This window comes from Burkholderia sp. BCC0044, from assembly GCF_902832955.1.
Lineage (GTDB): Bacteria > Pseudomonadota > Gammaproteobacteria > Burkholderiales > Burkholderiaceae > Burkholderia.
This window is the reverse complement of record NZ_CADFDO010000003.1, coordinates 505,980-621,322: the sequence shown is the minus strand read 5'-3', so window position 1 is coordinate 621,322 and position 115,343 is coordinate 505,980. Positions and strand designations below refer to the sequence as shown.

The 115,343-nt window shown below is 66.1% G+C and carries 97 protein-coding genes and 2 pseudogenes (2 of these 99 cut by a window edge); 60 read left to right on the top strand and 39 right to left on the bottom strand.

Going from position 1 to position 115,343, the window contains the following annotated elements:
- From HWX14_RS19795 to HWX14_RS19785, 3 genes are all read left to right on the top strand, one after another.
- On the top strand, positions 1–7,945 hold the 3' portion of the coding sequence (locus HWX14_RS19795; protein ID WP_244130300.1) for a YadA-like family protein. It extends 2,231 nt beyond the left edge of the window; 7,945 of the gene's 10,176 nt are visible here — the last part of the coding sequence; the start codon falls outside the window, past its left edge; its stop codon occupies positions 7,943–7,945.
- A 91-nt stretch (positions 7,946–8,036) separates the two neighbouring features.
- The gene (locus tag HWX14_RS19790) at positions 8,037–8,747 is read left to right on the top strand and encodes an OmpA family protein (RefSeq protein ID WP_175884103.1); all 711 of its coding nucleotides are present in this window, start codon (positions 8,037–8,039) and stop codon (positions 8,745–8,747) included.
- Positions 8,748–9,005: 258 nt separating this feature from the next.
- A complete protein-coding gene (locus HWX14_RS19785; protein ID WP_175884102.1) occupies positions 9,006–9,725 on the top strand; it encodes a response regulator transcription factor in 720 nt (239 codons plus the stop codon).
- A gap of 131 nt (positions 9,726–9,856) precedes the next feature.
- Here the strand turns inward: HWX14_RS19785 and HWX14_RS19780 are convergent, their stop codons facing one another.
- The 4 genes from HWX14_RS19780 to HWX14_RS19765 form a co-directional block, all read right to left on the bottom strand.
- Entirely contained in the window at positions 9,857–10,549 is a 693-nt protein-coding gene (locus HWX14_RS19780; protein WP_175884101.1) for a response regulator, read from the bottom strand.
- Between the two features lie 233 nt (positions 10,550–10,782).
- A complete protein-coding gene (locus HWX14_RS19775; protein WP_175884100.1) occupies positions 10,783–14,901 on the bottom strand; it encodes an ESPR-type extended signal peptide-containing protein in 4,119 nt (1,372 codons plus the stop codon).
- A 199-nt stretch (positions 14,902–15,100) separates the two neighbouring features.
- Positions 15,101–18,103 (bottom strand): ATP-binding protein, encoded by a 3,003-nt coding sequence (locus HWX14_RS19770; protein ID WP_175884099.1) that lies wholly within the window; start codon positions 18,101–18,103, stop codon positions 15,101–15,103.
- Positions 18,104–18,272: 169 nt separating this feature from the next.
- Positions 18,273–19,064, bottom strand: a complete 792-nt coding sequence (locus tag HWX14_RS19765; RefSeq protein WP_244130272.1) for a winged helix-turn-helix domain-containing protein — start codon at positions 19,062–19,064, stop codon at positions 18,273–18,275.
- Between the two features lie 391 nt (positions 19,065–19,455).
- On the opposite strand from HWX14_RS19765, the gene HWX14_RS19760 reads away from it, so the two are divergent.
- From HWX14_RS19760 to HWX14_RS19730, 7 genes are all read left to right on the top strand, one after another.
- Positions 19,456–20,904 (top strand): ATP-binding protein, encoded by a 1,449-nt coding sequence (locus tag HWX14_RS19760; protein ID WP_175884097.1) that lies wholly within the window; start codon positions 19,456–19,458, stop codon positions 20,902–20,904.
- The gene (locus HWX14_RS19755; RefSeq protein ID WP_175884096.1) at positions 20,901–21,545 is read left to right on the top strand and encodes a response regulator; all 645 of its coding nucleotides are present in this window, start codon (positions 20,901–20,903) and stop codon (positions 21,543–21,545) included. The genes HWX14_RS19760 and HWX14_RS19755 overlap by 4 nt, the downstream gene beginning before the upstream one ends.
- A gap of 107 nt (positions 21,546–21,652) precedes the next feature.
- The gene (locus HWX14_RS19750; protein ID WP_175884095.1) at positions 21,653–22,369 is read left to right on the top strand and encodes an outer membrane beta-barrel protein; all 717 of its coding nucleotides are present in this window, start codon (positions 21,653–21,655) and stop codon (positions 22,367–22,369) included.
- Between the two features lie 53 nt (positions 22,370–22,422).
- On the top strand, positions 22,423–22,896 hold the full coding sequence (locus HWX14_RS19745; protein ID WP_175884094.1) for a hydroxyisourate hydrolase: 474 nt from the start codon (positions 22,423–22,425) through the stop codon (positions 22,894–22,896).
- Positions 22,897–22,930: 34 nt separating this feature from the next.
- Complete coding sequence (gene uraH / locus HWX14_RS19740) at positions 22,931–23,266, top strand: hydroxyisourate hydrolase (RefSeq protein WP_175884093.1); 336 nt, start codon at positions 22,931–22,933, stop codon at positions 23,264–23,266.
- Positions 23,267–23,498: 232 nt separating this feature from the next.
- Positions 23,499–24,488 (top strand): serine protease, encoded by a 990-nt coding sequence (locus HWX14_RS19735; RefSeq protein ID WP_175884092.1) that lies wholly within the window; start codon positions 23,499–23,501, stop codon positions 24,486–24,488.
- A 364-nt stretch (positions 24,489–24,852) separates the two neighbouring features.
- Complete coding sequence (locus tag HWX14_RS19730) at positions 24,853–25,524, top strand: MarC family protein (RefSeq protein WP_175884091.1); 672 nt, start codon at positions 24,853–24,855, stop codon at positions 25,522–25,524.
- A 71-nt stretch (positions 25,525–25,595) separates the two neighbouring features.
- Here the strand turns inward: HWX14_RS19730 and HWX14_RS19725 are convergent, their stop codons facing one another.
- The 3 genes from HWX14_RS19725 to HWX14_RS19715 form a co-directional block, all read right to left on the bottom strand.
- Positions 25,596–26,084: a heme-binding protein gene (locus tag HWX14_RS19725; protein WP_175884090.1), complete on the bottom strand. Its 489-nt coding sequence runs from the start codon at positions 26,082–26,084 to the stop codon at positions 25,596–25,598.
- 204 nt (positions 26,085–26,288) lie between these two features.
- On the bottom strand, positions 26,289–27,155 hold the full coding sequence (locus HWX14_RS19720; RefSeq protein ID WP_175884089.1) for an ion transporter: 867 nt from the start codon (positions 27,153–27,155) through the stop codon (positions 26,289–26,291).
- Positions 27,156–27,247: 92 nt separating this feature from the next.
- Complete coding sequence (locus HWX14_RS19715) at positions 27,248–28,210, bottom strand: LysR substrate-binding domain-containing protein (RefSeq protein ID WP_175884088.1); 963 nt, start codon at positions 28,208–28,210, stop codon at positions 27,248–27,250.
- 156 nt (positions 28,211–28,366) lie between these two features.
- Between HWX14_RS19715 and HWX14_RS19710 the strand changes: the two genes are divergently transcribed.
- The 3 genes from HWX14_RS19710 to HWX14_RS19700 all read left to right on the top strand — a co-directional run bounded on the left by HWX14_RS19710 (position 28,367) and on the right by HWX14_RS19700 (position 31,648).
- Positions 28,367–29,536, top strand: a complete 1,170-nt coding sequence (locus tag HWX14_RS19710) for a M20 aminoacylase family protein (protein WP_175884087.1) — start codon at positions 28,367–28,369, stop codon at positions 29,534–29,536.
- Positions 29,537–29,613: 77 nt separating this feature from the next.
- Entirely contained in the window at positions 29,614–30,408 is a 795-nt protein-coding gene (locus tag HWX14_RS19705; protein WP_175884086.1) for an ABC transporter substrate-binding protein, read from the top strand.
- Between the two features lie 55 nt (positions 30,409–30,463).
- Complete coding sequence (locus HWX14_RS19700; RefSeq protein WP_175884085.1) at positions 30,464–31,648, top strand: porin; 1,185 nt, start codon at positions 30,464–30,466, stop codon at positions 31,646–31,648.
- A gap of 158 nt (positions 31,649–31,806) precedes the next feature.
- Here the strand turns inward: HWX14_RS19700 and HWX14_RS19695 are convergent, their stop codons facing one another.
- From HWX14_RS19695 to HWX14_RS19675, 5 genes are all read right to left on the bottom strand, one after another.
- On the bottom strand, positions 31,807–32,616 hold the full coding sequence (locus HWX14_RS19695; protein WP_175884084.1) for a TlpA disulfide reductase family protein: 810 nt from the start codon (positions 32,614–32,616) through the stop codon (positions 31,807–31,809).
- Between the two features lie 576 nt (positions 32,617–33,192).
- Positions 33,193–33,783: a DUF4410 domain-containing protein gene (locus HWX14_RS19690; protein WP_175884083.1), complete on the bottom strand. Its 591-nt coding sequence runs from the start codon at positions 33,781–33,783 to the stop codon at positions 33,193–33,195.
- A gap of 210 nt (positions 33,784–33,993) precedes the next feature.
- Positions 33,994–34,890: a LysR family transcriptional regulator gene (locus HWX14_RS19685; protein WP_175884082.1), complete on the bottom strand. Its 897-nt coding sequence runs from the start codon at positions 34,888–34,890 to the stop codon at positions 33,994–33,996.
- 83 nt (positions 34,891–34,973) lie between these two features.
- Complete coding sequence (locus HWX14_RS19680; RefSeq protein WP_175884081.1) at positions 34,974–35,678, bottom strand: isochorismatase family protein; 705 nt, start codon at positions 35,676–35,678, stop codon at positions 34,974–34,976.
- 363 nt (positions 35,679–36,041) lie between these two features.
- Positions 36,042–37,043 carry a hypothetical protein gene (locus tag HWX14_RS19675; RefSeq protein ID WP_175884080.1) on the bottom strand — a complete coding sequence of 334 codons (1,002 nt, stop codon included), beginning with the start codon at positions 37,041–37,043 and terminating at the stop codon, positions 36,042–36,044.
- A 191-nt stretch (positions 37,044–37,234) separates the two neighbouring features.
- Between HWX14_RS19675 and HWX14_RS19670 the strand changes: the two genes are divergently transcribed.
- Entirely contained in the window at positions 37,235–37,960 is a 726-nt protein-coding gene (locus HWX14_RS19670; RefSeq protein ID WP_175884079.1) for a class I SAM-dependent methyltransferase, read from the top strand.
- A 191-nt stretch (positions 37,961–38,151) separates the two neighbouring features.
- Here HWX14_RS19670 and HWX14_RS19665 read toward each other — a convergent pair whose 3' ends face one another.
- The gene (locus tag HWX14_RS19665; RefSeq protein ID WP_175884078.1) at positions 38,152–39,189 is read right to left on the bottom strand and encodes an aldo/keto reductase; all 1,038 of its coding nucleotides are present in this window, start codon (positions 39,187–39,189) and stop codon (positions 38,152–38,154) included.
- A 126-nt stretch (positions 39,190–39,315) separates the two neighbouring features.
- Between HWX14_RS19665 and HWX14_RS19660 the strand changes: the two genes are divergently transcribed.
- The 5 genes from HWX14_RS19660 to HWX14_RS19640 all read left to right on the top strand — a co-directional run bounded on the left by HWX14_RS19660 (position 39,316) and on the right by HWX14_RS19640 (position 43,650).
- Positions 39,316–40,197, top strand: a complete 882-nt coding sequence (locus tag HWX14_RS19660; RefSeq protein ID WP_175884077.1) for a LysR family transcriptional regulator — start codon at positions 39,316–39,318, stop codon at positions 40,195–40,197.
- A 186-nt stretch (positions 40,198–40,383) separates the two neighbouring features.
- On the top strand, positions 40,384–40,683 hold the full coding sequence (locus tag HWX14_RS19655; RefSeq protein ID WP_175884076.1) for a helix-turn-helix domain-containing protein: 300 nt from the start codon (positions 40,384–40,386) through the stop codon (positions 40,681–40,683).
- A gap of 25 nt (positions 40,684–40,708) precedes the next feature.
- On the top strand, positions 40,709–42,061 hold the full coding sequence (locus HWX14_RS19650) for a pyridoxal-dependent decarboxylase (protein ID WP_175884075.1): 1,353 nt from the start codon (positions 40,709–40,711) through the stop codon (positions 42,059–42,061).
- A gap of 179 nt (positions 42,062–42,240) precedes the next feature.
- Entirely contained in the window at positions 42,241–42,708 is a 468-nt protein-coding gene (locus HWX14_RS19645; RefSeq protein ID WP_175884074.1) for a cupin domain-containing protein, read from the top strand.
- A gap of 114 nt (positions 42,709–42,822) precedes the next feature.
- On the top strand, positions 42,823–43,650 hold the full coding sequence (locus HWX14_RS19640; protein WP_175884073.1) for an SDR family oxidoreductase: 828 nt from the start codon (positions 42,823–42,825) through the stop codon (positions 43,648–43,650).
- Positions 43,651–43,722: 72 nt separating this feature from the next.
- Here HWX14_RS19640 and surE read toward each other — a convergent pair whose 3' ends face one another.
- From surE to HWX14_RS19625, 3 genes are all read right to left on the bottom strand, one after another.
- Positions 43,723–44,502: a 5'/3'-nucleotidase SurE gene (surE, locus tag HWX14_RS19635; RefSeq protein ID WP_175884072.1), complete on the bottom strand. Its 780-nt coding sequence runs from the start codon at positions 44,500–44,502 to the stop codon at positions 43,723–43,725.
- Positions 44,503–44,693: 191 nt separating this feature from the next.
- A complete protein-coding gene (locus tag HWX14_RS19630; RefSeq protein WP_175884071.1) occupies positions 44,694–45,002 on the bottom strand; it encodes an AzlD family protein in 309 nt (102 codons plus the stop codon).
- Entirely contained in the window at positions 44,995–45,729 is a 735-nt protein-coding gene (locus HWX14_RS19625; RefSeq protein WP_175884070.1) for an AzlC family ABC transporter permease, read from the bottom strand. Before HWX14_RS19625 ends, HWX14_RS19630 begins: the two co-directional genes overlap by 8 nt.
- A gap of 125 nt (positions 45,730–45,854) precedes the next feature.
- Here HWX14_RS19625 and HWX14_RS19620 point away from each other — a divergent pair, with 125 nt between their 5' ends.
- Together HWX14_RS19620 and HWX14_RS19615 are read left to right on the top strand one after the other, a co-directional pair.
- The gene (locus HWX14_RS19620; RefSeq protein WP_006486309.1) at positions 45,855–46,313 is read left to right on the top strand and encodes an Lrp/AsnC family transcriptional regulator; all 459 of its coding nucleotides are present in this window, start codon (positions 45,855–45,857) and stop codon (positions 46,311–46,313) included.
- A 225-nt stretch (positions 46,314–46,538) separates the two neighbouring features.
- Positions 46,539–47,108, top strand: coding sequence for a hypothetical protein (locus HWX14_RS19615; protein ID WP_175884069.1), 570 nt, complete (start codon positions 46,539–46,541; stop codon positions 47,106–47,108).
- An 81-nt stretch (positions 47,109–47,189) separates the two neighbouring features.
- On the opposite strand, the gene HWX14_RS19610 is transcribed toward HWX14_RS19615, so the two are convergent.
- The 6 genes from HWX14_RS19610 to HWX14_RS19585 form a co-directional block, all read right to left on the bottom strand.
- Entirely contained in the window at positions 47,190–47,477 is a 288-nt protein-coding gene (locus tag HWX14_RS19610) for a helix-turn-helix transcriptional regulator (RefSeq protein ID WP_175884068.1), read from the bottom strand.
- Positions 47,464–47,805 (bottom strand): type II toxin-antitoxin system RelE/ParE family toxin, encoded by a 342-nt coding sequence (locus HWX14_RS19605; protein ID WP_175884629.1) that lies wholly within the window; start codon positions 47,803–47,805, stop codon positions 47,464–47,466. Before HWX14_RS19605 ends, HWX14_RS19610 begins: the two co-directional genes overlap by 14 nt.
- 214 nt (positions 47,806–48,019) lie before the next feature.
- Positions 48,020–48,652 (bottom strand): LysE family translocator, encoded by a 633-nt coding sequence (locus HWX14_RS19600; RefSeq protein ID WP_175884067.1) that lies wholly within the window; start codon positions 48,650–48,652, stop codon positions 48,020–48,022.
- 142 nt (positions 48,653–48,794) lie between these two features.
- Positions 48,795–49,676 carry a PASTA domain-containing protein gene (locus tag HWX14_RS19595; protein ID WP_175884066.1) on the bottom strand — a complete coding sequence of 294 codons (882 nt, stop codon included), beginning with the start codon at positions 49,674–49,676 and terminating at the stop codon, positions 48,795–48,797.
- 68 nt (positions 49,677–49,744) lie between these two features.
- Entirely contained in the window at positions 49,745–50,077 is a 333-nt protein-coding gene (locus tag HWX14_RS19590; RefSeq protein ID WP_175884065.1) for a DUF2322 family protein, read from the bottom strand.
- Between the two features lie 269 nt (positions 50,078–50,346).
- Positions 50,347–51,048 carry a flavin reductase family protein gene (locus HWX14_RS19585; protein WP_175884628.1) on the bottom strand — a complete coding sequence of 234 codons (702 nt, stop codon included), beginning with the start codon at positions 51,046–51,048 and terminating at the stop codon, positions 50,347–50,349.
- Between the two features lie 228 nt (positions 51,049–51,276).
- On the opposite strand from HWX14_RS19585, the gene HWX14_RS19580 reads away from it, so the two are divergent.
- Both HWX14_RS19580 and HWX14_RS19575 read left to right on the top strand, forming a co-directional pair.
- On the top strand, positions 51,277–51,603 hold the full coding sequence (locus tag HWX14_RS19580) for a thioredoxin family protein (RefSeq protein ID WP_006485487.1): 327 nt from the start codon (positions 51,277–51,279) through the stop codon (positions 51,601–51,603).
- Between the two features lie 10 nt (positions 51,604–51,613).
- Positions 51,614–52,033 (top strand): secondary thiamine-phosphate synthase enzyme YjbQ, encoded by a 420-nt coding sequence (locus tag HWX14_RS19575; protein ID WP_175884064.1) that lies wholly within the window; start codon positions 51,614–51,616, stop codon positions 52,031–52,033.
- 58 nt (positions 52,034–52,091) lie between these two features.
- On the opposite strand, the gene atsR is transcribed toward HWX14_RS19575, so the two are convergent.
- The 3 genes from atsR to HWX14_RS19560 all read right to left on the bottom strand — a co-directional run bounded on the left by atsR (position 52,092) and on the right by HWX14_RS19560 (position 55,362).
- On the bottom strand, positions 52,092–53,912 hold the full coding sequence (atsR, locus tag HWX14_RS19570; protein WP_175884063.1) for a hybrid sensor histidine kinase/response regulator AtsR: 1,821 nt from the start codon (positions 53,910–53,912) through the stop codon (positions 52,092–52,094).
- A 1-nt stretch (position 53,913) separates the two neighbouring features.
- Positions 53,914–54,417: a molybdopterin-dependent oxidoreductase gene (locus HWX14_RS19565; protein ID WP_175884062.1), complete on the bottom strand. Its 504-nt coding sequence runs from the start codon at positions 54,415–54,417 to the stop codon at positions 53,914–53,916.
- Positions 54,418–54,486: 69 nt separating this feature from the next.
- Positions 54,487–55,362: a helix-turn-helix domain-containing protein gene (locus HWX14_RS19560; RefSeq protein ID WP_175884061.1), complete on the bottom strand. Its 876-nt coding sequence runs from the start codon at positions 55,360–55,362 to the stop codon at positions 54,487–54,489.
- A 363-nt stretch (positions 55,363–55,725) separates the two neighbouring features.
- On the opposite strand from HWX14_RS19560, the gene HWX14_RS19555 reads away from it, so the two are divergent.
- From HWX14_RS19555 to HWX14_RS19545, 3 genes are all read left to right on the top strand, one after another.
- On the top strand, positions 55,726–56,313 hold the full coding sequence (locus tag HWX14_RS19555) for an SEL1-like repeat protein (RefSeq protein WP_175884060.1): 588 nt from the start codon (positions 55,726–55,728) through the stop codon (positions 56,311–56,313).
- A 121-nt stretch (positions 56,314–56,434) separates the two neighbouring features.
- The gene (locus HWX14_RS19550) at positions 56,435–57,229 is read left to right on the top strand and encodes a hypothetical protein (RefSeq protein ID WP_175884059.1); all 795 of its coding nucleotides are present in this window, start codon (positions 56,435–56,437) and stop codon (positions 57,227–57,229) included.
- A gap of 130 nt (positions 57,230–57,359) precedes the next feature.
- Positions 57,360–58,382 carry a hypothetical protein gene (locus HWX14_RS19545; RefSeq protein WP_175884058.1) on the top strand — a complete coding sequence of 341 codons (1,023 nt, stop codon included), beginning with the start codon at positions 57,360–57,362 and terminating at the stop codon, positions 58,380–58,382.
- Here HWX14_RS19545 and HWX14_RS19540 read toward each other — a convergent pair.
- Positions 58,369–58,566, bottom strand: coding sequence for a hypothetical protein (locus tag HWX14_RS19540; RefSeq protein ID WP_175884057.1), 198 nt, complete (start codon positions 58,564–58,566; stop codon positions 58,369–58,371). The two genes, HWX14_RS19545 and HWX14_RS19540, sit on opposite strands and share 14 nt — an antisense overlap.
- Positions 58,567–58,773: 207 nt before the next feature.
- On the opposite strand from HWX14_RS19540, the gene HWX14_RS19535 reads away from it, so the two are divergent.
- The 4 genes from HWX14_RS19535 (at position 58,774) to HWX14_RS19520 (ending at position 66,165) form a co-directional block, all read left to right on the top strand.
- A complete protein-coding gene (locus tag HWX14_RS19535) occupies positions 58,774–61,833 on the top strand; it encodes an ATP-binding protein (RefSeq protein ID WP_175884056.1) in 3,060 nt (1,019 codons plus the stop codon).
- 120 nt (positions 61,834–61,953) lie between these two features.
- Positions 61,954–62,142 (top strand): hypothetical protein, encoded by a 189-nt coding sequence (locus HWX14_RS19530; protein WP_175884055.1) that lies wholly within the window; start codon positions 61,954–61,956, stop codon positions 62,140–62,142.
- A gap of 321 nt (positions 62,143–62,463) precedes the next feature.
- The gene (locus HWX14_RS19525) at positions 62,464–63,123 is read left to right on the top strand and encodes a response regulator (RefSeq protein WP_175884054.1); all 660 of its coding nucleotides are present in this window, start codon (positions 62,464–62,466) and stop codon (positions 63,121–63,123) included.
- Positions 63,124–63,168: 45 nt separating this feature from the next.
- Positions 63,169–66,165 carry a hybrid sensor histidine kinase/response regulator gene (locus tag HWX14_RS19520; RefSeq protein WP_175884053.1) on the top strand — a complete coding sequence of 999 codons (2,997 nt, stop codon included), beginning with the start codon at positions 63,169–63,171 and terminating at the stop codon, positions 66,163–66,165.
- Positions 66,166–66,527: 362 nt separating this feature from the next.
- Here the strand turns inward: HWX14_RS19520 and HWX14_RS19515 are convergent, their stop codons facing one another.
- Positions 66,528–66,827, bottom strand: a complete 300-nt coding sequence (locus HWX14_RS19515) for a hypothetical protein (RefSeq protein ID WP_175884052.1) — start codon at positions 66,825–66,827, stop codon at positions 66,528–66,530.
- 106 nt (positions 66,828–66,933) lie between these two features.
- On the opposite strand from HWX14_RS19515, the gene HWX14_RS19510 reads away from it, so the two are divergent.
- The 6 genes from HWX14_RS19510 to HWX14_RS19485 all read left to right on the top strand — a co-directional run bounded on the left by HWX14_RS19510 (position 66,934) and on the right by HWX14_RS19485 (position 72,722).
- On the top strand, positions 66,934–67,467 hold the full coding sequence (locus HWX14_RS19510) for a CS1 type fimbrial major subunit (RefSeq protein WP_175884051.1): 534 nt from the start codon (positions 66,934–66,936) through the stop codon (positions 67,465–67,467).
- Positions 67,468–67,709: 242 nt separating this feature from the next.
- Entirely contained in the window at positions 67,710–69,851 is a 2,142-nt protein-coding gene (locus tag HWX14_RS19505) for a TcfC E-set like domain-containing protein (protein ID WP_175884627.1), read from the top strand.
- A 21-nt stretch (positions 69,852–69,872) separates the two neighbouring features.
- Positions 69,873–70,559 carry a pilus assembly protein gene (locus HWX14_RS19500; RefSeq protein ID WP_175884050.1) on the top strand — a complete coding sequence of 229 codons (687 nt, stop codon included), beginning with the start codon at positions 69,873–69,875 and terminating at the stop codon, positions 70,557–70,559.
- Positions 70,550–71,041, top strand: coding sequence for a hypothetical protein (locus tag HWX14_RS19495; protein ID WP_175884049.1), 492 nt, complete (start codon positions 70,550–70,552; stop codon positions 71,039–71,041). Before HWX14_RS19500 ends, HWX14_RS19495 begins: the two co-directional genes overlap by 10 nt.
- 92 nt (positions 71,042–71,133) lie before the next feature.
- Complete coding sequence (locus HWX14_RS19490) at positions 71,134–72,165, top strand: hypothetical protein (RefSeq protein ID WP_175884048.1); 1,032 nt, start codon at positions 71,134–71,136, stop codon at positions 72,163–72,165.
- Between the two features lie 8 nt (positions 72,166–72,173).
- Positions 72,174–72,722 carry a hypothetical protein gene (locus tag HWX14_RS19485; protein WP_175884047.1) on the top strand — a complete coding sequence of 183 codons (549 nt, stop codon included), beginning with the start codon at positions 72,174–72,176 and terminating at the stop codon, positions 72,720–72,722.
- Between the two features lie 2 nt (positions 72,723–72,724).
- Here HWX14_RS19485 and HWX14_RS19480 read toward each other — a convergent pair whose 3' ends face one another.
- Positions 72,725–72,925 carry a hypothetical protein gene (locus HWX14_RS19480; protein ID WP_175883609.1) on the bottom strand — a complete coding sequence of 67 codons (201 nt, stop codon included), beginning with the start codon at positions 72,923–72,925 and terminating at the stop codon, positions 72,725–72,727.
- A gap of 50 nt (positions 72,926–72,975) precedes the next feature.
- Between HWX14_RS19480 and HWX14_RS19475 the strand changes: the two genes are divergently transcribed.
- Complete coding sequence (locus HWX14_RS19475; protein ID WP_244130271.1) at positions 72,976–73,557, top strand: hypothetical protein; 582 nt, start codon at positions 72,976–72,978, stop codon at positions 73,555–73,557.
- 461 nt (positions 73,558–74,018) lie between these two features.
- Here HWX14_RS19475 and HWX14_RS19470 read toward each other — a convergent pair whose 3' ends face one another.
- The 3 genes from HWX14_RS19470 to HWX14_RS19460 form a co-directional block, all read right to left on the bottom strand.
- On the bottom strand, positions 74,019–74,330 hold the full coding sequence (locus tag HWX14_RS19470) for a hypothetical protein (protein ID WP_175884045.1): 312 nt from the start codon (positions 74,328–74,330) through the stop codon (positions 74,019–74,021).
- A gap of 366 nt (positions 74,331–74,696) precedes the next feature.
- Complete coding sequence (locus HWX14_RS19465; RefSeq protein WP_175884044.1) at positions 74,697–77,387, bottom strand: filamentous hemagglutinin N-terminal domain-containing protein; 2,691 nt, start codon at positions 77,385–77,387, stop codon at positions 74,697–74,699.
- 528 nt (positions 77,388–77,915) lie between these two features.
- A complete protein-coding gene (locus tag HWX14_RS19460) occupies positions 77,916–78,140 on the bottom strand; it encodes a hypothetical protein (RefSeq protein WP_175884043.1) in 225 nt (74 codons plus the stop codon).
- An 840-nt stretch (positions 78,141–78,980) separates the two neighbouring features.
- On the opposite strand from HWX14_RS19460, the gene HWX14_RS19455 reads away from it, so the two are divergent.
- The 4 genes from HWX14_RS19455 to HWX14_RS19440 all read left to right on the top strand — a co-directional run bounded on the left by HWX14_RS19455 (position 78,981) and on the right by HWX14_RS19440 (position 84,077).
- Positions 78,981–79,577 (top strand): fimbrial protein, encoded by a 597-nt coding sequence (locus HWX14_RS19455; protein WP_244130270.1) that lies wholly within the window; start codon positions 78,981–78,983, stop codon positions 79,575–79,577.
- A complete protein-coding gene (locus tag HWX14_RS19450) occupies positions 79,507–80,367 on the top strand; it encodes a molecular chaperone (RefSeq protein ID WP_244130269.1) in 861 nt (286 codons plus the stop codon). Before HWX14_RS19455 ends, HWX14_RS19450 begins: the two co-directional genes overlap by 71 nt.
- A 202-nt stretch (positions 80,368–80,569) precedes the next feature.
- A complete protein-coding gene (locus HWX14_RS19445; RefSeq protein WP_244130268.1) occupies positions 80,570–82,948 on the top strand; it encodes a fimbria/pilus outer membrane usher protein in 2,379 nt (792 codons plus the stop codon).
- A gap of 121 nt (positions 82,949–83,069) precedes the next feature.
- Complete coding sequence (locus HWX14_RS19440; RefSeq protein WP_175884042.1) at positions 83,070–84,077, top strand: fimbrial protein; 1,008 nt, start codon at positions 83,070–83,072, stop codon at positions 84,075–84,077.
- Positions 84,078–84,507: 430 nt separating this feature from the next.
- Here the strand turns inward: HWX14_RS19440 and HWX14_RS19435 are convergent, their stop codons facing one another.
- Positions 84,508–87,522: a GLUG motif-containing protein gene (locus HWX14_RS19435; RefSeq protein ID WP_175884041.1), complete on the bottom strand. Its 3,015-nt coding sequence runs from the start codon at positions 87,520–87,522 to the stop codon at positions 84,508–84,510.
- Between the two features lie 174 nt (positions 87,523–87,696).
- Positions 87,697–89,433 (bottom strand): ShlB/FhaC/HecB family hemolysin secretion/activation protein, encoded by a 1,737-nt coding sequence (locus tag HWX14_RS19430; RefSeq protein WP_175884040.1) that lies wholly within the window; start codon positions 89,431–89,433, stop codon positions 87,697–87,699.
- 702 nt (positions 89,434–90,135) lie between these two features.
- Here HWX14_RS19430 and HWX14_RS19425 point away from each other — a divergent pair.
- The 11 genes from HWX14_RS19425 (at position 90,136) to HWX14_RS19375 (ending at position 103,080) form a co-directional block, all read left to right on the top strand.
- Positions 90,136–91,542, top strand: coding sequence for an undecaprenyl-phosphate glucose phosphotransferase (locus HWX14_RS19425; RefSeq protein WP_175884039.1), 1,407 nt, complete (start codon positions 90,136–90,138; stop codon positions 91,540–91,542).
- A 137-nt stretch (positions 91,543–91,679) separates the two neighbouring features.
- A complete protein-coding gene (locus tag HWX14_RS19420; protein WP_244130267.1) occupies positions 91,680–92,810 on the top strand; it encodes a polysaccharide biosynthesis/export family protein in 1,131 nt (376 codons plus the stop codon).
- On the top strand, positions 92,807–93,298 hold the full coding sequence (locus HWX14_RS19415) for a low molecular weight protein-tyrosine-phosphatase (protein WP_175884037.1): 492 nt from the start codon (positions 92,807–92,809) through the stop codon (positions 93,296–93,298). Before HWX14_RS19420 ends, HWX14_RS19415 begins: the two co-directional genes overlap by 4 nt.
- Before the next feature lie 7 nt (positions 93,299–93,305).
- Positions 93,306–95,558 carry a polysaccharide biosynthesis tyrosine autokinase gene (locus tag HWX14_RS19410; RefSeq protein ID WP_175884036.1) on the top strand — a complete coding sequence of 751 codons (2,253 nt, stop codon included), beginning with the start codon at positions 93,306–93,308 and terminating at the stop codon, positions 95,556–95,558.
- A 19-nt stretch (positions 95,559–95,577) separates the two neighbouring features.
- The gene (gene wecB / locus HWX14_RS19405; protein ID WP_175884035.1) at positions 95,578–96,756 is read left to right on the top strand and encodes a UDP-N-acetylglucosamine 2-epimerase (non-hydrolyzing); all 1,179 of its coding nucleotides are present in this window, start codon (positions 95,578–95,580) and stop codon (positions 96,754–96,756) included.
- A gap of 28 nt (positions 96,757–96,784) precedes the next feature.
- The gene (wecC, locus tag HWX14_RS19400; protein WP_175884034.1) at positions 96,785–98,029 is read left to right on the top strand and encodes a UDP-N-acetyl-D-mannosamine dehydrogenase; all 1,245 of its coding nucleotides are present in this window, start codon (positions 96,785–96,787) and stop codon (positions 98,027–98,029) included.
- Positions 98,030–98,048: 19 nt separating this feature from the next.
- A complete protein-coding gene (locus HWX14_RS19395; protein ID WP_175884033.1) occupies positions 98,049–99,317 on the top strand; it encodes a hypothetical protein in 1,269 nt (422 codons plus the stop codon).
- Complete coding sequence (locus HWX14_RS19390; RefSeq protein WP_175884032.1) at positions 99,314–100,561, top strand: hypothetical protein; 1,248 nt, start codon at positions 99,314–99,316, stop codon at positions 100,559–100,561. The genes HWX14_RS19395 and HWX14_RS19390 overlap by 4 nt, the downstream gene beginning before the upstream one ends.
- Positions 100,558–101,574, top strand: coding sequence for a glycosyltransferase family 4 protein (locus HWX14_RS19385; RefSeq protein WP_175884031.1), 1,017 nt, complete (start codon positions 100,558–100,560; stop codon positions 101,572–101,574). Before HWX14_RS19390 ends, HWX14_RS19385 begins: the two co-directional genes overlap by 4 nt.
- Entirely contained in the window at positions 101,505–102,335 is an 831-nt protein-coding gene (locus tag HWX14_RS19380; protein ID WP_279611820.1) for a WecB/TagA/CpsF family glycosyltransferase, read from the top strand. The genes HWX14_RS19385 and HWX14_RS19380 overlap by 70 nt, the downstream gene beginning before the upstream one ends.
- Entirely contained in the window at positions 102,325–103,080 is a 756-nt protein-coding gene (locus HWX14_RS19375) for a heparin lyase I family protein (RefSeq protein WP_175884030.1), read from the top strand. The genes HWX14_RS19380 and HWX14_RS19375 overlap by 11 nt, the downstream gene beginning before the upstream one ends.
- A 93-nt stretch (positions 103,081–103,173) precedes the next feature.
- Here HWX14_RS19375 and HWX14_RS19370 read toward each other — a convergent pair.
- Positions 103,174–103,266 (bottom strand): annotated as a pseudogene (locus HWX14_RS19370) (1-aminocyclopropane-1-carboxylate deaminase); the annotation flags it as partial.
- Position 103,267: 1 nt separating this feature from the next.
- Here HWX14_RS19370 and HWX14_RS19365 point away from each other — a divergent pair.
- The 3 genes and pseudogenes from HWX14_RS19365 to HWX14_RS19355 all read left to right on the top strand — a co-directional run.
- A pseudogene (locus HWX14_RS19365) lies at positions 103,268–103,357 on the top strand (Lrp/AsnC family transcriptional regulator); the annotation flags it as partial.
- A 229-nt stretch (positions 103,358–103,586) separates the two neighbouring features.
- The gene (poxB, locus tag HWX14_RS19360) at positions 103,587–105,308 is read left to right on the top strand and encodes a ubiquinone-dependent pyruvate dehydrogenase (protein WP_175884029.1); all 1,722 of its coding nucleotides are present in this window, start codon (positions 103,587–103,589) and stop codon (positions 105,306–105,308) included.
- A gap of 502 nt (positions 105,309–105,810) precedes the next feature.
- The gene (locus HWX14_RS19355) at positions 105,811–106,398 is read left to right on the top strand and encodes a methyltransferase domain-containing protein (RefSeq protein WP_175884028.1); all 588 of its coding nucleotides are present in this window, start codon (positions 105,811–105,813) and stop codon (positions 106,396–106,398) included.
- Between the two features lie 170 nt (positions 106,399–106,568).
- Here the strand turns inward: HWX14_RS19355 and HWX14_RS19350 are convergent, their stop codons facing one another.
- Both HWX14_RS19350 and blaOXA read right to left on the bottom strand, forming a co-directional pair.
- Entirely contained in the window at positions 106,569–107,708 is a 1,140-nt protein-coding gene (locus tag HWX14_RS19350) for an acyltransferase (RefSeq protein WP_175884027.1), read from the bottom strand.
- Positions 107,705–108,514 carry an OXA-1043 family class D beta-lactamase gene (gene blaOXA / locus HWX14_RS19345; protein WP_175884026.1) on the bottom strand — a complete coding sequence of 270 codons (810 nt, stop codon included), beginning with the start codon at positions 108,512–108,514 and terminating at the stop codon, positions 107,705–107,707. The genes HWX14_RS19350 and blaOXA overlap by 4 nt, the downstream gene beginning before the upstream one ends.
- An 860-nt stretch (positions 108,515–109,374) precedes the next feature.
- On the opposite strand from blaOXA, the gene HWX14_RS19340 reads away from it, so the two are divergent.
- Positions 109,375–109,941 (top strand): hypothetical protein, encoded by a 567-nt coding sequence (locus tag HWX14_RS19340; RefSeq protein WP_175884025.1) that lies wholly within the window; start codon positions 109,375–109,377, stop codon positions 109,939–109,941.
- A gap of 27 nt (positions 109,942–109,968) precedes the next feature.
- On the opposite strand, the gene HWX14_RS19335 is transcribed toward HWX14_RS19340, so the two are convergent.
- Positions 109,969–110,844 (bottom strand): LysR family transcriptional regulator, encoded by an 876-nt coding sequence (locus HWX14_RS19335; RefSeq protein WP_027782171.1) that lies wholly within the window; start codon positions 110,842–110,844, stop codon positions 109,969–109,971.
- A gap of 159 nt (positions 110,845–111,003) precedes the next feature.
- Between HWX14_RS19335 and HWX14_RS19330 the strand changes: the two genes are divergently transcribed.
- The 3 genes from HWX14_RS19330 to HWX14_RS19320 all read left to right on the top strand — a co-directional run bounded on the left by HWX14_RS19330 (position 111,004) and on the right by HWX14_RS19320 (position 113,192).
- The gene (locus tag HWX14_RS19330) at positions 111,004–112,323 is read left to right on the top strand and encodes a DUF3422 domain-containing protein (protein WP_175884024.1); all 1,320 of its coding nucleotides are present in this window, start codon (positions 111,004–111,006) and stop codon (positions 112,321–112,323) included.
- 34 nt (positions 112,324–112,357) lie between these two features.
- Positions 112,358–112,561: a hypothetical protein gene (locus HWX14_RS19325; protein ID WP_175884023.1), complete on the top strand. Its 204-nt coding sequence runs from the start codon at positions 112,358–112,360 to the stop codon at positions 112,559–112,561.
- Between the two features lie 196 nt (positions 112,562–112,757).
- Positions 112,758–113,192, top strand: coding sequence for a GNAT family N-acetyltransferase (locus HWX14_RS19320; RefSeq protein ID WP_175884022.1), 435 nt, complete (start codon positions 112,758–112,760; stop codon positions 113,190–113,192).
- A gap of 71 nt (positions 113,193–113,263) precedes the next feature.
- Here the strand turns inward: HWX14_RS19320 and HWX14_RS19315 are convergent, their stop codons facing one another.
- Positions 113,264–114,160, bottom strand: coding sequence for a LysR family transcriptional regulator (locus HWX14_RS19315; protein ID WP_175884021.1), 897 nt, complete (start codon positions 114,158–114,160; stop codon positions 113,264–113,266).
- 136 nt (positions 114,161–114,296) lie between these two features.
- On the opposite strand from HWX14_RS19315, the gene tam reads away from it, so the two are divergent.
- The gene (gene tam / locus HWX14_RS19310) at positions 114,297–115,082 is read left to right on the top strand and encodes a trans-aconitate 2-methyltransferase (RefSeq protein ID WP_175884020.1); all 786 of its coding nucleotides are present in this window, start codon (positions 114,297–114,299) and stop codon (positions 115,080–115,082) included.
- Positions 115,083–115,123: 41 nt separating this feature from the next.
- On the opposite strand, the gene HWX14_RS19305 is transcribed toward tam, so the two are convergent.
- Positions 115,124–115,343, bottom strand: partial view of a GNAT family N-acetyltransferase gene (locus HWX14_RS19305; protein ID WP_175884019.1) — the end only. The gene runs 371 nt beyond the window's last position; 220 of the gene's 591 nt are visible here — the last part of the coding sequence; its start codon lies off the right edge, out of view; its stop codon occupies positions 115,124–115,126.

Sequence of the window (115,343 nt, the reverse complement as noted above, 5' to 3'; positions counted from 1 at the left end):
GGCGCCTGTGGCGCTGAAGAACGTCGCGGACGCGAAGGACGATCACGATGCACTGAACCTCGGCCAGCTGAAGAACGCGGGCCTCGTCGGTGACGACGGCGCGGGCAATCTGACGTCGCTTGCGGTGACGTACGACGACGCGACGAAGGACACGGCCACGCTGGCCGGTGCCAGCGGCACGACGCTGTCGAACGTGAAGGCCGGCGTGGCCGACATGGACGCAGTGAACGTTTCGCAACTGAAGGGTTCGGGACTGATCGGCGACGACGGCAAGTCGATCGCCGCGGTCACGTACGACCGCAACGCGGACGGCACGCCGAACTACGGCACGGTGACGCTCGGCAACGGCGCAGGTCCGACGCAAGTCAAGAACGTCGCGGACGCGACGGATGATCACGACGCGCTGAACCTCGGTCAGTTGAAGGACACGGGCCTGGTCGGCGACGACGGCTCGGGCAACCTCACGTCGCTCGCAGTGACGTATGACGATGCGACGAAGACCGCAGTCACGCTGGGTGACGGCGCGACGCCGGTCGCCATTCATAACGTAGCGGACGGTGTGCTTGCTGCCGACAGCAAGGACGCGGTGAACGGCTCGCAACTGTTCGCAACGAACACGCGTGTTGGCGACCTCGAAGATTCGCTCGGGAAGGGTGGTGTGATCGACCCGGTGACGGGCGAATCGCTGGCGGTGGTGTACGACAGCAACACGAAGGACACGGTCACGCTGGCTGGCGCCAGCGGCACGACGCTGTCGAACGTGAAGGCCGGTGTGGCTGACATGGACGCGGTGAACGTCTCGCAACTGAAGGGTTCGGGTCTGATCGGTGACGACGGCAAGTCGATCGCCGCGGTGACGTACGACCGCAACGCAGACGGCACGCCGAACTATGGTTCGGTGACGCTCGGCAACGGCGCAGGCCCGACGCAAGTCAAGAACGTCGCGGACGCGACGGATGATCACGATGCACTGAATCTCGGTCAGTTGAAGGACACGGGCCTGGTCGGCGACGACGGCGCAGGCAACCTCACGTCGCTCGCCGTGACGTATGACGGTGCAGCGAAGGACAGCGTGACGCTGGGCGGCATGGGGGCGACCGCACCGGTCGCCATCCACAACGTCGCGGATGGCGTGCTTGCCGCGGACAGCAAGGACGCGGTGAACGGCTCGCAGTTGTTCGCAACGAACACGCGTGTTGGCGACCTCGAAGATTCGCTCGGCAAGGGCGGCGTGATTGACCCGGTGACGGGCGAATCGCTGGCGGTGGTGTACGACAGCAATGTAAAGGACACCGTGACGCTGGCCGGCACGACCGGCACGACGCTGTCGAATGTGAAGGCGGGTGTCGCCGACATGGACGCGGTGAACGTGTCGCAGCTGAAGGGTTCGGGTCTGATCGGCGACGACGGCAAGTCGATCGCCGCGGTGACGTACGACCGTAACCCGGACGGCACGCCGAACTACGGTTCGGTGACGCTCGGCAACGGCGCAGGTCCGACGCAAGTCAAGAACGTCGCTGATGCGACGGACGACCATGACGCACTGAACCTCGGCCAGCTGAAGGACGCAGGTCTGGTGGGCGACGACGGCGCAGGCAACCTGACGTCGATGGCGGTGACGTACGACGGCTCGGCACGCGACAAGGTCACGCTGGCCGGCGTGGACGGCACGACACTGTCGAATGTGAAGGCCGGCGTGGCCGACATGGACGCGGTGAACGTCTCGCAACTGAAGGGTTCGGGTCTGATCGGTGACGACGGAAAGTCGATCGCCGCGGTCACGTACGACCGTAACGCAGACGGCACGCCGAACTATGGCACGGTAACGCTGGGTAACGGCGCAGGCCCGACGCAAGTCAAGAACGTCGCGGACGCGACGGACGACCACGACGCACTGAACCTCGGTCAATTGAAGGACGCCGGTCTGGTCGGTGACGATGGCGCCGGCAACCTCACGTCGCTCGCAGTGACGTATGACGGCACGACGAAGGACAGCGTGACGCTGGGCGGCGTGGGCGCGACCGCACCGGTGGCGCTGCACAACGTGGCGGACGGGGTTCTTTCGGCGACGAGCAAGGACGCGGTGAACGGTTCGCAACTGTTCGCGACGAACACGCGTGTCGGCGATCTCGAAGATTCGCTCGGGAAGGGCGGCGTCATCGACCCGGTCACCGGCGAATCGCTGGCGGTGGTGTACGACAGCAATGTAAAGGACACCGTGACGCTGGCCGGCACGAACGGCACGACGCTGTCGAACGTGAAGGCCGGCGTGGCCGACATGGACGCGGTGAACGTCTCGCAACTGAAGGATTCGGGCCTGATCGATCCGTCGACGGGCAAGGCGATCGCGGCGGTGACGTACGACCGTAACGCAGACGGCACGCCGAACTACGGCACGGTGACGCTCGGCAACGGCGCCGGCCCGACGCAGATCAAGAATGTCGCGACGGGCGTCGACGACCTCGACGCGGTCAACGTCAAGCAATTGAACACGGGCCTGTCGGATCTCGAAGACCGGATGTCGGGCGGCAACCTGCGCTTCGTCAAGGTCAATGCCGACCCGCTCACGGGCACGCCTGCGGTCGCAAGCGGCGCGCTGGCCGTCGCGATCGGCTCCGACGCCCGCGCCACCAGCGCGAACTCGCTGGCGCTCGGCAGCGGCGCGCGCGTGACCGGTGCCGGCTCGGTCGCGATCGGCTACAACTCGGTCGCGAACCAGAACAACGTCGTGTCGGTCGGCGATGTGGGCCGGGAACGCAAGGTCGTCAACGTGGCGGACGGCGACGTCGCATTCCAGAGCACGGACGCCGTCAACGGCGGCCAGCTGTACGCGGCGCTGAACACCCTGTCGACCTCGGTGACGTCGAAGACGCAGCAGGCCATCGACACCTTCTCGTCGGAAATCGACAAGAAGACGAAGGCCGCGATCGACGAGGTGAGCGCGCGCTCGATGCAGCCGATGGACGTCAGCGATCCGCTCGTCGCGATCGAAGGCCTGCAGGGCAACAACGTCGCTTCGCTGAACGGCGCGGACCCGACCAAGGCCACGGCGGCCGCGATCGGCTCGTCGACCGCGGCGAGCGGCGCCAACGCGGTGGCGGTGGGCCTCCAGAGCGGCGCGGGTTCGAACAACTCGGTCGCGATCGGCAGCTTCGCGCAGACCGGCGCCGGCCAGGACTACTCGGTCGCCGTGGGTTCGAACGTCCAGACGAACGGCACGCAGGCCGTGGCGCTGGGTGCGAACGCGCAGGCGAACGGCGAATACGCGCTGGCAGTGGGTAACAACGGTGCGCAGGCGATCGGCGACGGCTCGATCGCGGTCGGTAACGCCGCGAACGTGCGGGCCGGCGCGACCAACGCGGTCGCGATCGGTACGGGTGCGAACGTCGCGCGCAGCGTCGAAGGCGCGATGGCGCTCGGCGCGAACGCGACCGCAGGCGCGGCCAACAGCATCGCGCTCGGCGCGAACGCGTTCTCGGATCGTGCGAACGCACTGTCGGTCGGCCGTGCAGGCGCGGAACGCCAGATCGTCAACGTCGCGGCAGGTACGCAAACGACCGATGCGGTGAACGTCGGCCAGTTGAAGGGCGTGACGGATTCGCTCGGCGGCGGCTCGACGGTGGGCGCGGACGGCAAGGTGACGAACCCGACGTACTCGCTGGCCGATCCGGCGGATGCGTCGAAGTCGGTCGCGTACGACAACGTGGGCGATGCGCTGTCGAACCTCGACGGCCGTACGGCGACGAACACGCAAAACATCACCGTGATCAACAAGCAGCTCGCCGATTCGGGTCTGGTCGATCCGGTGACGGGGCAGTCGATCGCGGCGGTGACGTACGACCGTAACCCGGACGGCACGCCGAACTACGGTTCGGTGACGCTCGGCAATGGCACGGGTCCGACGCAGCTGAAGAACGTCGCGGACGCGACGGATGACGGCGATGCACTGAACCTCGGCCAGCTGAAGGATGCGGGCCTGGTCGGCGACGACGGCTCGGGCAACCTGACGTCGATGGCGGTGACGTACGACGGCACGGCGAAGGACAGCGTGACGCTGGGTGGCGCAGGCGCGACCACGCCGGTCGCCCTGCACAACGTGGCCGATGGCGTGCTCGCCGCAGACAGCAAGGACGCGGTCAACGGTTCGCAACTGTTCGCGACGAACCAGAACCTCGGCGACCTGAAGGATTCGCTGGAGAAGGGCGGCGTGATCGACCCGACGACGGGCGAATCACTGGCGGTGGTGTACGACAGCGCGGCGAAGAACAGCGTGACGCTGGGCAACGCCGGCGTCCCGGTCGCGATCCACAACGTCGCAGCCGGTGCGGTGAACGCGACGAGCCACGACGCGGTCAACGGCTCGCAGCTGTTCACGGTGTCGCAGAGCGTCGCGGACAAGATCGGCGGCGGCGCGGGCGTCGGCGCGGATGGTTCGCTCACCGACCCGACGTACTCGGTCGGCGGCCAGGATTACCACAACGTGGGTGATGCCCTCGGTGCGCTCGACAAGAACAGCGGCGGCAATCCGTTGGCGGTGGCGTACGACAGCGCGGCGAAGGACACCGTGACGCTGGGCGGCGCGGGCGCGACCACGCCGGTCGCATTGAAGAACGTCGCGGACGCGAAGGACGACGGCGACGCGCTGAACCTCGGCCAGTTGAAGAACGCCGGTCTGGTGGGCGACGACGGCGCGGGCAACCTGACGTCGATGGCAGTGACGTACGACGGCGCGGCACGCGACAAGGTGACGCTGGCCGGCGTGGACGGCACGACGCTGTCGAACGTGAAGGCCGGTGTGGCCGACATGGACGCGGTGAACGTCTCGCAGCTGAAGGACGCGGGCCTGATCGATCCGTCGACGGGCAAGCCGATCGCGGCAGTGACATACGACAGCGCGGCAAAGGACAGCGTGACGCTGGGCGGCGCGGGTGCAACCACGCCTGTGGCGCTGAAGAACGTCGCGGATGCGAAGGACGACGGCGATGCGTTGAACCTCGGCCAGTTGAAAAACGCCGGTCTGGTCGGCGACGACGGCGCGGGCAACCTGACGTCGATGGCAGTGACGTACGACGGTGCAGCGAAGGACACGGTCACGTTGGGCGGTACGGGCGCGACGGCGCCGGTCGCACTGAAGAACGTTGCCGACGGTACGGACCGTCACGACGCGATCAACGTCGGCCAGTTGCAGGATGCGGGCCTGGTTGCACCGGTCGATCCGTCCAACCCGGGTGCGGGCTTGACGTCGCTGGCCGTCGCGTACGACGGCGTGGCGAAGGATGTCGTCACGCTGAAGGGTACGGATGGCACGACGCTGTCGAACGTGAAGGCCGGTGTGGCCGACATGGACGCGGTGAACGTCTCGCAACTGAAGGACGCGGGCCTGATCGATCCGTCGACGGGCAAGCCGATTGCGGCAGTGACATACGACAGCGCGGCAAAGGACAGCGTGACGCTGGGCGGCGCGGGCGCAACCACGCCTGTGGCGCTGAAGAACGTCGCGGACGCGACGGACGACGGCGATGCGCTGAACCTCGGCCAGTTGAAGAACGCCGGCCTGGTGGGCGAAGACGGCTCGGGCAAGCTGACGTCGATGGCGGTGACGTACGACAGCGCGGCGAAGGATGCCGTGACGCTGGGCGGTGCGGGCGCCACGACGCCGGTCGCACTGAAGAACGTCGCCGACGGCACGGACCGCAACGACGCGATCAACCTTGGCCAGTTGCAGGACGCAGGCCTGGTTGCACCGGTCGATCCGACGAATCCGGGCAAGGGGCTGACGTCGCTCGCCGTGGCATACGACAGCGCGACGCAGGACGTGGTCACGCTGAAGGGCACGGGCGGCACGACGCTGACGAACGTGAAGGCAGGCGCGGTCACGGCCACCAGCACGGACGCGATCAACGGTGCGCAGCTGCACGGCACCGCGCAGAGCGTGGCCGATTCGCTGGGCGGCGGCTCGAAGGTCGACGCGGACGGCAAGGTGACGAACCCGACGTACTCGCTGGCCGATCCGGCGGATGCATCGAAGTCGGTCGCGTACGACAACGTGGGCGACGCGCTGTCGAACCTCGACGGCCGCACGGTGACGAACACGCAAAACATTACCGTGATCAACAAGCAGCTCGGCGACTCGGGTCTGGTCGATCCGGTGACGGGTCAATCGATCGCCGCGGTGACGTACGACCGTAATGCGGACGGCACGCCGAACATGGGTTCGGTGACGCTGGGCGGCGCGGGTGCGACGGCGCCGGTCGCACTGAAGAACGTCGCCGACGGTACGGATCGTCACGACGCGATCAACCTCGGCCAGCTGCAGGACGCAGGCCTCGTTGCGCCGGTCGATCCGACCAACCCGGGCGCGGGGCTGGCTTCGCTCGCGGTGACGTACGGCAAGAATGCCGACGGCTCGGCGAACTTCGACCAGGTCACGCTGGCCGGCGCGAACGGCACGACGATCTCGAACGTGAAGGCAGGCGCGGTATCGGCCAACAGCACGGACGCGATCAACGGCGCGCAGCTGCACGGCGTGTCGCAGAGCGTCGCGAAGTCGCTCGGCGGCGGCGCGGGCGTCGACGCGGACGGCAACGTGACGAGCCCGTCGTACAAGGTCAGCGACAAGACGTTCGACAACGTCGGCGATGCGATCGAGAACATCTCGAACAGCCTCGTCCACGGTTCGATCGGCCTGGTTCAGCAGGACGATACGACGCGCGACATCACGGTCGCGAAGGACACGGACGGCACGACCGTGAACTTCGCGGGCACGGCGGGCAACCGCGTGCTGACCGGCGTGGCGGCGGGCGCGGTGAGCGCGACGAGCATCGACGCGGTCAACGGTTCGCAGCTGCACGGCACCGCGCAGAGCGTGGCGGACGTGATCGGCGGCGGGACCACGGTCGATGCCGACGGCAAGCTCGCGGATACGTCGATCGAGGTGAACGGCAGCAAGTACAAGACCGTGGCCGAAGCCGTGCAGGCGGCAGCGCAGTACGGCGCGACCGATTCGCTCGCGGTGCGTTACGACCTGAACCGCGACGGCACGCCGAACTACGGTTCGGTGACGCTGGGCGGCACGGGCGCGGCGCCGGTGCGACTGACGAACGTGGCGGACGGCGCGAGCCAGTACGACGCGGTGAACTTCGGCCAGTTGAGCGAGCTGAGCGACCGTATCGGCGGCCTCGACGATCGTGTCGGCGATCTCGAGCAGCGGCCGCCGGGCAGCGGTGGTCCGGGCAACGGTGGTTCGGGTAACGACTACTTCGCCGGCACCGACGTGGGCACGGGCAGCACGACGCCGGCCAACGCAGGCGCGGGCACGGGCAACACGGCCGCCGGTTCGGGCGCGACGATCGGCACGGGCGCGAACAATGCCACGGTGATCGGTTCGAACGCGGGCGCGTCGCAGAGCAGCGGCGTCGCGATCGGCTCCGGCGCGAAGAGCGCGGCCGAAGGCGCCACGGCGATCGGCAGCGGCTCGAACGCATCGGGCAACCAGTCGGTCGCGATCGGCTCGGGCGCGAACGCGTCGGGTTCGAACTCGGTGGCGCTGGGTGCCGGTTCGACCGCGTACGGCGACGACACCGTGTCGGTCGGCTCGATCGACCGGACCCGCACGATCTCGAACGTATCGGACGGTGTGAACGCGACCGACGTTGCGACGAAGGGTCAGCTCGACCGGGCCATGGGCGGCATGCAGGGCCAGGTCAACGACCTGTCGCGCAACGCGTACTCGGGTATCGCCGCGGCCACCGCGCTGACGATGATTCCGGGCGTCGATCCGGGCAAGACGATTTCGTTCGGTATCGGCGGTGCGACCTACAAGGGCTATCAGGCGGTGGCGTTCGGCGGCGAAGCCCGCATCACGCAGAACCTGAAGATGAAGGCCGGCGTGGGTATGTCGAGCGGCGGCAATACGGTCGGCGTGGGCGCTTCGTATCAGTGGTAACGCGCCGGGCGGGGCAGCAGCTTGCTCCGCCCGCCCCGACTTCCCTCATTCAACTTTTTTACGCGCCCGCCTTCGTGGCGGGCGTTTCATCATGACCATGAAAACCTTGTTGTTGCGCGCCGCGTCGATCGGCGCGATCGCGATGGCGCTCGGTGCGTGCACGACGCAATCGGGCGTCACTTACGACATCCGCGCGGTGTCGATTCCCGGCAAGCCGGACAACGTGTTCCGCGTGAGCTGCGACGGGCTGCTGGGCAGCGCGAACGCGTGTGCCCGCGCGGCGGAAGAATTCTGCCAGGGCAAGGGCTTCACGCCGCTCGAGATGATCGATAACGTGTACAGCCGTGCGCCGAAGAAGGACCCACGCGAAATCACGTTCATGTGCGGCAAGCCGCAGCCGGCCCCGGTGGCGGCGCCGGTCGCGCAACCGCAACCGCAGCCCGTGCCGGTCCCGCAGCGCCAGGTGCTGCTGCAGGGCGACGCGAACTTCGCGCTCGACAGCGCGGTGCTGACGCCGCAGGCGCGCAGCAATCTCGACCGGTTCATCGAGGTCAATCGCGGCGTCGAATTCCGTCGCGTGACGGTCACCGGCTTCACCGATTCGACGGGCAGCGCGACGCACAACCTCGCGCTGTCGGCTTCGCGCGCGCGCAACGCGATGAACTACCTGAGCGCCAACGGCCTGAAGGCGCAGTCGTTCGTGTCGCAGGGCCAGGGTGCCGCCGAGCCGGTCGCGTCCAACGCGACGGCCGAAGGCCGCGCGCAGAACCGCCGCGTCGAGGTCCGGATCGACGCGCAGTAAGGCTGGGGCGGTATGACCGCCTGATGCCGGCCTGCTTTCCCCGGAAGAAGTGCGAAGCCGCCGGCGCTCGATGCGCCGGCGGCTTTTTTCGTGCCGGCGCCCGGCCCGGGCCGCGGCCCGCCGCCCGATCCATGGTTGCCGCCCCGGTTTCATGCGAAGATAGCGCCCAATTACGATCCACGACGCCGCGATGCGCGCCGTCGCCGCCCGCCAGGCGGCGAGCCGGCCGCGACGATTGCCGCGCACATCTGGACGACTATGGGAAGCTATCTGATACGCGTGGTACTGGCCGACGACCACCCGGCGATGCTGGTCGGCGTCGAGCACGGCCTGTCGTCGGTGCCGACGATCCAGTTGACCGGCAAGGCCGTCAATTCGACCGAGCTGATCCGGCTCGTCGAGGCCGGCGTGTGCGACGTCGTGGTGTCCGACTATGCGATGCCCGGCAGCGCGCACGGCGACGGCATCACGCTGTTCTCCTATCTCCAGCGCAATCACCCGGCCGTGAAGCTGGTCGTGCTGACCATGCTCGACAACCCGGCCGTGATCGGCGCGCTGACGCGGCTCGGCATCGAATGCATCGTCAGCAAGTCCGACACGATCGATCACCTGATCCCCGCGATTCACGCGGCCGCGACGGGCGGCACGTATTTCTCGCCGTCGGTCGAGAAGGTCGTGCGCACGCTCACGTCGCATTCGAGCGCCCGGGCGGCCGACCAGAAGCGCGACCTCAGCGACCGCGAGCTCGAAGTCGTGCGGCTCTATGCGTCGGGCCTCACGGTCAACGAGATCGCCGACCAACTCAGCCGCAGCAAGAAGACGATCAGCACGCAAAAGGCGCGCGCGATGGAAAAGCTCGGGATCGAGAAGGACATCGACCTGCTGCGTTACGCGATCGAGCACGGGATCGTCGCCGCGTCGGCCAGCGAAGGGCGGGGCGGCGAGTCGAAAGCGGAAGGCAGCGTCGATCCGGCCTGACGGCACGCGCGACGATGCCGGCCGCGCGGGATGGCGGCCATCAAGACGAGTGCGCCGGATCGTACCGATGCACCGAAACCCCGGCGCCTTGCGGCTGCCGGGGTTTTTCGTTTCAGGTCACGGCGGCGGTTTCAGCCGCCTGCTTCATCGCCGCGCGCGGGCGGCGCGTAGCCGTAGTCGGTGACGAGCCCGCACGCGATCGCATAGCGCACCAGGTCGACGTCGCGCTCGATGCCGAGCTTCTGCATCGCCGAGCTTTTCTGCGTGCTGATCGTCTTCTTGCTGCGGTTCAGCTTGTCGGCGATCTCGTTGACCGACAGCCCCGACGAAAAAAGCCGGATCACCTCGACCTCGCGCACCGACAGCGCGGGCGCCCGGCCGCCGACGCTGCCCGTATTGCGCAGGACCCGGTCCATCGACGGCGACAGGTAGCGGCCGTTCGTATAGGCCGCGTGAATCGCCATCGTCAGGTGATTCGGCATGTCCGACTTGCTGACGATGCATGCGATGCCGATATCGATCAGCGCGCGCAGCGCCACGGCGTTTTCCATCATCGTCATCACGACGATCTTCAAGCCGGGAAAGCGCTTGAGGATGGTCGTGAACATCGCGAGGCCGTCGCCGTAGTCGGTGCCTGGCATTGCATAGTCGGACACCAGCACATCGCACGGATGCCGGCTCAGCGCGTCCATCAGCTCCGTCGAGTTATGCGCGGTCGCGACGACCGCGATGGTGTTCGTCGCCGACAGCTCGTAGCGGGCGCCGATGACGACCGCCGGATGATCGTCGGCGATCGCGATGCGAATGGGAAAGGTTCTGTTCATGGGTTTCTTGCGCGTTGCGCGGTGCCTGGCGGCACGCGCTCGGCGTCGTTGACGCGGATTGGGGCCGGCGCGGGGCGCGATCGGTCGCGGCGAAACGGCTGGCCGGACGCGATCCCGTCGCGCCGACGGCCGGTGGTGACTCGGATGAATCGCCACTGGCCGTCGGCCGAAAAGCGGAAGGGCTCGCGCCCTTCCGCTTCGGGTCGACGCTCCGCTTGCGCGGAGCGCGCCGGTCAGAACTCGTAGCCGACCTGGGCACGCACCCCCACGTCGCCGACCGACGTGATCGACGTCGCGCCGTTCACCAGCCAGTTGCCGTTGCGCGACCGATAGGTGGCGCCGGCGGCAATCGCCGAGCCGCTCTTGAAGTTCGCGGCGCCGACCGCGACGACCGTCTTGCCCGGCTGCGACGGCGTCATGTTCGGCATCGCCATCGCGGCCGCGATACCGGCGTACGCGTTCTTCGCGACGTCGTTGATCGCGCGGTTCGTGTCGTTGAAGCGTGCGTCGACCGATTCCATCGCACGGTCGAGCTGCCCCTTCGTTGCCGCGTCGGACGCGTTGATGCCGTCCGCGATGTTGACGAGCCGGCGGTTGCCTTCTGCGGTGCCGTCGCCGAACGAAACGGTGCGCTCTTCCGTCGCGACCGAACCCTGGCCGATCGCGACCGAACCGCTGCCCGTGGCCGATGCGCCCTGGCCGAGCGACGTGCTGTTCTCGCCCGATGCGACCGCGCCCTGGCCGACAGCCGTGCCGTTCGCGCCCGATGCCGCCGAGCCCTGACCCAGCGCCGTGCCGTTTTCACCCGACGCGACTGCGCCTTGACCGAGTGCTGAGCCGTTCTCGCCCGATGCCACGGAGCCCTGGCCGATCGCCGAGCCGTTGTTGCCCGATGCGACCGCGCCCTGACCGACGGCCGATGCGTTTTCGCCCGATGCGAGCGCGCTGTCGCCGATCGCCGAGCTGTTCTCGCCCGACGCCACCGCGCCCTCGCCGACGACGGTCGACCCGTCGCCCGTGCCCGGGCCGCCCGTGCCGGGGTTCGCCTCGAGATCGCCGAGGCGATCGGACAGGTCGCCGAAGCGGCTCGACAGGTCGCCGAGCTGGCCGCTCAGGTCGCCGTACTGCTTCGCGAACTGCTCCTGCAGATCGAACAACTGGCTGCCGTTGACGGCGTCCATGCTCGTCGCGCTGATTTCGCCGGCGGCCACGCGCTGCAGCTTCGTGCCGAACGTGCCGGCGAACGTCACGGTGTCGAAATTCAGGCCCGAGTCGTAGGTGACCGCGCCGACTTCCTTGCCCGTGTAGTCGATCAGGCCGGTCGCGCGGAGCTGCGACACGGTCACGACGTCGTCATCGTCCACGCCGTTGGCGACGCCGGACAGCACGCGTGCGCCATCGGCGCCGGCGAAGTTCACCGACGTGCCGCCAGCCAGCGCGCCGACGGTGATCGTGCCGGCCGAGTTTTGCTGGACCAGGCCGAGCGAGCCGTTTTCGAGTTGCTCGGAGAGTTTCTTCAGGCCGCCTTCGTTGGTCGTCATGCGGCCGTCGAGGTTGGTGACGACGTCGCCGACCGAGTTGACGATCTTCGTGCCGCCGCTGCCGTCGCCGACGGTGAAGGACGGGGCGGAGATCGAGCCGTCGGCGTTCACCGTTGCGCCGCCGCCGATTGCCGATGCGACGCTGTCCGATACGCCGTGCAGTTGTGCGCCGTTCACGGCCTCGTTGCTGGCTGCCGACACGTCGCCTGCCGCGACGCCCGTGAGCTTGCGCGTGCCATCCGAGCCGGTGAAGTCCACGGCGCGGCCGCCGGTTTTCGCGCCGACGGTGATGTTGTCATCCTTGGCGGCTTGCTGGACGAGGCCGACCGTACCGCTGCCGATGTCGTCCGAGAGCTTCTTGATATCGCCTTCGTTGGCCGTCGTCCGGCCGTCGAGATTGGTGACGACGTCACCGACCGAGTTGACGATCTTGGTGCCGCCGCTGCCGTCACCGACGGTGAAGACCGGCGCGGAGATCGAACCGTCCGGGTTGACGATCGAGCTGCCGCCGATGGCGGACGCGACGCTCTCCGACACGCCATGCAGTTGCGTACCGTTCACGGCGTCCGTGCTGGATGCCGATACGTCACCTGCCGCAACGCCCGTGAGCTTGCGTGCGCCGGTCTTGCTGCTGAAGTTCACGGCATTGCCGTCGGTGTTTGCACCGACCGTGATGTCGTCGCCCGGCTTGGCCTGCTGGACGAGGCCGAGCGTGCCGCTGCCGATGTCGTCGGCGAGCTTTTTGATGTCGCCTTCGTTGGCCGTCGTACGGCCGTCGAGATTGGTGACGGCATCGCCGACCGAGTTGACGATCTTCGTGCCGCCGCTGCCGTCGCCGACGGTGAAGGACGGGGCGGAGATCGAGCCGTCCGGGTTCACCGTTGCACCGCCGCCGATGGCCGAGGCGACGCTGTCCGACACGCCATGCAGTTGCGTACCGTTCACGGCGTCCGTGCTGGATGCCGATACGTCACCTGCCGCAACGCCCGTGAGCTTGCGTGCGCCGGTCTTGCTGCTGAAGTTCACGGCATTGCCGTCGGTGTTTGCACCGACCGTGATGTCGTCACCCGGGTTCGCCTGCTGGACGAGGCCGAGCGTGCCGCTGCCGATGTCGTCGGCAAGTTTCGAGATTGCGCCTTCGTTGGTTGTCACGCGACCGTCGAGATTGGTCACGACATCGCCGACCGAGTTGACGATCTTCGTGCCGCCGCTGCCGTCGCCGACCGTGAAGCTCGGTGCGGAGATCGAACCGTCCGGATTGACGATCGAGCTACCGCCGATGGCCGATGCGACGCTCTCCGACACGCCATGCAGTTGCGCGCCGTTCACGGCTTCGGTGCTGGCCGCCGAGACGTCGCCTGCCATGACGCCGGTGAGCTTGCGTGTGCCGTCCATGCCGGTGAAGTCCACGACGCGGCCGCCGGTTTCCGCACCGACGGTGATGTTGTCGCTCTTGGTGGCCTGCTGAACGAGACCGATCGTGCCGCTCGACAACTCGCCCAGCTTGTCGCTGAGCTTCGCGATGTCGGACGTGTTCGTCGAGATACCGGTCTTTGCGGCCGTCATGTCGCCCTGGAGCGAAGCGATCTGCGAATTGGCAGTCGACAATGTGGCATTGGTGGTAGACAGCGACGAGTTGGTTGTCGAGAGGGTCGCGTTAGTCGTCGACAATGCCGTGTTCGTGGCCGCAATCGATGCGTTCGTCGTCGACAGGCCTGCGTTCATCTGCGCCACGTTCACCGCGTCGGTGTCTTGCGTGCCGGCAGCCACATTGGTGATCTGCCGACGCAGCGTCGGCGAGCCGACCGATACGCTGTTATCGCGATCCGTGATCGACAAGGAACCGAGTGCCACCGAATCGGCATGAGTGGCTTGTGTGCTCACACCCAACGCGACGCCATGCAAGCCGCTTGCGTTCGCACCCGAGCCGATCGCGACGGCGGCGCCGCCAGCGCTGCTCGCCTGGAAGCCGAGTGCCGTACTGTTGTTGCCGGCCGCCCGTGCGCTGTTACCGAATGCTGTCGCGTAACTACCTGCGGCGCTCGTATTCGTGCCGATGGCAAGCGAGCCCGTGCTCGCTTGCGCGGCTGCCGTGCTGTTGCTCGTATCGATCTTGATGTACGTATCGTCGACCTTGGTCGAAAGCGCTGTTTTCATCTGGCCGACGTTTACGGCGTCGTTGTCTTGCGTGCCGGCTGCCACGTTGACGATCTGACGCGTAAAGGATCGACCGTCGCGATTGTTGACCGCGCCCACCGAGACCGTATTTGCACGATCGGCAAGGGTGCTGTCACCCAAGGCTACGGAGTTGTTGGCGCGAGCTTCACTCACTGAGCCGATGGCAACCGAATTATTTCCGTTGGCGAAGGCGCCTCGTCCGCCGTTTGTATCGGCTCCGGTCGCACCGCCGATTGCTACGGACCAGCCGCCCGTTGCGCGCGTATTGGCGCCGAGGGCCGTGGCGGCTGTGCCAGTTGCGACAGCTGCCCCAGTGGAGCTGCCGCCAAACTTCAGCAAATCGCTGAGTTCGGCGTCGGTTGCCATCGTACCGATCGCTCCCATGGTGCCGAGCGTGCTGGAGCCGGCGGCCTTGCACACACCTGCCGCATCGACCGTACCGCTCGATCCGTCCTCCGCCGTGCACACGTCGGCTGCCATTGCGCCGCCGATCGACGCGCTCCCCAGCGCAATCGCGATCACCGCCTGCCGCGCCGCGCGCGACGAACCCTTCGAATGCGACTTCGCCGTTTCGGCTGCGGCCGTCCACGTGCTGGTCACGGCGTTCCACACGCTGCGATAGGTCTTGTTCATATCCCTACTCCTTTCAGTTTGTCAGTTCACAAACCGATGGTAGGGATCGGCCTCGTCCTAATCAGTCGTCCTTGGCTGATTCGAGATAGCGTCTTTGTAGGCCCAGTCCTACAGGCGTGCGATGCTCTCGCCGGCGTGGTCCGAACGTCAGGTAGGGAGAGAGAAAAAGACCGACCGGCGAGCGCCGGTCGCGCCGTGTTCAGCCAGACGGTGTGTGCGTCGCGCGCCGTTGAAGCGCTTCACGCGCAAGACGTTCCACATGCGCCAACTGCGCGTCGAAAGCGCTCAAGTCGCCACCATGAATGGCCGCCTGCAACACGCCGACCGCATCGGCCACGTCATGTTCGTGAATCGTCGCAAACGCCCCGCGCAGCGAATGGAGTTCGTGCCGCAACGCGGCCACGTCATCGCGCGCTTTCGCATTGCGAATCCCCGCCAGCGATTGCGCGAGGCTCGTTTCCAGCAGCTTGTGCACGTCCGGCGGCAACGGCCCTTCCGCGAGATCGATGAGCGCGCGCCGGGCCGGCGCCTGTGCGGCGGCCGCATGCGCATACCGCCGCACGGTGCGATCGATCGTGTCGAGCAGCACGGGCTTCACGAGCACCGACACGATCCCCGCTTCCGCGCACCGCGCATGCTCGGTCGCGCTCGCATGCGCGGTGACGGCGACGATCGGCAGCTCCGGATACTGCGCACGCAGCACGCGTGCGAGCGTATAGCCGTCCATGCCGGGCATGTTCAGGTCGGTCATCACGAGGTCGTAGCGCGTATCGGCACAGCGCCGCAGCGCCGACGCGCCTTCCTCGGCCGCATCCGCCGCATAGCCGAGCGTGACGAGCTGCCCCTGCAGCAGCGTGCGGTTCACCGGATGATCGTCGACCACCAGCACGCGCGCGCTCACGCTGGGCAGCGCGCCGTCGTCGGCGAGCGCCGCGTCGTGCTCGGCCACCTGCGCGTCGCTGGCCGCCCGCATCGGCAACGTGACGACGAACGTGCTGCCCTTGCCAGGCGCGCTCTTCACTTCGACCGCACCGTGCATCATCTGCGTGAGCTGCTTCGTCAGCGCGAGTCCGAGGCCCGTGCCGCCGTAACGGCGCGTGATCGACGTATCGGCCTGCGTGAACGGGCGGAACAGCGCCGCGCGCTGCGCGTCGGTCATGCCGATGCCGGTATCGCTGACGCCGATCGCGATCGGCGAATCGGGGTTCGTGTCGTCGCGCAGATACACCTCGAGCGTCACTTCGCCGTGATTCGTGAACTTGATCGCGTTGCCGAGCAGGTTCGCGGCGATCTGCCGGATGCGCGTCGGGTCGCCGAGATAGCGCGACGCCAGCGCGTCGTCGACGAACACGTCGAACTGCAAGCCCTTCGCTGCGGCGAGCGGTTCGAACATCGCGCCGGTCTGCCGGATCGTCTCCGCGAGATCGAACGGAATCGCCTCGATCGTCATCTGGCCGGCCTCGATCTTCGACAGGTCGAGGATGTCGTTGATCAGCTCGAGCAGCACCGACGACGCGCCTTCGACCGTCTGCAGCCGCTCGCGCTGCGACTCGGCGAGCGGCTCGCGGCCGATCAGTTCGAGATTGCCGAGGATCGCGTTCAGCGGCGTGCGGATCTCGTGGCTCATCGTCGCGAGGAACGCGGATTTCGCGTCGTTCGCGGCGTCGGCGGCGCGCGCCGCTTCGTCGAGCCGGCGCTCGATGTTCTTCTGCGACGTGATGTCGGAGAAGTTGCACAGCACGACGTCCATGTCGTGAAAGCGCGTGCGCACGAGGTTGACGAGCAGGTCGACCGCTTCGCCGCCGACGGTGGGCAGCGTCACGTGCAGATCGGGTTGCCACGCGGCGGCGGCCGGCGAACGGTCGAAGCGTTCGAGCAGCCGCGCCGGCAATGAAGGTTCGCCCGCGCGGCGCGCATCGTAGTCGCGCATCGTGTCGTTTTGCAGCAGTACCGCGCCGTCGGCGAGCGACAGCAGCGCGATGCCGGACGGCGCCGCCTCGACGATCGTCCGGTTCAGGTTCTCGCTGTCGATCACGCGCCGCGTGCGCGCGTCGTCGGGTTTCAGCACGCGGCGGTCGAAACGCACCAGCAGCCACCACACGAGCGCGATCACCGCGAACATGATCGCGACGTACCAGCCCGCGCGCAGGCCGATCGTCGCGAGCAGCGAGCGCAGCGTGAACGCCTGCACGAGCGTCCAGTCGGTTTCGGCGATCGGCTGGCTCAGCGAGAACAGCCCATCGCCGAACGCGGTGCGCGGCCCGCCGCGGCGGACGGCTTCGCGCGTATGCGCGCCGAGCCGCTCGACGGCCGCGCGGGTGGTGTCGTCGTCGGCCGCGGTGCCGGCGCGCAGCAGCGTGCGTCCGTGCGCGTCGACGATGATCGCCGAATCGGCCGTGTCGCCCGTCGCGAGGCGGGCGCACAGCACGTCGACCGGCACCGTCGACAGGAACACCGCGCGCGGCACCTGCATGTCGTAGACGGCGCCGGCGATCCGGAACACGTCGCGCCGCTGCACCGGATCGTAGACGGGCGGATGCCATTCGTATTGCCCGGGCGGCGGCGTCGCGATGCCGGCGGCGACTTTGTCGACCAGCGTGGCTGCATCGGTGGCGGGCGACGCGGTGAGCGGATCGGGCGGCACCGGTTCGGGAATGACGACCGCAAAGCTGCGGTCGGGGCGATACACGTAGCCCGCGATCGAGCGATCGGCGTCGTGCTTCGCGACGTACGCGCCGACGCGATAGCTCATGTCGCTCGCCATCGCCAGGTCGTGCGCGTAGTTGCCGGCCGGGTGCGCGGGCGACAGGTCGGCCAGCACGAGCGTCGGCGGGAAAGTCGGGCTGCCCTGGATGATCAATCGGCCATGGCCGGCCGCGAGCGCGGCCACGCGTGCCGGATCGGTCGCACGGGAATTCCACACGGCTTCGTCGTGCGTGACGAGCGTATCCATGCCCGTCGTGCGCATCTTGAATTCGATCTGGACGAGGAACTGGCGGACCGCGAAGGTCGTATAGCGCGCCTGGATCGCCTCGCGCGCCATCGTGTACAGCATCAGGCCGCTCGCGAGCAGGATCGCGACCGTCACGGCCGCGCCGCCGGCATAGAGCAGCGCGCGCTGGCGGCGGCCGACGCGGGTGGGCGCGGCAGGCGCGGGCGCGGCGGCGGAGCGGGCGGGATCGGGTGCGGCGCGGTGGTCCATCGGGAGCGGGCGGTCGGCCAGAGTGCCCCCATGATAATGGAGTCCGATCAGCGCGCAATGGGGCCTGTCAGGGTTGCGGGGGGCGGCGAGTCGACCGGGCGACGCACGTGCGGCGCAGGCGCGCGACTGGCGACCGCGCGAGCCCGCAGGATTCCCGATGCGCCGCCGGCTATTGCCGCGCCGCGTCTTCCTCCGCGGGCTCCGCACCCGGCTCGCACGTGACGAGCCGATAGCCGAATCCGTACATCGTCATCATCTTCACGCCGTGCCGGCCGTCGAGTTCGAGCCGGTCGCGCAGATACGCGACGTGCGTGTCGAGCCGCCGGCTCGTCGATGCGACGAGCGACCCCCACACAAGCTGGCTCATGTGCGCACGGTCGAGTGCGCGGCCCATGTTCAGGAAGAACGCGGTCGCGATCTGGAAGTGCTTCTCGGTCAGCACGTGCTCGCGGCCCGCGACGTTCACGCTGCGCGCGGCCGTGTCGAATTCGAACGCGCCGATGCGCCAGTGGCGATGATGGGTCGCACGATGATGCGACCAGCGCAGCCAGGTCGCGATGCTGGCGATCAACGTGTCCGGCGCCACGGTGTACGGATGGTGCTCGTTCGCGCCGGCGACGAAACACGCGGAGCGCGCGAGCTCGGCGTCGCGCTGGCTGATCGACACGATCGCCACGGTGCCGGCGAACCGCGCGCGCAGCGCACGGATCGCGTCCGTCGTGCGGCGGCACGCCGTTTCGCACTGGACGATGAAGAGATCGAACGCGCGCGTGTCGCAGGCCGCGAGCAGGTCGGGCAGATACTCGAAGCGCGACGGCCGGTAGCCGGCGCGGCGCAGGATGTCGTCGATGCGCAGGCGGTCGTAGCCGTAACCGGCGCGACGCAGCCGATCGTCGAACGTGCCGCGGCTCGGATGGTCGATCGTCAGGATCGCGACGGCGGTGGAAGGGGCGTCGGTCACGATGCGATCGCACCGGGCGTGCGCGAATGAGGAGAGGAGAGCGCGATCATGGCCGGACAGGTTCCGGGCAGGTAGCGGCGTGACGCCGTCCAAAAAAAGTCCCGCCGGGGGCGGCGGGAAAAGGGTATCGACTATGGAGCCTGGACTCCAGGAGGCCACGGAGAACAAGCAAGCCGATTGTGGTGCGTCCGGTGCGTGAAGAACATCAGCCCAGTCTGAAATTCGCGCCGTGCGATCCGTGCCGCAGCGGTTTGGGACTGGGCTGACATCCGGCATAACCGGATTCGGACCACGGGCCGGGTCGATTTGCCGACAATGACGGCAACCCGGCGCCGGGTGCGGCAATCGTTGCGTGTTGCACACCGGCGCGCTTTCCGGCTTGCCATCGAACATGAAACCGTCTTTCCGAATCGCCGCGCTGGCCGCGTGGCTCGCGCTGAGCCTCGCCGGCACCGCGTTCGTCATCTCGCGCGCCGTGTCCGACGCGTACGGCCGCTTCTTCCAGGATTCGAGCATCACGATCCGCCTGCTCGCGCAGAAGGCCGCGCAGCACGAGGCGATTCTCGCGACGCTCGGCGCGTCGTCGCTGGCCGCGCCGCCCGCGCACATGCTCGACAACCTGCGCGAGCGGATGCCGCAGCTCGACGGGCTCGCTTACTGGCGGCCCGGCGTGGGCTGGCAGACCGACGGCGGGCCGGCGCCCGACGCGCTGCCGCAGCAGCGGCCCGGCAAGCCGTTCACGCTCGCGTTCGACGGCCCGGCCGCGTACTGGCTCATCGCGGGGACGGGCTGGGCCGTGCGCGTCGATCCGCGCAGGATGTTGCAGCCGGGCGATTGGTCCACGGCGATTTCGTCGGCGGCGCTGGAATTGCGCGACCGCCGCGTCGAGTTGCTGCAGCGCATGAGCGGCGACGCGACACCGTTGTGGACGATGCATCTCGAGAAACACCTGCCCGCGCAGCCGCAGGCGTTCGTGCTGCGCACCACGCGCACGCTGACGGCCGCCGATTTGCCGTGGCTGCCGATCGCGCTGTGGAACGCGGTGGCGGCGCTGCTCGCGGCGGGCGCGCTCGGCGCGTGGCGGCTGCGCGAGGCGCGGCGGCGCGAGGATGCGCGTGCGCGCCTCGACCGCTTCGGCCGGCTCGACACCTTCGGCGAAATGGCGGCCGGCCTCGCGCACGAGCTGAACCAGCCGCTGACCGCGATCGTCAGCCACACGCGGGCGGCCGAGCGCCTGCTCGATCAGCCGGCCGAGCGCGACAGCGTGCGCCGCGCGCTGCAGACGAGCGTCGCGCAGGCGAAGCGCGCGGCGGCGATCCTGGAACGCATGCGCGACGCGGTGACCACCGCGCATGGCGGCGAACGTCGCCCGCTCGATCCCGATGCGATCATGAATACGCTGCTGTTTCTGTACCGCGACGACTGCGCGCGCGAGCACATCGCGCTCGGCTGGCACAACGCGGCGGCGCGCGAGCGGCCGTTCGCCGAGCCGATCGCGGTCGAGCAGATCCTGCACAACCTGATCCAGAACGCGCGCGACGCGCTGGCGGGCGCTGGTGTCGGTGTTGGCACATCGCGTGGCGAAATCCGCATCAGCGGCGCGCGCGTCGGCCGGCTTTATCGCTTCAGCGTGACCGACAACGGCCCCGGCGTGCCGGAAGACGCGCTGCCGCGCCTGTTCGAGCCGTTCTTCACGACGCGGGCGCGCGGGCTCGGTCTGGGACTGCCGCTGTGCGACACGCTCGCGCAGCGCCAGGACGGCACGCTGACGGTGCGCAATCTGCCGTCGGGAGGCGTAGAGGCTGCATTGCTGCTGCCGCTGGCCGGGGAGGCCGCATGAACGATTCGCTTCAATCTGCTTCAATGCGCGCCGCGTCCGTCGTCGCGATCGTCGATGACGACGAAGCCGTGCGCGACGGCCTCGCGTTGCTGCTGCGCACAGTCGGCGTGCCGACGCGCTGCTATGCGGACGCATCGGCCTTCCTTGCCGATGCCGACGACGCGGCGCTCGGCTGCGTGCTGCTCGACATCCGGATGCCGGGCATGAGCGGCCTCGATGCGCTCGACGAGCTACGCGCGCGGCGCGACCTGCCGGTGATCGTGATGACCGGCCACGGCAACGTCGACGCATGCCGGCGCGCGTTCAAGCGCGGCGCGCTCGATTTCCTGCGCAAGCCGGTGGACGACGACGAGTTGATCGACACGGTGCAGCAGGCGCTGCGCCGGCAGGCCGCGCAACGCGGCCAGGACGACGCCGACCAGACCCGCGCGGCCCGCCTCGCGACGCTCAGCACGCGCGAGCGCGAGGTGCTGGACGGGATCGTGCGCGGCGGGAGCAACAAGGAGATCGCCCGCGCGCTCGGGCTGTCGCCGCGCACGGTCGAGACGTATCGCGCGAACGTGTTCGACAAGCTGCGGGCCGCGTCGCTGGTCGAGCTCGTGCGCGATTACGCGGCGCTCGCGGGCGGCTCGCCTCCGTAGCGCTACGGAGGCGCAACCCGTAGCCGAACGGGTTCAACGATCGCGGCGCGATTCCTACGATGACGGCTTCTCCGACCCGTCATTCATCGTCAAGGATTCGATTCATCATGATCAAGCGCTTTGCCCTGCCGTCCACGCTCGCCCTGCTGTTCTCGGGCGCCGCCTTTGCCGATACCGTCGCCGCACCGGAAACGAAGAAGACCGCCGACGCGGGCGACGCCGGCTACTACGCGACGGGCCGCGTCATCGGCGCGTTCGACAACGCGGTGAACATGGAGCTGACGAGCCCACGCGTCGCGAGCCGCGTCGGCGGCCCGGAGACGGGCTCGAACGTCACCGGCTCGCTCGGCCTCGGCTACCAGTTCGGCAACGGCTGGCGCGCGGAAGGCGAATACGTGTTCAAGCGCACCAACAACTTCACCAGCTACTGGGCGCCGTTCGACGCGAACGCGAACGAATTCCATGTGTCGGCGCAGCGCCTGATGCTGAACGGCTACAAGGACTTCGACCTCGGCCGTGGCTTCTCCGTGTACGGCACGCTCGGCATCGGTGTCGCGATCGTGTCGGCCGACGGCTGGCAGACCAACGATACGCGCCGCTTTGCGTCGAAGACGCAAACCAACCTCGCGTACTCGGCCGGCGCGGGCGTCAGCTACGCGATCAACAAGCGCTTCTCGATCGACCTCGGGTATCGCTATGTCGACATGGGCAACGTCGAAACCGGCTTCAACACGTTCGCGAACCGCATCAACTCGCGCGACGAACAGTTGAAGTCGAAGCTGTCGTCGAACGAAGTGTTCATCGGCCTGCGCGGCCGGTTCTGATGAATGGACGAACGGGCAGGCCGTCGGCGGGCCCGCGTGAGGAGGCTGAGCGCATGAAGGACGTAATCGATTCAGGGCGGCGCAAGCTCGTGCTGGCGACGGCCGCGCTGGCCGCGGTGCCCGCGTGGGCGGCCGACGCGCAGCCGGCGCCGGGCCATGCGCGCGGTGTGCGGCGCGCCGCGTCGCCCGACCTGACAGTGCGGATCGTCGACATGCTGCACGGCGTCGCGGCGGAAGGGATGCGCGTCGAGCTGTCGCGGGTCGACGGCGCGCACGGCGTGCCGCTGCATACCGCCACCGTCGATGCGCGCGGCGGCACCGGCGCACCGCTGCTGGCCGGCGACGCGTATCGCGCGGGGACGTACACGTTGATGTTGCACGTCGGCGAGTACTTCCGCGCCCGCGGCGTGCAGTCGCCGTTCCTCACGGTCGTGCCGATCCGGTTCCGGATCGCGCGCGCCGACGAGCGGCTGCATCTTCCAGTGCAGTTCGGGCCGTGGAGCTACACGGTGTATCGCGGCACATGACGCACGCGGCTGCGCAACCGCGAAAGGACACGACATGACAGGCATCAGCACGCACGTGCTCGATATCGCGAGCGGCCAGCCGTTGGTCGGCGTGCGCATCGAGCTGTACGACATGGGCGAGACGCCGCCGCTGCTCGTCGCGCGCGCGGCCAGCAACGCGGACGGCCGCAACGACGCGCCGATGCTCGACGGCGACCTCGCGCGCCGCGGCGACTTCGAGCTGCGGTTTCATCTCGGCGAATACTTCAGGGAGGCGGATGCGTTGCTGGACGTCGTGCCGGTGCGCTTCACGGTGACCGACCCGGCGCAGCACTATCACGTGCCGCTGCTGTGTTCGCCGTGGTACGTGTCGACGTATCGCGGCAGTTGAACGGTCGATGGACGGTGCGAGGGCGCACGGGTTCGACGCAGGGCTCGCGCGAGGAGACGCCGTCCGTTCGACCTCCCGGGCACGGGTAGGACCAGGCTGACCGCCGTATCGGACCGAAGGTGACGCAGTCCGATTTACCGGGACCGGTGCGACGGCGATACTCGGAGCCATTCGTTCAACTACGGGAGCACGGATTGCCGCGGCGGATGTCGCGCAATGCGTCGTCGACATCATGAGCATGCAGGACATCACCGGGCATTACGCGATTCCGCTCGCGCATCCGTTCTCGGATGTGCCGCCGCCGTACGGCCGGCGACGCCGACCGTTCGTGGCGAGCCGACGCGCGCGGCAACACGTGTTCGATATCTACGGCGTGCCTCGCGTGCCGGCACCCGCGGCTGGCGGCGGCAACGTCGCCAAGGCCGCGCGGACGGTCAAGGTCGTGCGCGCGACCGACTTCGGCTCCGACAACCGCGCGTGGGTGCGCCCGCATCCGCTGCGCCGCCGCTGGCGGCTCACGCTGATGGCGTGCGCGCTGTTCGGCGCGACGTGCATCCTCGCGACGCATCTGGTCGACGAGCGCCAGCACGCGGCCGAGCATGACGCGGTTTATTCGGCGGCGATCGCCGCCGCGCCGACGGAAGTCGCGCGGGCGACCGGCCACGCCGCGGAAGTCGCGATCGTGCGGGCGGATCGGGCGGCGCCGACGGATGCGCAGATGAAGGCTGCCGCGACGGTGGTAGCGGAAACCGCGTCCGCGGAAGCGCGCGCGTTGCACGTCGCGGGTAGCGGGTCGGCGGGTGAGCCGGTGGCGGTGGCGATGGCGGTCGCGTCGAATGCCGTCGTCGCGGAAGCCGCGGCACCGCGTGCCGATCGTGGATCGTCGGCGCGCAAGCCGGAGGCGATGGCCGCGGCGCGGCCGGCGGCGAAGTCTGTTGCGGCGCCGCGCGGCAAGGCGGCGCGTCAGGCGGGCGCGAACGCGCCTGCCGCGCAACATGCTGCGACTGCGGCACGCGGTGCGACGCCGCATTCGCAGCAGGCGGCCCGTTCGGCCGATACGCCGCCGGCCACGCCGGTATCGAGTTCGGCCCAGGCCGTCGGCATGACCGCCGCCGAGTTCACGCAATGGCTCGCCGCGACGCGCGATACGTCGCGACCGGCCGCGGGCGGCACCGATCTGTCGGTCGAGCTGCCGAGTCATACGCGGTTGATCGAGCAATGATGCGTCGATGCCGGGCAGGCGGCACTCGGCCGAATCGATGTGCGGAAAGTTCTCCTCTCTTGAGCGGCCGCTCGTTCCGACCGGCCGCATTTTTTTTGCACGCATCGCATGGCCGCCGGCGCGTGATCGTGACGTCGCACAACGTTGTCCTGCAACATCGATGGATCTCACTGCACGCCACGCGCGACGTGCATGCAGAATCAGACCCGACTGATTCCCTTCCCGGCCCACATTCCCGACAATTCAGTTTCTGCGGCCCGGCATACCCCCGTGTGCCGGATCATGGAGATATCTCCTCTTCGCGGCCGGTCGTCTCGACTGGCCGCTTTTTTATTCCCGTTCGTTACCGGAGAGCACGATCGCGATGCAGCTCGACCGCCTGATCCCTGAAATCCTGTTCGGCTTCACGGGCCTGATCGGCATCATCAACCCGTTCGGCATGGCGTTCGTGTTTCTCGAACGCACGCAATCGCTGACCGAAGCCGAGCGCGCGATCCTGTCGAAACAGCTTGCGATGAACGTGTTCTTTACGCTGCTCGTGATCTTCTTCGTCGGCGCGCCGGTGCTGAACTTCTTCGGGATCTCGATGGAGGCGCTGCGGATCGGCGGCGGCTTCGCGGTGGCGGTGGCCGGCTGGTCGATGCTGAACGCGCCGGACGTCCCGGCCGGCGGCGACGTCGCCATGCACGGCGACGACCTGCAGAAGCTGATGTCGCGCGCGTTCTTTCCGCTGACGGTGCCGCTGACGATCGGCCCCGGCTCGATCGCGGCCGGCATCGCGCTGCATGCCAATCGTGCGCATACGGCGAGCGATTACCTGGTGTCGGGCGTCGTGTCGGTGGCGGTCGCGGCGCTCGTCGCGTTCGCGATCTGGCAGATCTACAGCCGCGCGACGACACTCGCGCGCTATCTCGGCAGCGAAGGGACGAAGGTCGCGATGCGCGTGTCCGCGTTCCTGCTGCTGTGCGTGGGCGTGCAGATCATGCTGACGGGATTGGCCGCGTTCGTGCAGATGGTGGGCGGGCAGGCGGGGTGAGAAGCGGGCGCTTTCACGGTTTGTGTCGGCGCCCGATAAAAAAGCCGCTCCATCAGGGAGCGGCCGGTTCGTTACATCAACTTCGCTTGTACCCGTGTAATCCCCTGCAGCGCACATGCTTCGTCGAGATGCCCGCCCGGCGCACCACCGACACCCACGGCGCCGATCACTTCGTCGCCGGCCTTGATCGGCACGCCGCCGCCGAGCACCAGGAAGCCGTCGATGGCCATCATCTGCGCGGCGGCCGGGTTCTTCTGCAGGTTCGTGGCCAGCGTGCCGGTCGGCGTTTTCGTCGACAGCGCGGTATAGGCCTTGCGCTTCGACGCATCCACGGTATGCAGCCCCGCGTTGTCGCCGCGCAGCACCGCGCGTTCGATACCGCTGCGGTCAACCACCGTGACCGTCACGTCGTAGCCGCTGGCCGAGCATGCCTGGATCGTTTGCTGCGCGATGTCGGCGGCGAGATTCAACGGCAGGTTTTTTTCGTGAAGCACCTGGGCGGAAGCGGCGGTCGTCAGCGTGGCGGCGACGAGCGTCGCGAGGGTAGCGCGAATGATCATGTGAACTCCTCGATGAAATGACGGATGCGAGCGGGGCATTGGGCGGGCGGTTTCATGCGAACTTTCATGAAAACCGCCGGCGATTGCGACCGATGCGCAGGCCGTTACGGCCCGGAGCGATCGGTCGCGGCCGTCCGCTCGATGAGTTCAGTGTCGGCCAGCGGGAAGGGAAGCTGAATAGGACAGGGCTTATTCTTGCCGCGGCTATCGCGCGTCGCGGCCTTTGGCGAGCGCGCTGCCGTGCGCATGAGTATCCGCCCCACCTTCCACGGGAAGCGCGCCACCGCAATGCGGGCAGCACGGCCCGTCGCCGTCGGCAGGCCGCGCGTTCGCCCTGTTGCGCTCCAGCGCCGATGCAACCAGCTCCGCGCCCATGATCCCGGTCGGAAACGCGATGATCCCGTAGCCGAGCAGGATCGCGCACGACGTGATCAGCCGGCCGAGCGGCGTGACGGGCGTCAGGTCGCCGTAGCCGGTCGTGCTCATCGTCACCGCCGCCCAGTAGACGCCCACCGGAATGCTCGTGATTCCGTGCTCCGGCCCTTCGACCAGAAAGATCACGGTACCGAGAATCACGACGAGCACGAACATCCCGCCGATGAACACGAAGATCTTGCGCCGCGCGCGCGTGAGCGCCCGGATCAGCATCTGCCCTTCCTCGAGATAGATCGACAGCCCGAGGATGCGGAACACGCGCAGCAAGCGCAGCAGCCGCACGTCGATCAGCGCGTGCAGGCCGGGGAAGAAGAACGCGAGATAGGTCGGCAGCACCGACACGAGATCGACGATACCGAAGAAGCTGCGCGCATACGCGGCCGGCTTCCTCGCGGTGCAGAGGCGCAGCAGGTACTCGGCGGAAAACAGCAGCGTGAACGCCCATTCGGCTGCATAGAGCGCGTGGCCGTATTGCTGGTGCAGCTCCTGCACGCTGTCGGCCATCACGACCAGCACGCTCGCGACGATGAGCGCGAGCACCGCGATGTCGAGCTTGCGCAGGAACGAGGGGCGGCGCGCGACATGCGTGACGGCCTCGCGCGCCGTATCGAAGGAGGACTGGATCAGCGAAATCATGGGCCCGAGTGTACGGACCGCCTATCGCCGGGCCTATCGGACGAGTCTGATTCGAGCCTGAGCCGGAACGCAGCCAGCCGCCGCGCGTGCGGTCAGATCAGCAGCGTGAGCGTGTGAAACAGCGCGAGATCCTCCTTGCGCGCCGAGCGCGCATGCTGGCGGATCACGTGCAACAGGCAGTCGATGAAGCAACGCGCGGCGTCGCCGAGCGTGCTGCTGCGCCGCGTGACGATGCCGAGCTCGCTCGGCTCGAAGGTCTCCTTCAACGGCAGCACGCGCATCCGCTCGCCGAACGGCGGCACCGCGGCGAGGATCGTCGGGCACCACGTGCACATGCCGGCCTGTTCGAGCATCGTCTGCAACATCGCGACCGATTGCGCGCGCACGATGCGCCGTTCGTCGATCCGCGCGCCGTGCCGCGTGAACAGATAGTCGATCAGCGCGGCCTGGCCGTCGGCCGACGAATTCAGCACCCAGTCGCAGTCGAGCAGGTCGTGCACCGACGTCGCGCGTTCGCGCGGATGCCCGGCGCGCACCATCACCGACGTGTCGTAGCGCAGCAGCGGCTCGAACGCGAATTCATGCGCGCCGTTGCCGGGCTGCACGTGGCCGAGCGCGAAATCCATGCTGCCGTCGCGCAGCAGCGGTTGCGCGACGGCCATCAGCGCTTCATAGAGTTCCAGGCGGACGTCGGGCATCCGCTCGCGAAACAGCAGCACGGTTTCGGCGAGGAACGTCATCGTCAGCCACGGCGTGACGCCGACGCTCAGCCGCCCCTCGACCCGCCCGCGCATCCGTTCGAGATCGCTCTGCGCATGCTCGAGCTGCTTGAGCACGAGCTTCGCGTGCGTGAGCAGCGTCTTCCCGTAGTCGGTGAAGCCGATGCCTTCCGGGGCGCGCACCAGCAGCGGCAGGCGCTCGCTGGCCTCCAGCTCGCGCAGCGCGCGCGTGACGGCCGCCTGCGACAGCCCGAGCGTGCGCGCCGCGCCGCGGATGCTCCCGGCTTCCGCGCTCGCGACGAGCGCCTGCAACTGATGCAGCTTGATCGTGCTCATGGTGCGGGGTGGTGTGAGAGGGTACGAAACCCGACAACGAAAGGTTGTCATCATAACGAAACTGCGGCTGTTCGCCGGTTTTTTCGTTGCCTACGATCTCGCCACGATCCGCCATTCCGGCGATCGGCAACCGGCATGTATCGAGGAGTATCCGGAGTGGATCGAGCACGTATTTCGCCTGAAATGGCGGCCATCGAGGCGGAGATGATCGCGCTGCGCCGCCGGCTGCACGCGCATCCGGAGCTGGGTTTCGAGGAACACGCGACCAGCGCGCTCGTCGCCGATTGCCTGACAACATGGGGTTATCAGGTCACGCGCGGCGTCGGCGGCACCGGCGTGGTCGGCACGCTCGCGCGCGGCGCCGGAAAGCGGCTCGGGCTGCGCGCCGACATGGATGCGTTGCCGATCCACGAGACGACCGGGCTGCCGCATGCGAGCCGGCACGACGGCGTGATGCATGCGTGCGGCCACGACGGCCACACGGCGATGCTGCTCGCGGCGGCGCGTTGCCTGGCCGAGCGGGGGCGCTTCACCGGCACGCTGAACCTGATTTTCCAGCCGGCCGAGGAAGGGCTCGGCGGCGCGAAGCGGATGCTCGACGATGGGCTGTTCACGCGTTTCCCGTGCGATGCCGTGTTCGCGATGCACAACGTGCCGGGCCTGCCGGCCGGCGTGCTCGGCTTCTGCGACGGCCCCGCGATGGCGTCGGCCGACGAGGTGCGCGTGCGCGTGATCGGGCGCGGCGGCCATGGTGCGGCGCCGCACACGACGATCGATCCGGTGGTGGTCTGCGCGTCGATCGTGATGGCGTTGCAGACGATCGTGTCGCGCAACGTGAATCCGCAGGAGCTGGCGATCGTGTCGACCGGCTCGATCCACGCGGGCACTGCGTCGAACGTGATTCCGCCCCATGCGGATCTCGAACTCAGCGTGCGCGCGCTGTCGGCGGACGTGCGTGCGCTGCTCGAACGGCGCATCCGCACGATCGTGCACGGCCACGCCGACAGCTATGGCGCGACGGCCGAGATCGACTATCGCTACGGCTATCCGGTGCTCGTCAACCATGCGGCGGAAACGGCGTTCGCGCGGGACGTCGCGTGCGAATGGGGCGGCGACGACGCGCTGATCCCGCATCTGCGGCCGATCGCGGCGAGCGAGGATTTCGCGTTCATGCTCGACGCGTGCCCGGGCAGCTACCTGTCGATCGGCAACGGCGACGGTGCGGCCGGCTGCGGACTGCACAACCCCGGCTACGATTTCAACGACGCATGCGTCGCGATCGGGGCGAGTTACTGGATCGCGCTCGCGGAGCGCTACCTCGCGTGAGCCGGACAGACGGATAAACGGGCACACGAGCACACGGATTCGATTCACCTTCAACGACGGAAACAAGGAGACGGGCAATGAAACCATGGATGGCCGCGCTCGCGGTGGCGCTGACGGCAACGACGATCGCAGGGGCCGCGTACGCAGGTGACTGGACGGGCAAGGAGATCCGCCTCGCGGTCGATCCGACCTATCCGCCGCTCGAATACAAGCAGCCCGACGGCACGCTGACGGGCTTCGGGATCGATATCACCAACGCGTTGTGCGCGGAGCTGCATGCGCGCTGCGTGTGGGTCGAGTCGAGTTTCGACGGAATGATTCCGGGGCTGCTCGCGCGCAAGTTCGACGTGATCGCGTCGTCGATGACGATCACGCCGAAGCGCATGCAGCAGATCGCGTTCACGAACCGGATCTCGAATGCGCCGGCGCGGCTGGTCGCGCGCAAGGGTTCGCCGCTGCTGCCGACGGCCGCGTCGCTGAAGGGCAAGCGGGTCGGCGTCGAGCAGGGCTCCGCGCAGGCCGACTATGCGATCGCGAACTGGCAGCCGGCCGGCGTGCAGATCGAGTCGTACCAGAACCAGGACCAGGTGTACGCCGATCTCGTGACGGGGCGGCTCGACGCGGCGTTCCAGGCGTCGATCGCGGCCAGCGACGGCTTCCTGAAGAAGCCGCAGGGCAAGGACTTCATGTTCGTCGGCGCGGCGATCGACGACGCGAAGTACTTCGGGCAGGGCGACGGCCTCGGTCTGCGCAAGCAGGACACCGACCTGCGCGACGCGTTCAATCGTGCGCTGGCGACGATCCTCGCGAACGGCACTTATCAGCGGATCAACCGCAAGTACTTCGACTTCGACATCTACGGCGCGAAGTAAGCGGCGCCGCATCGTAGCGAGCGGGTGGGGATCATCCAATCAATAAGGAAAACGAATGAACTGGAGATTGTTTTTCGTCGCGATGCCGGCACTGTGTGCGGCACCGGCCATTGCGCAAAGCAGCGTCACGCTGTACGGGCTGATCGATGCGGGCATCGACTATACGAACAACGTCGGCGGCCACGGCGCGTGGCAGATGGCGAGCGGCTTCGCGCAGGGCAGCCGCTGGGGGCTGAAGGGCACCGAGGATCTCGGCGGCGGCTACAGTGCGCTGTTCCAGATCGAGAGCGGTTTCAACGTGAATAGCGGCACGCTCGCGCAGGGCGGCCGGATGTTCGGGCGGCAGGCTTACGTCGGGCTCGGCAGCACGCGCTTCGGCACGCTGACGCTCGGCCGGCAATACGACGCGGTCGTGGATTACCTCGCGCCGACGACCGCGAACGGCAGCTGGGGCGTCTATCCGTTCTCGCATCCGCTCGACAACGACAACACCGGCAACACGTTCCGCATGAACAACACGGTCAAGTACGCGAGCCCGGATTTTGGCGGCTTCTCGTTCGGCGGCACGTACAGCTTCAGCAACGACACCGGATTCGCGAACAACCGGCAATGGAGCGTCGGCGCGCAGTACGAGCAGGGCGGCCTGCTCGTTGGCGCCGCGTTCCTGAATGCGGACAACCCGGGCGCGACGGCCGGCGGCGCGATCGCGGGCGCGGGGTCCGTCGGCGCGGATGCGAACTTCGCGTCGGCGAGATTGCGGATTTTCGGCGCGGGCATCAACTACACCGCAGGGGCCGCGACGGTCGGGTTCGCGTATACGAACAGCAACGTCACGCGGCCGACCGCAAACGTCGGCTACCTGTTCGGCGACGAGACGATCGAACCGGTGACGGGGCCGCTCGCGGGCGGCACGGTCACGGCGATCAAGTACCAGAACTTCGAAGTGAACGGCAAGTATCAGTTCACGCCGGCGTTCTTCGTCGGTGCGCAGTACGTGTACACGACCGTGCGCTACGACGCGACCACGGGCAGCGCGAAACCGAAGATCCATTCGATCGGGCTGATGGCCGACTACACCCTGTCCAAGCGCACCGACGTCTACCTGATGGGCGCGTACCAGCGGATCGCCGGCGACGCGACCGGCTCGTCGCTCGATCAGGCCTATATCCCGGGGGCGGCCGACCTGTCGTCGACGTCGAAGCAACTGATGGTGCATGCGGGGATTCGGCACAAGTTCTGACGGCGTGACGCGGGGAAGTCGGCGACCGGCATCGCGCAGGGCGCGGCCGGTCGCCGGCTATCGGTGGACGGACGTGTAGGATTCGGGCGCCTGCGGGGCCGACGTGTCACGCGGCCGATATCGATGATGCGGCGCGGCTTCCCGTCATCCGACGGGCGTTACTGCCCGAAGCGTTGCGTGACGGCGTCCTTCAGCCGCGCGGCGGTCAGCTCGCCCATGTGCGATTCGACGAGTTCGCCTTTCGCGTTGAAGAACAACGTGGTCGGCAACCCGCGCGAACCATATGCGTGCATCGCGTGCAGCGAAGGATCGAGCAGCACGTGATCGAAGCGCAGGCCTTGCTGTTCGAGGAACGCGCGCACGGTTTGCGCGTTTTCTCCCTGGTTGAGCATCAGTACCGTGATGCCCGGATGGTCGCGCTGCGCCTGTTCGAGGATCGGCATCTCGCGGCGGCACGGCGCGCACCACGTCGCCCACAGGTTCACGACGACCGGCTTGCCGACGAAGCTTGCCGGCAACACGGGCGTCGAATCGAGCGCCTGGAGCGGCATCGCGGCAAGCGGCGGCGCGCTTTGCTGCAACGTCGCCAGCGTGCCTTGCGCGATGCCCCACGCGCCGAGGCCCGCGACGATGCCGGCCAGCACCGGCCGACGCAGCGCGGGCAGGCGGCGCAGGCGCCAGCCGGCGAACACCAGCGCGGCCGCGATGCCGATGCGTGCGTCGAAGCCGCCGTCGCCGAGCGCGACGATCGCGCGCGGCGATGCCGTATAGTCCGGCCACCATTGCGCGACGTAACCGACCCGCGCGGCAATCAGCCCGAGCAGCAGCACGTCGAGGATCAGGCTCGACGCGGTCTTGTGATGCCCGTCCGGCGGGCGGCGCTGGATGACGCGCGCGACGAGCCACGCCAGCAGCGCGGCGACGGCTACTGCAACGACGCGGATCGAGAAGGGACCGATGCTCAGCATGAAATAGGAAGAATGGACGTGATCGAGCGGGGCAGAAGACGGGATGATGCGCCGCGGCGATGAAGCCGTCGACGGTCGTGCGGCGTTTCGACCGGTTGCCGCGTATGGGGGTTCCCTTCGGGAACGTAACGGCGTATTGCGGATTGCGACAGGTGCGCGGGTCGCTCGGGCATGCATGACGTTCACGCCGACGTGCAGCGAATCAGACCGGTCTGATGGTCAACGGCATACCGTTCATCAACAATACGCTGGCCGGTCTGGTGTGGTGTCCGCCGGTATCCCGCCAGGGATCTCTCCTTGACGGCCGCTCCACTCGCGAGCGGCCGCTTTTTCATCGTCGTGCATGCGCGCGTGAATGCCTTGGGGCGGTCGGTGGGTGCGGCCGCACGTCGATATATATCGGTTCGTTCAACGGAACGGGAACGCTGCCTGATGCGAGCGCCGGGCATTCACTCGCGCATTGCATGACGCATGACGCCCGGTTCGCGACCGGCGAGGCCGGTCGCTGGCGGCGGCACAGGGTCCGCCGCCATGGCCCGACGGGCCGCGCATCCGCGATCCGTCGGGCGTCGGGTCTTACAGCTTCTTCGACGCTGCCTGTGCCGCGTCGCCTTGCGTTGCCGCGGTCGCCGGATCGAGCGTCGCGAGCGTCTTCTCGGTGAATTTCTCGTACAGCCAGTCCATGCGCATGCTATCGATGCCGGCGATACCGCCGAGCGCATACGACGCCGACACCTTGAAGCGGTCGACCGGATGATTGTCGGCATCGGTGAGCGTGACGGTGCCGTCGACGTAGTCGCTGCCGGCCATGAAGCCGAACATGACGGCCGAGAAACTCGAGCGCACGCGAATGCCGGTGACTTCGACATTCAGGTGCATCGCATCGGTTGCATCCGCTTTGGCCAGCAGCTTGCGTGCGTCCAGCGCGCTTTCGATTTTCTCCTGCAGCTTCTTCGCGTCGAACTTCAGGTTGTCTTTCAACGCTTCCTGCGCGGCGTTGTCGAGCGTGACTTTCACGATTACGGGCTGTTTGCCGAATGGGGTCGTCGAGGCGGTCACGGCGGCCCCGGCCGGATCGCTGGCGTCGCGCGTCACGCTGCTGGCGCAGCCCGACAGGAAGCCGATCGTCACGAATGCCAGCGCGGCATGGCGGATAAGAGATTTCATGATTTGGTCTTTTAATTGAGGTTATTTGAATGGGCACTGTGGCCGAGCGGGAATTTAACACGGAGCGTCCGATTCAGATCGTCGAATATCTCGAAAATCGATTCGGTGTCTATCCCGCGCGATTTTGTTTTTGTCGGCGAAATGGGCGCACCGGGATTTTCCTTATCGGAATCACAGTGGCGTGAAGCAAGAGGAGGGCGTGTGCGGCCGTTACGCGTCCGCGCCGTAAAGCGCGGCGACGAAGTCGACGAACGCGCGCACCTTCGGCGGCACATGGCGCGATTTCGGATACAGCGCGTAGTAGCGGCGTTTCGCGAGCGTATGGCCGGGCAGGATCGGGACGAGCCGCCCGTGTGCGATGTCGTTGCACACCGTGTGGTGCGTGAATGCGCCGATGCCGAGCCCGCCGATCGCCGCCGCATGCAGCGCGGTGATCGCGTCGATGCGCAGCGGGCTGTCGAGCCGAATCGTGACGGGGGCGCCGTTCGGCGGGGTGACGCGCCAGCTTGTCCGGTCTTCGCCGCCGCTGTAGGCGAGCAGCTCGTGTTTCGCCAGTTCGGCGGGCGTGCGCGGCAGGCCGCGACGCGCGACATAGTCGGGCGACGCAACGAGAATTTCGTCGGAGATCGCCAGCGTTCTCGCGACGAGATCGGAGTCCGGCAGTGCGCTGCTGATGCGCAGCGCGACGTCGAATCCTTCTCCGATCAGATTGACGAAGCGGTCGCTGCACGACACGTCGAGGCGAATGTCGGGGTATGCGCGGCGGAACGCCGGCAGCCACGCGGGCATTTCCAGCGTGCCGACCGACAGCGGCATGCTGACGCGCAATACGCCCGACGGCTGGCCGGGCGTATCGGTCACGTCTTCCGCCGCCGCCGCGACGCGCTCGAGGATTTCCACGCAGGCGTCGTAATAACGCTCGCCGGCGGGCGTCAGCGAGAAATGGCGCGTGTTGCGGTTGACGAGTTGCACGCCGAGACTCGCTTCGAGCAGCTTCAACTGGCGCGAGACGGTCGAATGGGTCGTGTCGAGGCGCTCGGCCGCAGCCGAGAATCCCTTCGCGTCGACGAGGCTCCGATAGACGCGCATCGCAAGCAGTTGATCCATGTCGGGTTCCGGTTCGCGGAAGAAACGGCGGGCAGTGGCTAGCGCGGCCGCACCCGCTTCGGCGGGCGCGGTGCCGCGGGTGCTCAGCGCAGCGGCAGCGCGAGGATGTCGGCCGTCGTCTTCACGTTGCCGAACGTGTCCTCGATCTCGGCGAGCGCGGCGCGGTGCAGCGTGTCCTTGTCGATCGACTGACCGTTCGCGCGGACGATCGCGCGCGTCGCGGAGGCGTCCGATGCTACCACGACGGTGTAGCCGAGCGGCGCGGCATCACGGGCGGCGCCGGCCACGCATGCGTGCGTCATCAGGCCCGCGATCACCAGCGTCTTGATGCCGTCGGCCTTCAGGCGCTTGTCGATATCGGTGCTCGCGAACACGCTGACCGTTTCCTTCTGCACGACGGTGTCCTTCGCGCGCGGCTTCATCTCCGCAATGAACTCGACGGTTTTGCCGTCGAGCGCGAACACCGCCGAGCCGGCCGGCGCGATGTGCTGGACCTGGTAGACGCGCATGCCGTTGCGATCCGCGAAGTCGATCAGGCGCTTCGCGTTGGCCATTGCCTGCTGAACGTCGGCGATCGGCATCTTGCCGTTCAGGTATTCGTTCTGGAAGTCGATGACGACGAGCGCGGTCGTCTTCGGGTCGAGGTGATCGACCGGCTGCGCGCCGGCCATCGCGCGGATCGTCGGCGTGGCGGGCAGGCTGGACGCGGCTTCGGCGGTCGGCAGTATGGTGGCGGCCGATGCGATGACGGCGTAGCGGGCGAAGTTGCGGATCGAGAATGCAAACATCGGGGGCTCCAGTGGATAAGTTGAGTGGTTCGAACTATAGGGAGATCGACGAGAAATCGCGTCATCGTCAGGGAAACATCACCTGTGCAGGTGGCGAACGAATCGCGCGAGGCCGGCACCGGACGACCCGCGCGCACGTCAGCGCGCTGTCTGCTCGTCAGTGCGTCATGCAATGGTAAAAAGCAGGCCCGTACGGATCATTCGGCCCGGGTTGATTCAGGAAGGGATTCGTGTAGACGGGTCTTACCGTGAGCTGCGCGACGGGCGGCAGCGGAAGCATTGGACGCCGCCACGGCAAGGAGCGGCGCGTTTGTTACGTCATGCGCGGGCGCACCGGAAGCGGAGTGTGTCGTGCCGCCAGCGTCACGAGCCTTTGCCCGACGCCGCTTCACCGAGCCGATACGCGGTAAAGAATTCGTACCACGGCGACCCTTGCGCGGCCGGTACGCCGAGCGCCGCCGTGCGCTGTTTCAGCGCGCCGAATACCTCGTTGATGAGTGCATTCAGCGTTCTGTCGCGGAACGGAACCGATTGCGTCCGCCCCGCGGCGAACGCGCCGTACGCGATCGCCAGCAGGCGTTCGCGGTCGTCCGTGCGCGCGATCGTCGCGTCGATCGTTTCGACGAAGCGCGCCCTGTCCTCATCGCGCGCTGCGGACAGGCACAGGAACACGATCGCCGACAGTTCATGCCGGTCCTTCTCGCGCAGTAGCGCGGGCAGTCGTGCAACGATCCGGTCCACCGGTTCGTCACGCAGCGCATCGCCGAAGTCGAGCACGGCGGTCATCGGGTTCGTGTCCGTTTTCAGGCGGTCGAGCGCAGGCGGGGCCGACGATGCGCCGCCCTGCCCCGCAGCGGGTATGGACCGCAACGCATCGGCCACCTGCTGCGTCCATTCGGGAAAGATCATCCGCACGTTGCCGAACTGCTCGCCGCCTTCCGCGGCCGGATTCCACCGATAGACGATCGTGCCGCCGCGAATGAACGGCGAATACAGGTGCTCGGGCGTTTGCGGCAGCGGCCGCCGGTTGATCGGCAGCCACGCGAGCGTGAGCCAGTCGTAGCGGCCCGTGGCGGGCACGGCAGCGCTCGAACTCGCGACGACCTGCCACGTACCGCGATTCGCATAGCGGCGGCGCGCGTCGGGTACCGGCACGCTCCGGCCTTTCGCGGTGTCGAAATACGTGTTGCCCGTGACGTTCGCGCCGCTGTCGGCCGCCGGCGTGATGGTCGAGATGACCCACGACGCGCCGTCCGCCGACCGGTAGTCGGACAGCTTCAACGTCGCCACGTCGTGCACCATGCGCGTTTCCGCCGCGACGGGGCTGGGCGGGGCATCGGCGGGCGCGGCGAAGATACTCGGCATGGGCTTTCCTCGGAATCGGGTGCGCATCGTCGAGCGGGCGATGCGCGGCGGCGCGGGTGGCGTTCTCGTAACTGTAGAACGCCGTGACCGGAAACGGAAACTGGCCGAATGGGGTAATCGGTGCACGTTGTTCGCGCTTCGGCTTACCATGCGCATCCTGAGCCGACGATGCATACCGGGCGGGAGTACACATGACCGACACGAAAGCCATTACCGAACACTGGACGCGGGTCGCCGACCAATGGATCGACTGGGCCGGCAAGCCGGGCCACGATGCGTTCTGGAAATATCGCGCGGGGCTTGCGGCCTACATCGGTCGCGGCACCGGCGTCGCGCTGGAGATCGGCTGCGGCGAAGGCCGCGTGAGCCGCGAGCTGAAGGCGCTCGGTTACGACGTGACCGCGAGCGACGCGGTGCCTGCGATGCTCGACGCCGCGCGTCACGCGGATTCCGCGCATCGCTATCAACTGGCCGACGCGGCGGCGCTGCCGTTCGACGCGGCCAGCTTCGATCTCGTGATGGCGTACAACGTGCTGATGGATCTCGACGACATGCAGCGTGCGTTGAACGAGGCGCGCCGCGTGCTGAAGCCGGACGGGACGCTGTTCATCTCGATCGTGCATCCGTTCCGCGATCGCGGCGGCTTTGCCGGGCCGCAGCCCGATGCGCCGTTCGTGCTGACGGGCAGCTATTTCGGGCGCGAGCATTTCGACGGCGTGGAAACGCGCGACGGGCTGTCGATGCACTTCGCGGGCTGGTCGCTGCCGCTGCAGGCGTATATGGAGGCGCTGGAGGCGGCCGGGTTCGCGATCGTGTCGCTGCGCGAGCCGCCGCCCGATCATGCGGATACGGATCAGCTCAAGCAGTGGGCGCGCGTGCCGCTGTTTCTGTGGATCAAGGCGCGGCCGCTCGGGTGAGGGCGGCCGGGGGTCGTTTCAGCGGATCGAATTGGGCGAAAAAACGAGTGCGTGGGAATGGTGTCCCTCGGGCGACAGAAATTCACCGGCGGGCCGGTTTTTTGTATCCGCCGGGCTATCAGGTGGGCGGCCGTCACGCAGCGGCGGCACGCGTGCCGGCCTGATGCCCCTGATGCCCGTACCTCGCCGGCTTACCCGCGCATCGGCGGATTGAGTCGCGCGAACGCCGCCTGCCGGCGATACGGGAAGTACGGATACGGCGCTTCCACCGCGCTCGCCGCGTCCAGCTTCGCGACCTGCGCATCGGTCAGCGCCCAGCCGACCGCGCCGAGGTTCTGCCGCAGCTGTTCCTCGTTGCGCGCGCCGACGATCACCGACGACACGGTCGGCCGCTGCAGCAGCCAGTTCAGCGCGATCTGCGGCACCGTCTTGCCGGTCTCTTCCGCGATCGCGTCGAGCGCATCGACCACGTCGTACAGGCGTTCGTCGTCGACCGGCGGCCCGTAGCTGGCCGTTTCATGCAGGCGGCTGCCTTCGGGCAGCGGCGCATTGCGCCGGATCTTGCCGGTGAGCCGGCCCCAGCCGAGCGGGCTCCACACCAGCGCGCCGAGGCCCTGGTCGGCGCCGAGCGGCATCAGGTCCCACTCGTAGTCGCGGCCGACGAGCGAGTAGTACACCTGGTTCGCCACGTAGCGCGACCAGCCGTGCCGGTCGGCCGCCGCGAGCGACTTCATGATCTGCCAGCCGGCGAAGTTCGACACGCCGATATAGCGGAGCTTGCCCGCGCGCACGAGATCGTCGAGCGTCGACATCACTTCCTCCACCGGCGTGCCGGCGTCGAACGCATGCAGTTGCAGCAGGTCGATGTAGTCGGTGTCGAGGCGGCGCAGCGCGTCGTAGACCGCGCGCACCAGCCGTGCGCGCGACGTGCCCGCGTCGTTCGGGCCGTCGCCGGTCGGCAGGCCCGTCTTGGTCGAGATCAGCACCTGGTCGCGACGCCCCTTGAGCGCGGCGCCGAGCACGCGTTCGGACGCGCCGTCGGAATACACGTCGGCCGTGTCGAACAGGTTGACGCCGGCTTCGAGGCAGATGTCGACCAGGCGGCGCGCTTCGTCGACGCCGGTATTGCCCCATGCACTGAACAGCGGGCCGGTGCCGCCGAAGGTGCCCGCGCCGAAGCTCAGGACGGGGACCTTGAGGCCGGAGCGGCCGAGCGTACGGTATTCCATGTGCGTTCCTTTCGTCGTGTGAGCGCGGCGGGGCCGCGCGTCGATCGTCAGGCGACCAATGTACCGTTTGCGACTTTTCCCGATAATCCCGAAGATGACGAAAATATCCTTCGGAAGGAGCGAATAATGCTGCTCGACAATCTCGCGCTGTTCCTGCGCATCGTGGAGAAGGGCGGGCTGGCCGCGGCGGGCCGCGAGGTCGGCCTGTCGCCGGCCACGGTGTCCGAGCGGCTGACGGCGCTCGAGCGTCACTACGGCGCGGCGCTGCTCACGCGCACGACCCGCGCGATCAGCCTGACCGACGAAGGGCGCACGCTGGCGGATGGCGCGCGACGCCTGCTGGCCGAGGCCGACGAACTCGAAAGCCGTGTGCGGCTGGGCGTGCAGACGCTGTCGGGGCCGGTGCGGCTGAGCGCGCCGGCCGATCTCGGGCGCGAGCGCGTCGTACCCATCGTCGACGCGTTTCTGGCCGAGCATCCGGGCGTGACGGTCGACCTGCATCTCGGCGACGGGTATGTCGACCTCGTCGGGCAGGGGCTCGATTTCGCGATCCGCCGCGGCACGCTGGCCGACAGTTCTCTGCGCAGCCGTTCGCTCGGCCGTGCGCGGCGCGTGGTGTGCGCATCGCCCGCGTATCTCGCCGCACACGGCACGCCAATGCACCCGGACGAACTCGCCGCGCACGACTGCATCGTGATGCGCTTCGGCCAGGAGCTGTATGCCGAATGGCCGTTCAGCATCGACGGCGCATTGAAGCGCGTGGTGGTGCGCGGCCGGCGCGTCGCCAACGACGGCGCACTGGTGCGCGCGTGGTGCATCGCGGGGCACGGCGTCGCGCTGAAATCGCTGGTCGACGTCGAACGGGAGCTGGCGTCGGGCGCGCTCGTCGAGGTGCTCGGCGCGTTCTCGCCGGGCGACGTGGATCTGCAGATCGTCTATCCGGGCAGCGCCGCGCAGCCGCGGCGCGTGCGCGCGTTGATCGACAGGCTGGCGGAGGCGCTGGCGTAAAGACACGTTGCTTGCGCCGCCTGCGAGAGGCGGCAACCGCGATCTCGCTGCGATCGCGTGATCGCGTCGAATGCGCGACGGCGCACACTGGCGCGCGGCAGTGCACGCTGAAATCGCCGTTCGAACCCATTGCCCACATTTCGTCATTTAGCTAATATTCAAAACGTCAAACGAAGCCGGACCCCCATGGACGACGTTACCCGCATCAGCGCCTTGGCGAACGAAAGCCGTCTCGCCGTGCTGCGCTGGCTCAAGCAGCCGCGCAAGCATTTCCCGCCGCAGCCGCATGGCGACTTCGATGCGCTCGGCGTGTGCTGCACGTACATCACCGAAAAACTCGGCATCGCGCCGGCCACGACCACGCGCCACATGCGCATCCTCGCGGATGCCGGGCTCGTGCAGGCGACCCGCGTCGGCAAGTTCACGTACTACAAGCGGATCGACGGCGCGCTGCAGCAGCTCGGCCGCGATCTCTCGCAACTCTGATCCTGACCTGACCGAGGCACCCGACATGGACGAACTCGCATTGCTGGCCGACGCCGACCGGCGCGCGCACGCGTATCTGGCCGCAGCGAACGACCGGCGCGCGTTTCCCGACGCGGCAGCACTCGCCGGTCTCGCCGCGTTCGACGAAGCGCTGCCCGATGCGGGCCGCCCGGCCGACGACGTGCTGCGCCTGCTCGACGAGCACGGCACGCCCGCGACCGTCGCGTCGAACGGCCCGAACTACTTCGGCTTCGTGATCGGCGCGACGCTGCCGGCCGCGGCGGCGGCCGAGCGGCTGATGCTCGCGTGGGACCAGTGCGCGTCGTCGTACGCGAACTCGCCGGTGGCCGCGACGCTCGAGCGCCAGGCCGCGCGCTGGGTCGTCGAGGCGCTCGGGCTGCCCGAAGGCAGCGCGGTCGGCTTCGGTACGAGCGCGACGGCCTGCACGCTCGTCGCGCTGGTGGCCGCGCGGCGCGCGCTGCTCGCGCGCAAGGGCTGGGATATCGACGAAGATGGCCTGATCGGCGCGCCGGAAGTAAAAGTCGTGATCTCCGCGCTCGCGCACATCACGGTGAAGAAGGCGCTGCGCGTGCTCGGCTTCGGGTTGAAGCGCATCGTCGTCGCGCCGGTCGATACGCATGGCCGGATCGACCCGGCGCAGTTGCCGCCGCTCGACGACATGACGATCTTCTGCGTGCAGGCCGGCGAAGTGAACACCGGCGAATTCGATCCGTTCGCGGCATTGATTCCGCCCGCGAAGGCGGCCGGGGCGTGGGTTCACGTGGACGGCGCGTTCGGCCTGTGGGCGCGGGCGTCGTCGAAGCGCGCGCTGACGGACGGCATCGACGGCGCGGACAGCTGGACGACCGACGGTCACAAATGGCTCAACACGCCGTACGACGGCGCGATGGTGATCTGCCGCGATGCGGCCGCGCTCGCCACCGCGATGAACAGCGACGCCGTGTACCTGAGCGGCGCGCAGGATGCGCAGAAGAACCTGAACCTCGAATTCTCGCGGCGCGCGCGCGGCATTCCCGTGTGGGCCGCGCTGCGCTCGCTCGGCCGTGCCGGTGTGGCAACGATGGTCGAGCGGCACTGCGCGCAGGCGGCGCGGGTCGCGGACGGCCTGCGCGCGGCCGGCTACGACGTGCTGAACCGCGTCGTGCTGAACCAGGTGCTCGTGCGCGCCGGCACCGACGAGGAAACGGCGGCGATCCTCGAAGCCGCGCAAGCGTCGGGCGACGTGTGGTTCGGCGCGACCGTGTGGCAGGGGCGGCCGGCGTTCCGGATCAGCGTGTCGTCGTGGCGCACCGAGGATGCGCACATCGATCGTCTCGTCGCATTGCTGACGAAGCTGCGTGGTGTGCACGTGGGTTGAGTGTCACGATGTGTCTGAAGTCGAAACGGTTGCGTACGCAACGTTCAGGCATTCGATGAAGTGCAGCGTGCCCGGCGGGGCCCGCGACACGTCCGCAAGCGTGAAAATGTTGGACAATAACCGTCGCGGGCCGCGCCGGCACCGCGTCCAACAGAAGCATTCACGCTTGCGAGATCCCCATGTCGACTCCCTTTCCCCGGGAACTGCTGAAGGCCGCCGATATCGCGAAGATGGAACCGACGCGCGCGGTGCATTCGCTCAATCCCAATGCCGTGCGTCTCAAGCGGCAGCTCAGCGACCTGACCGGCCTGACGCAATTCGGTGTTCACCTGCTCACGCTGATGCCCGGTCACGAATCGGCCGAATATCACCGTCACCTGTACGAAGAGGAATTCGTGTACGTGCTGTCCGGCACCGGCTCGGTGACGATCGGCGAGCGCGCCAGTGAAATCGGGCCCGGCGATTTCATCGGTTTTCCGCGCGGCGGCGAAGCGCATACGGTGCAGAACACCGGCGATGCGCCGCTGGAGCTGCTCGTCGGCGGGCAGCGGCTCGAGCACGACGTGTGCGAATACCCGCGAATCGGCAAGCGGCTGTATATCGCGGGCGAGCTCGAGGAGTATGTCGAGCTGCCGAAACAGCCGTGACGGCCGATTGCGCGTCATCCTCGGCGGAGGCCGCTCGGCCAATAAGCATGAATTCGCTTCTCGCGACCCTGGCGCGCTTATGATGCGGGAACGCCACTGACAGGGTTCCACGCCATGGACGCGCCGCTGCCGCCGATGTCTGCCCCGATTGCCGAAACCGAAACCGCTCCTGAAACCGAAGCCGCCGGCGAGCCGCGCGCGTCGCGCCTGCACCGGCCGGTCGCGCTCGTCACCGGCTCGACGTCGGGGATCGGGGCGGCCGTCGCGCGCCGCCTCGCGGCCGACGGCTACGCGGTGATCCTGCATTCGCGCAACTCGGCCGACACCGGGCGTGCGATGGCGCGCGAACTCGGCGGCGCGTACGTGCAGGCCGATCTCGCCGACGATACCGAACGCGTGCGGCTGATCCGCGACGCGCTCGCGGTGCACGGGCGGCTCGACGTGCTCGTCAACAATGCGGGCGTCAGCCGCGTGATTCCGCATGACGACCTCGCGGCGGCCACCCCCGACGTGTGGCGCGAGCTGCATGAAATCAACGTGATCGCGCCGTTCCGGCTGGTGGCCGAAGCGGAGGCCGCGCTGCGCGAGTCGGCGTCGCACGGGCGGGCCGGGTGTGTCGTGAACGTCAGCTCGCATGCGGGCGTGCGGCCGAAGGGCGCGTCGATTCCGTATGCGGCCGCGAAGGCCGCGCTCAATCACACGACGCGGCTGCTCGCCCGTACGCTCGCGCCGGCGATTCGCGTCAATGCGGTTGCGCCGGGGCTCGTCGATACGCCGCTGACCGCCGACTGGACGGACGCGCAGCAGCTCTGGCGCGAGCGCGCGCCGATGCGTCGCGCGGCGACGCCGGACGATATCGCGCAGACGGTCGCGATGCTCGTCGCGTCCGATTACGTGACGGGCGAGATCGTGATGCTCGACGGCGGGTTGAATCTGACGTGATGCGATGAGGCAGTAAGGCGGCGCGCGGGTATCGCGTGCGCCACCGCCGAGGCCATTCGACGAAGCGCTCGATCAGCCGAGGTTCGACCGCAGCCGCGCGAGCGCTTGATCGTGCGTGCGCTCGAACTTCAGCGGCGTGACCGAGATATACCCTTCACCGAGCGCGACCGTTTCCGAATCCGCGTCGTCGTCGCGCGGTGCGCGCGCGAGCTTCAGCCAGTGATAGTCGATCTCGCGCGGATCGCGTCCCGACACGATCTCGACGCCCTGCAGCGTGCCGGCGCCCTGGTTCGTCACCTTCAGGCCGCGCACGTCGTCGGCCGGCCGCGGCGGGAAATTCACGTTGAGGCACGCGTCGTTGTCCCAGCCGGCCGCGACGAGCCGGCGGATCACGTCCGGCGCATGCGCGAGCGCGGTGCCCCACGGCACCGCGTTGCGATCGATGAAGGCCTGGCTCAGCGCGATGGCCGGCACGCCGACCAGCATGCTCGTCATCGCCGCGCCGACCGTGCCGGAAAACACCGTTTCGGTGCCGAGGTTCGCGCCGCGATTCACGCCGGACAGCACGACGTCGGGCCGCGCGCCCTTCATCAGGTGGCTGACCGCGATCGCGACGCAGTCGCCCGGCGTGCCGCGCACCGCGAAGCGGCGCTCGCCCTTGCGATGCACGCGCAGCGGTTCGTGCAGGCTCAGCGAATGCGACGTGCCGCTCTGGTCCTCGGCTGGCGCTACGATCCACACTTCGCGCGCGAGTTGCGTGGCGACCTGTTCGAGTATGTCGAGGCCGGGAGCGTCGAATCCGTCGTCGTTGGTGAGCAGGACACGGTCGAACAGCGGGCGGGTTGCTTGCATCGGGACGATCCTCGTGAAGGGCAATGAGAGGGGAAGTGCGGCGTGGCGCAAGCCACAAGGCTAGCACTCCGGCGCGAGGATCGTCGTGTCGCGCTGATGGCGCCGGTCGGCGCGAACGTGAAAACGGGCGCATCGGGCGCCCGTTCGTCGTGTCGTGAAATGTGCCTGCCGGCGCGGCAGTCCGGACCTGCTCAGCCGAGCAGGTAGCGCAGCAGGCCGGCCGACGCGACGCCGACGATGACCGTCGGCAGGATCGACAGGCGCGTCGCCGCGAGCAGCGTGATCGCGAGCGCGAACAGGTCGGCGGGGCGCGTCGACACGAAGGCCGGCGCGATCACCGAGATCAGCACGCAGCCCGGCACGTTCTCCATCACCGACGCCATCCGCGGGCTCAGCGTGCGATTGCGCAGCAGCACGTAGCCGAGAATGCGCGACAGGTAGGTGGTCGACGCCATCAGCACGATCGTCGCGACCGTGCCGAAATCCGGAAGCTCAGGCATCGCGCGGCTCCCACAGCAGCGCGGCGATCAGCCCCGCGCAGGCGCCGGCCGCGACATACCACGCGCCGGGCAGCGCGAGATGGGTGGCCGCCGCGACGACGAGGCTCACGAACCACGGGCGGCTCGCGCGCACCCCTTTCCACATCCCGCGCAGCAGCACCAGAAACACGGCCGTGAACGCCATGTCGAAGCCGTACTGTTCGACGTCGCCGATCGTCGGGCCGACCGCCGCGCCGAGGGTGGTCATCGAGATCCACGTCAGGTAGAGCCCGATGCAGATGCCCGCGTAATAGGGCACGCTGATGTGCGTGGCCGAGCGCTCGCGCGCGTCGGCGAGCGACATCGCCCAGCTCTCGTCGCACATGAAGAACAGCGCGACGAACGCACGGCGGCGCGGCAGGCGGCGGATATACGGCTCGAACGCGGCGCCCATCAGGATGTGGCGCGAATTCACGAGGAACGACATCGCGACGATCAGCGCGATGTGCGGCGGCGACGTCCACAGGTGGATCGCCGCGAATTCGGAGCCGCCGCCGAAGTTCAGGCCCGTCATCATCGGCACCTCGAACAGGCTCAGCCCTTTCTGCGCGGCCTGCGCGCCCAGCACCAGCGCGAACGGCATGAAACCCAGCATGACGGGCAGCGCCGCGCGCAAACCGCGGCCCATCTCGGCGACATAGGCGGGCCTGTCGCGAAGCCCGGACGACGTTGAAACGCTACTGCTCATTACTCCTCCTTCGGGGGAGGAATTGTCTGCTTTTTTGACTCGAATCGGGTTGCGTTGTCGCCAGATTTTTCTCAGAATTTGGCATTGAACGTGTGATATGAGAATTTTTTGGAATTGGATGCCAAATGAAACTTGACGCTATCGACCGCCGGATCCTGAGCGCGCTGCAGCGCGACGGCCGCATGCAGAACGTGGAGCTCGCGCACGAGGTCGGGCTGTCGCCGTCCCCGTGCCTGCGGCGCGTGCGGCTGCTCGAGGAAGCCGGCGTGATCGAGAAATACGTGGCCGTGCTGAATCCGGCGAAGGTCGGCAAGGGGCTGACGATCTTCACGCGCGTGTGGCTGAAGGGGCAGGACGCGGAATCGGTGAACCGTTTCGCCGAGGCCGTCCAGCAGATGCCGGAAGTGGTCGAATGCCACCTGATGGCCGGCGACTGCGATTTCCTGCTGCGCGTCGTCGCGGCCGACATCGACGATTACCGGCGCTTCCAGATGGAATACCTGACGCGCATTCCCGGCGTGCTGAGCGTGAAGACCGACATTCCGATGCAGAAGGTGAAGCTCACGTCGGCGCTGCCGACCTGAAGCGGGGCGGCCGCGCGGCGGCGCGTCGACGAACGGTCATGGCGCGGTGACAATCGCCCGATACACTGGTGAGGTGAGCTACGCCGAACGTCTTGCCGCGCGGTCGCGCACAGTTCGATGTGCAAGCAACTAACGGTCAATGCCGATGCGATCGGCCAAGCGGCGCTGCGTGGCGCGCCGGGGTCACGCGTCGACGCGAATGCGTTTTTTCCTGTCGAGCCCTACATGCAGCCATTCAATACGCCGTGGAATTCGCTGGAAATCGTCAAGCTCGTGCTCGGCGTGCTGACGCCGTTGTCGGTCGCCTGTCTCGGCTGGCTCGTCGCGCGCCGGCTGAAGCGGCTCGAACTCGTGCAGTGGACCAACCAGCGGCTGATCGAGAAGCGGCTCGCGCTGTACGACGCGGTCGCGCCGCAGCTCAATGCGCTGCTGTGCTTCTACACGTGGATCGGCTACTGGAAGGACATCTCGCCGGACGACGTGATCCGCGCGAAGCGCGACCTCGACCGCACGTTCCACATCTACCGCTACCTGTTCGACGACGACGTGTACGACGCGTATCACACGTTCATCCACGCGCTGTTCGAGATGCATACGGGGCCGGGCCGCGACGCACGGATCCGCTCGCTGATCCACGCGCCCGACGGCGACCGCAGCGTGCACGGTTCGTATGAATGGAAGCCGGCGTGGTCCGAGCGTTTCGCGACCGCGAATATCGTGCCGAAGGACGACGTGCTGCGGCATTACACGCGGTTGATGGAGCGGCTGCGCGTGGCGCTGGGGGCGACGCGCTGAAGGCTTCGGCGCTCGGGCGCCTCGCGCGCGTGCCGGTATCGAAATCCGGCATGGAAGCCGACCGTTTCGAGCGCGCGTGATTCAGGCGAACGAGATCAGGAGCGTCTTGCCGCAAGCCGCCGCATACTTGCGCAGCGTATCGATGGACGGGGAATGCTGCCCGGTGGCGAGCGCGCGCTCGAGTCGCGTAATGGCGGGTGCTTTCGTGCCCATACGTTCCGCCACATCGGCTTGCGACAAGCCGGCCTCTCGCCGCGCCGCCAGCATCGCGTCGAGCAGCGCGAATTCCTCGCGATTCAATCGTTCGTATTCCCTGCGCACCGCGGGGTCGGCCAATGCCCGCTCGCGTAGTTCCTTATAGGTTGCCATCTCGAACCTCCTTCAATCGACGACGCGCGATTTCCAGTTCCTTCGGCGGCGTCCTTGGCGTCTTCTTCACGAAACAGTGGAGCATGACGATACGCCGCTCGACGATCGCGCAGTAAAACACTCGGGCAATACCTTCTGCGCCTTTCAAGCGCATTTCGTACAGGCCGTTTCCCATCGATCGGGAATGGGGTTCCCCGAGATTCGGGCCGTACCGTTCCATGCGGTCAGCGAGTGCAAAGTACCGGGCAAGCAGGGTCGTCGGCAACGACGCTACGCCCACCGCTACACGCTCATTGAAGAACTGGATCTCATAACCGTGAGTCGGTATAGTAACAAATATGTTATGTCGATACAAGAACGGCGACCGACCGCAGGCGCGGACACAGGCGGTGAGTCAGACGTGAGGGGAGTTCGCGACCGTATTTCTTCGGTCGGAGAGATTGGTGACGATATGCGGACCCGAGCGCTCTCGGGACATCCGGGCCCGGCAAGCAGCGCGATTCGGTGTCGGGATGGACCGGGTACTACGGAATGCGACGGGGTTAGTCCCGCCCCGCCACCGCGAGCCGCGCCGCCAGCCCCACGAACACCGACCCGAGCAGATACTGCGGCACCTTCGACGGCCGACGGCGCGCGCCGATCCGCTGGCTCAGCCGGCTCGCGGAGAGAATCACCGCGCCGTTCACGACGATCCCGATCAGGTTCAGCACCGTCGCGAGCACGAGAATCTGCACGGCGATCGAACCGTGTTCGGGCCGCACGAACTGCGGGAACAGCGCGAGCACGAACAGCGCCATCTTCGGGTTCAGCAGGTTCGTCGTCAGCCCCTGGCGGAAGATCGCCGCGGTCGAGCGGCGACGTTGCGACGCGACGGGCGACAGCGCGGTCGCCTCCGAACGGAACGTCTTCCAGGCGAGATACAGCAGATACGCGGCGCCCGCGAAACGCACCGCGTCGTACGCGAGCGGCACCGCGACGAAGAGCTGCGACAGACCGAGCGCGGCCGCGAGCGCGTGGCAGTAGGTGCCGGCCTGAATGCCCGCGAGCGTCGCGAAGCCGGCGCGCCGCCCCTGGCTCACGCTGCGCGACGCGATCAGCAACATGTCCGGGCCGGGCGTGACGGTCAGCGCGAGACACGCGCCGGAGAACAGCGCGAGCGTGGAGAGGTCGACCATGGCAGTCCCTTTTGCTGGTGCGGCGTAAAAGGGAACCCAGTTTAGGAGGGCGTGCGAGGCCGGTCAATCGAGCGAACGGACGATGGCCGGACGGCACGGATCGCCTGACGCCTGCATCGCGCATGCGCGGCCGGCACACTACTCACTGTTTGCGACAGGCGACCTGATAGTCGATCACGGTATTCGCGGCAGGCCGGTCCGGCTCGCCGCCCACCGTCGTCACGCCGAGCACGCCGGCCGCATTCCGGTAGCGCAGCGCGCAATACCCCATCCCGGTGCCCGAACACGCTTCGGCTTCGATGATGCCGTGCTTCGCGAGCGTCGCCGCGCCGTCCAGCGCATCCGGTTTCTCGCGCGGACGCAGCGGCTGCCAGCCATGCGCGATCAGTATCTTGCGTGCCGCATCGAGCGGTTTGCCGTACACGTTCGGCACGACCGCGCGGCCGTCGCAGTGAGTGCTTTCGGCGGCGACGCGGGTCAGCCTCAGGCCGCCATTTTCTTCGTGCAACTCGCCGACCGGCGGCGCCGGGCCGTCGCCGCCCCAGATCAGCAGCGCGCCGCTTTCCAGCCGATCGGCCGAGCCGAGTTGCCAGCCGGCCTGATGTGCGGTGTAGCCGAGCGCAACGAGCGTCGTGCCGTCGAATACGCCGATATTGCCGTTGCGCGCGAAGCAGATCGCGCTCGTGCCGGCGCTGAATCCGCTCGCGAACGTGACAACCGTGTAGCGCCCGAGCGGTGCGTCGGACGTCACGATCCAGTTGCGCTGCGCGACTTCCCGGCCGGCCGCTGAAGTGGTTTTCGCCCGATATTGCGCGCAAAACGGGTCGAGCGAACCGTTCTCCGGCGAACGCGGCAGCACGCCGAGCGGTACCAGCGACGCGCCGGCGATCTCGGAGGCCGTCCGCGGCGTATCGGGCGAGGCCCAGGCCGAGGCCGTGCCGCCGGGCGCGGCGCACGCAATGGCTGCGACCGCAGCGACAGAGACGAAGCGGCGGCCTGGCAGCAGGGCGATCGGGCGGAACACGCGGTGGGTCTCCGGAGAAAAGAACACGGACACGACGATCGCGGGATGTCGCGCGTGTCGCGGCCGACTCAGCCGTTCGCGACGACGTCGATCCGCAGCGCATCGCCGCCCGCGACGATCGCGAGCAGACGATCGACGTTCGGGTGCGCACCCGGACGATTGCGTGCGTCGGCCGTATGCTCGGCGAACACCGCGAGGCCGTGTTCGGCCGCGTTCGCGTCGAGCGTGCCGAACGCCTGCTTCAGATAGTGGTACACCGCGAGCGAGCCCTGCTTGCCCGGCTGGTTCTCGATGGTCGCGACCACGTCGCCGTTCGCGCCGACGAGATCGATGCGCGCGATGCCGTCGATGGCCGGCAGTTGCGCGAGGTTGTCCTTGAATACTTGGGTCGGTTGAATCACTGAAAACACTCCGTCGGTTCGGTCATGGGCCAAGGTGCGTGGCCGGCCGTATCTTATCCGATCGGCTTCGGCGCGCCGGCCCGCGTGCCGGTGCGGGCCGTGCGCCGCCACGCGAGCGCCGCGCGCTGCCCGTCAACATCGCGACTCTCAGCCCGGCCGCACCGCCGCACGCGTCGTCCAGCGCGCCCGGCATCGCCACGCCGAATACCGCGCCGATCATCTGCATCACGTGTGTCAGCGATGCCGCCGTGCTGGCGCTTGCGGCGTCGTCACCGTCCGGTACCGATCATCACGCCCGCCTCGCGCGAGCGCTCGATATCGGGGCTGCGATACGCGTGCTCGGGAATGTCGGCGAGCCGCGATGCATGCACCTGTCGCGGCGCCAGCCCGTAGAACTTCTGGAAGCTCATGATCAGCGGCGACCATTTGTCCGGATCGATGCGGTCGGGCTGACCGTCCATCAGCAGGTCGGGATGCGCGTGCACGCGCTGGATGCGTACCTCGAACACACGGATACGGCCGCGCAGGTCCGGCATGTCGTCGCCGATCCCATGCGTGGTCGCGACGACCGCTTCCATATGCACCGGACATTCGAGCGCGCGCGGCGGCGCGACCGTTTGCGACGCGGCCTCGGTGAACCCGGCCGTGCCGAACTTGTCGGGTTCGAATATGTAGCCTTTCGCGCGCTTGCCGTCGGGCACCGGATACGTGCCCGTCGTGCGCGCGATCCGGTCCACCGCGTCCGCCTGCGCGGACGACGGCAGGTTCAGCACGCATTCGCCGGTGCGCAGCAGGTTGCGGGTGGTCTGCGAGCTGGCGGCGATGCCGATCACGCCGCGCCAGCCGAGCCAGAACGCGGACGAGATCGGTGCGAGATTGGCCGTGCCGTTTTCGTTCAGCGTGCTGACCAGCACGACGGGCGTGCCGAAGTAGAGGATGTTCGGTTCGGTGACGCAATGTGGCGCATTCATGTCGAGTCCTTCGTTGACGGGATCGGTTCTCATGCTGATCCCGTCGCGGCGGCGCGACGCTCCGAATCTTGTCGTGTCATTCCGAACGGTACGCAAAGAGGCGCCGGCGCCGCGCCGGACCGAGCCGGCAACGCATGGGCTTTTCCGCTACAGTAAGAAATCGAAGACTGCACCCGCCCGCCTCGCACCGGCGCGCAGTCCCATTCCGCCAACGCACACGAGGGCCTGATGGACACCGAGCAACGCTACACCGCCAACGCGCCGACCCGCGCGGAAGTCGACGCACTGGGCGGCGCAACCGTCATCGAATTCGGCGCGAACTGGTGCGGGATCTGCGCAGGCGCGCAGCCCGCGATCACGGCGTCGTTCTCCGCGCATCCAGCCGTGCGGCACCTGAAGATCGAGGACGGCCCCGGCCGTCCGCTCGGTCGCTCGTTCGGCGTGAAGCTGTGGCCGACGCTGGTATTCCTGCGCGATGGGGTCGAAGTCGCGCGCGTCGTGCGCCCCGCCGACGCGAAGCAGATCGAAGCCGACGGCTTCGCCGCGCTGGCCTGAGGTCATGGCGATGCAACAGGCCATCACGCACGTCGGCGTCGATACGCGCGGCAGCGGCCTCGTCGAAGTCACGCCGCAGGTGCGCGCGTTCGTCGATCAGCAGGCGATCCGCACCGGCCTGCTCACCGTGTTCTGCCGCCATACGTCGGCGTCGCTGCTGATCCAGGAGAACGCGGATCCGTCGGTGCAGCGCGACATCGAACGCTATTTCGCGACGCTCGCGCCCGAGGACGACACGCGCTACGAGCACGACACCGAAGGCGCCGACGACATGCCCGCGCATCTGCGCACGGCGCTCACGCAGGTGCAGTTGTCGATTCCGGTCGAGCACGGGCGCATGGTGCTCGGCACGTGGCAGGGGATCTATCTGTTCGAGCATCGCCGCGCGGCGCACCGGCGCGACATCGTGCTGCATCTGATCGGCGAGTAGGCACGCAGGCGCGTAGCCGGGCAAGCGAAGAACGCGCGACGCCGCGCCGGCGCGCGGTTCAGGCGAGCAGCTTCTCGACGAGCGCGCCGAGTTCGCGCAGGTGAACCGGCTTCGGCAGGAACGCGTCGAACACCCGCTTGTTCTCGCGCAACGCGGCCGATTCATACGCACTGACGCCGAGGATCGCCGGATGCCGGCCGTCGTCGCCGGGTTGCGCCACCGCGCGAATGCGCCGCGCCACATCGAATCCGCTCAGGTCCGGCAGTTCGAGATCGAGCACGACGAGGTCGTAGCGGCCCGTACCGAAGCGCGCGACGCCTTCCTGGCCGGTGCCGCACAGATCGGCGTCGATGCCGAGCGCCGACAGCATCGCGCCGAGCGTCTCGCGCGCGTTGTCGTTGTCGTCGACCACCAGCGCGCGCCGGTCGCGGTGCGCCGGCACGGGCGACAGCGCGAGCACGTCGCCGGCCGCGGTGCCGGCCGTATCGACGGCGGGCACTTCGACGGGCAGCGTCACGACGAACTCGCTGCCTTCGCCCACCACGCTGCGCACATCCACATGCCCGCGCAGCGTCGTCACGATTTCGCGCACGACCGCGAGCCCCATCCCGATTCCGTCCACGTGCAGCCCGACCGCATCGTTCGCGCGATAGAACGGCTCGAAGATCTTCGACAGATGCTGCTTCGCGATGCCGGCGCCGGTGTCGCGCACGGCGATCTTCACTTGCTGGCCGGCCGGCGCGTCGGCGAGCGTGATCGCCACGTTGATCGAGCCGCCGAGCGTGTACTTGACCGAGTTCTCGATCAGGTTCGACAGCACCTGCCGCAGCAGCTTGCGATCGGAGCGGATCGCGAGGCCGGGCGGCTCGACGCGCTGCGTGACCGTGATCCGTTTCGTCACGATCCGCTCGCGCAGCGGTTCGAGCACTTCGGCCAGCAGCGGCGCGATGCCGACGGTATCCAGTTCGGCGACGCGTTTCGTCGAGCGCAGCTTGATGTAGTCGGTGAGGTCCTTGACGAGCGCTTCCAGCGACAGCGCGGAGTTCTGCAGCCGCCGGATCGTCTTCAGGTTCGCATCGGACTGCGGGCGGGCCAGCAGGATCTCGATCGATCCGCAGATCGCCTGCAATGGCGTACGGAGTTCGTGGCTGACCATCCCGAGGAACGCGTTCTTCGCCTCGATCATCTCGAACGCGCGGTCGGACGCCTTGCGTTCCGCGTCGAGCGCCGCGTTTTGCCGTTCGAGCAGGCCGTCGCGCGTGCGCATCGTATAGAACAGCAGCAGGAACAGCGCGCACAGGATCACGCCGAGCACGATGCCGAGGGTCAGGATCGCGCGCTGCTTTTCCTTCAATTGATGAAACGTGAAATCGCGCTGCGCCATTTCGATCGCGCGGAAGTAGTTCGCGAGGCCGTTGACCTTCGGCCAGTACGCATTGACTTCGTCGATCACCTGCCGTGCCTGCTTCGGCGAATCGCGCAGCAACGGCACCTCGCGTTTCAGGCGCGTCATGAATTCGCCGAGCGCGTCGATCTCGTTGCGCGCGCGCGGGATGCGCAGCCAGTATTGGGACACTTCCGACGGCCGCTGCAGGAACCCGAACGACACCGACAGGCTGTCGAGCTGCATCTGCACGTGAGCGAAATCGTCGTCCTCGCGCGTCGCGTAGAGAATCAGCTGCCGGTCGAAGCGCGTGTAGACGTTGCGGTATTGCGCGGCGGTCCAGAACACGCCTTCGCGCGGCCCCTCGAGCACGCCCTCGTTGACCGAGGTGGCGAGGAGATCCCACAGCAGGAACGCCCACGCGGCGAAGCCCATGATCCACAGCGAGCCGAGGACCAGGATGATTTTTCTATTTTTCCATCGCCGCCGCGTCATGTCACTTCACGGTCAGACCGATGATCTGCCACGCGAACTTGGCTTCGCCGAGCGGCGTCTTCAGCTCGTCGGGATACTGGTCGCGCGGATACATGATCCACAGCGGGCCGTAGTTGTCGTTGCCGAGCACCTTGCCGTTCATCGTCCGCGCGAGGATCACGCCGTACTTGTCGGCATCGGACACGGGAATCGTGAACGTGTATTCGTCGATGCAGCGGAATTCGATCTGCGTGCCGTGCGCGCCGACCGTCTTCAGCACGTCGGACAGGCGCGGGCCGGTGAAGCTCGCCTTCGGCGTCCAGCTCGTCGACGTGACGATCGTATGTTGCGGCAGCGCCATCAGCGCCTGTTCGGAAAAGACGTAGGTCATCTTCCCCTGCTGGTTGCTCTTGCTGATCTTGCCGTCGACGGTGAACGTGAACGACGACGCGGCCCAGGTCGCGGCGGCCATCCCGAGCAGGCAGGCCGTCAGCAGGCTTTTGGTCCAGATGGTTGAAACGCGCATGTCTTTCCCTCGGTCTGGTGGTTCGTGTGGCGGGTTGTGGTTCCGGTCTTCGTTCCCGGCTCCCGGTTCTCAGTTCGTCGCCGTCGCCGCCGCCGGCAGCGTGAGTTTCAGTTCGCGGGCGACTTCCGCGAACAGGATCGGCAGGCGCACCGGCTTTTCTTCGCAGCGCGCGTTGTAGTGCGACACGATGTGCGCGATCTCGTCCTCGCTCGCTTCGCCGGTCGAGATCTTGCCGGTCAGCAGGAAGATCGGCGCGCCGCTGTTCTCGCTCGAGCGGATGCCGCGCACGAGTTCGGCGGCCGTCTGGTCGCCGAGCATCCAGTCGAGGATGTAGCCGTCGAAATCCTCGACTTCCAGCGCCTTGCGGAAGCTCGCGCCGTCGAAGTACGCAATCGCGTTCACGCCTTTCTCGATGAAATATTCACAGACCGTTTCGGCGACGTCGTGCGAATCGTCGACCACGGCGATCCGCGCCGCATACACGTTCGGCTGCGCGGAGCGCAGCTCGATCACGTCGACCGGATACGTGCGGCCCTCGCGCGCATGTTGACGTTCGGTGATGATCCATTCGCCCTGCCACTGCATCGCGACGAAATCCGTTTCGATCTGGCTGGTGGCCTTCGTCGAGATCGCCGCGCGGCAGCGAAAGCGCTTCGATTCGATCGCGAGCGTCGCGTCGATCATCTCGGCCGCGGCCGGCTGGGTGCCCTTGTCGTCGAGCAGGATCGCGGGCGGCACGCCGAAGTGCGTCGCGATGTCCTGCAACTGCGACAGGTTCCACGGGATCAGGCCTTTCATCTTGCGCGTGACGACCGAGAAGCTCAGGCCGAGCACGTTCGCGATCGTCGTGTTGTGACTTCGCGGCGGAATGCCGTTCCGGTTCAGGAGGTCGCGCACCTTGTTGGCGGTGATGAGATCGACGTTGGCCTGCTCGGTGGTGGACATCTCGATGGGGTCTCCAGGGGTTTTGGCGAGGAAGAGCATATCAAAGCTGACGCGTCACGCAAACTTCAAACGCGCGAAGGCCCTTGACATGCCATTTTTCTCCATTATTATTGCTCACCACGTCACTATTGTTTGTTGCGTCATGTTTTGAGGTCGATTCCGGCACAGTCGGATCAGCGAAGAGCGGCAGCAATGACGTAGTGACGGAACGATTCGAAGAGAGAACCTGAGAGAGCCTTGGGCGCGTGTCGGCGTTGGCGGATGGAATTGTATCCGCTGCGCCGCGCGCAACCGGGTACGAGCTCGCGGGGGTGGGATGGCTCGAAGCATTGCGGCGCCAATAAAAACTTGAGGAAAGTACCCATGTATCGCCGTTTACTCGCACCGGGGCTGCTGTTGCTGTTGGCCGCGTGCGCGCAGGATCCGTCGGTTACCGCCGGCACGGTACGGATCTGCGACGACACAGGTTGTTCCGATCGCCCTAAAGATCAGGTCTCCTATCAAAAAAGGGACGATGCGGAAGACCGGGACGATCCGCGCATCGCCGCGCTCAAGCAAACCGCGAAGGCCCAGCCGAAGGCCGCCTACGACCTCGGCCTGCGTTATTTCCGCGGCGACGGCGTGCGCCAGGACAGCTACCAGGCGCTCAAGTGGATGCGCGAAGCCGCCGAGCGCGGTGACCTGAACGCGCAGAAGGCGCTCGGCAGCTTCTACTTGTTCGGCCTCGAGGAAATGGGCTCGGATGCGCGCGAAGCGGAGAAGTGGCTGTCGATCGCGGCGGGCCGCGGCGACAAGGAATCGAAAAAGCTGCTCGATCTCGCGCGCAAGGCGAAGAAGGAAGACGAAGAAGACTGGAAATGGCGCACGCAGTGGCGTGACACCTATTACGGCTACTGGTACTCGGGCTATCCGTACTACGGCGTCTGGCAGCAGACGTACTGGTACTACTGACCGGGCATCGAGCAACGGGGGCGGCCGCGGGGAGACCACCATCGCGCGCCACGCCGGGGGGCTTATCGAAGTTCGCACGGACACATAAGCCGAACAACGACTCTAATCGATCGACAACGACATGAAGACCAACCTTTCCCAACGTCTCACTCGAGGTGCGCTGGTGGCAGCGCTTGGCGCGTCCGTCGCGGGCTGCGGCGGCGTGGTGACGCCCGGCGGCCAGAACGCGGGCGTGACGGGCGCGGCGGCCGGCGGCGCGAGCGCCGGCGCCGATTCGCAACTGCAGCGCTGCACGTCGCCGCTCGGCACGATCGCCGTCGACGACGGCCGNACCAAGGTGACGAGCATCGATCCGCTGCTGCGGCTGGCGGTGCAGCAGTCGAACTGCTTCGTGATCACGTCGATCGGCAACCAGAAGAGCGACGCGCGCCTGTCGCGCATCACGCAACTGCAGCGCAACTCGGGCGAATACCGCGCGGGCTCGAAGCAGCAGAAGGGCCAGCGTGTCGCGGCCGACTACTACATGGAGCCGCAGATCGTGATCAACGATTCGCCGATCGGCGGGATCGGCAGCATGATCGGCGGGCTGATCGGCAACAGCGCGGTGGCGGCGGTGGCGGGGCACCTGCAGACGAAGGCGTCGGTGGTGACGCTGACGCTGTTCGACGTGCGCTCGGCGGTGCAGATCGCGGCGTCGGAAGGCAGCTCGACGGCGACCAACTACGGCGCGGCGCTGGGCGGCTTCGGCGGCGGCGTGGGCGGCGCGCTGGCTGGCTTCTCGTCGACGCCGGAAGGCAAGGCGACGGTCGTCGCGTTCATCGATGCGTACAACAAGATGGTCGTCGCGCTGCGCAGCTACAAGGCGCAGGACGTGAAGGGCGGGCTGGGCCGCGGTGGCCAGCTCCAGGTCAACTGACGTCGCCGGGCCGGCGGGAGCCCGCCGGCCGAATCCTGATCTCTGATTCCTGATTCGTGATGGCCGGTGCGTGCGGTGCGATTCGCGCGTACTGGCTTCGTTCGTCCTGTTCATTCAGAAGGTGATCCCGATGAAAGCCGTTGCACTGATCGCATTGACCTGCCTCGCGCTGACCGCCTGCGGCGGCGGCGACGATAATTCCTCGCCCGCGGCGTCCGGCGGATCGGGCACGAGCAACAACGGCGGCAGCGGCGGGACGGGCGGCACGGCTTCGGGCGGAACGGGTTCCGGCGGCAACGGCGGTTCGGGCGGCAACGGCGGCAGCACGCTGACCTGGCGCTACGAGGCGCAGCCCGTCGCCGCCGATCGCGCGAGCTTCCTGACGCTGGTCAACAACGAAGGCGCGAAGGGCTACCGCTATCTGGGCGACTACTTCTACAGCGCGGGCAACGGCGGCACGCAGTCGATCTTCGTGAACGACGGCACCGCGCAGACCTACACGTATCAGCTGCAGACCGCGCCGGCCGACATGACGTCCTTCGTCAACGCGGCCAACGCGCAAGGGGCGAGCGGCTACCGCTACGAAGGGCCGCTCACGTACGGCGATCTCTATCGCAAGGATGGCGGTTCGTCCGCCACCTACACGTACACGACGACGGGCCTCCCGGCCGACGCGAATGCGTTCCTCACGCAGGCGAACGGCCAGGGGCAGTCGGGCTACTGGTTCCTCGGCCCGATGGCGGTGGGTGCCGCGCAGGCGAACGTATACATGAAGAACAACGCGTCGAACGCGACCTATACGTACGACGCGCTGGCGCCGACGTCGACCGTCAGCGACTTCATCGCGCAGGCGAACAGCGAAGGAGCGAAGGGCTATCGCGCGAAGGGCGGGATGGCATTCGGCACGGCGATCTCGTGGATCTACGTGAAGGACCAGACGCAATCGCCGACCTTCTCGTACCAGTCGGCCGCGATCCAGTCGACCGGCGCGAGCTTCGTCCAGCAAGCCAATACGTTCGGTGGGCAGGGCAGTGCTTATCTGAGCGACATCGCGCTCGGCACCGCGTCGCCGGTGATGGCGTCGTTCTATTTCACGCCGAAGAACTGCACGGGCTTCCTGTGCACGACGTTGAATCCGCTCACGCAGAACTGAGCGGGCGTTTCCGGCGCGGCGGCGCGAGATGCGCATCCGTTGCCGGATGCACGGTATCGCGTGCCTTGGGCGCGCTGCGTCCACCGTGGATGCACGTTTTACCGCCGGCTTGCCGGCGGTATTTCATTGGCGCGGCCGCCCCGCGAATCGGCGACGCGACCTGTCCGAGCGGATCAGTCTTCATGACACGATTTCGCGATGAACTTTCGTTCAAGTTCAAAATCGTCGATGAATCAAATAGGACATGTACTAAAAAGATAATGCACGACTGATTTTCGCAGTGTCGTTTGGCATGATCGGGACATCGCCATCCCGAATGTATCCATCGTGACGCCCGGCCCGGCAGGGATTCTGCCGCGCGCCCGCCCTCCGGGCGCCGTCACGTCGAGCCATGCCATACAGCACACTTCAGTCCATTCGCCGCTACCAGAGCATCTCGATGTTCGGGGGCGGCATCGTCGTCACGATCCTGATCCTGATCGCCTGCGGGCTCGGGATCACGTCGATCGTTTACGGCTATCTGGACGGCGAGCGGCGCAATTTCCTGAACGGTGTCGAGGAGACCGTCGACGAGGTGCAGGTGGCCGAGACGTCGTTTCGCAACGGCGTCGCGAATACGCAACTGATCTGGCGCGAACTCGGCGCGGCGCCGGCGGACGTCACGAAGGCGTTCTTCGATAACGGCCAGCAGCTTGCGATCACCCCGTTTCCATCGCTCGTGGTCGGCGTGCCGGGCCAGACCGCGCAACGCGACGAGGTCGCGCGTTACCTTGCGCTGTCGTTCCTGCTGTCGCGCATCTGCGCGGCGAGTTCGATCAATCGCGGGCGTACGCTCGAGGGCTACCACTACAGCACGCGAACCGGCGTGTTCGGGCTGGTGCCGCACCTGTCGCGCGACAACCCCGCGCTCGCGTCGGCCGACGCACGCGCGCAGGTGTTCGATGCGTTGCACATCGATTTCGACGGCCCGCCGGCGCCGGAGGACGGCCGTCCGTCCGTTCACTGGCTGCCGCCCTACGTCAATCCGATCACGGGCCAGGCGCGTATCCGGCTGGCCGCCGAGGCGCGTGCCGGCGGCCAGCCGTTCGCGGTGCTGGTGACCGAATACGCGCCCGAATACCTGCTGTCATGGGTGTCCGAGCGCGCGTCGGCCGGCGTGTTCTTCATCACGTCCGCGGACAACCGGCTCATTGCGATCGATCCCGGTGTCGAGCGCACGAACGCGCTGACCGAACGCCTGTTGAGCCTCGACGTCGCGCATGGGGGCCAGGCGTCCGACGAGCCGCGCTTTCGCGATGGCGCGATCGTGTTCAGCAGCAGGCTCGCGGCAACCGGCTGGACGATCGCCTATGTGCTGTCGTGGGCCGACGTGGCAGCCGGCGTCGGCATGCAGGCCGGTGCGCTGGCCGCGGCGACGCTCGTCGCGATCGTCGTGATGTGGCTGCTGCTCGTGCGCTTTCACCGGCGCGTGCTCGTGCCGGTCTACGCGCGCTCGGCGCGCGTGTTCGACAGCGAGGCGCTGTGCCGCAGCGTGATCGCGATGGCGCCGGTCGGCATCGGTCTCGTATCGCTGTCCGATCGGCGCGTGATGCTCGCGAGCGACGCGCTGACGCAGATGTTGCTGCCGCACGGTGGCGATCTTCACGCGCTGTCCGCGCAGGTGCTCGACAAGTACGACGCGTTCGTCGCGGACGGCGGCGCCGGCCGGACGATGACGACCGAACTGGTGCTCGATGCACACGGCGATGCGCCGCTGCATCTGGAGGTCATTGCGCACAGCGCGCGTTACGAAGGCGAGGACGTGCTGATCGCGGCGTTCGCCGACACGAGCGCGCAGCGCCGCCTCGTGCACCAGCTCGAGGAAGCGGTGCGCGCGGCCGATTCGGCGAATGCGGCCAAGTCGTCGTTCCTTGCCGCGACGAGCCACGAGATCCGCACGCCGCTGAACGTGATCCTCGGCAATCTCGAACTGCTCGAACGCACGGCGCTCGACGCGTCGCAGCAGAGCCGCGTGCAGACGTTGCGCGCGTCGGCCGAGGGGCTGCTCGCGATCGTCAGCGACATCCTCGATTTCTCGAAGATCGAAGCCGGTGCGATGTCGGTCGAGTCGATCGAGTTCGACGTGATCGCGGTGATCGAGCGCGAACTCGCGGCATTCGCGCCGGTCGCGAAGGCGAAAGGGCTGCCGCTGTTCGCCGATATCGACGCGAGCGGCGCACAGCGCATGCGCGGCGACCCGACGCGGCTCGCCCAGGTGGTCGGCAACCTGTTGAGCAACGCGATCAAGTTCACGAGCGAAGGGCGCATCGTCGCGCGCGTGGCGGTGGGGCGAAGCCCGCGCGGTGCGCCCGAGCTCGCGATCGGCATCGACCGTGTGCAACAGGCGAGGCTGTTCAAGCCGTTTTCGCAGGTCGACGCGTCGATCACGCGGCGGTACGGCGGCACGGGGCTCGGGCTCGCGCTGTGCGATCGGCTGGTTGCCGCGATGGACGGGACGATCGCGGTCGACAGCGCGCCGGGTATCGGCAGCCGGTTTACCGTGCGCCTGCCGCTGCGTATGGAGATTGCGCGGAAAGCCGCGGTCGGCGCGCGCGCGCGCGCCGGCCAGACGTTGATCGTCGTGTCACCGGACGATGCGTGGCGCGTATTCGCGTTTCCGCATCTGCGTGCATGGGGTTTCGACGTCGCGATGCATCCGAGCGCGATCGGGATTACCGCCGGGTGCCTCGCGCGTGCTCACGCGATCGTGCTCTTCGGCGATTCCGACCAATGGCGGCGCGAGGAGCTCGACAGCCTCGGCGGCGGTACGCCGGTCGTGCTGGCCACGCCGGACGGCCCGCTGCAGCCGAATGTCGCCGGCCGCACGATCCGCGTGTCCAGCTATTCGCTGAACGGGCTGCGCACGGCGATCGAGCAGGCGCGGGTCGCCACGGCCGAATCGACGCGCGGGCCGGATCGCGCTGTCCATGCCGGCCTGCCGGCGCTGCCGGCAACCAGCACGCGTGTGCCACGCGTGCTGGTTGCCGACGATGCGTCCGTGAACGGGTCGATCTTCCGCGAGCAGCTGGACGTACTCGGTTGTACGGTTCGATGCGTGTCGTCCGGCGGCGCGGCGCTCGATCTGCTCGCGACCCGTGGGTGGGACATGTTGCTGCTGGGCGCGGACCTGCCCGACATGTCGGCCCGCCAGTTGGCGGAAGCCGTCCACGCGCGCGCGCTGCCGTGCGACATGATCGTCGTGGCCTCGCATCTGGCGCCCGACGACGCCCGGCGTTATGCGGCATCGAACGTCGAATGCGTATTGACCAAACCCGTGACGCTTGCCGATCTGCGCCGCGCCTTGGTCCGCATTGCGCGGCGACGCGGGATCGACTTGCCGGCCGGGGCGGCGGACGAGCGGCCGGCATCGATCGCAAGGTCGGCGGTGGCGGCGCACGGGCCGGGACGATAAGAAAAACGCGGCGCGGCGGCGGCGCAGACCGCCCGGCGTCAAACGGGGAAGGCAGACACGCCGCATCGCTGGGTGCCGCGTGATTTCGACTGAAGAAGGAAGGGTAAGGCCGTGCGCTATATGGGAAAGGTGTTCGGGCTGCTGCTTGGATTCGCGACGTTGCCGGAGAAATCCAGACGGGATTTTCTGACGAAGCTGAACGAATTCATCATGATGTCGCCGTCGCAGAAGCGGCGGGCGATCGGTGAATGGCAGCATGCCGCGGATGACGGTTCGGGTGAACCGGACAAGTCCGCGATCAAACGTTAGGGAGGCTTCGGCCACCCTACGGGACGGGATGGATCGACGGCGTGGGGGCGCCGTCGATCGGGTGTGTGCGGGCGGCAGTCCGTGGGCCGCCGAGGGCTCATGCCGCCACGCGGTGTCCGGCGTGGCGGGCCGTGGCGGCTATCAGCGACCACGCCCGCCCTTACCGCCGCGACCCGGAACCCGGCTATTATCTTAAAATTACGCTGCGCACCGCCCGATTCGCTGAACGCCGTAACTCAACCGTGTTGCGCGATCGATTCGAATCCCGGCGCGTCGCTCAACATGGCACGTCGGGCCGCGTGTATCGGGAGAAGAATAAAGATGGATGAATTTTTTGTGCGGGTGATAGTGGCGGACGATCATCCTTCGTCCGCGCTCGGGATGTCGCAGGCGCTCGCGGGCAGCAGCACGATCAAGCTGCTCGGCACCGTCTCGAATTCGACCGACCTGATGGCGATGCTCGACGAGCAGCAGAGCGACGTGCTCGTCGTCGATTACGTGATGCCCGGCGGCAAGTACGGCGACGGCCTGTCGCTGCTGTCGTTCCTCCAACGCCGCTATCCGGTGCTGCGCCTCGTGACGATCACGATGATCGACAACCCGAGCGTGCTGCTCGCGATTCAGAAGCAGGGCGTCGCGTGCATCCTGAGCAAGTCCGATGCGATTTCGCATCTGGTCGGCGCGGTGCATGCGGCCTTCGTCGGGGCGAATTATCTGTCGCCGTTCGTCAAGAAGCTGCTGGAGGACTGCCAGCCGTCGGCCGGCACGCGCTTGCTGACGGCCCGCGAGATCGAGGTCGTGCGCCTTTACGGGGCCGGCCTGACGGTCGGCGAGATCGCCGTCCAGCTTCACCGCAGCAAGCAGACGATCAGTTCGCAGAAGTCGAGCGCGATGAAGAAGCTCGGGATCATCCGCGATGCCGATCTGATTCGCTATGCGAGCGAGGGGCAGTTGCCCGATTTGCCGGAAACCGGTGCGTAGACGCGCAACCGGTACGCGCGCCGGCACACGACTTCAAGAACAGGCATGCCCACCAAACTGAAAACGCTGATCGCGCATGCCGCGGCCGCGGGCCGCCGGCCATTCGAGCCGGGGCGCGTCCGGCGCCAGCAGCAATGGCTGCTGTACGGCGGCGGCGTCGCGATCACGGCGTTCATTCTCGTCTGCACGGCGCTCGTCGCGCGGCTCGAGTTGCTCGACTATTTCGCGAACGCATCGGGGGCGTTCCTGCGGCGCGAGGCGCTGCTGTCTACCGAGCTGCAGTCGACGAACCTGGTGTTGGGCCGCTACGCGAAAGACGCGGCGAGTCTCTGGAAGTCCGGCAGGCAGGCGTCGCCGGAGATGTTGAAGGAACTGGCCGCCGGCCGTGGCCGGGTCGTCTGGCGCCGGGCCGGGCGCGCAGAGTTCGTCGGCCTCGCCGATGTCACGCCTGACCGCCCGGCGAGCGCGATGTCGCGCTATCTCGGCGCGATCGAGCCACAACTCGACATGGCGACCCGAGCAACCGCAATCGAGCCGGGATTCAATTTTTACATGATCAGTCCCGACGGCGCTTTTCTTGCCGTGGGCGGCGTCGAGGCCGCCAAACGGGCGCTTGCATTGCCGGACGGATTCCAGATGAAGGCGCTGGCGCGGCAGTTGATGCCGTCCGACGCAAACGTCGCAGATATCGCAAGCAATGACGCGATCCTGATCGAAAGGCGTTTTGATCCACTGCTCGGGCAATCCGTCATGCGATTCGTCCGTCCGCTGGCCGACGCCGACGGGCGACTGTTCGCGTGGAGCATCATCGTCGTCCGGCCTCAGATCGATCGCATCCTCGCATCGCGGTCGAGCGACGAAGCGCATGCGCTGATCGATACGCACGCGCATGTGCTGGCCGGCACGCAGGGCAGCGAAGCAATGATCGCGCAGGCGCTCGGCCACGCGCGCGATCCGCGCGGCGAGCACATGATCGTGCGTCGCGTCGGTACCCGTTTCGTCATGAGCGACCACCTGCCAGATACCGGCCTCGTGCTGATGACGACCTTCTCCTGGCGCAGCATCGTGGCCGCTATCGCCATGCAGGCGAGCCTGACGGCCGGCACGGCGCTGTTCGCGATTGCACTGCTCTGGATCGCGATCGTCACGTTCGACCGGCGCGCGCTGCGCCCCGCCAACCGCCGCGCGATCCGGCTGATCGAGAGCGAGGCGCTGAACCGGACGCTGATCCGCACGGCGCCGGCCGGGCTCATGCTGCTGTCGCTGGCCAACGGCGACACGATGGTTCGCAACGAGGCCGCGCAGGTGTATGGCGGCGCGGGAGCGGAGCCGTCGCTCGGCAAGCGGATCTGGCAGGCCTACCGCGACCGCGCCGCGGACGGCCGCGCGCCGCGCGTCGTGACGCACGAACTGTCGGTCGAACTCGCCGGCGGCGGCACGACCTATCTCGCCGCGCATATCGTCCGAACCCGCTATCGCGGCGTCGACGTGCTGCTTTGCACGCTCACCGACATCACCGCACGCAAGCAGATGGAGCACAAGCTTCGCGAGGCGCGCGAGGCCGCGGACGATGCGAACAAGGCCAAGTCGACGTTTCTCGCGACGATGAGCCACGAAATCCGCACGCCGCTGAACGCGATCGTCGGCAACCTGGAGCTGATGGCGCGCGCGCAATTACCGGCCGGCGAGCAACGCCGGTTGCAGACGGTCATGGCGTCGTCCGATGCGTTGCTGCGCATGATCAACGACGTGCTCGACCTGTCGAAGGCCGAGTCCAACCAGATGGCGCTCGAAGCCATTCCGTTCGACCTGCGCGCGATGCTGCGCGACGTCGCGGCGATCTTCCACCCGCTCGCCGACGCGAAGCAGCTCGTGCTCGAATGCCGGACCGCGCCGGGGCTAGCCAGCGGCTACGTCGGCGATCCGACCCGCCTGCGCCAGATCGTGTCGAACCTCGTCAGCAACGCGATCAAGTTCACGGAGCGCGGCGGCGTGACGATCGACGCGCGCCCGGCCACTGGCCCCGGCAGCCCGCACGGCGTCGAGATCGCAGTGCGCGACACCGGGGTCGGCATTCCCCCCGAAGCGCTGCCGACGCTGTTCGACGTGTATGTGCAGACCGATCCGTCGATCTACCGGCGCTTCGGCGGCACCGGGCTGGGGCTGCCGCTCTGCGGACGTCTTGCGCGCTTGATGGGCGGCGCGCTGATCGTCGACAGCCGGCCGGGCGCGGGCACGACGTTCGTCGTGGCGCTGCCGCTTGCGGACGCACCGTCCGGCTGGCGCGCCGCGTTCGACGACGTGCCGGCCACGGCGCCCGCGCTGCCGATGCACGCGAACGACGGCGCGCCGCTGCGTGTGCTCGTCGCGGAAGATCATCCGGCGAGCCGCGCGTTGCTGCGCGATCAACTCGATGCGCTGCATTGCGACGCGACGCTGGTGTCGAACGGCATCGAAGCGATGCGCGCGTACTTCGCACAGCCGTTCGATGTGGTGCTGACCGATCTCGGCATGCCGGAACTCGACGGTTTCGCGCTCGCGAATTTCCTGCGCGAGCAGGGCGCGAAGGTGCCGGTGATCGCGATGACCGCGCACGCGACCGACGAGGACCGGCGGCGCTGCGCGGACGTCGGCGCGGTGGAGGTGGTGCTCAAGCCGCTGTCGATCGCCGCGCTCGACGCGGTGTTGCGGCGGCACGGCATGCGCGGCGCGGCGAATCAACCGGAGCGGAGCGATCCCGAAGGCGAGCGGCCGGCGGCCATGACGGACGAGATGCGCGAGAAACTGACGAGTGCGACGCTGCACTCGCTGGCCGTGATCGACAACGCGCTCGCGTCCGACGACGTCGAGGCGGTCAGGATCCAACTGCACTCGATGCGCGGCGGTTTCGCGCTGGCGGGCGACGTGGAGGCGCGGGACGCGTGCGCGGCGATGGAGGGCATCGTGAACGCCGGCGAGCGCGACTCGATTGATGCAAGCTGGCCTGGCTGTCGCGAGCGCATCGAACGAGCGCTGGAGCGGCTCGCGCACCGCGACGCCTGACGGTCGTTTGCGCTGATACGGCGCACCGTCGAATGACATGGCAGGGGCGAGGGCTTCGGCCGTTATCTGCGCCGGGTTACGGGCCTCGCGTCCCGCGACGCATCGGTACTATCACGATGATATCGATCGTTCGGCGTTGAAGCGCCCGCGCCGTCGCGGGTATCTCGCACGGGCTGTCTGCCGCGGCTTTACTAGTACGAAACGCGTGCCTCATATTTTCAGATAAGTACTAAGTGAATGTGATTTGTCTGATATGACCGGTTTGGTGGTAAAGAAGAATATAAATGTTGCGACGCTGAATAACGCACGGATCTGAGAAATAACAAAAGACGACGGAGATTTGTGCAGAATTTGTCCGTATTTTAGATTTTTAAAAACGGCGGAGTTTGCGTTTTATCAAAGACATGGGCGCGCGTCCGTTGTACGGCTTTCCAGCCACCGGGCCAACCGCCTTCCGCCGAGAACGAGCTTGGCGTGTGTCGCCACGCTCCATCAGCCGATTGGCCAATTGCGTTGCTGATCGTTTTCGGCACTGGCTGACGCATGGCGTCAACTAAATGAAAAATTAATTGCCGGGATCTAAAAAATTTAAGTGGAAAATCGAAATTCGTACATTTACGATGGGTTTTCATCCTGCATTTAGATGTTGTCCTGTCGATCATCTAGAGTGGTCCTGAGAGAATTCTGTCCGTGGAATTTGACTTCCACGAATCAATGTCACTTTTCATTGACATCGGTTGATGGATTTTTCATTTAAGGGATAACTCGATGAATCTCAGCAAACTCGTTCTGGCACTCGGCGCAAGCGCGGCACTGTTCGGCATGGCAGCAAACACGGCTCATGCCGACTCGGTGTCGAAGAAGGTCACGCTGACCGCCCAGATCAACGACGGCATCTTCGTGTCGAAGCCGGACGGTTCGACGTGGTATAGCACGGAAGAACTGCAGGCAACCGACTACACGCAAACGAAGTTCGAGAAGACGCTGCCGGTTCGCGTCTGGACGAAGGGCGCCGATTTCAACATCTCGCTGGCCCAGCCGCTGCAAATGACGAGCGGCACCTACCAGATGAAGAACGCGAAGGTCATGCTGTCCAGCGCGGCAGGTGATAAGGAAGTCAAGTTCGGCGCTGTCCAGAAGATCACGCAGACCGCAACGGGCAACAGCGGCTTCGACGAAGTTCACAACCTGAAGATCAACGTCGATGCACCGACCATGGCGGCAGGTGGTGCAAGCACGAACGGCAGCTACAGCGGCGACCTCGTGATGCTGTTCGAGCCGGTCGCAGCAGCAGGCGTGTAACGCTTCAACCGCCCCTCCGAGGAGGCGCCGTCATGGGCGGGGCCTCCTTCTCCATACCGTGCAAGAAGACGACACGTGTCCATCAGTCCATCTCCTCCATAGAAGAATATAGCGTGTTTGCCGATCAAGTTCCCTTCCGTTTCAACAAGCTGTGGCTCGGTGCGTTTCTTTTTGTTTCGACGAACTCATTCGCAGAACTAAAGGTTACATATGGTGTACCAGACGGGTTCAGCGCGGCGGAGATGGACGATAGCGCGAACTATGTCGCCACCTTCAAGGGAAAAACACTGCCGGGGTTTATCAGTTACTCGCAGGCAGACGGCGTACTCACGTTCGACGCGGAAAAATATGAAGAGAACGGCATCTCGAAGGCGGACATCGAGGTACTGAGGAATGTTGTCTCCCAACTGGATTACAAGCGTTGCAGCAAAGGCTGCGATGTGGAGGTCGACGGTTATCACGTGACCGTCGACAAGTTGAAGCGGTCGATCTCGATTCGCGATTCGAAGGACGATTACATCGCGCCGCAAACCGGATTCGGTCTGGTCAATAACCAGGCGCTGGACTTGCGTGCGGCATCCGACGGCTATCGCGCCGCCAACGTGAACGGCAATACCTGGGTTGGTCTTCCATTCCAGAGTTTTGGCTACATGAGCTGGTACGCGAACCGTACCGACACGAAAAGTTACAGCGGCGGCACCCAGGGCGTGTCGTCGTATTACCTGCAAAAGAACCTGGCCAGCACGTATGTGCGCATGGGTAAGCAGAACAGCATCGACTATGCGGCCGGTTCGGTCAGCACGATGCTGTCGCCGAGTTTCGACCAGTTCGTCACGATCGGCAGTCAGAGCCACCTGCAGGTCAACAGCAATGCCGGATCGTTGATCCTCTATGCGAACGCAGAGGGGAACTACGAGTTTTACCGCAATGGCCGGCTCATCCTGAAGCGGCCGGCGGTGCTGGGCCGTAACGAAATCAGTTTCGCCGATCTGCCCGGCGGCTACTACTCGGTCGACGTGCGGCTCGTGGATCGAAACGGCAATCTGATCAACCGCGAAACGCGCGAGATCAACAACCTCAATTTCGCGGCGAACAGTGGCAACGCATGGCATTTGACGGCCGGCAAGAACATGGAGGACGGCGGCTATCTGCTCGAGGCCGCGATGAGCCGGAACCTGAAGCAGTTCTACGTGAACGCGTCGATGCTGGCGGGGAAGGGTGGCAAGTGGGCGGCCGAAGTGAACGTGACTCGCCCCACCCAGTTGGGTGCAGTCGACATCACGCCAACCCTCGGTGTCTTGAGTGGCGAGCGCAGCACCGGAGGCTATCTCAATATATCGCTGGCAAGCGAGGCGCTGGGTAGCCTGTCGGTCAGCCGTTACCAGAACACCGGCGTGTCGCGGTTCTATGAAGGGCAGCCTAGTACCGCTGTCACGTTTAGCCGAAATTTCCGCGTGGCGACGTTCGGGTACAACTACCAGAAGTCGAATTCGGGCGAGGCGCACCAGGCGGAAGTGCGCTGGAACTATCGGCCGAACGGTTTGTGGAGCACGTTCGCGCTGGGCGTCCAGAAAGGCGGGTTTCAGCGGAACAACGGCGGCTATGGCGTGTATTTCAACATGACCATGACGCTGGAAAAGATGCAGGGCAGCTTCAACGCCGCTCATTCGGGCGGTCGGACGCAACTCAGCGGCGACGTCCGCAAGGACTTCCGCGACGGCTTCGGCACGTCGACGGTCGGTATGACGGCGAACCGCATCGGCAACCAGTACGGCGTCAACGTGTATGGCACGCGTTCCGGTACGCGTGGCGATGCATCGCTGAACCTCGGCCAGAGCAGTGCGGGCACCAACGTCGACTTCAACTATCGCGGCATGGTGGCGGCGAGTACCGACGGCGTCGCCTTCGGTCGCTACAGCTCGAGCGGCAGTGCAATGCTGCTCAAGACCCCGGCGATTCCGGGGATGAAGTACGGCTTCAGCGTCGAAGGCAGCCCGGTTGCGGGGAACAGCACCTACGCGGTGCCGCTGAATGCTTACCAGGACGTGCCGTTCGCTCGCGTGCTGAGCAGCAGCGACAACCTCGACATGAACATCGAGGTGCCGGCAAACATCATTCGCGCGCATCCTGGCCAGGTGTATTCGGCGAAGGCGAAGGTCGATATCAACATGATCTACAGCGGCTTCCTGACGGATGCCGACGGCAAGCCCGTCAGCGGGAAGGTCGTCGAAACCGGCGATACGGTTCATCCGAACGGATTGTTCTCGATCGTCAGCAAGTCGATGCTGTCGCAAATCACGGTTGATGGAAATGGCCACCGATACACCTGCAGCCTGAAGGATGCGAAGGGGAATTACTTCCGCTGCGAACAGCCAACCAGTTAAGCATATTGACGGAGTGACCAGATGAACCTGAACTTTAAAACCCTGTTGCCGATGCTAGGCGGCCTGTTGTTCGCAGCAATCCAGCCGGCCCACGCAGAGGGCGAACTGATGGTGATGCCGGCCACGACCAAGGTTTTCAGCACGCATGAGCAGAACATCACCGTGAAGAACATGGGAGATGCGGCGCTCTACTTATCGATCTCGTTACAGAAGGTCATGAACCCGGGCATGGTGCCGGAAAAGAAGGTGGATCTCGGCGAGCTGCCGCATCCGGGCGTGCTCGCCAGCCCTGACAAATTGACGCTCGGTCCGAATCAGACGCGCTCGATTTCGCTGAAGTCACTGGTCGAGCCGGGGCAGGAGGAACTCTACCGGCTGTATATCGTGCCGGTCAGGTCGTTGACCGTAAGCGGCGCACCGCAGGACAAGATCACCGCGCCGATGTCGGTTTCGGTCGGCTACGGCGTGCTGGTGCGGCACATGCCGGCGCCGTCCCGGCAGAAATCCGCATGGACGCACCGTTGCGAGGACGGCGGAATCACGCTGGAAAACACCGGAAACGTTCGGCAGGTGATGACGAATGTCGTGTCTGACAACGTGAAGAACCCGCAGACGATAGCCGTGTTTCCTGGTACGCCGCAGCATCTCGCGACGCAGCGCGTGTCGATGAATATCGACGATAAGCCGGTGACGCTGACATGTCCGTGATGAAGACTGGACTCCCTGCGGCACTCGCCGTGCTGGCTGCACTGATGTGCTCGTCCAGCATGGCAGCGGGTCTCTTGAAGCTATCGCGGGTCGAGCTGACGATGGCGCCCGGCGAACCGGCAAGCGAACTGTACGCCGAGAACGTCGGCGATACGCCGCTCTATCTGAATATCGAGCAGCATCTGGTGACGAATCCCGGTGAATACCCGGAGCATCTCGTACCGGTCACCGAGGTTGAGCGGCCCGGGTTGCTGGTTCAGCCGAGCCGGCTCGTGTTGGCGCCAGGACAGAAATACCAGATGAACCTGAAAACGTTCGGTACGCAGCAGCATACCCAGGTGTGGCGCGTCACGTTCCGGCCCGTCGAGCGCGTTGTCGTGGCCAACAGCATGGAGGGCGGCGTGGCGGCGCCGTTGTCGATCAGTATTGGCTATGGCGTCGTGATTTATCAGCGTAGCGGGTCCGCGCGATCGGGTGGGTAGAAGCGCGCTAGTTCGATGGCAGGCCGCCGCCGGGCGTCGAACGACTCTCTCGGCGAAATGGCGAAACAGCGGATACTTTTACGGGAAAAATGATGCGAAAGAGATTGAGTAAAGATGCGTCGCGATTTTCTTTGCGGGCGGTGATGGCGTCTCTATTTTTTTGGGTGTCGCAAGGTGCATTGGCTGGTAGCGGCTCCACCAATCTGCTAACGGCAGACGTCGTTTACAACTATGGAGCGTGTTCCTGGTTAGATAATGGAGATGGCACGAGCACCATTAATGTGTTGGCGTACTACAAGGATGTCGATGGGCGTTTGGGGCCTGCGCATTTTTTTTCGCGTGGTGTGATGGTGTACAGGTATGTCGCGCAAGGTGTTCTCATGCCGAGTACGGCAGCGGCGATTTCAGTCAAGCTGAATGGTGTTCAAACCAAACAAACTTGGGAGTCGCCAAGAAAATACGTTATGTACTTTAACACCAGCAACCTGGATCCAAATAGCCCGTGGAAAATCATGAGGCCATTCACCGCGGATTTCGAAATTAAAATAGATAATTCGATCATCGAAGAGTGGCCGGCCGTTTCGATTCGTGCAGGTAACTTTACGGACAACGATGACGTCGCCGAAGTAACAGGCGGTGCATACCTGACCAATCTCGGTTCCGGCAAGTGCGAGATTTTGGATCCCAACATCAAACCACCTGAGCCGCCGCCGGCGATTAAGATCGACATGGCTGTGCCGGACTGGAATCTCGGGGAGTTGCAGCGTGGTGAAAATGATAAAACGTTTTCCAATCCGGCGCAGCAAATATGTTTTAGATATTTCGGAAAGAGTGAAGTTATATCCCGACGGTTTGTCATTGATGCGACGAACCAGAATGGCACATCGGCAGGAAAGTTTTTGCTGAGAAATGTTAAGAAGGCAGATCAAGTGATTCCGTACAGCGTCACGCTCGATAGCGGGATTGAGCGATTCAATATACCGAATCAAACCAAAGGGTCGATCAATTTGAACAAGGAGCAGCGAACCTGCTTCGTACCCACGTTCAAGACGGTGGTGGATTACAGTATCGACACGGGCAACTATAGCGATGTCCTGTCGTTCACGATCGTGACGAAGTCCTAGAGGCGGAAATGGGAAAGCAGATCTACAAATGTGTGCTGGTGGGGCTGGCCATGCTGCCGGCGTTCGGCTCGGCAGAAGTCATTCTGGTGGAGGGTAAAACGACGAGCCACGTGACCGCAAGCGTGACGCGCGCGAATAACCTGATCGTGACGGACGACAAGGGAGCGTGGTTTGGAGACGGGCTCGTCATGCAGCAGCTCGGTGGGTGGGAATCGACCTATGACGTCCAGGCGCGGCTTCGGATAGTGTCGACCACCGGGAAATTCCGTGTGCGAATGGACCAGCCGCTGCAGATCGTGCATGGCACGAAGCCGACGCTTGTGTTCCGGACTCCGGTCGTCCGCATGGGCCTCGAGGGGGCGGAGCTTTCGCAATTGAGTGTGGACAAGGGCGTGGAATTCCAGAATCCGCCACCGCGTTCACCGAATCTGGATTCGGAGGGGGAATACAATCTTGCGGTCTCGGCCTATCCGCCCGCCGGCGATTTCAAGAGTACGGCCGGCACATATACCGGCACGTTGTCCCTGACGTTCGAGCCGATCATCACCAAGCAGTGATGCTACTGGTAGCGGTTGTGGAAGGCGCCGATCAGCCTATGTCCAAGTGGTGTGTACACACTTGTGAAATCGTTGCCGGCCGCAGTGGCGTGACAGACCACGGCGACCAAACGTGACGTCGCAATCGTGGCGATTCCTTCAACTTCCAACGGATCGATATTCAGACATGAAATCTTGTACTGCCAGCCTTCGAGCATTGGCATGGATCGCGAGCGGGTTCTTCTCGTGCCCGAGTTTTGCGACGATCGACGTGATGCCGAAGGAGATCACGGTAGACGGCAAGGGCACGACCGTCCAGGTCGTCAATAACGGCTCGCGTCCCGAATATGTGAACATTTCATTGTCCCGTCTGCTGAATCCGGGCGTACCGCTGAACGACGAAAAGCTCGAGTCGGTCGGCGATGAAAGCGAGCCGTCCCTGTACGCCTATCCGTTCAAGTTGACGCTCTCGCCGAGACAGACCAAGAAGATCGTGCTCAAACCGCTGCGAGCGGTGGAAACGGAGACGGTGTATCGGCTTCTCGTCAAGCCGGTGATCAAGGCGTCGAGCGAAAGCGGGGAGAAGGCAACGGGCAGCGTCATCGTCAGCCTCGGATTCAGTGCGCTGGTCCGGCAGTTGCCGGCGAGCCCGCGAGAGGCGCTATCCGTGACGTGCAATGCGTCCGGCGCGCAGTTCACCGCAACGGGGAATGTCCGCTATCGCGTGACCGATGCGAAAGCGGATGGTCGCCTCGTTGATGAATTCAACGTCTATCCGGGTGTGCCGCAGCCATTGCGCGGCCGCGTTGTCGAGATGCCCGGGCAACCGACATGCACGGCCGGCGCGTCGGACTAACGTCGGTACTTCCATAGCGCAGCACATTCGGCATCTCGATCGTACATCGTGCGATGCCTGATACCCCGATCGACGCGTCGAGCGATCACATCGGCGCTTCCTTCCAGCGGTTTTATCGCCCGCCCTTTATCACCCGCCGTCGCCGATGGCGACGCCAAGACGGGCTGCCCGACCGAAAAGCTGGAGCGGCATATGCAATGCCGCCGCTCCGTCGAAAGGCGAAGCGGGCACATTGCATCACGCCCGCTTCGCCATGCGTGCATTACCACCGCGGCCCGTACGAGTCGTTCCCGTTGATGCGCCTGAAGTTCATGCCGACCGCGGCGAGCTCTCGCGGGCCGCCTGAACTCGCACTCGATTCGATGTTGCCGGTATTCAGGCCGACGAGACCGCCGACGCTTTGAAGGTCCGCGCTGATGCCGGGATTGACGCAAGTCAGGGAGGCGTCGGCCGCGGCCTTGCTATCGATGACCGGTCCCGCATTGAAGCCGACCAGGCCACCGGTTGCCGGGTACGTGACGGCCGTTCAGGTTCGCGTCGACGCTGCGACGGTCGGCGACGGTGTGCAGTACCGTGTAGTCCTCGCCGTTCGAGCGGAACGGTGCATTGTCGCCGGACAAGGTGACGGCGGTCTGGTCATTCCCGAGAACGTCGCCGTTTTTCGCGTTGAACTCGAGATGCGCATTGCGACCGGTGAGATTGACTGCGCCGTTCAGACGGATCTGGCTGGCTGCCGTGAACAGCAGGCCGGCGTTCGTGTCGGTTGCCCACACGGCGTGTTGCAGGTCGACATTGCCGATCGGCCTTGCCCGATACCAGTGTCTCCCCGGTCGGCTGCGCGAAGGCGGGCAGCGAGACGGCAGCAGCGGTGAGGCGCTTGCCGCCGGCCGACTTGCCGCGGCGGCGCGCGGTTTCCCCGACGGCGCTCCAGCATCCCTGGGGCTGGTTCCAGACTAGCGCGCAGGTCTTGTTCATGATTCTTTTGCGTCTTCTTAAGCGTGCGGATTTCCGCTCGGATGGCATGCCAGTGCGCAGAGATGTGAATCCGATGGCCGGAACGGCCGGGGGGCGAGCGGCGAGGCCGCTCGCAACCGCGATGGCGTCCGCCAAGCCATGCCGGACGCCACGCCGGCCGGCGTTTAGTTTTTCACTTGACCGGCGTTGAGACCGACGAGCGGACCGGCGATCTGCCCGTAGCCCGCGACGGTTTCGACGCGGCCGTTCGCCGATGAGTTGGAGATGGAACCGAAGTTCGCGCCGACGAGCCCGCCGAGCATCGCAAAACGGCCGCCGGAAACCGTGCCCTCCGATAGCGACCTGATGACGGTGCCGCTGTTGTGACCGACGAGGCCGCCGACGAAGCTGTAGTCATTGCCTTTGACATTGCCCCATGCATACGAGTCGTCGATGGTGCCGCCGAAGTTTTCGCCGACGAGGCCGCCGGCGATGGATTGAGCGCCCGTACTCAATTCGCCGCCGGCGAGGGCACCGTATATGTGTCCGGTATTGCGACCCACGGAGCCGCCGACCTTGCTACCGAGCTCGGCCTGTACGTTGCTCCTGTTGCGCGAATTCAGGTAGCCGCTGTTTTCGCCAACGGAACCGCCCACGATACTGCCGATGCCACCGCTGATATTTCCGCCTACGGTGGACCATCGGATCTCACCGGTGTTCCTGCCTGCGAGGCCGCCAACCGTGCTTTCATTTTTGCCTGCGACGTTTGCATCGACGACCCCTGCGACGAAACCGTCGTTCACGCCGACGAAGCCGCCAGCGGTCGATTTGTCCGCAACTGTCACGTTACTTTCCGTTTTGCCGCCGACGCGACCCATCTTGTCGTTGTGCCCGACGAGGCCGCCGGCCACGCTGTCCGTGCCAGCAATGACGTTGCCGGAGGCTGCTGAGTTGTCAATGTTCCCTCGGTTGTAGCCGACAGCGCCACCTGCCATGCTGCCCGAGCCGGTGACGACATTGGCTGCCGTTTTTGAGGAGGAGATATTCCCCTGGTTATAGCCAACAAGACCGCCTGCGATCATCCGGTCCTGCGTTGCGACCGTCACGTCCGTCGCCGTCACATTGGAGATGACGCCCGCGTTGTAGCCGGCCAGAGTGCCGACCGAGGCCGGCGGGCTGTACGGTTGGCCCAACGTGGACGTCACGATATTCCGTAGGTTGATGCTGGCGATGTTTCCGGTATTCGTCGCGAACAGGCCAACGGTGTTATAGCCGGGGTTGGAAATGTTCAGACGGCTGATTGTATTGCCGAGACCGTTGAATACGCCAGAGAACGACGAATGGTTGCCGATGCTGCGGAAATCCGCACCGGCGCCGTCGATCGCGTTGCCGAGCACGTAACGGCCTTTCAGGTTCGCGTCGATGTTGCGCAGGTCGTCGAGGGTATGCAGTACCTGGTAGTTCTCGCCATTCCAGTGGAACGACGCGTTATCGCCGGACAACATCAAGGCGGCGCGGTCATGCATGAACCACAAGCCTTTCGTGTTCAGCTCGATATGCGCATTGCGGTCGGTAAACTTTACCGCGTCGTTCACGCGGACATAGTAGGCGTTGACCGTCAGGCTGGCGTTCGTGCCGGTTGCCAACATCTTGCCCCACAGATCGGTGTAGCCAAATGAGGTCAGCGAGAGTGCGTTGTCGCTTGTCCACGATATGTCATCACTAATCTTGATGAGGCCCGAGCTCAAGTCGACGTTCGATGTTTCGAGATTCCGCGAAAGTGCTGTTGCGCTGATTGTCCCGACCGCGCCCGAGTCGCTGACGTCGATTGAGTCGGTGTCGATTTTCCAGGTGCCGGTCTGACCGTTGGCGCCACGCGTGTCAACGGAAGCGTCGCTGGAGATGAATATCGTCCGGCCCTGTGTGAGAACCTGCCCATCACGCCCGGAGTCTGAGCTGGCGTCGAGTGTTCCCGCTACCTTGACCGTGTCGCCGTCGAGCGTGATCCTGCCGCCGCGCCCGACGAGGCCTTTCGCCTCGATCGTGCCGGTGTTGTTGACGACCGCGTTCAGCAGATCGCCGGCCGCGCGGGCCGACATCAGCACCTCGCCGCCGTCGGCCTTCAGCAGACCGCCGTTGGTGGCCTGTGCGTCGATCGCACCTTCGTCGACTTGCAGGCTCAGCAGATCGTTGCCGTCGAAGTTGACGTTGAACGCATTGCCGGCGCCGAGCGCGACGAGGCCCATTTTGGCCTGGATCACGCCGTTGTTCGACACGCGCGCGCCGAGCAGCGCGACGCTGCCGCCGTCGGCTGCGGTGATCTTGCCGTCGTTGACGATCGACGCGTTCGATTGACCGGCGAAGCGATAGTTGCCGGCGAGGAAATCGGCGTCGATGAGGTTCTGCGTCGACGCGACGAGACCGCCGACGTTGATCTGCGCGCCGGAGCCGAACAGCACGCCGTTCGGGTTGACCAGGAACACCTTGCCGTTCGCGTCGATGTTGCCGTGAATCTGGCTGCCGTTGTTGCCGATCACACGGTTCAGCGCGATGGACTGGCTGCCGGGCTGCTTGAACGCGACGCGTTCGCCGGCCGCGACGTCGAACGCCTGCCAGTTCGTGACGAGCTTGTCGGTATGCTGGTTGATGGACATCGACTTGCCGTCGGCGTCGCGGAGGATGTCGGCCTTGCCGGCGGTGATCGCTTCGCCGGTGGGCAGTGCGAAGGCGGGCACCGAGGCGAAGCCGAGCAGCGAGACGGCCGCTGCGGCGAGACGCTTGCCGCCTGCGGACTTGCCGCGCCGGCGCGCGGTTTCCCCGACTGCGCTCCAGCATCCCTGGGTCTGATTCCAGACCAGTGCGTAGGTCTTGTTCATCGTTTGTTATCGCTCTCTATGAGTAAAGTGATCACTTCGTATTGGTATGCATACCTAGCGAAGCTGTGTTTCCGGAGACAAATATCGACTCGTCTCCGGTGATGCAGATGTTCCGGTGCAAGACCGGATCACCCGTTGCGGGCCACTCAGAAGTACGTGGCTGCCTGCAACCAGACGCTCGGCGAACGTGTCGCCGACGCGACCTTGAAGGCCGGGCCCAGCGGCAGCGCGGCGGTCAGGTTGATTTGATGGCGTGTGTCGAACCCGCTCGCGCCGATGCCGAGCGACGACCATCGACGCTCGCGTGCGACGGATGATTAGGAATGCATCATCCATGAGAAATAATGTTTGATCTTTATCAAAATTAGGAGTCAATACATTGATAATGACCAGGATATTACGAAAGAGCCGCGGGCGTGGATATTGAACAAGTACGAGCGCGTGGGTGAAATCGCTTTGTCTTGCATGATTTTGTTTGCGAGATACGCGCTGACGTCCAAGGCTTTTGCATGAAACGTTACGGGCCATTCACGTTTGAAGCCGGAGCCCGGATTCCCATCCGGGCATCAGCGCGAGATAGCGATCGTTGGCGCAGGCCGGCATTCGACGGTTTTTCAAACCGGCTTTGGCCGTAAGATCCTGGTGCAACAGATTCAGCGCAATGCGTCCGAGGATGGCAAAGTTCTGTGCCGCATGCTCAACCCACGAACGACACTGATCCTCGTTGAACGCCACATCCAGTGTCCAGCGCATGCCGTTTTCGATGGCCCGATATCACCGTGATCTCGTTGCTCTTTGCCGGCGTGCGAACATGCCCGAGCACCAGGCTCAATGCGCGATCGTCGAGAAATAGCACCGCTTCGAGACAGGTGTGTGCTTGCGTCGTGGTGATACGAGCACCACGCGAGTCGACGGATCCGTGATGCTCCACGCATCGAACCGAAAATCGTCCGGTTGGCCGCCTTTTGCGATCGCGTCTTCGCGTGACGCAAGGGTTGAATATTCCGATTCTCCCGCTGCTGCCGGGCTTTTCCCGCCGTCACGTTCGGCCGGCCAGACAGGCTGCTCGCTCTCGGTTCGACCGCCGCACGTTGTGATACCTCATCGCGACGACCAACCGCTCCCGTGCGTTGCTTTGTGGTGTTGCCTGCATGATTCCCGATGAATCGAAACAGGTCGACGACCGGCAAACCCGTTTGGTCGCACACTGATTCAGGCAATGCGTTTGTCTTGATATGCATTCGTTTTGTCGATCGAGAAATTCGGACTTTTCTTAAAACCGGTTAAATGCGAACGTCGCGGTTTTATCCAGACATGTATGCACTCGTTTATTGAGTGATCGATGCATTGACGCTGCGACATGCTCCTGCGGCAAGGCTGAGGCTTATGTGGCGGGGGATGCGGGGCGAAGGCCGAGAAATGTTAAATCCATTTTGCATTTGCGGGGATGGCGCCCGAAATCGAAATTCGTACGAGTACTAGTACATTTTCGTTCAATGTCGTTCTCGAACTAAATACAGGAATGGCCGCAATTGGCATCATTCGTCCTGCTCTGTAAGGAGTTATTCAATTTCGTCTCATCTGGAGAACATCGTGGCACTCAACAAGAAAATTCTGGCACTCGCAGCAGTCGCAGGTACGTTCGCAGCAGGTTCGGCAATGGCTGCCGACGGCACGATCAACTTTACGGGCAACATCACCGCGGCATCGTGTTCGATCACGGGCGGCGCAGGCACGAGCGTGACCGGCGAGAAGGGCAAGCAGGACATCGCGGTCAATCTCGGCACGGTCAGCGCGGATTCGATCGGCGGCACCGCGGGTCATGGCATCGCCGGCGGTACGGCGATCAGCCTGAACCTCGACTGCGGCAACACCGCAACCGACCTGACGCTCGTGAAGATGAAGTTCGACCCGCTGGCCGGCTCGGGCATCGACGGCAAGAACAACAAGCTGCTGAAGATCTCGGGTTCGGCAACGGGCGTCGGTATCGGTCTGTACAGCGACGACAACGCGTTGCTGAACCTGGCGGCGAACGAGACGATCAATGGCTCGCTGGTGAAGGGCGGCACGGCAGAAGCGCCGACTTACACCGCGTCGCTGAACATGCGTGCGGGTTACGTTGCAAACGGCGAAAAGGTCGCGGCTGGTACGGCCAACGGCACGCTGCCGTTCACGCTGTCGTACGAGTAAGTCTCCGTCAATCGAGCGGCGAAATGGCACGTCGTGCCATTTCGCTGCCGCCTCCAGATTCAAATCCGCCATGAAGAAAAAGCTCATTGCCGGGCTGGTCGCGGCCGGCTCGATGTTGTTCCTGTCCCTTTCGTCGCATGCCGGCATTTCCTTGTCCGGCACGCGCGTGATCTATCCGGCCAAGAGCAAGGAAGCATCGCTCATCGTCAAGAATCAGTCGAAGGACGATGTGATGATCCAGTCCTGGATCGAATTGCCGGACGGCACGAAGGGCGACTTGCCCTTTGCGATTACACCGTCGCTGAGCCTTCTCGGCGGCGACAAGCAGCAGATGCTGCGAATTTTCTATGCGGGCGAAGGGCTCGCGGCCGATCGCGAATCGGTGTTCTGGCTGAGCGTGCAGGAAATCCCGCAAAAGCCGAAGGACGACAACTCGCTGCAGATTGCGGTCCGGCAGCGGATCAAGATGTTTTATCGGCCGGCCGATCTGGCCGATAAACCCGAGGATGCGCCGGGTCGATTGAAGTGGCACTGGAGTGAAGCGGGCGGCAAGCCGGCGCTGGACGTCGCCAACGACACGCCGTATTTCGTGTCGCTCGGTCACGCGAATCTCAAGGCCGGCGCAAGCAGTTACCCGGTCGCGACCGAGATGATCGCGCCGAAATCGTCGAAGCGTCTGGCGATCAAAGACTTCTCCGGTAAATCGATGCCGGCAGGCGCGAAGATCGAATTCACGTCGATCAACGACTTCGGTGCGTCGGTCGACACGCAATCGGACGTGAGTCAATAACGGAGCCTGTGGTCCAGGCCGGTCGTCGGGATCAGTTTTTGCAAATACGTTGTACTGATTAAAAAAATCATAAAGGGCGCGCAATCAAGACATGAAAACAACTGTCAAGAAAATCGTAGAGGCTTGCCAGCGCGCGTCCTGTCTGATGGCGCTTGGCGCCGCCGTGGCGCCTATCGGCGCACAAGCTGCAGAATTCAACGAGATGTTCCTCAAGAAGGGGGACGGTCCCGTCGAGCTTTCGTATTTCGAGCGCGGCAGCGCGGTAGCACCGGGCATCTACGATGTCGACGTGTCGCTGAACCAGCGGCGCACGAAGCGCGAGCCGATCCAGTTCAAGTCCGGCGCGGCGGGCGACGTGCGGCCCGTCATCACCTATGGTTTGCTGAAAACGCTCGGGGTGGACGTGAAGCGTCTCGAGCGGGAGCAGAAGCTGGAGCCGGGGCTGGCCGACGATGCGCCGCTCGACCTGGCGGCGGTGGTGGACGGCGCGTCGACGAGCTTCGACGTGGGGACGCTGACGCTCGATGTCAGCGTGCCGCAGATTTACGCGCCGGCGCAAACGCGCGGCTACGTCGATCCGTCGATGTGGGACGAAGGCATAACCGCCGCTTATTCGAATTACCAGGCGAACTTCAGTCACGATACCGATTCCGGTTATCGCAGCGACTACGCCTACCTCGGGTTGCGTAACGGCTTGAACATCGGCGCGTGGCGGCTGCGGAACGAATCCGCGCTGTCATGGCGGCGCGGCAGCCCGTCGGATATCTCGGCGAACCGCAGCTACGTCGAGCGCGATCTCCAGCGCATCAAGGGGCGGCTCTCGGCGGGCGAAGTGTATTCGTCCGGCGAGATCTTCGACAGCGTGCGGTTTCTCGGCGTGCAGGTCAGCTCCGATACGGGGATGCTGCCCGACAACGAAGTCGGCTATGCGCCGGTCGTGCGCGGTATCGCGCAGAGCAATGCGGTGGTCGAGGTTCGGCAGAACGGCTACGTGATCTATTCGACGTCCGTGACGCCGGGCGCGTTCGAGTTCCGGGACATTTACCCGAGCGGCTCGAACGGCGACCTCGAGATCCGGATCATCGAGTCCGACGGCAGCGTGCGCACGTACCGGCAATCGTATTCGTACCTGCCGGTGATGATCCGTCGCGGGACGATGCGTTATGCATTCTCGGCAGGCCAGTATCGCGGCTACAGTCAGTCGCGGCCGAAGTTCGCGCAGGGCACGCTGATCTATGGCGTGTCCGACAACCTGACCGGCTACGGCGGCTTCATCGGCTCCGATCGCTACGCGGCGATTGCATTCGGGGTCGGCTATAACTCGCGACTGGGCGGCGTGTCGTTCGATATCACGCACAGCCAGTCGAACGTGACCGGCCGCAAGGCTAGCGGCCAAAGCTTCCGGTTCCTGTATTCGAAGACGCTGTCGGCGACCGAGACGACCTTCACGATGGTCGGCTATCGCTATTCGACCGACGGCTATCGCACGTTCAGCCAGCACGTCGACGATCTCGATCGCCAGTGGGGCGCCGGATATCGTCGTCAGAAGAGCCGCGTCGACCTGAACGTCAATCAGTCGCTGGGCTCGAGCGGTTCGCTGTACGCGAGCATCGGCGATACGAGCTACTGGAACCAGGGTGGCTCCAGCCGCAACATCCAGATCGGCTACAGCGGCGCGCTGAAGAATTTCAGCTACAGCATCGCGGCGGCGCACACGCGGGAATCGGGCCCGTTCGGCCGATCCGATACGCAGTTCACCGCATCGATCAGCATCCCGATCGGCGGCGGCACCCGCTCGCACCGCATGTTTGCGAACACCGTTGCGTCGACGAGCGGCGACGTGAGTTCCCAGGTGGGCGTGAACGGCTTCCTGAACGATTCGAACACGGTCAACTATTCGGTACAGGGCGACTACCGCAAGAATGCGGGGGGATCGGGCGGCGTCGGCCTCGGCTGGGATACGCCGCTCGCCAAGCTGACGACGAACTACACGCAGTCCGGCCACGGCAAGCACGTGGACGTCGGTATGGCGGGGTCCGTGGTTGCACACGGTGGCGGGATTACGCTGGGCCAGACGGTCGGCGAGACGTTCGCGATCGCCGAAGTGGCGGGCGTGCGCGGTGCGCGATTCACGTCGTCGACGAGCATCAGCACCGACCGTCGCGGCTACGCGATCCTGCCGTATGCGCAGCCGTATCGCTACAACTGGCTGAACATCGATACCGAAAGTCTCGGTTTCGATACCGACCTGACCGACAACTCGAAATCGGTGGTGCCGACGCGCGGCGCGATCGTGAAGGCGAAGTTCGCGGCCGAAACGGGCCGCCGAATCCAGCTCGACATCAAGACGTCGGACGGTGGCAACGTGCCGTTCGGGGCAACCGCTTACGACGAAAGCGGCAAGGTGCTCGGCATGGTCGACGATGCTTCGCGCGTGCTGGTGTTCGGCATCAAGGACCAGGGACGCCTGTCGATTCGCTGGAGCGAGGGTTCGTGCGACGGCGGCTATGCGTTGCCGGAGCGGAAGAAGACGGTTGCATACGAGCGCGTCGCGATGACTTGCAAGATGGCAGGGCGGTGATCCCGGTTGAAAACGCATGCTTTGATGGCAAAGCAGCGTTGCATCGGTCAATCAGCTTGACCCGCCGGCACATGGCGTATTGAACATCGATTTCGATGTTCCTTCAGTGGATAAAGCACTAATGAAAAACTTCGTACCTTTGCTCCGACATATCGGCGTCGGAATGTTGCTCGCGATGGGTTTGCACGGCACGGCCCAGGCGATCTGCAAATGGAGCAGCCCAAACGGGGCCCACAGCACATCGTATACGGTGATGCCGAGCCGAAGCATTACGTTGCAGCGAGTGCCCGTCGGGCAGAGGATGGCCATTATGAAACTCGCGCCCAATTTACTGCCGGCAGACAAATACTACATATGCGATAACGACTTCGTGAACTATCGTCTCGATACGTCGAATCTTGCGCCGTCCGGCTACCCCAACGTATGGAAAACGAGTATTCCCGGTATTGGTGTCACGCTCGCGATGCAACGGTACGACAATGCGGCGATCGAGTATCTTCCGTTCAGTTTCCAAAGCGGTCCCAATTCCGAACATTCAAACTTTCCTAACCTTTCCCTCGTTTTTGTTCGTATCGGCGTGGGTGTCGTTTCCGGAGAACAGGAAATCTCGTTCAAGGCATCGCTCGATGCGCCCGGTTTGCCGAAGGTTACTTTGAACGTCGGTCCGGCCCGCGTCAATATCGTCAATGACGTGTACTTCGAAAGCTGTTCGGTCGTGGACAAGGCCGTCACGGTTCAGATGGGGCAAGAGCAGATCGAGCGCATCAAGCGAGGGACGGCGACGGAGCATCCATTCGGCTTCGACGTGCGCTGCCTTGGCCTCAAGCCCAATGCGGCCGGTGGTTCAGTTCGCGTCTACTTCGAGGGCAACGCGGTGTCCGACGGCCTGTTGCGCCTGTCCAGCACCGGTACGAACGCCGCTACCGGAATGGGCATCGCGCTGGTCAACGACAGCGGCGTCAAGTTGCCGTTCAGCAAGGCCCGCGCGCTGCCGTTGAAATGGAACCGGTCCGAACCCGAAGGGGAGATGTATCGCTTCTCGGGCACCGCGAAATATGCGCCGACGAGCGGCACGATCAAGCCGGGAGAAGCCGACGCCGTGATGAACTTCGTGATCGAATACAACTGATGGGGCAAGCGGCGTCAGCTTTGCACCTTTGAAGCTCGAAAACGTTGACTGACTGAAACTGCACCCTGGACGCCGGATCGCTATCCGAGCTTTCAGGGTGTTTTTCATGAGCGATCGCGACGAGAAGTCAGCACGCAAGACCGTGCAGCTTCAGCATGTTCTGCATCGAGACATTCGCCACCGGATCACCAACCCATCAAGATCAAGAAAGGCGCCGAGCCCTGTGCAGCACAGAGATCAGCGCTCATTGGTCCGGTCATCGTTTGCTGTTCACCCACCTTCCGGTGGACGGGCGGACCGGTTGCCCGATTCGCCCGCCGCGTAGCCAGCGGCCCGAAGACCACTGGCTACGCGATCAAGCAGGCTTCTGCATATCGAGACCTCCGGTCATCGCTTCAAGCCGATGACGCCGAGGTCTTGCCCGCAACGTTCAGGGCTTCACCGTCCCATAGTTCAGACCGACCAGCGGACCATGGATCTGCCCGTAGCCGGCCTTGACGTCGACGTGGCTGGTGGTCGACGAGCCATAGATGAACCCGAAGTTGCCGCCGGCGAGCCCGCCCAGCTTCGCGAACCGGCCACCGGACACCGTGCCGCTCGACGACGATGCGTTGATGGTGCCGCCGGCGTTGCCGACGAGGCCGCCGGCGAAGCTGTAGTCGCCGCCCTTCACCGAACCCGTCGCGTGCGACCGATCGATCTTGCCCGTCAGCCGCCCGACGAGACCGCCGACGCTGCTGTTCGCCCCGGCTTCGACGCTGCCCGAGGCGCTCGATCCGGTGATGCTGCCGCGGTCGTTGACACCGACCAGGCCGCCGGCCAGCGACAGGTCGCCCGCCTTCACGATGCCCGTTGCGTGGGAGTTGGCGACGGTTCCGGTGTTGCGGCCGACGAGCCCGCCCGCCTGACCCTCGATGCCGGCCGTGACCTTGCCGTTCGCATGCGAATCGCGAACGCTGCCGCTGTTCGAGCCGACCAGGCCACCGGCCGTGCCGAACGTGGTGGCGACCACGTCGCCGTTGGCCGTCGATCCGGCGATGTCACCGTTGTTCACCCCGACCAGGCCGCCCGCGATGCCGCGGTCGCCGACCGTCACCTTCCCGTTCATGCGCGATGCGGACACGGTGGCCGCGTTGATCCCGACGAGACCGCCGGCCACCGCGTTCTGGCGAGCCATCACGCTGGTGGACGACGACGAGTCGTCGATGACGCCGTTATCGTCGTTGATGCCGACTAGGCCGCCCGCGATCGACGCGTTGCCCGTCGCGGCCACGTTGCCTGCGCTCGACGAGCGTTCGATCCGGCCCGTGTTGACGCCGACCAGCCCGCCGGCGGCGCCGTCATGCATTGCGCTCACCACCACGTCGGCGCGGCTGTCGCGGATCGTCGCCACGATCTGCGGGTTGTCCAGTCGCGTCCGGTTCTCGCCGACGAGACCACCGATCGACAGCACATTGCGATCGCCTTCGACGCGACCGGACACCTTTGCCTGCTCGATCGTGCCGCCGTAGTTCGCGCCGACGAGACCGCCGACGTTCGCTTGTCCCTTCACGTTGACGATCACGTTGCGTGCCGTCACGTTGGAGATCGTGCCGATGTTCATGCCGACGAGCGCGCCGGCGGATGTCGGAACACCGTACTTGCCGCTGCTGACGGGCACGCGAATATCCGACAGGCCGAGGTTCGCGATACGCCCGACGTTCACACCGAACAGGCCGACGGCGGTATGGGCCACGTTCGCAACGGTCAGCTGGCTGATCGTGTTGCCGAGGCCGTCGAATACACCGGTGAACGAGAGACCGCCACCGATGCTCTGGAAGACCGTCTTCGCGCCGTCGATCCCGTTGCCCAGCACGTAACGGCCCTTCAGGTTGGCGTCAACGTTGCGCAGGTCGGCGAGCGTGTGCAGCACCTGATACGCGTCGCCGTTCGCGCTGTACGACGCGTTCTCGCCCGACAGCGTAACCACGGCCTTGTCGCCCGCGAACGTATGACCGTTTGTGGCGTTGAGTTCCAGATGGGCGTTGCGGCCCGTCAGCTTGACTGCGTCGTTCACGCGGATTCCGTTGGCCGCGTCGACGATCAGGCTCGCCTTCGCGCCGGTGGCGGACAGCGACTGCTGCAGGTTGACGCTGCCTTGCTTCGCGGCCAGCTTGAGCGCGTTGTCGCTGGACCATGCGACGGGACCGCTCACCGTCAGATCGTGCTTGGTATTGACCAGTTCGACGTGGGTCGTCTCGAGGTTCTGCCCGAGCGTGCCCGCGCTGATCGAACGACCGCCGTCCGGGCTGCCGGTACCGCTCCCCGTGCCCGGGCTGGTGACCGTGTTGCCATTGACGTTGATGTTGCCGTTGAAGCCTCGCGTCTTGGCCGCGACCGGGTCGGCCAGGACGCCGGCATTCGCCGCCTCGATCTTCCAGGTGCCGGTCTGGCCGTTTGCGCCGCGCGTATCGACGCGCGTGCCGGTGGCGACGTTGACCTGTTCGCCGCGCGTGATCACGTCGCCGCCCGCGCCAGACACAGCGCTCGCATCGAGCTTGCCGGCAACGTTGACGGCGCCGCCGTCGAGCGTGATCTTGCCGCCGCGCCCGACGAGGCCTTTCGCCTCGATCGTGCCGGTGTTGTTGACGACCGCGTTCAGCAGGTCGCCGGCCGCGCGGGCCGACATCAGCACCTCGCCGCCGTCGGCCTTCAGCAGACCGCCGTTGGTGGCCTGCGCGTCGACCGCACCCTCTTCGACCTGCAGGCTCAGCAGGTCGCTGCCGTCGAAGTTGACGTTGAACGCATTGCCGGCGCCGAGCGCGACGCGGCCCATTTTGGCCTGGATCACGCCGTTGTTCGACACGCGCGCACCGAGCAGCGCGACGCTGCCGCCGTCGGCGGCGGTGATCTTGCCGTCGTTGACGATCGACGCGTTCGATTGACCGGCGAAGCGATAGTTGCCGGCGAGGAAATCGGCGTCGGTGAGGTTCTGCGTCGACGCGACGAGACCGCCGACGTTGATCTGCGCGCCGGAGCCGAACAGCACGCCGTTCGGGTTCACGAGGAACACCTTGCCGTTCGCGTCGATGTTGCCGTGAATCTGGCTGCCGTTGTTGCCGATCACACGGTTCAGCGCGATGGACTGGCTGCCGGGCTGCTTGAACGCGACGCGTTCACCGGTCGCGACGTCGAACGTCTGCCAGTTCGTGACGAGTTTGTCGGTATGCTGGATGACGGACATCGACTTGCCGTCGGCTTCACGGGCGATATCGGCCTTGCCGGCGGTGATCGCTTCGCCGGTAGGCAGTGCGAAGGCGGGCACCGAGGCGAAGCCGAGCAGCGAGACGGCTGCTGCGGCGAGACGCTTGCCGCCTGCCGATTTGCCGTGCCGGCGCGCGGTTTCCCCGACGGCGCTCCAGCATCCCTGGGTCTGGTTCCAGACCAGTGCGTAGGTCTTGTTCATATGATGGTTATCCCTCTGGGTAAGAACGGAAAATCGTTTCGTATCGGTACGTATACCTAACGAAACGGAGAAGTCGAAAGCGCGTGACATGCGCGCTTCCGGGTGGCGGGCGGCCATGCCGCCCGTGCTACGTGCGGACCGGCTGGCACCGTCGGTCCGTACATTCGACGCCGCTCAGAAATACTGGGCGGCCTGTAACCAGACACTCGGCGATCGTGTGGCCGACGCAACCGCGTCGGCATGGCCGATCGGGAAGGCGGCGGTCATGCTGATTTGCCGGCGCGTGCCGAACCAGCTCGCGCCGACGCCGACCGACGACAACTGCACCGTGTTGCGCTCGCGCGACCACGGCTGCTTGGTGAGCTGCACGCGGCCGGTGTCGACGAACGTGCTGACCTGCCAGCCCGGTGCGGCGAGGTAGCGCAATTCGGCGCTGGACTGCCAGCCCTGATCGCCGTTGCCGGCGCCGAGTGCGTAAGCACGCACGCCGTACGGGCCGCCGAGGCTGAATTTTTCGGAAGAGTCGAGATTGCGCGACGCCAGTTGCGCGCTGAATTGCGTATAGAGCTGCAAGCGGGCGCCGAGCGCTTGCAGCCGCAACGCGCTGACGTTCAGCTTGGTGAAGCGGCCGTGCGTATGGGCGACGCGGTTCAGGCCCATTGCGTCGTTGCCGCGCAGACGGCCGATGCCGATGGTGGCCGAGAAGCCGTTGCGGCCGCCGCCGCCGAGGTCGTCCTGGCTGTTGCCGCTCACGCCGAAAGTCCACAAGTCGACTTGCTTGCCGTTGTCGATCTCCAAGGCACTGTAAATATCGCGCAGATGCTTGTTTTCGTAGGTGAGCAGCGCATCGAGACGGGCCTTCCGGCTACGTACCAGCGGCTGGGTGACGAAAGCGGAGCGAACGTCGGCGCTGCCGCGATAGCCGAGATCCGCCAGGCCTCCGCCGACGCGGTAATGCATGTCGGAATAGGCGACGCCGACGCGCGTCGCCGCAGGGCCGATCGGGACCTGGTAGGCGGTGCGGTAGTAGCGTTGATGCGTGTCGCTCGTCAGGCCACGCACCGAAAAGCGATCGCCGACACGCAGCGGCGCATTGACATCGACGCTGCCGGTCGCACGGTAGCGGCCGGTCAGCGGATCGCCGAAGTTGTCGACTTCGAGCGAGCCGTTCGCGAGCGGGCCGGGCTCGGCGTCGATCACGAGGTCGGTCGTACCGGGTTCGGCGCCGGGCCGCAGCGTGCCCTTCGCTTCGACGCCGGGCATGTCGTCGAGCAGCATGAGGCTGCGCTCGAGGTTCCCGCCGTGGACGATGTCGCCCGGATGCAGCGCCGCGAAGGGCTGGCGCAACGCGCGGTCGATCACCCGCGACGGGTTGTGCAGCTCGATATGCCCGTAGCGGCCTTCGACGACGGCGATGCGAACGACGCCGTCTTCGATGTCCTGGCGCGGCAGATAGGCGCGCGCGAGGACGTAGCCTCGCTGGCGATAGTAGGCCGTGATCCGGCTCGCGGCCTGTTGCAGTTCGCCGAAGCCGAGTTCGCGGCCCGCGAGGTCGGCCAGCAACGCATCGAGCCGTGCCGCGGGAATCGCCGTGTTGCCTTCGATGACGAATGCACGGACCGCGACGCGTGGGCCCGCGCTGTCTTCGGTCGCCGGCGCGGGTTCGGCGGGCGCAATGTCGATGTCCGGACGCGTGGCGGCAGGCAGGGACGGACGCACGGCTTCGATGTCACGAATCGATTGCCCGGCGCTGGGTACCTGCGCATGCGCGAGACCGAAACCGGGAAGGAGCCATGCGGCGGCGAGGTAGCCGGTTCGCCGGAGAGCCTCGCGCAGGGCGCGCGCCCCGGCCGGCACCGCGTGGGAGCGCGCACGGGCGACGTGCGACGTGGACTGCTGGCTCGCAGACATGCAGGAGGCGACTGTCGATGCGCCGACGACCACCGACGCTTGCGTGCGACGGATGATAGGAATATCTCACCCCGGAGAAATAATGGTGGATCTGTCTCAAGCTTTGGAGTCGATCCGTTGGGAATGCCGGGGATATTACGAAAGGGTTGCGGTCGTGGATATTGAACAAGTACGAGCGCGTGGGTGAAATCGCTCTGTCTTGCATGATTTTTGCGAAATGCGCGGTGACGTCATGCGCGGGTCTGTCAGAAGGAGGAGAAAATCGATGGGATGGACCGGTCGCGGTCTAATGGTGCCGGCCGCGTAACGGATTGACCGGGCGTGGTTCTTTCGGTAGGTGCGACGACTGCATCGAGAATAGTACTAAAAATGGGCTAATCCCAATTTCTTTAGGACGTGTCCGATTAAAAATACGCTTTCGCGATGGCAATATACGGGCTTGCGCTGATTTGATTTGATGCGCTCGATAAACAAGTTATGCGCATCTCGGTTTTTGTGTCGGGGAGTGGTGTTGTTTAAATCGGATATTTAATGGTTTGTGACGTTTTAGACGTTTTTCGTCATAACACGTGCTTCGTATTTCTAAATAACAGGATAGACCCTTCGTCGATTTGACAATCGTTCCGTGTCGGCGCGACCGCATGGCGTAAATGCTCGCTGCCGTCCCGCCGTCGTTCGATTTCGACGGGTGATCGCTCAGGTATGCATTCGTTCGACTCGGTTGATTACGCATTCGTTATTCGCGGGAAGATTTCCTGGTTTCGGCTGGCGGATGGCGGCCTGCTCGTCGCCGCGGCATGGGCCGCGAAGCGCTGGTTCGACGGGGCACCGTGGACCGCGGCCGACGCCGCGCTGGTCGCCATTTCGATCGCAAGCGCGCTGGTCCTGTTTCCGTTGATCGGCCTGTACGGCAATCGCGAACGTCGCATGTCTTGGCGTCGCATGTGGCGGGTCCCGGCCGGCCTTGCCGTTGCTCTATGCGTCGGCGTGATGTCCGTTACGGCACTCGACTGGCAATCCGGTGCGGCGCCCGGCTGGGTGATCGGCTGGTTCGCGTTGTCGACGGTCGCGCTCGTCGCATCGCACGCAGTGCGGCAATGGCTGGGCGTCCGCGGCGCCGTGCACGACGCCGGGCGCAAGCTTGTCGCGCTCGTCGGGTATCGCGAACGATGCCTGGCGCTGGCGAGTCGCGATGCGCACGAGGACGGGGCGCCGTTTCAGGTGGCTGCGATCTTCGACATGTCCGGCGCACCCGCACGCGATGCGGACAAGTTTGAAGTGCATGCCGATCTCGACCGGTTCGTCGACTGCGTGCGCCGCGCGCACGTCGGGGAAATCTGGATCGTGCTGCCGCTGTCGGAGGCCGACCGCATCGGCGCGATCGTTCGTGCGTTCGATAAGGATCTCGTCGATATCCGGTTCATGCCGGACCTTGCGGAGCTGACGCCGCTCCATCCGCGCCGCGCGATTCGCGGCCGCGCGCTTGATCTCGTGGCGGCGCCGTTGTCGGCGCGGGCGCTGGCGGGCAAGGCCGTGTTCGATCGCATTTTCGCGGGGCTTGCACTGATCGCGATCGCGCCGCTGATGGCGGCGATCGCGCTCGCGGTGAAGTGTTCGTCGCCGGGGCCGGTGCTGTTCCGGCAGCAGCGCCGCGGCGCGTACGGGCGCATCTTCACGATCTACAAGTTCAGGACGATGCGCGAGCATGACACCGACGTGCCGGGCGAAGTGCGTCAGGCGACGCGCGGCGATCCGCGCATCACGCGCGTCGGCGCGCTGCTGCGGCGGACGAGCCTCGACGAGTTGCCGCAGTTCCTGAACGTGCTGAAGGGCGACATGTCGGTGGTCGGCCCGCGCCCGCACGCGGTGGAGCACGACCGTTTCTACCAGCATCGGGTCGACGGCTACATCCAGCGCTACCGAATCAAGCCGGGCATTACCGGCTGGGCGCAGGTCAACGGGCATCGCGGCGAGACGGATCGTGTCGAGAAGATGCAGCAGCGGGTCGAACACGATCTCTATTACCTGAACAACTGGTCGTTTGGGCTGGATATGCGGATCGTCGCCGCGACCGTGACGTGCGGATTCACGCATCGCAACGCTTATTGAACGACGCGTCGACGCACGCGGCTTAGAAAACACGAATGGAAACTGGAAAACGGTCCCGCTCCTGGGCGCAACGCTCGCGAACGGCGCTGACGGTCTTGCCCGTCGTGCTGTTGTCCGCTTGCGCGGTCGAGCCGGGCATGCACATGAATTTCGCGAACGATGCGCCGCACGACGGCGGCATCGCGACGCAGACGCGCGACGACGGCCTGACGGTGGCGATGCGTCGCATCGATGCAACGTCGCTCGGTCAGCCTCAGCAAGCCTCCGTCTCGGGTGACGCGGCGTCGGTGCCGATCGGTGCAATCGACGGCGCGCTGATCGCGGCCCAGCGGCGCGATGCCCGCGCACAGGAAGAACGCACGCGCGCCGCGCTGTTTGCGGCGCCGGCGCCGTACGCGATCGATGCGGGCGACGTGTTGCAGATCACCGTGTGGGATCACCCCGAACTGGCTGCGGCACAGGGCAATCCGGGCAACCAGACGGTCCGTCCCGCCGATCCGCCGACGGGCTTCGTCGTCGATCAGGCCGGCAATCTGGCGTTTCCGTATGCAGGCGAACTGCATGTCGCGGGCATGAGCACGAGCGAGATTCAGGCCGCGCTGCGCGCGCGGTTGTCGAAATGGTTCGTCGCGCCGCAAGTGACGGTGCGCGTCGCGTCGTATCGCGCTAATCGCGTCTATATCGACGGCGAAGTCCATGCGCCGGGCGCGCAAGCGCTCAACGACACGCCGATGACGCTGCTCGAAGCCGTCACACGCGCGGGCGGCTTCACGGCCGGTGCGGACCAGAGCCGCATGACCCTCGTGCGCGGGGGTGTCGCCTATCCGGTCGATCTGCCGGGGCTGATTCGCGAGCGTCTCGATCCGTCGCGCATCGTGTTGCTCCACGGCGATTTGCTGCAGGTCGGCGCGCGGGACCAGTTCGGCGTGTACGTGATGGGCGAGGTCAACCGGCCGACCACGGCGCTGCCGCTGCGCAACGGCCGGCTCACGCTGGCCGATGCGCTGTCGCAGGCCGGCAGCGTCAATCAGGGTACGGCCGATCCGAAGCAAACCTACGTGATTCGCGCCGGGGCAGACCGGCAGGCGCAGGTATTTCATCTGGACGGGCGCTCGCCGGTGTCGATGGTGCTGGCCAACGAATTCGAGCTGCAGCCGCGCGACGTCGTGTACGTCGACAGCACGAAGCTCGCGCGCTTCGGCCGCGTGCTCGCGCAACTGCTGCCAGCCATCAACGCGGGCCTGACCGCCGCGATCGTCACGAAATGATGAAGCGGATCCTGGTGGTGTGTACCGGCAACGTCTGCCGCAGCCCGGCTGCGCAGGCACTGCTGTCGCGCGCGTTGCCCTGCCGCACGATCGAGTCGGCTGGCATCGCGGCGATCGACGGAACACCGATCGATCCGGTGATGAATGAATTGCTGGCCGCGCGCGGCCTCGACCTGTCGCCGCACCGGGCCCGACGCGTCGACGCCGGCATCTGCCGGTGGGCCGACGTGATTCTCGTGATGGAGACCGCGCAGCGCCATCTGATCGAGCGCGCCTACCCGATGACGCGCGGCCGCGTGTATCGCGTCGCCGAGCGTTACCAGACCGACGTTCCCGACCCGTACCGCCGAAGCCGTCATGTGTACGACTACGCGATGAAGCTGATCGAGCACGGCGTCGTCGACTGGGCTGCCCGAATCGCCCGCGTCGAATCGAACCGGCCGCGATGTCCGGATGCCGACGCGGATGCGCCGGAATACTTGAAGTGAGCCTCAGATGAACGTAACCACCCCAGGTCGGCCCCCTGCACCCGATGCCGACGAGCTCGATGTGCGAGGCATCCTCGACGTGCTGATCGCGCACGCCGGCCGCATCGCCGCGGTCACCGCGGCGTGTACCGCGCTCGGCGGCACGTATGCGCTCGTCGCGAAGCCGGTCTACAAGGCCGACATTGCCGTGCAGGTGGAAAGCGGCGGCTCCGACCTGCGCAGCATGGCGGAAGGCGGGCTCGTCGGCGGGCTCGGCGCGCTGTTCGACGTGAAGTCGACCGACGACGGCGAAATGGAAATCCTGCGCTCGCGGCTCGTGACCGAACCGGTCGTCGACGGCCAGCGCCTGCATATCGACGCGCGGCCGCGCCGCGTGCCGGTGATCGGGGCCGCGATCGCGCGCTTCAATCGCGGGCTGTCGACGCCCGGCCTGTTCGGGCTCGGCGGCTTCGTCTGGGGCAAGGAGCACATCGACGTGACCGCGTTCGACGTGCCGCGCGACTTCCACGAACACCCGTTCATCGTCACGTTGCTGGGCGACGGTCGCTACCGGCTGTCCGGCAACGATCTCGACCACGATGTGGAAGGCGAGATCGGCGAGCCGCTGCGCGTGAAGACGGCCGCCGGCGACGTGACGCTGCAGGTCGCCGGCATCGAAGCCGCGGCCGGGGCGCAGTTCGTCGTGAAGGCCGAGTCGAAGCAGGTCGTGCTCACCGACCTACAGAAGAAGCTGACCATCGCGAATCGCGGCAAGGATCAGTCCGGCGTGATCGGCGTGTCGTACGAAAGCCATGACCCGGTGCGCGCGGCGGCCGTGCTGAACGGGATCGCCGACAACTACGTACAGCAGAACGCGAACCGCAAGGCGGCGACCGCCGAGAAGTCGCTGGCGTTCCTGAGCGATCAGGTGCCGACGGTGGAGCGTCAGTTGCGTACGGCGGAGGATCGTCTCAATGCGTACCAGGCCCGCCATGAAATCGTCGATCTGACCGAACAGGCGAAGGCGATGCTGACGCAATCGACGGCCGTGCAGACGTCGCTGTTCGAACTCGAGCAGAAGCGGCTCGCGCTCGCGTCGACGTTGACGCCGGCGCACCCGGAGCTCACCGCGGTCGACCGACAGATCGCCGCGGCCCGCGCGCAGATCGGGACGGTCAACGAGGCGATCCGGCGCTTGCCTGACGCGCAGCGCAACGTCGTACGGCTGCGCCGCGACGTGACCGTGCAAACCGAGATCTACGTCGGCCTGCTGAACAGCATCCAGCAGCTTCGCGTCGCGACCGCCAGCAAGATCGGCAACGTCCGCGTGATCGATCGCGCGATCGTACCGGACGAGCCCGTGCGGCCGAAGCCGATACTGGTCACGGTGATTGCCGCGCTGGTGGGCCTCGTGCTCGGTACGTGCGGCGTCATCGGCCGCGCGGTGCTGTTCGGGCGCGTTACCGATCCGGCCGAGATCGAGCGCGACACGGGCCTGAACGTGATGGCGACGATTCCGCACAGCGCCGCCCAGCGCCGGCTCGCGCAGCGCGCCGTCGCCGCGCATGGCGGCGCGCCGATCCTGTCGCTGGCACGGCCGAACGAACCGGCGGTGGAGGCGCTGCACAGCCTGTGCACGGCGCTGCGGTTCCAGTTGATGGACTGGCCCGACGGCAACCGCGTGCTGATCACGGGGCCTTCCGCGGGCGTCGGGAAATCGTTCGTGTCGGCCAACGTCGCCGCGTTGCTCGGACAGTCGGGCCAGCGCGTGTTGCTGGTCGATGGCGACCTGCGACGCGGGGAGCTGGCGAAGCGCTTCGGCGTGCGCCCGGATATCGGCCTGTCGACCCTTCTTCGCGGCGGCGTGGCAGTCGACGACGCCATCGTGCGCGACATCGCGCCGAACGTTGATCTGCTGCCGGCTGGGCCGCGTTCCGACCGGCCGGTCGAGCTGCTGTCGGCCGATCGGCTGGCGGCATTGCTGACGCACGTGGGTCGCGATTACGGCGTCGTACTGCTCGACGCGCCGCCGTTGTTGCCGGTGACGGACGCAACCGTGCTGGCCGCGCAAGCGGACACGATCCTGTTCGTCGCGCGCTCCGGTGTGACGACCACGGGCGAGCTGCTCGAATCGGCGAAACGGATCGAGCGCGTTGGCGTGCGCACGACGGCCGTCGTGTTCAACGGCTTCCGGCCGGGGCTGCGCTCCGCACAGTACGGCAACTACGGCGCTTATGCGTATGACGGCGCCGATTCGCCCACCGCGCCAGATCGCGCGTGATCCGCCGACGGAGAATCCGATGACCCACCGCTACGAAAACATTCTCGTTACTTTCGGCACCCGTCCGGAAGCCATCAAGATGGCGCCGCTCGTCCATGCGTTGCGGGCGCGCAAAGGCGTGCGCTGCGGCGTCTGCGTGACCGCCCAGCATCGCCAGATGCTGGACCAGGTGCTCGACCTGTTCGGCATCGTGCCGGATGTCGATCTCGACCTGATGCGCGCCGGGCAGACGCTCGGTGGCCTGACCGGGCACATCCTCAATGCGCTCGACCCGGTGCTGGAGGCGTTCCGGCCCGATCTCGTGCTCGTGCACGGCGATACCACCACCACGCTCGGCGCGACGCTCGCGGCTTACTACCGGCGCATCCCGGTCGGGCACGTGGAAGCCGGCCTGCGTACCGGCAACCTGTATTCGCCGTGGCCGGAGGAGGCGAACCGCCGGGTGACGGGCGCGCTCGCGCTGCATCACTTCGCGCCGACCGAAACGTCGCGCGCGAACCTGCTCGCCGAAGGCGTCGAGGCCGGCCGGGTCCACGTGACCGGCAACACGGTGATCGACGCGTTGCTGACGGTCACCCAACGCCTGACGCGCGACCGGGTGCTGGTGCAGCAGATGCGCGAGCGGTTCCCGTTCGTCGACGATGCGCGACGCATGATTCTCGTCACCGGCCATCGTCGTGAGAACTTCGGTCGCGGCTTCGAGCAGATCTGCGAGGCGATCGCGACGATCGCGAAGCGCTATCCGGAGTGCCGCATCGTCTATCCGATGCATCTGAATCCGAACGTGCGAGAACCCGTCATGCGGCTGCTCGGCGACATCGACAACGTCGTGCTGATCGAGCCGCAGGAATATTTGCCGTTCGTCTATCTGATGGGCCGCGCATGGCTGATCCTGACCGATTCCGGCGGGATCCAGGAAGAAGCGCCGTCGCTCGGCAAGCCGGTGCTCGTGATGCGCGACACCACCGAGCGGCCGGAAGCCGTCTCCGCCGGCACGGTGCGGCTGGTCGGCACCGAGGTCGAGCGGCTGGTCGGCGCGGTGGTCGAGCTGTGGGAGGACGGCCGCGCCTATCGTGCGATGAGCCGCGCGCACAACCCGTACGGCGACGGCCGCGCGAGCGGGCGAATCGCCGATCTGCTCGTGTCGCCCCCGACATTGACGCAGGGGCCGGCCTATCTGGCCGGCTCGCTCTGCTGAATTCCCTGACGTCTGGAGAACCTCATTCATGTCATTCGAAACCGTTTCCGTCATCGGGCTGGGCTATATCGGCCTGCCTACCGCAGCGGCCTTTGCCGCACGTCGCAAAAGCGTGATCGGCGTCGACGTGTCGCAGCATGCGGTCGATACGATCAATCGCGGCCGGATCCACATCGTCGAACCCGAACTCGATATGCTCGTGCATGCGGCCGTGACGCAGGGCCACCTGCGTGCGACGACGACGCCCGAGCCGGCCGATGCGTTCCTGATCGCGGTGCCCACGCCATTTACCGACGGCAACAAGCCTGACCTGAGCTACATCGAGGCAGCGTGCCGGTCGATCGCGCCGGTGTTGAAGAAGGGCGACCTGGTCGTGCTGGAGTCCACTTCGCCGGTCGGCGCGACCGAACGGATGGCGACGTGGCTGGCCGCGCAACGCCCGGACCTGACGTTCCCGCAGCAGGCCGGCGAGCGTTCGGACATCCGGATCGCGCATTGCCCGGAGCGCGTGCTGCCGGGCCACGTGGTGCGTGAACTCGTGGAGAACGACCGCGTGATCGGCGGGATGACGCGCAAGTGCGGTACGCGCGCGCAGGAGCTGTATGCGGTGTTCGTGCGTGGCGAATGCATCCTGACCGATGCGCGCACGGCCGAAATGTGCAAGCTCACCGAGAACGCATTCCGCGACGTGAATATCGCGTTTGCGAACGAGCTGTCGGTGATCTGCGACCAGCTCGACATCAACGTGTGGGAACTGATCCGGCTGGCGAACCGCCATCCGCGCGTCAGCGTGCTGCAGCCGGGGCCGGGCGTCGGCGGGCATTGCATCGCGGTCGATCCGTGGTTCATCGTCGATTCGGCGCCGGAGCACGCGCGGCTGATCCGCACCGCGCGCCATGTGAACGACGACAAGCCTCATTTCGTGGTCGAGCGCGTGCGGCACGCGGCGAGCCGGTTCCGCGAGCCGGTGATCGCGTGTCTCGGCTTGGCGTTCAAGGCCGATATCGACGATCTGCGCGAGAGCCCGGCGATGAAGATCGTCGAGGCGCTGGCCGAGCATACCGACGCGATGTTGCTGGTCGTCGAGCCGAACGTCGACGTGCTGCCGGCGTCGCTCGACGCGAAGGCGCGGCTGTGCGATCTGCATACCGCGCTCGCCGAAGCCGACGTGATCGTCATCCTCGTCGATCACGCGCCGTTCCGTCGCATGGACCCGATGCGGCTGCAGACCAAGGTCGTGATCGACACGCGCGGCGTGCTGGCGCGCGCGTAACGGGCGGGATGCGCGAGTCATGATGCGGAACGCCGATGCCGGAAAGCTGCTGGGCCGTCTCGAGGCGCTCGTCTGCACGGGCGCGCCCGGCCTGTATCGCGTACTGACGTTCTGGGTCATCCAGCGGATCTATTCGCTGGACGAACTCGGGCATGCGGCGTCCAACCTGTCGATCGCGCAGATGATCGGCTTCTTCACCGCCATCGGCTGGGCGACGCTGATCCTGGTGCGTGTTCCGGCGAGTGACGGGAGGCAGGCGGCGTGCGACGCGTTCTATTCGCTGGTGTCGATGGCGGGATGGACGACAGTGGCCGCCACGCTTGCGTGCGTGCTGGTGTCCGTGACCGGCCTCGTCGCGTTCGATCTCGGCGGCGTGGTCGCGCTGATGTGGGGCTGGACCGTGTATCAGCTCGCGCGACATTTCTTCGTGTCGACTCGTCGCTACCGGATCACGATCGTGTTCGATTGCCTGTTGATCGCGGGTTCGTGCGCGATGCTCCAGGTCGGCACGCGTCACGGCTATTCCGCGTCGCTGTGCCTGGCGGTCGTGTTGATCGCTGTGGCTGTCACGATGCTCGTCGCGATCGGTGTGCCGGCGCGTGGTGCGTTCTCGACGCATCTCGACATGAAGGGGCTGCAGTTCGGGCTGACCAATTTCCTGTCCGGTGGCATCACGCTGGTGATTGTGCCGGCGGCCAAGGCGATGTGCGGCGCGTCGTTCGCGGGGATGCTGTCGCTGTTCGCGTCGGTGACGGCGGTCGGCAACCTGCTGCCGCGCGCCATCTCGATCGCGCAGTTGCCCGATCTCGTGAAGCGGAAGAAGGACAAGGCGCCGCTCGATACGACGCTGGGCGCGATGCGGCGCAACATCGATCTGTCGAATCTGGTCGTGCTGGTGGTGAATCTGGCGGTGGTGGGGGGGCTGACTTATCGCCACGGGTTCGACGACGACGGTGCATACATGGCGCTCGCGGGCGGCGCATTGCTGGCGATTCAGTGCGCGGCCGGGGTGCTTGGCGTGGTCGGCAGTAACGTGATGATGGCGTTCGAGAAGAGTGCCGCCACCGCGCGGATCAACGTCGGTACGTCGACGCTGTTCATCGCGCTGCTCGGTGGCAGCATCGCGATCGGCGGCAAAGCCGGCTTCTTCTGCATGCTCGTGTCGGCCGTGGTTGTCACGCTGATTCGGAACGGGATCGTGGTCTTGCATGCGCGGGGGGTGTGTTCGGCGTATGCGGCATCGATCAGCGCCGAGGACGTTCCGGTCGCGTCGGGAGTGCGCCGATGAACGTCGCGATTCGAGTCCCGACGATGGCGGGTCGTCGCTCACGGGTCGCCGACCTGGGCGCTGGCCTGCTGGCGCTGGCGTACTTCGTCTTCTGCGTCAGCGATACGTTGCTCACGCTCGACGACGATCGCTCGCAGACCGTCAAGATGGGCGCGTTCGCGCTGGTGTTCGCGGCGATCCTGCTGCGTCCGCGCTTTCACCGGCTGGCCGTCGTTGCGTGTCCTGTCGCGGTGTCGCTTTGCATCGGGATGCTGTTGTCGTTCAACGCGGCGGCGGGCGTCGAGGAACTCGTCCGCTTCCTCTTTCCGGTTGCGATAACGGTGGCGATCTTCCCGTACCGCGATCGGCTCGACGTGCTGGTCAGGACGTTCATCGGCGTGGTCGTCAGCAACGATCTGTTCCAGTTGTACTTCTATGCTTCGTACGCGAGCGGGCTGCCGCTGTTCATGCCGGTCCGGATCGACTCCGGACTGTTCCTGCGCGCCCAGGGATGGATGGGATTCTTCTCGGAATTCAGCTTCATCAATCTCTGCGCATTCCTGCTGTGTCGCTGGTACTGGTCCGGCCGCCGCGCGGCGATGGCGTCGTGGGGCTTCCTGTTCTTCGGGTTGCTCGGCTTCTCATTCAAGCTGTTCGCGGCGCTGGCGTTCTATCCGTTCGTGAGGAACGTCAGGGACGTACGCGCCTGGCTGGCCGCGGCCGGCATGGCGGGCGCGATCCTCGTGCTGATGGCGATGGGCGCGCTCGATTCGCTGTTGAAGATCGGCATGGCGAAAATCCTGTTTTATGTCGTCGCGGGCAATTCGGCGCGCGCCGAATCCTATCGCGTGATGTTCGAGTCGATCCGCAACGGCAATCTGCTCGGCGAGGGGCTGGGCAGCTTCGGGGGGCCGGCCTCGGTGAAATTCTCGTCGCCGCTCTATCCGCTTTATCACTTCGACTGGTACGGGCTCGGCGGCCTGTTGAAGACCACCGACACGTTCTATCCGCACCTGTTTGTCGAGATGGGCGTGTTCGGCGCGATCGCGTGGCTCGTGTTCGTGGTCGCTTACGGGCAGGCGCGGCGCAAGCCGACCGTGTGGTTCTACATCGTCGGCGCGTTCTGTTTCGACAACATCTTCTCGATGGCGTTTGTGTCGCCGTCTTACGTATTTGCCGCACTGCTGGCCATGTACGCGTTTTCATGGGGGCGGTCGGGGGCCGGCCGCGCGTCTCGCAACGGTGCGATGGAGGTTCGCTCATGAAAATTCTCGTCGTCACGAACATGTACGTCGGCAGCAACCGCGCGAGCCCGTGGCAAGGCGCGTTCGTGACCGAGCAGGTCGAGGCGCTCCGGCGTTCGGGCGCCTGCACGGTCGACGTGCTCGTCATCGAAGGGTATCGCGACAAGGGCGAATACCTGCGATCGATCGGGCAGGTCTGGAAGGCGGTGCGCGCGGGACGATACGACATCGTGCATTACCACTTCGGCCTGAGCGCGTGCTCCGCGCCGCTGGTTCGCTTGCTTACGCGAGCGCGAATCGTCATCACGTTCCACGGTACCGACATTCTCGGCCCGCTGTGGATGCGGGCGGTGTCGAAGGCGATGGCCTGCTTCGCGCACGCGTGCATTGGCGTGAGTGCGGAGATTTCATCGCGTTTGATCCGGCTGTGCCGGCGCTGCGAGACGATTCCGTGCGCGGTCAACGAGACGGTATTCGTCGAGCACGGTGCCGATGCGCGTGTTGAATCCGCGTTGCCGATCGTCGTGTTTCCGTCTTCCGCGCAACGCCCGGAAAAGAACTATCCGCTGTTTGCACAAGTGCTCCGGGAACTGTCGGAACAGCATGGCATCCGGGTGCAGGAGCGACATATCGACGGCCTCGAGCGCGACGAGGTGTGCAACCTGCTGGCGCGTGCCGCGTGCCTACTGATGACGTCGACCCGCGAAGGGTCGCCGCAATCGGTCAAGGAGGCAATGGCGGTCAATCTGCCGGTGGTATCGGTCGATGTCGGCAACGTGCGGCAACTGCTCGACGGCGTGTCGCCTGGCATGGTCGTGTTCGACCACGACGCGGGCCGGCTGACGAACGAGCTTGCGGATGTGTTGAAGGCCGGCACGCGATCCAACGGTCGTGAGCGGCTCGCGGCGCTCGGGTACTTCTCCGCCGATGTGTCCGCGAAGTTGGAGGCGCTGTATGCGTCGCTTTGCCGGCCGCCGCGATTCGCCCGCGCGGTGCAGGCTACCGAAAAACGGGACAACGAGGCCATGCAATGAACCGTGCCGAATTCTTTTCATGCCCGATCGATCTGATGTCGATGAACGAGACGGTCGATTGGATCGGGGCGAGAGTGGCGAAGCGGGAATTCACGCAGCACGTGGTCGTCAACGTCGCGAAGGTCGTTCATTTGCAGCGCGATGTTGAGCTTGCCGAGTCGGTTCGCGCATGCGACATCGTCAACGCCGACGGCATGGGCGTGGTCTGGGGCGCGCGGCTGCTCGGTATCCCGGTGCCGGAGCGCGTCGCCGGCGTGGATCTTTTTCAGCGCTTGCTGGCACTGGCCGAAACGAAAGGGCTGCCGGTCTATCTGCTCGGCGCGACGCAGGAAGTCGTGGAGCGGGTTGTCGCGGTGACGGCGGCGCGGTATCCGCGGTTGCCGATCGCGGGATATCACCACGGCTATTTCTGGAACGACGAACAGGCAGTCGTGGACGACATCCGCCAGTCTGGCGCACGGTTGCTGTTCGTCGCGATCACGTCGCCGCGCAAGGAGAATTTCATCAATCGCTGGAAATCGCAATTGGGCGTCGATTTCGTGATGGGCGTAGGCGGGACGTTCGACGTGGTGGCCGGGAAGGTGAGGCGGGCACCGCTGTGGATGCAGCGCAGCGGCCTGGAGTGGGCGTTCCGCGTGATCCAGGAACCGGGACGGATGTGGCAACGCTATCTGTCGACCAACAGCCGGTTCCTGATGATGCTGACGGGCGCATATGTGTCGCGGTTGTTTCGACGAAAGGGAGCGGTCAATGCGCAGTAGCGTCGTGCTTGCCGCATGCCTTGTCGCATCGGCGTGTCAGGCAGGCCCGCACGACGGCTTGCCTGAGGGAACGCACTTCTATCGATCGGACTGGGCGCGCGGCATCGATTCGCGGCTTCGTCTGCAGGTGCCGGCGCCGCAGAACATTGCGACCGGCGGCATTTCCGGGATTCGCGGCCCGCTGTTGAGGGTGATGATGAGGCGCTCGCAGAATTTCAGCGGCGTGGCGAGCGGAACGCCGCGTTCGGAGGTCAGCTTCTTTCCGGTGTTTCGTTTCGTCAACGGACGCGACTACGAAGTGCGCTGGTCGACGGTGATTCCCGCCGATTATCGGTTCGATGCTCGACAGCCGGAACTCATCGCGCAGTTGCATCAGGGCAGCAACGACGGATCACCGCCATTCGCGTTGCTGCTGAACGCCGGGACATACGAAGTCGACGTGCGTGGCGCGCCGGGTACGCCGAGCCGGTCGTTTGCGTTCGGCGACCCGTCGGCGGACAGGGGGAGATTGGTCCGATGGGTGCTGCGGTATCGCCCGGACGATCGCGGAATCGACGCGCTGACCGAGGTGTTTCGGAACGGCGAACGCGTCGTGCATGCGACGGGCGTACCCAACGCGTTTCCGAACGAACGCCAGGCTTACTTCAAGATCGGTCTCTACAAATGGTGGTGGAAGACGCGGCCCTCCGACGTGACCGACCGGACGATGTATTACGGCGACGTCGAGATGGAGGTATTGCGGTAGGCCGTGCCCGGGCGAGGTGATATCAACTCGCATATGCCCCGACGGTCGGGCGAGGTGCGAAATCAACCCTCCCGAGAAATCCGCTATAAGCACCCCGCCGGGATGCGCGTACAGCACCTTCGACCCCGGCTCGAATTCCCCGCGCGGCACCTTGCCGATCATCCCGCGCATCGATTTCCCTTCGTAGAAGCAACTGCTGTACCTGCCCGGCGCGCGGCAGGTGCGCTCGTTCATGATGCTCAAGGAGATCCTGTCGATGCATGCGCTGCCGGTGTAGCGCAGGCGCCGCCGGCAACCGGGCGGGCGCTCGGGCGGCAGCGGCGACGCTTGCCTGACTTCGCGGAGAAAGCGACCCGCCGGCACGGCCGCCGCGCTGCCACGCATCCCGCTCGCACCGTCACGACACCATTCGGCGTGATCGCGTATGCTCGTCCCGTCATCGGCAAAGGCAGCAGCTGCCGGAGCCGAATCAATCGTATGACGACCGATCAACGAGCGAGGACATTATGGCAAGACAGACGATGGCGGAATACCTGGCGAAGACGCTGGCGGCAGCAGGCGTCGAGCGCATCTGGGGCGTGACGGGCGACAGCCTGAACGGCCTGTCGTTCAGCTTGAGCCAGATCGGCTCGATCCGCTGGATGCATACGCGGCACGAGGAAAGCGCCGCGTTCGCGGCCGGAGCGGACGCCGCGTCGACCGGGCGGCTCGCCGTATGCGCAGGCAGTTGCGGCCCCGGCAACCTGCACCTGATCAACGGGCTGTACGACTGCCACCGCAATCACCAGCCGGTGCTCGCGATCGCCGCGCACATTCCGTCGACCGAGATCGGCCTCGGCTACTTCCAGGAAACCCATCCGCAGGAGCTGTTCCGCGAGTGCAGCCATTTCGCGGAGCTCGTGACGAACGCGTCGCAGTTCCCGCGCGTGCTGGCGCGCGCGATGCGCACCGCGATCGACGAGCGTGGCGTCGCGGTGATCGTGCTGCCGGGCGACATCGCGCTCGGCGACGGCCCCGACGAAGCGCCGGCGTGGAGCGAATCGGCGCCGCCGTCGATCCTGCCGGCCGATGCCGACCTCGACCGGCTCGCGGCGCTGCTCAACGGGTCCGACGCGGTCACGCTGCTGTGCGGCAGCGGCACGCAGGGCGCGCACGACGAAGTGGTCGCGCTGGCCGACACGCTCGGCGCGCCGGTCGTGCATGCGCTGCGCGGCAAGCAGTTCGTCGAATGGGACAACCCGTTCGACGTCGGGATGACGGGGCTGATCGGGTTCAGCTCCGGCTATCACGCGATGGAGTCGTGCGACACGCTGCTGATGCTCGGCACGGATTTCCCGTACCGGCCGTTCTATCCGGCGAATGCGAAGATCGCGCAGATCGACTGGAAAGGCTCGCAGCTCGGCCATCGCGCACCGCTCGCGCTCGGGCTCGTCGGCACCGTGAAGGAAACGATCGCGGCGCTGCTGCCGCGGCTCACGCGCAAGACGCAGCGGCGCTTCCTCGAGAATGCGCTGAAGCACTACGCGGCCGCGCGCAAGGGGCTCGACGATCTCGCGGTGGCCGAGCCGCCGGGCCGCGCGATCCATCCGCAGTACCTGACGAAGATCGTCGACGAAGTCGCGGCGGAGGATGCGATCTTCACGGCCGACGTCGGCACGCCGACGCTGTGGGCCGCGCGCTACCTGACGATGAACGGCAAGCGGCAACTGCACGGCTCGTTCAATCACGGCTCGATGGCGAATGCGATGCCGCAGGCGCTCGGCGCGCAGGGCGCGCATCCGGGGCGGCAGGTCGTGTCGCTGTCCGGCGACGGCGGGCTGTCGATGCTGCTTGGCGACCTGCTGAGCGCGCGCCAGCTCAAGCTGCCGATCAAGATCGTCGTGTACAACAACAGCCTGCTCGGTTTCGTGTCGATGGAGCTGAAGGCGGCCGGCTATCTCGACACGAACGTCGACCTGAGCCCGACCGACTTCGCGGCGATCGCGAAGGGCGCCGGTATTTTCAGCGTGCGCGTCGAGCATTCGGAGAACGTCGAGCACGCGTTGCGCACGGCGTTCGCGCATGACGGGCCGGCGGTGGTCGACGTCGTCACGTCGAAGTACGAGCTCGCGATGCCGCCGAAGATCGAGCTCGCGCATGCGAAGGGCTTCAGCCTGTTCATGCTGCGCGCGATCCTCAGCGGGCGCGGTGACGAGATCGTCGAGCTGGCGAGAACCAACTTGCGGTGAGGGCATGTCGCGCGCCGTGCAGCGAGCATGGCGCGCGGTTTACGGCCCCCCGGCGATGCCGCCCAGTCGCACGCGGCTTCGACGAACAACCTCGACGCGGCGGGCGGATGGCGGTTCGCGGGCGAGAGACGTCGCGCGTCGAGATCCTGTCCCCATTTCGGCCGTCAGGGACCCGACAGCCGACGGCCCCATCGCGATCGAGCCGGCGCCGCAGCAAATCCGGATCGTCGGCGAGCGTTATCCCGTTTGCGCTTGCAGCAGCGCGTCGATCGTTGATCGTGAACCTGATGGCTGATCCGGCACGAATTGGTCAGGCAAATCAGGGTCAATCTTCACGTCGCCTTAAGTTTGCGTTTCCTAGAATCGATGGACCGTCGCGCGTCCAGCGGCGGACCGATTTGCCCAGGAGGATGCGCATGAACCTTGCCCGTGTCGCCGTAACCCTGTTCCGCGCGGTCATCGGCACGTCGCCGCTGACCGCACAAGCGCCGGAGGCCCGCCGATGATGTGGCCGAACGCGTGGCGTGTCTCTGCACTGTTCGTGCGCGAGTGGGTCGGCCGGCCGGCCGCGGTGGGCGCGTTGTGTCCGAGTTCGCGGCATCTGGCGCGCGAGATGGCCGACGCGGTGCCGGACGGCGACGGGCTGGTCGTCGAACTCGGCGGCGGCACCGGCGCGATCACCGCGGCGTTGCTCGAACGCGGTATCGCGCCCCGGCGTCTCGTCGTGGTCGAGCGCTCGCCGGCGTTCGTGCAGCATCTTCGGCGGCGCTTTCCGGGTATCTCGATCGTGTCGGGCGACGCGCGGCAGCTCGAGCGGCTGCTGCCGCCGGGTGCCGCGGTTGACGCGATCGTGTCGTGCCTGCCGCTGCGCACGCTCCCGCGTGAGGACGTGACGGCGATCGTCGCGCAGTGCCGGCGCGTGCTGTCGGCCAACGGCGTGATGATTCAATTCACATATGACTTACGGCCGCCCGGCCGTCACCCGCTGGGCGATTCGGGATTCGTCGCGTGCGACAGCCGGATCGTGTGGGCCAATCTGCCGCCCGCGCGCATCGTGACCGTGCGTTGCGCCGCAGCATACGTCGGCTGATGCCGGCCGTGCGGGGCGCCAGCGCGCGGCGCCGCATCCGGTCATCTCAGCGGCCATACCGATCCTTGCGGTCTCCCTTCATCTTGCCGTCACTTGGGATTTCTGCATCGTGTTTGCGATACGGCCGAACCGTGGCCGGTTTCTGCTTTGCTCGCGGCCACGTGGAGAAGCTAGACGCGCGCGCTGTCCGTTACCTGCGCCGCAGGCCGCAATGCGACGCGCTTGATGAGGCGATCGAGCGGCGTCGCATAGCCGCGTGCGATGACCGCGCTCAATGCTGCCGACAACACCAGATACGCGACGAGCAGCGCCAGCTTGCCGTCGCCATGCGTGGCAGACGGCGGCCAGAACGTGCGCAGCGTGCCGAGCACGATCAAATGAAACAGATACAGCTCGTAGCTGAGCCGGCCGCCCCAGCGTAGCGGCGCGAGCATGCGGCCGTGAGCGGGTGTGCGTTCGGCATGCGCGCCGATCAGCAGCACGGCCGTGCCGAGCGCCATTGCCGATACGCCGAGCACATGGCTTTCCGCGATCGGCCACGCGAGATAGAGCACAGTCATCGCCGTCGCCGCGAGCCATTGCACGGGCGCGGCCGCGAGCACGTGCCAGCGCGCGCGTTCGGCGAGCAGCGCGGTGCAGCAGCCGATCGCGATGCCGTCGAAGCATGCGAAGTACGCGTACAGGAAGCCGCCTTCGTCGCCCGGATGCGTGTAGCGGTACACGGGACCGATCGCGGCAATCAGCAACCAGAACGCGAACAGCCGCGTGTCGCGACGCAGCGCGATGCACAGCAGCGGAAACGACAGGTAGAACACCTCTTCGACCGACAGCGACCACAGCACGCCGAGCGCGTAGTTGACCCATCCGTACGCACCGATCAGCACGTTCATCCAGAACGTGAGCGACGCCAGATTCACGAGCCAGTACGACACCGCGATGCCCTGCGGCGCATGGTTCGTGAAGATCGGCACGCCGGCCGCCGCGAGGCCGTTGACGAGCGCGAGCAGCAGAAGCAGGCACGGGACGATCCGCGCAATGCGCGACACGTAGAACGCGCGCACGTCGAGCGCGCCGAGGCTGCCCCAGCGGCGGCGCGCGTTCGACGTGATCAGGTAGCCCGAGATCGCGAAGAACATCGTCACGCCGTAGTTGCCGTTGCGCACGATCGCATGGATCGTGTCCCAGCCGAGTACGTGTGCGAGCGCGGTGTCGCGCAGCGGATACGCGATGTTGAAATGGTGCAGCAGGACGAGCAGGATCGACACGCCGCGCAGCAGGTCGATCCGTGCGTTGCGCGGGCCGGCGCTCATTGCGGCGGGGCCGCCGGCTCGGCGAGCGCCGGCAGCGCCGCGACGAACGTGTCGCGCGAGCGCAGGCCCGCATTTGGCGTCTGCCGCTCGTCGTCCTGGATCAGGTTCGCGAACACCAGCGTGCGCGGCCCCTTCGTCGCCCAGCCGACGAACCAGCCGTACGCGTGTGCCGCGTCGTACTTGATGCCCGGCGAGCCGGTGCCGGTCTTGCCGTGCACCGTCCAGCCGCCCGGTTGCGCATCGAGCAGCGTGATGCGAGCGGTCATGTCGTATGCGTGCGCGCTGACGGGCAGCGTCCGCTGTACGATCTTGCGCATGAACGCGATCTGTTCGAGCGGCGAGATCCGTAACGACGAATTGACCCACGCGCCCATCATGCCGGGGAGTTCACCTTCTTTGCTGCTGACGTCGGCGTTGCCGTAGCCGAACGCGCTCGTGTACTGCTGGAAGCGTGCCTGCCCGAGCGTCTGCGCGACCTGCTCGGAATACCAGAAGATCGACAGCTTCATCCAGCGCGCCGGGTCGGTCGGTTCGCGCCACGGCGCGCCGCCCCAGTCGGGGTAGCCGGCGTGGAAGTCGAGCGTGGGTGCGTGCTCGTCCTTCAGCACGCCCGCATCGAAGCCCATCAGGCTGATGGCGACCTTGAACGTCGATGCCGGCGTGACGCGGGTCGTGCAGTCGCCCTGCTGCACGAGCACGTTGCCGGTAGTGGCGTCGGCGACGACGGTGCAGACGGGATGAGCGTGAGCGGACGCGGCGGCCACGAGGCCGGCGAAGGCGAACAGCGCGTAACGCCAGTGCTTCAAGTGCAGCTCCTTGGAAAGCGGGTGGGAGGTGTGCGGGGCCGGCGGGAAGCGGGAGGAAGGCCCGTGCGAATCGAAGCGACGGCCGGCACCGGAGATGAGGTCGATTGCGGCCGTCGGAATGGGCCACAGTGTATCGGCGGATCGCCGGCTGCTGACCTGTCATGGTTGACGGGGCACGCGTGCGGCCTTCGTCGTTACCGCGGCTGCGGGCAGGGGCTGCGCGTGGTTTCGACGCGTTACAGGTCCGGATCCAACCCGAAGTGCAGAAGCGTTTCCCGGCGACAACGCGCCTCGGCGTCGGCTATCGAGATGACGCTCAGCGTGCTCTTCGATCGGTCGATCGGCCCCACGTCGAAGACTTTTCGTTGCGGTGGCGCAGGCGAGTGGAGGACCGACGGTGTATCGGGCGCGACGGTAGCCGTATTTGAAGCATGCGTGTGCCCATCACGACAGCCCCGACACCGCATGCGCGGCGCACGGGGCGCGATCCAGGCGCTCGCCTGCCGTTTTTTGCACGACCGACCCGTTTTTTTGCACGGCGTTTATACGGGCGCTTCTAAGCTGGGGACGTGTCGAACAGCCGGGACGGCTTCCGTCCGCGCCATGACCTTCCATCATTCCTTCCCCCCCAACTCGATCCCGCCGGCCGCCGGTCGTGCGCCGGCGCATCTGACCCGTTCCGCTGTTCCCGTTGCCCCGGCCGCGCCTGCCATTGCCTCATCGTCCGCTGAACCGGGAACGGCGATTGCTCGGCTAATCCGCTGCTGATTTCGCCGGCCGCCGTGTTGTTTCGCGGCCGGTGACGGTGGACGTTTGTGCGCTGCGTCGAACGCGGCGCTACCCCTGAACAGGGAGGGCCTATGTACCTTACGGAAGAAGTGCGTATTGCGCGCCCGGCTGCCCGTCGCGCGCATACCGCGGCGTTGCCGTCGGGCAGGCAGCTTGCCCGGCAGTTGACGGTGACGGTTCGCGCGGCGGACGTGCTGCTGCGCCAGGCGATTCGCGTGCCCGATCGCCATCAGTGGTCGGTCGACGCCGAACGCGTCGATGCGGCCGGCGGGCCGCTCGCCGCGTGGGATTCCCACGTGACGTTTCGCATCGTCAAAGTATTCGCGCCGGCGTTCGATGCGGACGCGTGCGCGGCCGACCCCGATCAAGTGGCGGTCGAGATTCGATTGTTTCTTCCCGAACAGGCTTACGTCGCCGAGCGGCGGATCGGCGTCTTCGGCCGGCGGCACGGCCACCGGTTCAGCGCGACGCTGTCGGTCACGGCCGGCTCGCAGTGGGGCGGCCGGCGCAGCGAGCACGTTTCGCCCGCGGGGCGCCACGTACACGGCGACACGCTGGAAGCGCTCGTCGATACGGTGGCGGCCATCGTCAATGCAGCGTTGCTCGCGGCCGGACATGGCACGACCGGCCATCGGTGACGCCGCGACGAGCGTGCGCCGGCGGGCTCACGCGTCGCCGGTCTGCCCGGTCTGCCGCTGCAGGTCTTCCATCAACTGTTCCGCGAGGAAGTCGCACGGCGGCCGTTTCGACTTCGTGCTGCGCGCGAGGATCAGCTCGAGCGGCGGCAGGTCGGGCAGCCCGTGCGAGCGGCCGAGCATCGACAGTTGCGCGGGGATCGCGCAGCGGGCGAGCGGCGCGACCGCGAGGCCGGCCTCGACCATGCTGAGCAGCCCGAGCAGGCTCGGGCTTTCATACGACGTGCGGTACGGCACTTTCGCGCGTTCGAGGCTGCGGATCGCGTTCTCGCGCGCAACGCTGCCCGGCATGAACACCGCGATCGGCAGCGGCCGTTCCTCCCAGACGCGCGGCCCGTTCGTCATCGCGGCCCACGCCATCGGCTCGTGGCGGATGAAGTCGCCGGTGAGCCCCTTGATGCGCGTCCCGCACACGAGATCGACGGTGCCCTCCTTGATCAGCGGCGCGAGCGCGCTGCTCGGCAGCCCCATCACCTGGATCTCGACCTTCGGGTAGGTCGCGGAGAATTTCTTCAGCACCGACGGCAGCAGCGACGACGCATAGTCGTCCGGCACGCCGATCACGACCTTGCCGGTCACTTCCGGCCGCACCACCGCCGCCCATGCCTCGTCGCGCAGCGCCAGCATTCGTCTGGCGAATCCCAGCAGCACCTCGCCCTCGCGCGTCAGCACGATGCTGCGCGGCTTGCGTACGAACAGCGGCCGGCCGATCGCATCCTCCAGGCTCTTGATCTGCATGCTCACGGCCGACTGCGAGCGGTTCACGGCTTCGGCGGCGCGGGTCATGTTGCCGGTTTCCGCGACGGCGACGACGGTGGCCAGCACGTCGTGATCGAGCATCTTCATAGGTATCAGGAAAACTGAACGTAACGATCAGCATTATGCGTTTTTATTGTTGCTGTGTGTCTGCCATAGTGCGATCACGCTGGCGTTTCGCCCGAGGGCGGCGCGGCGGTTGGCCGGCCGGTCCGGCGTGCGGATTGAACAGGAAAGCGTGGTGAATCGATGATGGACCATCCGTTGCGCGCCGCACTGGCCGCGGAATTGCATGCCCGGCCGTTCCTGCGGCTCGCCGAAGCCGTGTCGCTCACGCATTACGCGATCTATGCGGACGGCCAGCCCGACATCCACGAAACGCTGCTGCACGCGCTGTGCCGCGATACCGGCATCGACGCGCCGCACGAAGGCGCGACGCACTACGCGGTGCAGTCGCCGTGCGGCTGGCACCTGAAGTGGGAGCGCCACACCGAATTCTCGACCTTCACGTTCGTCGCGCCGCGTCGCGACACCGGCTATTTCGACGATCTCGCGATCGACGGCATTCCTGCCGCGTGGTTCGCGCGGCTGGCCGGCATCCGCTTCGTCGCGGTGCGGATGGAGCTGCTGTCGGGCGACGCCGCGCGGCTCGTGTGCGGCGACCTGCGGCGCTGGATCGACGGGCCGGCACTCGTCGGCAGCCGCGTGCTCGGCGGCGGCAAGGTGTTCTGCGACTGGCACGTGCGCGACGATGGCTTCATGCGCTTTCTCGTCGTGGACGAGGATTTCCGCGAGGAGCAAGGCGGCCGCCTGTTGCAGCGTCTGTACGAAATCGAAACGTACCGGATGATGGCGCTGCTTGCGCTGCCCGTCGCGCGCCGGATGAGCCGCGAGCTCGACGAGATCCACGCGGCGCTGCATGCGTTGATGCAGCGGATGGACGCGAGCGGCGCCGACGGCGACGACGCCGCGCTGCTCGTCAAGCTCACGCATCTCGCGGTGCGGGTCGAATCGTTGTCGGGATCGGGGGCGCGCTTCAGTGCGTCGCGCGCGTACGAAAAACTCGTGCTGGCGCGCATCCACGAGTTGCGCGAGGAGCGTATCGAAGGGATGCCGACGATCGCCGAATTCATGGAGCGGCGCTTCGCGCCGGCGATGGAAACCTGCCGCAGTGTGTGGGCACGCCACGAGCAGATCGCCGCGCGGATCGCGCGTGCGGTCGACCTGCTGCGCACCCGCGTGAATCTCGCGCAGGAAAAGGACGTGACGCGGCTGCTGGCCGGCATGGAGCGCACCGCGCGCAACCAGCTTCATTTGCAGCACGCGGTCGAAGGGCTCTCGGTGGCCGCCATTTCGTACTACGTGCTGTCGCTCGCGACGGCGGCGTTCAAGGCACTGCACGTGATGAACCTGCCGGTCGATCCCGAACTGGCGGAAGGGCTGCTGATCGCGCCGGTCGTGTTCGCTGTAATTCACATCACGCGGCGCACGCGTGCGCAGCTTGCGCGGTCGGAGGCGGCACATGACGGCGCGACTGCGCAGGTAGCAGCGTTGAAGCAGGTCGGTTAGACCATCAAAAACATAATCAAGGAAAGGAGTGGAGATGACTTTTTCGCAGAATCAAGCGAGTTTTTACAGCGGTTTCGATGCCGCGTTCGACGAGCCGGCACAGGACGATGCCGGTGCGCCTGAAGCGGCGCGCGTGACGTCGTATCAGGCCGTGCTGCAGGAACCGATGACGTCGCTCGTCGGGAATACGCTCGATCGGCCGGAGGTCGCGGCGGTGGCGATTCTCGGGTACAACTGACGCGCGTTCCGTTCGAGTGAAACGCCGGATGTCCGCGCGGGACGCGGGATCGACGTGTACCGGCGCGGGAAGGAACTGAACGCGAGGTGGCGCGATCAGTTCGCTGTGATCGTTGTGGCCTGACGCGCTATAGTCGTGCGACGCCCGCCGCGGGCGCCGCACGCCCGGCGGCCTATCCACGTACGCGTTCGCCTCGATGACAGCCCATCCCGACGTCACCCTTCAACTGACCGACACCGAGCAGCCGGCCGCCCGCGACTTCATCAGCCGCAAGCTCGGCGAATTCAACCACGCGATGACGGGGCGCGCCGATACGGCCGCGCTCGACGTCTACGTGACCGATCCCGCGACCGGCGAGGTATTGGGTGGCCTCACCGGCCGCACGTCGCTCGGCCTGTTCTTTATCGACCTGTTCTATTTGCCCGAATCGCTGCGCGGCGGCGGCTTCGGCAGCCGGCTGCTGCGCGAGGCCGAAGCGGAAGCGAAGCGGCGCGGTTGCGCGCGTGCGGTGCTGTACACGATCTCGTTCCAGGCGCCCGACTTCTACCGGAAGCACGGTTACGAGACGTTCGGTGAAGTGCCGTGCGAGCCGGAAGGCGCGGCGCGCGTGTTCTTGGTCAAGGTGCTCTGAGCGGGAAGGCGCGGCAACGGGCCGCTTCCTGTCATCTCATGACGCCCCGTTAGCCCCGCATCGCTCACCGATCACCGCCCAGGCGCGGCCCGCTCGACGATCATGTCGTACAGTGCCCGCGCGGCGGGCGACAGTTGCGCGTTCCGCCGCATGACAAGCACGAGCGTGCGCGACACCGACGGCTCGACGAGCTCGATCGTGCGGATCATCGGATACGCGTTCTTCTGGATTGCGAGCTTCGGCACGACGGCCGCGCCGAGCCCTTCCGCGACGAGCCCGAGCGCCGTTGAACTGCGCTGCACCTCGTAGAACGAATGCAGCGACACGCCGCTCGTTTTCAGCGCGCCATCGAGCAGCCCGCGATTGCCGCTCACTTCGCCGGCGAAGATCAGCGGATGCGGCTGCAGCGCCGCCCAGCGGATGCGCCGCCGCTTCGCGAGCGGATGATCGTCGCGGCACACAAGTACGTAAGGATCGTGCGTGAGCGGCACGCTGACGAGTTCCGGGTGCTGGTCGCCGGCGATGCTGATGCCGAATTCCGCTTCGCGCCGCAGCACGGCCTGCAGCACCGACGCCGACGCGTGATCGAGAATCTTCACGCGATCGTGCGGCCGGCGCCCGGAGAACGCGCGCAGGATACGCGGCAGGTACTGCACGCCGACCGTCGGCACGCACGCGATCGTGACGTCGCCGCGCTGGCTCAGGCCCGTCTCGCGGATTTCGGTCAGCGCGTCGGACAGTTCGTTCAGCAGCCGACGCGCCTGCGGCAGGAAACGCCGGCCGATCTCGGTCAGCGTGGTGCGGCGCGTCGTGCGCTCGACCAGCGCGACGCCGAGATACGCTTCGAGCTTGCGCAGCCGCTGCGTGATCGCCGTTTGCGTGACGTGCAGCGTATCGGCTGCCTGCCGGAAGCTGCCGCCGTCGGCGATCGCGACGAAAGCCTGGACACCGAGCGTATCGATCTTCATTAGAATTTTGAATCAATCACGATATTAAATTCATTTTACTGAGGTTTGGCGCAGTCGCAGAATGCGCTGCATCGACGGCCCGTTGCATCCCGTGCGCGGATGCGCCGCCGCTACCCTGCCGACAAGGAGACCCATCGTGACGACCCCGCTCGATCAATACGCGACCCAGTACGTGCAGTTCGAGGACGAACGCACGCGCCCGGTGCGCGACCTGCTGGCCGCCGTGCCGAACACGCCGATCCACACCGCGATCGATATCGGTTGCGGGCCGGGCAATTCGACGGAAGCGTTGATCGCACGCGCACCGGACGCGACGATCCACGGGATCGACGCGTCGGCGGACATGATCGCGGCCGCACGCAAGCGCCTGCCGGCGCTGCGTTTCGACCTTGCCGATGTCACCACTTGGGACGATCCGGGCGGCTACGACCTGATCCTGTCGAACGCGGTGCTGCAATGGGTGCCCGCGCACGACACGCTGTTCCCGATGCTCGTCGGCCGCCTCGCACGAGGGGGCCATCTCGCGGTGCAGATGCCCGACAATCTCGACGAACCGGCGCACCGGCTGATGCGCGAAGTCGCCGCGGCCGGGCCGTGGGCCGACAAGCTGAAAGGCGCGGCGCGCACCGAGCGGTTCGATGCGCGCTATTACCATGCGCTACTCGCGCCGCTGTGTTCGCGCGTGGACGTGTGGCGCACGACCTATTACCACCCGCTGCGCGGCGGCGCGGATGCGGTCGTCGAATGGTTCAAGGGCAGCGCGTTGCGGCCATTTCTCGCGGCGCTCGACGACACCGAACAGCGCGCGTTCCTCGCGCGCTATCGCGACGCGCTGGCCGGGCCGAACGGTTATCCGGAGCAGGACGACGGCACGGTGTTGCTGCCGTTTCCGCGCCTGTTCATCGTGGCGACGCGCAAGTAACGCGGCAACGACGCGGCATGGATCGGACCGATGGCCGTGCGTCAGCGCACCGGCTGCACCGATGCCGGGTCGACCGTGCGGCTTCGCGCGGTCTGCCCGTCGCGCAGGTCCTTGTACCAGAACAGTGCGACTTCCCCGGCATGCTCGCCACCGGCGTACAGGAAGCGGTCGTGGCCGCCGAGCGCGAAGCCCGCGCGCGCATACGTCGAGCAGGCCGCGACGTTGTTCGCCTGCGTTTCGAGCCGCATGAAGCCGAACCCG

Coding starts and splice junctions, on each gene's coding strand:
- HWX14_RS19790 (WP_175884103.1), top strand. CDS start 8,037: ATGACCATGAAAACCTTGTTGTTGCGCGCCGCGTCGATCGGCGCGATC.
- HWX14_RS19785 (WP_175884102.1), top strand. CDS start 9,006: ATGGGAAGCTATCTGATACGCGTGGTACTGGCCGACGACCACCCGGCG.
- HWX14_RS19780 (WP_175884101.1), bottom strand. CDS start 10,549: ATGAACAGAACCTTTCCCATTCGCATCGCGATCGCCGACGATCATCCG.
- HWX14_RS19775 (WP_175884100.1), bottom strand. CDS start 14,901: ATGAACAAGACCTATCGCAGCGTGTGGAACGCCGTGACCAGCACGTGG.
- HWX14_RS19770 (WP_175884099.1), bottom strand. CDS start 18,103: ATGGACCACCGCGCCGCACCCGATCCCGCCCGCTCCGCCGCCGCGCCC.
- HWX14_RS19760 (WP_175884097.1), top strand. CDS start 19,456: ATGAAACCGTCTTTCCGAATCGCCGCGCTGGCCGCGTGGCTCGCGCTG.
- HWX14_RS19755 (WP_175884096.1), top strand. CDS start 20,901: ATGAACGATTCGCTTCAATCTGCTTCAATGCGCGCCGCGTCCGTCGTC.
- HWX14_RS19750 (WP_175884095.1), top strand. CDS start 21,653: ATGATCAAGCGCTTTGCCCTGCCGTCCACGCTCGCCCTGCTGTTCTCG.
- HWX14_RS19745 (WP_175884094.1), top strand. CDS start 22,423: ATGAAGGACGTAATCGATTCAGGGCGGCGCAAGCTCGTGCTGGCGACG.
- uraH (WP_175884093.1), top strand. CDS start 22,931: ATGACAGGCATCAGCACGCACGTGCTCGATATCGCGAGCGGCCAGCCG.
- HWX14_RS19735 (WP_175884092.1), top strand. CDS start 23,499: ATGAGCATGCAGGACATCACCGGGCATTACGCGATTCCGCTCGCGCAT.
- HWX14_RS19730 (WP_175884091.1), top strand. CDS start 24,853: ATGCAGCTCGACCGCCTGATCCCTGAAATCCTGTTCGGCTTCACGGGC.
- HWX14_RS19725 (WP_175884090.1), bottom strand. CDS start 26,084: ATGATCATTCGCGCTACCCTCGCGACGCTCGTCGCCGCCACGCTGACG.
- HWX14_RS19720 (WP_175884089.1), bottom strand. CDS start 27,155: ATGATTTCGCTGATCCAGTCCTCCTTCGATACGGCGCGCGAGGCCGTC.
- HWX14_RS19715 (WP_175884088.1), bottom strand. CDS start 28,210: ATGAGCACGATCAAGCTGCATCAGTTGCAGGCGCTCGTCGCGAGCGCG.
- HWX14_RS19705 (WP_175884086.1), top strand. CDS start 29,614: ATGAAACCATGGATGGCCGCGCTCGCGGTGGCGCTGACGGCAACGACG.
- HWX14_RS19700 (WP_175884085.1), top strand. CDS start 30,464: ATGAACTGGAGATTGTTTTTCGTCGCGATGCCGGCACTGTGTGCGGCA.
- HWX14_RS19695 (WP_175884084.1), bottom strand. CDS start 32,616: ATGCTGAGCATCGGTCCCTTCTCGATCCGCGTCGTTGCAGTAGCCGTC.
- HWX14_RS19690 (WP_175884083.1), bottom strand. CDS start 33,783: ATGAAATCTCTTATCCGCCATGCCGCGCTGGCATTCGTGACGATCGGC.
- HWX14_RS19685 (WP_175884082.1), bottom strand. CDS start 34,890: ATGGATCAACTGCTTGCGATGCGCGTCTATCGGAGCCTCGTCGACGCG.
- HWX14_RS19680 (WP_175884081.1), bottom strand. CDS start 35,678: ATGTTTGCATTCTCGATCCGCAACTTCGCCCGCTACGCCGTCATCGCA.
- HWX14_RS19675 (WP_175884080.1), bottom strand. CDS start 37,043: ATGCCGAGTATCTTCGCCGCGCCCGCCGATGCCCCGCCCAGCCCCGTC.
- HWX14_RS19670 (WP_175884079.1), top strand. CDS start 37,235: ATGACCGACACGAAAGCCATTACCGAACACTGGACGCGGGTCGCCGAC.
- HWX14_RS19665 (WP_175884078.1), bottom strand. CDS start 39,189: ATGGAATACCGTACGCTCGGCCGCTCCGGCCTCAAGGTCCCCGTCCTG.
- HWX14_RS19660 (WP_175884077.1), top strand. CDS start 39,316: ATGCTGCTCGACAATCTCGCGCTGTTCCTGCGCATCGTGGAGAAGGGC.
- HWX14_RS19655 (WP_175884076.1), top strand. CDS start 40,384: ATGGACGACGTTACCCGCATCAGCGCCTTGGCGAACGAAAGCCGTCTC.
- HWX14_RS19650 (WP_175884075.1), top strand. CDS start 40,709: ATGGACGAACTCGCATTGCTGGCCGACGCCGACCGGCGCGCGCACGCG.
- HWX14_RS19645 (WP_175884074.1), top strand. CDS start 42,241: ATGTCGACTCCCTTTCCCCGGGAACTGCTGAAGGCCGCCGATATCGCG.
- HWX14_RS19640 (WP_175884073.1), top strand. CDS start 42,823: ATGGACGCGCCGCTGCCGCCGATGTCTGCCCCGATTGCCGAAACCGAA.
- surE (WP_175884072.1), bottom strand. CDS start 44,502: ATGCAAGCAACCCGCCCGCTGTTCGACCGTGTCCTGCTCACCAACGAC.
- HWX14_RS19630 (WP_175884071.1), bottom strand. CDS start 45,002: ATGCCTGAGCTTCCGGATTTCGGCACGGTCGCGACGATCGTGCTGATG.
- HWX14_RS19625 (WP_175884070.1), bottom strand. CDS start 45,729: ATGAGCAGTAGCGTTTCAACGTCGTCCGGGCTTCGCGACAGGCCCGCC.
- HWX14_RS19620 (WP_006486309.1), top strand. CDS start 45,855: ATGAAACTTGACGCTATCGACCGCCGGATCCTGAGCGCGCTGCAGCGC.
- HWX14_RS19615 (WP_175884069.1), top strand. CDS start 46,539: ATGCAGCCATTCAATACGCCGTGGAATTCGCTGGAAATCGTCAAGCTC.
- HWX14_RS19610 (WP_175884068.1), bottom strand. CDS start 47,477: ATGGCAACCTATAAGGAACTACGCGAGCGGGCATTGGCCGACCCCGCG.
- HWX14_RS19600 (WP_175884067.1), bottom strand. CDS start 48,652: ATGGTCGACCTCTCCACGCTCGCGCTGTTCTCCGGCGCGTGTCTCGCG.
- HWX14_RS19585 (WP_175884628.1), bottom strand. CDS start 51,048: ATGAATGCGCCACATTGCGTCACCGAACCGAACATCCTCTACTTCGGC.
- HWX14_RS19580 (WP_006485487.1), top strand. CDS start 51,277: ATGGACACCGAGCAACGCTACACCGCCAACGCGCCGACCCGCGCGGAA.
- HWX14_RS19575 (WP_175884064.1), top strand. CDS start 51,614: ATGCAACAGGCCATCACGCACGTCGGCGTCGATACGCGCGGCAGCGGC.
- atsR (WP_175884063.1), bottom strand. CDS start 53,912: ATGACGCGGCGGCGATGGAAAAATAGAAAAATCATCCTGGTCCTCGGC.
- HWX14_RS19565 (WP_175884062.1), bottom strand. CDS start 54,417: ATGCGCGTTTCAACCATCTGGACCAAAAGCCTGCTGACGGCCTGCCTG.
- HWX14_RS19560 (WP_175884061.1), bottom strand. CDS start 55,362: ATGTCCACCACCGAGCAGGCCAACGTCGATCTCATCACCGCCAACAAG.
- HWX14_RS19555 (WP_175884060.1), top strand. CDS start 55,726: ATGTATCGCCGTTTACTCGCACCGGGGCTGCTGTTGCTGTTGGCCGCG.
- HWX14_RS19545 (WP_175884058.1), top strand. CDS start 57,360: ATGAAAGCCGTTGCACTGATCGCATTGACCTGCCTCGCGCTGACCGCC.
- HWX14_RS19540 (WP_175884057.1), bottom strand. CDS start 58,566: ATGAAGACTGATCCGCTCGGACAGGTCGCGTCGCCGATTCGCGGGGCG.
- HWX14_RS19535 (WP_175884056.1), top strand. CDS start 58,774: ATGCCATACAGCACACTTCAGTCCATTCGCCGCTACCAGAGCATCTCG.
- HWX14_RS19530 (WP_175884055.1), top strand. CDS start 61,954: ATGGGAAAGGTGTTCGGGCTGCTGCTTGGATTCGCGACGTTGCCGGAG.
- HWX14_RS19525 (WP_175884054.1), top strand. CDS start 62,464: ATGGATGAATTTTTTGTGCGGGTGATAGTGGCGGACGATCATCCTTCG.
- HWX14_RS19520 (WP_175884053.1), top strand. CDS start 63,169: ATGCCCACCAAACTGAAAACGCTGATCGCGCATGCCGCGGCCGCGGGC.
- HWX14_RS19515 (WP_175884052.1), bottom strand. CDS start 66,827: ATGATCGACAGGACAACATCTAAATGCAGGATGAAAACCCATCGTAAA.
- HWX14_RS19510 (WP_175884051.1), top strand. CDS start 66,934: ATGAATCTCAGCAAACTCGTTCTGGCACTCGGCGCAAGCGCGGCACTG.
- HWX14_RS19505 (WP_175884627.1), top strand. CDS start 67,710: ATGGACGATAGCGCGAACTATGTCGCCACCTTCAAGGGAAAAACACTG.
- HWX14_RS19500 (WP_175884050.1), top strand. CDS start 69,873: ATGAACCTGAACTTTAAAACCCTGTTGCCGATGCTAGGCGGCCTGTTG.
- HWX14_RS19495 (WP_175884049.1), top strand. CDS start 70,550: ATGTCCGTGATGAAGACTGGACTCCCTGCGGCACTCGCCGTGCTGGCT.
- HWX14_RS19490 (WP_175884048.1), top strand. CDS start 71,134: ATGCGAAAGAGATTGAGTAAAGATGCGTCGCGATTTTCTTTGCGGGCG.
- HWX14_RS19485 (WP_175884047.1), top strand. CDS start 72,174: ATGGGAAAGCAGATCTACAAATGTGTGCTGGTGGGGCTGGCCATGCTG.
- HWX14_RS19480 (WP_175883609.1), bottom strand. CDS start 72,925: ATGCCAATGCTCGAAGGCTGGCAGTACAAGATTTCATGTCTGAATATC.
- HWX14_RS19475 (WP_244130271.1), top strand. CDS start 72,976: ATGCCGAAGGAGATCACGGTAGACGGCAAGGGCACGACCGTCCAGGTC.
- HWX14_RS19465 (WP_175884044.1), bottom strand. CDS start 77,387: ATGAACAAGACCTACGCACTGGTCTGGAATCAGACCCAGGGATGCTGG.
- HWX14_RS19460 (WP_175884043.1), bottom strand. CDS start 78,140: ATGCGCTGGACACTGGATGTGGCGTTCAACGAGGATCAGTGTCGTTCG.
- HWX14_RS19445 (WP_244130268.1), top strand. CDS start 80,570: ATGTTCCTCAAGAAGGGGGACGGTCCCGTCGAGCTTTCGTATTTCGAG.
- HWX14_RS19440 (WP_175884042.1), top strand. CDS start 83,070: ATGAAAAACTTCGTACCTTTGCTCCGACATATCGGCGTCGGAATGTTG.
- HWX14_RS19435 (WP_175884041.1), bottom strand. CDS start 87,522: ATGAACAAGACCTACGCACTGGTCTGGAACCAGACCCAGGGATGCTGG.
- HWX14_RS19430 (WP_175884040.1), bottom strand. CDS start 89,433: ATGTCTGCGAGCCAGCAGTCCACGTCGCACGTCGCCCGTGCGCGCTCC.
- HWX14_RS19425 (WP_175884039.1), top strand. CDS start 90,136: ATGCATTCGTTCGACTCGGTTGATTACGCATTCGTTATTCGCGGGAAG.
- HWX14_RS19420 (WP_244130267.1), top strand. CDS start 91,680: ATGCACATGAATTTCGCGAACGATGCGCCGCACGACGGCGGCATCGCG.
- HWX14_RS19415 (WP_175884037.1), top strand. CDS start 92,807: ATGATGAAGCGGATCCTGGTGGTGTGTACCGGCAACGTCTGCCGCAGC.
- HWX14_RS19410 (WP_175884036.1), top strand. CDS start 93,306: ATGAACGTAACCACCCCAGGTCGGCCCCCTGCACCCGATGCCGACGAG.
- wecB (WP_175884035.1), top strand. CDS start 95,578: ATGACCCACCGCTACGAAAACATTCTCGTTACTTTCGGCACCCGTCCG.
- wecC (WP_175884034.1), top strand. CDS start 96,785: ATGTCATTCGAAACCGTTTCCGTCATCGGGCTGGGCTATATCGGCCTG.
- HWX14_RS19395 (WP_175884033.1), top strand. CDS start 98,049: ATGATGCGGAACGCCGATGCCGGAAAGCTGCTGGGCCGTCTCGAGGCG.
- HWX14_RS19390 (WP_175884032.1), top strand. CDS start 99,314: ATGAACGTCGCGATTCGAGTCCCGACGATGGCGGGTCGTCGCTCACGG.
- HWX14_RS19385 (WP_175884031.1), top strand. CDS start 100,558: ATGAAAATTCTCGTCGTCACGAACATGTACGTCGGCAGCAACCGCGCG.
- HWX14_RS19375 (WP_175884030.1), top strand. CDS start 102,325: ATGCGCAGTAGCGTCGTGCTTGCCGCATGCCTTGTCGCATCGGCGTGT.
- poxB (WP_175884029.1), top strand. CDS start 103,587: ATGGCAAGACAGACGATGGCGGAATACCTGGCGAAGACGCTGGCGGCA.
- HWX14_RS19355 (WP_175884028.1), top strand. CDS start 105,811: ATGATGTGGCCGAACGCGTGGCGTGTCTCTGCACTGTTCGTGCGCGAG.
- HWX14_RS19350 (WP_175884027.1), bottom strand. CDS start 107,708: ATGAGCGCCGGCCCGCGCAACGCACGGATCGACCTGCTGCGCGGCGTG.
- HWX14_RS19340 (WP_175884025.1), top strand. CDS start 109,375: ATGTACCTTACGGAAGAAGTGCGTATTGCGCGCCCGGCTGCCCGTCGC.
- HWX14_RS19335 (WP_027782171.1), bottom strand. CDS start 110,844: ATGAAGATGCTCGATCACGACGTGCTGGCCACCGTCGTCGCCGTCGCG.
- HWX14_RS19330 (WP_175884024.1), top strand. CDS start 111,004: ATGATGGACCATCCGTTGCGCGCCGCACTGGCCGCGGAATTGCATGCC.
- HWX14_RS19325 (WP_175884023.1), top strand. CDS start 112,358: ATGACTTTTTCGCAGAATCAAGCGAGTTTTTACAGCGGTTTCGATGCC.
- HWX14_RS19320 (WP_175884022.1), top strand. CDS start 112,758: ATGACAGCCCATCCCGACGTCACCCTTCAACTGACCGACACCGAGCAG.
- HWX14_RS19315 (WP_175884021.1), bottom strand. CDS start 114,160: ATGAAGATCGATACGCTCGGTGTCCAGGCTTTCGTCGCGATCGCCGAC.